The 113,166-nt window shown below is 63.8% G+C and carries 105 protein-coding genes, 2 tRNA genes and 1 pseudogene (1 of these 108 only partly in view); 54 read left to right on the top strand and 54 right to left on the bottom strand.

What is annotated here, in order from left to right:
- A protein-coding gene (locus ASC48_RS06340) for an ABC transporter permease (RefSeq protein ID WP_055454950.1) crosses the window boundary here: on the top strand, positions 1–767 show its 3' portion. The gene continues 244 nt to the left of window position 1, outside the view; only the last 767 of its 1,011 coding nucleotides appear in the window; its start codon lies beyond the left edge, outside the window; the stop codon is at positions 765–767.
- 186 nt (positions 768–953) lie between these two features.
- Here the strand turns inward: ASC48_RS06340 and ASC48_RS06335 are convergent, their stop codons facing one another.
- On the bottom strand, positions 954–1,772 hold the full coding sequence (locus tag ASC48_RS06335; protein WP_055454949.1) for a MerR family transcriptional regulator: 819 nt from the start codon (positions 1,770–1,772) through the stop codon (positions 954–956).
- A 145-nt stretch (positions 1,773–1,917) separates the two neighbouring features.
- Between ASC48_RS06335 and ASC48_RS06330 the strand changes: the two genes are divergently transcribed.
- A complete protein-coding gene (locus ASC48_RS06330; RefSeq protein WP_055455269.1) occupies positions 1,918–3,195 on the top strand; it encodes a 4-aminobutyrate--2-oxoglutarate transaminase in 1,278 nt (425 codons plus the stop codon).
- 2 nt (positions 3,196–3,197) lie between these two features.
- Positions 3,198–4,676 (top strand): NAD-dependent succinate-semialdehyde dehydrogenase, encoded by a 1,479-nt coding sequence (locus ASC48_RS06325; protein ID WP_055454948.1) that lies wholly within the window; start codon positions 3,198–3,200, stop codon positions 4,674–4,676.
- A gap of 147 nt (positions 4,677–4,823) precedes the next feature.
- On the opposite strand, the gene ASC48_RS06320 is transcribed toward ASC48_RS06325, so the two are convergent.
- The gene (locus ASC48_RS06320) at positions 4,824–5,042 is read right to left on the bottom strand and encodes a helix-turn-helix domain-containing protein (protein ID WP_055454947.1); all 219 of its coding nucleotides are present in this window, start codon (positions 5,040–5,042) and stop codon (positions 4,824–4,826) included.
- A gap of 10 nt (positions 5,043–5,052) precedes the next feature.
- Entirely contained in the window at positions 5,053–5,655 is a 603-nt protein-coding gene (locus tag ASC48_RS06315; protein WP_055454946.1) for a hypothetical protein, read from the bottom strand.
- Positions 5,656–5,872: 217 nt separating this feature from the next.
- Between ASC48_RS06315 and ASC48_RS06310 the strand changes: the two genes are divergently transcribed.
- From ASC48_RS06310 to ASC48_RS06290, 4 genes are all read left to right on the top strand, one after another.
- Positions 5,873–6,265 (top strand): hypothetical protein, encoded by a 393-nt coding sequence (locus ASC48_RS06310; protein ID WP_055454945.1) that lies wholly within the window; start codon positions 5,873–5,875, stop codon positions 6,263–6,265.
- A gap of 839 nt (positions 6,266–7,104) precedes the next feature.
- Positions 7,105–8,484: a magnesium transporter gene (gene mgtE, locus ASC48_RS06300; RefSeq protein WP_055455268.1), complete on the top strand. Its 1,380-nt coding sequence runs from the start codon at positions 7,105–7,107 to the stop codon at positions 8,482–8,484.
- A gap of 119 nt (positions 8,485–8,603) precedes the next feature.
- Complete coding sequence (locus ASC48_RS06295) at positions 8,604–8,858, top strand: hypothetical protein (protein WP_141658889.1); 255 nt, start codon at positions 8,604–8,606, stop codon at positions 8,856–8,858.
- Positions 8,855–9,556, top strand: coding sequence for an MgtC/SapB family protein (locus ASC48_RS06290; RefSeq protein ID WP_055454942.1), 702 nt, complete (start codon positions 8,855–8,857; stop codon positions 9,554–9,556). The genes ASC48_RS06295 and ASC48_RS06290 overlap by 4 nt, the downstream gene beginning before the upstream one ends.
- Positions 9,557–9,598: 42 nt before the next feature.
- On the opposite strand, the pseudogene ASC48_RS19920 reads toward ASC48_RS06290, so the two are convergent.
- The 3 genes and pseudogenes from ASC48_RS19920 to ASC48_RS06275 all read right to left on the bottom strand — a co-directional run.
- A pseudogene (locus tag ASC48_RS19920) lies at positions 9,599–9,954 on the bottom strand (shikimate dehydrogenase family protein); the annotation flags it as partial.
- 126 nt (positions 9,955–10,080) lie between these two features.
- Positions 10,081–10,157 (bottom strand) — tRNA-Arg (locus ASC48_RS06280).
- A gap of 480 nt (positions 10,158–10,637) precedes the next feature.
- Positions 10,638–12,155, bottom strand: coding sequence for a sensor histidine kinase (locus ASC48_RS06275; RefSeq protein WP_055455267.1), 1,518 nt, complete (start codon positions 12,153–12,155; stop codon positions 10,638–10,640).
- 389 nt (positions 12,156–12,544) lie between these two features.
- On the opposite strand from ASC48_RS06275, the gene rpmH reads away from it, so the two are divergent.
- The 7 genes from rpmH to ASC48_RS06245 all read left to right on the top strand — a co-directional run bounded on the left by rpmH (position 12,545) and on the right by ASC48_RS06245 (position 18,510).
- Positions 12,545–12,679, top strand: coding sequence for a 50S ribosomal protein L34 (gene rpmH / locus ASC48_RS19270; RefSeq protein ID WP_026355454.1), 135 nt, complete (start codon positions 12,545–12,547; stop codon positions 12,677–12,679).
- 65 nt (positions 12,680–12,744) lie between these two features.
- Positions 12,745–13,176, top strand: a complete 432-nt coding sequence (rnpA, locus tag ASC48_RS06270; protein ID WP_055454941.1) for a ribonuclease P protein component — start codon at positions 12,745–12,747, stop codon at positions 13,174–13,176.
- Between the two features lie 9 nt (positions 13,177–13,185).
- Positions 13,186–14,997 (top strand): membrane protein insertase YidC, encoded by a 1,812-nt coding sequence (gene yidC, locus ASC48_RS06265; RefSeq protein ID WP_055454940.1) that lies wholly within the window; start codon positions 13,186–13,188, stop codon positions 14,995–14,997.
- A gap of 114 nt (positions 14,998–15,111) precedes the next feature.
- Positions 15,112–15,753, top strand: a complete 642-nt coding sequence (gene yihA / locus ASC48_RS06260; protein WP_055454939.1) for a ribosome biogenesis GTP-binding protein YihA/YsxC — start codon at positions 15,112–15,114, stop codon at positions 15,751–15,753.
- Between the two features lie 158 nt (positions 15,754–15,911).
- Positions 15,912–16,799: an acetylglutamate kinase gene (gene argB / locus ASC48_RS06255; RefSeq protein WP_055454938.1), complete on the top strand. Its 888-nt coding sequence runs from the start codon at positions 15,912–15,914 to the stop codon at positions 16,797–16,799.
- Positions 16,796–17,542, top strand: a complete 747-nt coding sequence (locus tag ASC48_RS06250) for a pyrimidine 5'-nucleotidase (RefSeq protein WP_244270014.1) — start codon at positions 16,796–16,798, stop codon at positions 17,540–17,542. The genes argB and ASC48_RS06250 overlap by 4 nt, the downstream gene beginning before the upstream one ends.
- A 92-nt stretch (positions 17,543–17,634) precedes the next feature.
- Positions 17,635–18,510 (top strand): LysR substrate-binding domain-containing protein, encoded by an 876-nt coding sequence (locus ASC48_RS06245; protein ID WP_055454936.1) that lies wholly within the window; start codon positions 17,635–17,637, stop codon positions 18,508–18,510.
- A gap of 3 nt (positions 18,511–18,513) precedes the next feature.
- On the opposite strand, the gene ASC48_RS06240 is transcribed toward ASC48_RS06245, so the two are convergent.
- On the bottom strand, positions 18,514–19,419 hold the full coding sequence (locus ASC48_RS06240) for an EamA family transporter (RefSeq protein ID WP_055454935.1): 906 nt from the start codon (positions 19,417–19,419) through the stop codon (positions 18,514–18,516).
- 174 nt (positions 19,420–19,593) lie between these two features.
- On the opposite strand from ASC48_RS06240, the gene dapD reads away from it, so the two are divergent.
- Positions 19,594–20,445 (top strand): 2,3,4,5-tetrahydropyridine-2,6-dicarboxylate N-succinyltransferase, encoded by an 852-nt coding sequence (gene dapD, locus ASC48_RS06235; RefSeq protein ID WP_055454934.1) that lies wholly within the window; start codon positions 19,594–19,596, stop codon positions 20,443–20,445.
- 133 nt (positions 20,446–20,578) lie between these two features.
- On the opposite strand, the gene ASC48_RS06230 is transcribed toward dapD, so the two are convergent.
- From ASC48_RS06230 to ASC48_RS06220, 3 genes are all read right to left on the bottom strand, one after another.
- Positions 20,579–21,253: a class I SAM-dependent methyltransferase gene (locus ASC48_RS06230; protein WP_055454933.1), complete on the bottom strand. Its 675-nt coding sequence runs from the start codon at positions 21,251–21,253 to the stop codon at positions 20,579–20,581.
- Between the two features lie 405 nt (positions 21,254–21,658).
- A complete protein-coding gene (gene dapE / locus ASC48_RS06225; RefSeq protein ID WP_055454932.1) occupies positions 21,659–22,828 on the bottom strand; it encodes a succinyl-diaminopimelate desuccinylase in 1,170 nt (389 codons plus the stop codon).
- Between the two features lie 149 nt (positions 22,829–22,977).
- Positions 22,978–23,403: a DUF805 domain-containing protein gene (locus ASC48_RS06220; RefSeq protein ID WP_055454931.1), complete on the bottom strand. Its 426-nt coding sequence runs from the start codon at positions 23,401–23,403 to the stop codon at positions 22,978–22,980.
- A gap of 205 nt (positions 23,404–23,608) precedes the next feature.
- Here ASC48_RS06220 and ASC48_RS06215 point away from each other — a divergent pair, with 205 nt between their 5' ends.
- Entirely contained in the window at positions 23,609–24,433 is an 825-nt protein-coding gene (locus ASC48_RS06215) for a DUF2189 domain-containing protein (protein ID WP_055454930.1), read from the top strand.
- Between the two features lie 45 nt (positions 24,434–24,478).
- Here the strand turns inward: ASC48_RS06215 and truA are convergent, their stop codons facing one another.
- From truA to def, 4 genes are all read right to left on the bottom strand, one after another.
- Positions 24,479–25,303: a tRNA pseudouridine(38-40) synthase TruA gene (truA, locus tag ASC48_RS06210; RefSeq protein ID WP_055454929.1), complete on the bottom strand. Its 825-nt coding sequence runs from the start codon at positions 25,301–25,303 to the stop codon at positions 24,479–24,481.
- 4 nt (positions 25,304–25,307) lie between these two features.
- A complete protein-coding gene (locus ASC48_RS06205; RefSeq protein WP_055454928.1) occupies positions 25,308–25,841 on the bottom strand; it encodes a GNAT family N-acetyltransferase in 534 nt (177 codons plus the stop codon).
- A gap of 34 nt (positions 25,842–25,875) precedes the next feature.
- Complete coding sequence (fmt, locus tag ASC48_RS06200) at positions 25,876–26,814, bottom strand: methionyl-tRNA formyltransferase (protein WP_055454927.1); 939 nt, start codon at positions 26,812–26,814, stop codon at positions 25,876–25,878.
- Between the two features lie 77 nt (positions 26,815–26,891).
- Positions 26,892–27,410, bottom strand: a complete 519-nt coding sequence (def, locus tag ASC48_RS06195) for a peptide deformylase (protein ID WP_055454926.1) — start codon at positions 27,408–27,410, stop codon at positions 26,892–26,894.
- Positions 27,411–27,560: 150 nt separating this feature from the next.
- On the opposite strand from def, the gene ASC48_RS06190 reads away from it, so the two are divergent.
- Positions 27,561–28,745: a DNA recombination protein RmuC gene (locus ASC48_RS06190; protein WP_055454925.1), complete on the top strand. Its 1,185-nt coding sequence runs from the start codon at positions 27,561–27,563 to the stop codon at positions 28,743–28,745.
- 103 nt (positions 28,746–28,848) lie between these two features.
- Here the strand turns inward: ASC48_RS06190 and ASC48_RS06185 are convergent, their stop codons facing one another.
- The 3 genes from ASC48_RS06185 to ASC48_RS06175 all read right to left on the bottom strand — a co-directional run bounded on the left by ASC48_RS06185 (position 28,849) and on the right by ASC48_RS06175 (position 31,568).
- Positions 28,849–29,724 carry a C40 family peptidase gene (locus tag ASC48_RS06185; protein ID WP_055454924.1) on the bottom strand — a complete coding sequence of 292 codons (876 nt, stop codon included), beginning with the start codon at positions 29,722–29,724 and terminating at the stop codon, positions 28,849–28,851.
- 33 nt (positions 29,725–29,757) lie between these two features.
- Positions 29,758–30,108: a MarR family transcriptional regulator gene (locus ASC48_RS06180; protein ID WP_055454923.1), complete on the bottom strand. Its 351-nt coding sequence runs from the start codon at positions 30,106–30,108 to the stop codon at positions 29,758–29,760.
- A gap of 62 nt (positions 30,109–30,170) precedes the next feature.
- Complete coding sequence (locus tag ASC48_RS06175) at positions 30,171–31,568, bottom strand: leucyl aminopeptidase family protein (protein ID WP_055455266.1); 1,398 nt, start codon at positions 31,566–31,568, stop codon at positions 30,171–30,173.
- A 205-nt stretch (positions 31,569–31,773) separates the two neighbouring features.
- Here ASC48_RS06175 and ASC48_RS06170 point away from each other — a divergent pair, with 205 nt between their 5' ends.
- Positions 31,774–32,580, top strand: a complete 807-nt coding sequence (locus ASC48_RS06170) for a tetratricopeptide repeat protein (RefSeq protein WP_072242543.1) — start codon at positions 31,774–31,776, stop codon at positions 32,578–32,580.
- Between the two features lie 14 nt (positions 32,581–32,594).
- Here the strand turns inward: ASC48_RS06170 and ASC48_RS06165 are convergent, their stop codons facing one another.
- The 9 genes from ASC48_RS06165 to ASC48_RS06125 form a co-directional block, all read right to left on the bottom strand.
- On the bottom strand, positions 32,595–33,575 hold the full coding sequence (locus tag ASC48_RS06165; RefSeq protein ID WP_055454922.1) for a type II secretion system F family protein: 981 nt from the start codon (positions 33,573–33,575) through the stop codon (positions 32,595–32,597).
- A gap of 9 nt (positions 33,576–33,584) precedes the next feature.
- The gene (locus tag ASC48_RS06160) at positions 33,585–34,517 is read right to left on the bottom strand and encodes a type II secretion system F family protein (RefSeq protein ID WP_341860374.1); all 933 of its coding nucleotides are present in this window, start codon (positions 34,515–34,517) and stop codon (positions 33,585–33,587) included.
- An 89-nt stretch (positions 34,518–34,606) separates the two neighbouring features.
- Positions 34,607–36,097: a TadA family conjugal transfer-associated ATPase gene (locus ASC48_RS06155; RefSeq protein ID WP_055454920.1), complete on the bottom strand. Its 1,491-nt coding sequence runs from the start codon at positions 36,095–36,097 to the stop codon at positions 34,607–34,609.
- 32 nt (positions 36,098–36,129) lie between these two features.
- The gene (locus ASC48_RS06150; protein WP_055454919.1) at positions 36,130–37,422 is read right to left on the bottom strand and encodes a CpaE/TadZ family protein; all 1,293 of its coding nucleotides are present in this window, start codon (positions 37,420–37,422) and stop codon (positions 36,130–36,132) included.
- Between the two features lie 21 nt (positions 37,423–37,443).
- Positions 37,444–38,130, bottom strand: coding sequence for a CpaD family pilus assembly protein (locus tag ASC48_RS06145; protein WP_082440014.1), 687 nt, complete (start codon positions 38,128–38,130; stop codon positions 37,444–37,446).
- 22 nt (positions 38,131–38,152) lie between these two features.
- Positions 38,153–39,583, bottom strand: coding sequence for a type II and III secretion system protein family protein (locus tag ASC48_RS06140; RefSeq protein ID WP_208975572.1), 1,431 nt, complete (start codon positions 39,581–39,583; stop codon positions 38,153–38,155).
- A gap of 49 nt (positions 39,584–39,632) precedes the next feature.
- The gene (gene cpaB, locus ASC48_RS06135) at positions 39,633–40,415 is read right to left on the bottom strand and encodes a Flp pilus assembly protein CpaB (protein ID WP_055454917.1); all 783 of its coding nucleotides are present in this window, start codon (positions 40,413–40,415) and stop codon (positions 39,633–39,635) included.
- 246 nt (positions 40,416–40,661) lie between these two features.
- Positions 40,662–41,177, bottom strand: coding sequence for an A24 family peptidase (locus ASC48_RS06130; RefSeq protein ID WP_055454916.1), 516 nt, complete (start codon positions 41,175–41,177; stop codon positions 40,662–40,664).
- A gap of 129 nt (positions 41,178–41,306) precedes the next feature.
- Positions 41,307–41,486 (bottom strand): Flp family type IVb pilin, encoded by a 180-nt coding sequence (locus ASC48_RS06125; RefSeq protein WP_055454915.1) that lies wholly within the window; start codon positions 41,484–41,486, stop codon positions 41,307–41,309.
- Between the two features lie 333 nt (positions 41,487–41,819).
- Between ASC48_RS06125 and ASC48_RS06120 the strand changes: the two genes are divergently transcribed.
- From ASC48_RS06120 to ASC48_RS06100, 5 genes are all read left to right on the top strand, one after another.
- Positions 41,820–42,305, top strand: coding sequence for a pilus assembly protein N-terminal domain-containing protein (locus ASC48_RS06120; RefSeq protein ID WP_055454914.1), 486 nt, complete (start codon positions 41,820–41,822; stop codon positions 42,303–42,305).
- Positions 42,306–42,460: 155 nt separating this feature from the next.
- The gene (locus ASC48_RS06115; protein WP_208975571.1) at positions 42,461–42,973 is read left to right on the top strand and encodes a TadE/TadG family type IV pilus assembly protein; all 513 of its coding nucleotides are present in this window, start codon (positions 42,461–42,463) and stop codon (positions 42,971–42,973) included.
- Positions 42,967–43,572 (top strand): TadE/TadG family type IV pilus assembly protein, encoded by a 606-nt coding sequence (locus tag ASC48_RS06110; protein WP_055454913.1) that lies wholly within the window; start codon positions 42,967–42,969, stop codon positions 43,570–43,572. The genes ASC48_RS06115 and ASC48_RS06110 overlap by 7 nt, the downstream gene beginning before the upstream one ends.
- A 120-nt stretch (positions 43,573–43,692) precedes the next feature.
- Positions 43,693–45,105: a bifunctional enoyl-CoA hydratase/phosphate acetyltransferase gene (locus ASC48_RS06105; RefSeq protein ID WP_055455262.1), complete on the top strand. Its 1,413-nt coding sequence runs from the start codon at positions 43,693–43,695 to the stop codon at positions 45,103–45,105.
- A complete protein-coding gene (locus tag ASC48_RS06100; RefSeq protein ID WP_055454912.1) occupies positions 45,102–46,301 on the top strand; it encodes an acetate/propionate family kinase in 1,200 nt (399 codons plus the stop codon). Before ASC48_RS06105 ends, ASC48_RS06100 begins: the two co-directional genes overlap by 4 nt.
- Before the next feature lie 106 nt (positions 46,302–46,407).
- Here the strand turns inward: ASC48_RS06100 and ASC48_RS06095 are convergent, their stop codons facing one another.
- The 7 genes from ASC48_RS06095 to ASC48_RS06065 all read right to left on the bottom strand — a co-directional run bounded on the left by ASC48_RS06095 (position 46,408) and on the right by ASC48_RS06065 (position 54,639).
- Positions 46,408–47,373 carry a phosphate/phosphite/phosphonate ABC transporter substrate-binding protein gene (locus ASC48_RS06095; RefSeq protein ID WP_082440013.1) on the bottom strand — a complete coding sequence of 322 codons (966 nt, stop codon included), beginning with the start codon at positions 47,371–47,373 and terminating at the stop codon, positions 46,408–46,410.
- The gene (locus tag ASC48_RS06090) at positions 47,321–48,181 is read right to left on the bottom strand and encodes a DUF1186 domain-containing protein (protein ID WP_055454911.1); all 861 of its coding nucleotides are present in this window, start codon (positions 48,179–48,181) and stop codon (positions 47,321–47,323) included. The genes ASC48_RS06095 and ASC48_RS06090 overlap by 53 nt, the downstream gene beginning before the upstream one ends.
- A gap of 142 nt (positions 48,182–48,323) precedes the next feature.
- Positions 48,324–50,810, bottom strand: coding sequence for an ATP-dependent helicase HrpB (hrpB, locus tag ASC48_RS06085; RefSeq protein ID WP_055454910.1), 2,487 nt, complete (start codon positions 50,808–50,810; stop codon positions 48,324–48,326).
- A 281-nt stretch (positions 50,811–51,091) separates the two neighbouring features.
- Positions 51,092–52,120, bottom strand: a complete 1,029-nt coding sequence (gene glk, locus ASC48_RS06080) for a glucokinase (protein WP_055454909.1) — start codon at positions 52,118–52,120, stop codon at positions 51,092–51,094.
- Positions 52,117–52,560, bottom strand: coding sequence for a methylglyoxal synthase (locus ASC48_RS06075; RefSeq protein ID WP_141658887.1), 444 nt, complete (start codon positions 52,558–52,560; stop codon positions 52,117–52,119). The genes glk and ASC48_RS06075 overlap by 4 nt, the downstream gene beginning before the upstream one ends.
- Before the next feature lie 129 nt (positions 52,561–52,689).
- Positions 52,690–53,562 carry a DUF1194 domain-containing protein gene (locus ASC48_RS06070; RefSeq protein ID WP_055454908.1) on the bottom strand — a complete coding sequence of 291 codons (873 nt, stop codon included), beginning with the start codon at positions 53,560–53,562 and terminating at the stop codon, positions 52,690–52,692.
- A 240-nt stretch (positions 53,563–53,802) separates the two neighbouring features.
- Entirely contained in the window at positions 53,803–54,639 is an 837-nt protein-coding gene (locus tag ASC48_RS06065; RefSeq protein WP_208975570.1) for a DUF1194 domain-containing protein, read from the bottom strand.
- A 520-nt stretch (positions 54,640–55,159) separates the two neighbouring features.
- On the opposite strand from ASC48_RS06065, the gene ASC48_RS06060 reads away from it, so the two are divergent.
- The 11 genes from ASC48_RS06060 (at position 55,160) to ASC48_RS06010 (ending at position 67,116) form a co-directional block, all read left to right on the top strand.
- A complete protein-coding gene (locus ASC48_RS06060) occupies positions 55,160–56,170 on the top strand; it encodes a sugar-binding transcriptional regulator (RefSeq protein ID WP_050472213.1) in 1,011 nt (336 codons plus the stop codon).
- Between the two features lie 61 nt (positions 56,171–56,231).
- Positions 56,232–57,212, top strand: coding sequence for a BMP family lipoprotein (locus tag ASC48_RS06055; RefSeq protein ID WP_141658905.1), 981 nt, complete (start codon positions 56,232–56,234; stop codon positions 57,210–57,212).
- 134 nt (positions 57,213–57,346) lie between these two features.
- Positions 57,347–58,900, top strand: coding sequence for an ABC transporter ATP-binding protein (locus tag ASC48_RS06050; RefSeq protein ID WP_050472215.1), 1,554 nt, complete (start codon positions 57,347–57,349; stop codon positions 58,898–58,900).
- Entirely contained in the window at positions 58,897–60,012 is a 1,116-nt protein-coding gene (locus ASC48_RS06045) for an ABC transporter permease (RefSeq protein WP_055454907.1), read from the top strand. Before ASC48_RS06050 ends, ASC48_RS06045 begins: the two co-directional genes overlap by 4 nt.
- A 14-nt stretch (positions 60,013–60,026) precedes the next feature.
- Complete coding sequence (locus ASC48_RS06040) at positions 60,027–60,995, top strand: ABC transporter permease (protein ID WP_055454906.1); 969 nt, start codon at positions 60,027–60,029, stop codon at positions 60,993–60,995.
- Positions 60,992–61,381: a cytidine deaminase gene (gene cdd / locus ASC48_RS06035; RefSeq protein WP_055454905.1), complete on the top strand. Its 390-nt coding sequence runs from the start codon at positions 60,992–60,994 to the stop codon at positions 61,379–61,381. The genes ASC48_RS06040 and cdd overlap by 4 nt, the downstream gene beginning before the upstream one ends.
- Before the next feature lie 46 nt (positions 61,382–61,427).
- The gene (locus ASC48_RS06030; RefSeq protein WP_055454904.1) at positions 61,428–62,240 is read left to right on the top strand and encodes a purine-nucleoside phosphorylase; all 813 of its coding nucleotides are present in this window, start codon (positions 61,428–61,430) and stop codon (positions 62,238–62,240) included.
- The gene (gene deoC, locus ASC48_RS06025) at positions 62,233–63,018 is read left to right on the top strand and encodes a deoxyribose-phosphate aldolase (protein ID WP_055454903.1); all 786 of its coding nucleotides are present in this window, start codon (positions 62,233–62,235) and stop codon (positions 63,016–63,018) included. The genes ASC48_RS06030 and deoC overlap by 8 nt, the downstream gene beginning before the upstream one ends.
- A 1-nt stretch (position 63,019) precedes the next feature.
- On the top strand, positions 63,020–64,336 hold the full coding sequence (gene deoA / locus ASC48_RS06020) for a thymidine phosphorylase (protein WP_055454902.1): 1,317 nt from the start codon (positions 63,020–63,022) through the stop codon (positions 64,334–64,336).
- A gap of 421 nt (positions 64,337–64,757) precedes the next feature.
- On the top strand, positions 64,758–65,984 hold the full coding sequence (locus ASC48_RS06015; RefSeq protein ID WP_055454901.1) for a phosphopentomutase: 1,227 nt from the start codon (positions 64,758–64,760) through the stop codon (positions 65,982–65,984).
- A gap of 136 nt (positions 65,985–66,120) precedes the next feature.
- The gene (locus tag ASC48_RS06010; protein WP_055454900.1) at positions 66,121–67,116 is read left to right on the top strand and encodes an adenosine deaminase; all 996 of its coding nucleotides are present in this window, start codon (positions 66,121–66,123) and stop codon (positions 67,114–67,116) included.
- 139 nt (positions 67,117–67,255) lie between these two features.
- On the opposite strand, the gene ASC48_RS06005 is transcribed toward ASC48_RS06010, so the two are convergent.
- Positions 67,256–68,518 (bottom strand): MFS transporter, encoded by a 1,263-nt coding sequence (locus ASC48_RS06005; protein ID WP_055454899.1) that lies wholly within the window; start codon positions 68,516–68,518, stop codon positions 67,256–67,258.
- Between the two features lie 256 nt (positions 68,519–68,774).
- Here ASC48_RS06005 and ASC48_RS06000 point away from each other — a divergent pair, with 256 nt between their 5' ends.
- The 7 genes from ASC48_RS06000 (at position 68,775) to ASC48_RS05970 (ending at position 75,869) form a co-directional block, all read left to right on the top strand.
- Positions 68,775–69,998 (top strand): DUF1688 family protein, encoded by a 1,224-nt coding sequence (locus ASC48_RS06000; protein WP_055454898.1) that lies wholly within the window; start codon positions 68,775–68,777, stop codon positions 69,996–69,998.
- A gap of 81 nt (positions 69,999–70,079) precedes the next feature.
- The gene (upp, locus tag ASC48_RS05995; protein WP_055454897.1) at positions 70,080–70,709 is read left to right on the top strand and encodes a uracil phosphoribosyltransferase; all 630 of its coding nucleotides are present in this window, start codon (positions 70,080–70,082) and stop codon (positions 70,707–70,709) included.
- Between the two features lie 27 nt (positions 70,710–70,736).
- Complete coding sequence (locus ASC48_RS05990) at positions 70,737–71,660, top strand: ribokinase (RefSeq protein WP_055454896.1); 924 nt, start codon at positions 70,737–70,739, stop codon at positions 71,658–71,660.
- Positions 71,661–71,731: 71 nt separating this feature from the next.
- Positions 71,732–72,229 (top strand): retropepsin-like aspartic protease family protein, encoded by a 498-nt coding sequence (locus ASC48_RS05985; protein WP_072242559.1) that lies wholly within the window; start codon positions 71,732–71,734, stop codon positions 72,227–72,229.
- Positions 72,230–72,296: 67 nt separating this feature from the next.
- Positions 72,297–73,796: a phosphomannomutase/phosphoglucomutase gene (locus ASC48_RS05980; protein WP_055454894.1), complete on the top strand. Its 1,500-nt coding sequence runs from the start codon at positions 72,297–72,299 to the stop codon at positions 73,794–73,796.
- A gap of 26 nt (positions 73,797–73,822) precedes the next feature.
- Entirely contained in the window at positions 73,823–74,827 is a 1,005-nt protein-coding gene (locus ASC48_RS05975) for an aldose epimerase family protein (protein WP_055454893.1), read from the top strand.
- A gap of 10 nt (positions 74,828–74,837) precedes the next feature.
- The gene (locus ASC48_RS05970) at positions 74,838–75,869 is read left to right on the top strand and encodes a histone deacetylase family protein (RefSeq protein ID WP_055454892.1); all 1,032 of its coding nucleotides are present in this window, start codon (positions 74,838–74,840) and stop codon (positions 75,867–75,869) included.
- Between the two features lie 24 nt (positions 75,870–75,893).
- Here ASC48_RS05970 and putA read toward each other — a convergent pair whose 3' ends face one another.
- On the bottom strand, positions 75,894–79,025 hold the full coding sequence (putA, locus tag ASC48_RS05965) for a bifunctional proline dehydrogenase/L-glutamate gamma-semialdehyde dehydrogenase PutA (protein WP_055455257.1): 3,132 nt from the start codon (positions 79,023–79,025) through the stop codon (positions 75,894–75,896).
- A 123-nt stretch (positions 79,026–79,148) separates the two neighbouring features.
- Here putA and ASC48_RS05960 point away from each other — a divergent pair, with 123 nt between their 5' ends.
- Positions 79,149–79,619 (top strand): Lrp/AsnC ligand binding domain-containing protein, encoded by a 471-nt coding sequence (locus ASC48_RS05960; RefSeq protein WP_055454891.1) that lies wholly within the window; start codon positions 79,149–79,151, stop codon positions 79,617–79,619.
- A gap of 180 nt (positions 79,620–79,799) precedes the next feature.
- On the opposite strand, the gene ASC48_RS05955 is transcribed toward ASC48_RS05960, so the two are convergent.
- The 6 genes from ASC48_RS05955 to ASC48_RS05930 all read right to left on the bottom strand — a co-directional run bounded on the left by ASC48_RS05955 (position 79,800) and on the right by ASC48_RS05930 (position 85,580).
- Positions 79,800–80,000 carry a cold-shock protein gene (locus ASC48_RS05955; protein ID WP_055454890.1) on the bottom strand — a complete coding sequence of 67 codons (201 nt, stop codon included), beginning with the start codon at positions 79,998–80,000 and terminating at the stop codon, positions 79,800–79,802.
- 355 nt (positions 80,001–80,355) lie between these two features.
- The gene (locus ASC48_RS05950; RefSeq protein ID WP_055454889.1) at positions 80,356–82,041 is read right to left on the bottom strand and encodes a methyl-accepting chemotaxis protein; all 1,686 of its coding nucleotides are present in this window, start codon (positions 82,039–82,041) and stop codon (positions 80,356–80,358) included.
- 13 nt (positions 82,042–82,054) lie between these two features.
- The gene (locus tag ASC48_RS05945; protein ID WP_167345117.1) at positions 82,055–82,627 is read right to left on the bottom strand and encodes a hypothetical protein; all 573 of its coding nucleotides are present in this window, start codon (positions 82,625–82,627) and stop codon (positions 82,055–82,057) included.
- A 230-nt stretch (positions 82,628–82,857) separates the two neighbouring features.
- Positions 82,858–83,712: an SDR family oxidoreductase gene (locus ASC48_RS05940; protein ID WP_055454887.1), complete on the bottom strand. Its 855-nt coding sequence runs from the start codon at positions 83,710–83,712 to the stop codon at positions 82,858–82,860.
- Positions 83,713–83,730: 18 nt separating this feature from the next.
- On the bottom strand, positions 83,731–84,564 hold the full coding sequence (locus ASC48_RS05935; RefSeq protein ID WP_055454886.1) for a TrmH family RNA methyltransferase: 834 nt from the start codon (positions 84,562–84,564) through the stop codon (positions 83,731–83,733).
- Positions 84,561–85,580, bottom strand: coding sequence for a class I SAM-dependent rRNA methyltransferase (locus ASC48_RS05930; protein ID WP_082440011.1), 1,020 nt, complete (start codon positions 85,578–85,580; stop codon positions 84,561–84,563). The genes ASC48_RS05935 and ASC48_RS05930 overlap by 4 nt, the downstream gene beginning before the upstream one ends.
- Before the next feature lie 238 nt (positions 85,581–85,818).
- Between ASC48_RS05930 and ASC48_RS05925 the strand changes: the two genes are divergently transcribed.
- The 5 genes from ASC48_RS05925 to ASC48_RS05905 all read left to right on the top strand — a co-directional run bounded on the left by ASC48_RS05925 (position 85,819) and on the right by ASC48_RS05905 (position 91,863).
- The gene (locus tag ASC48_RS05925) at positions 85,819–86,787 is read left to right on the top strand and encodes a GAF domain-containing protein (RefSeq protein WP_055454885.1); all 969 of its coding nucleotides are present in this window, start codon (positions 85,819–85,821) and stop codon (positions 86,785–86,787) included.
- 372 nt (positions 86,788–87,159) lie between these two features.
- On the top strand, positions 87,160–87,861 hold the full coding sequence (locus ASC48_RS05920; protein ID WP_055454884.1) for an SRPBCC family protein: 702 nt from the start codon (positions 87,160–87,162) through the stop codon (positions 87,859–87,861).
- A 67-nt stretch (positions 87,862–87,928) separates the two neighbouring features.
- The gene (locus ASC48_RS05915) at positions 87,929–88,417 is read left to right on the top strand and encodes a (2Fe-2S)-binding protein (RefSeq protein ID WP_055454883.1); all 489 of its coding nucleotides are present in this window, start codon (positions 87,929–87,931) and stop codon (positions 88,415–88,417) included.
- A 198-nt stretch (positions 88,418–88,615) separates the two neighbouring features.
- Positions 88,616–90,979, top strand: coding sequence for a xanthine dehydrogenase family protein molybdopterin-binding subunit (locus ASC48_RS05910; RefSeq protein ID WP_055454882.1), 2,364 nt, complete (start codon positions 88,616–88,618; stop codon positions 90,977–90,979).
- A gap of 86 nt (positions 90,980–91,065) precedes the next feature.
- Positions 91,066–91,863, top strand: a complete 798-nt coding sequence (locus tag ASC48_RS05905; RefSeq protein ID WP_055454881.1) for an FAD binding domain-containing protein — start codon at positions 91,066–91,068, stop codon at positions 91,861–91,863.
- Positions 91,864–92,189: 326 nt separating this feature from the next.
- Here ASC48_RS05905 and ASC48_RS05900 read toward each other — a convergent pair whose 3' ends face one another.
- The 5 genes from ASC48_RS05900 to ASC48_RS05880 all read right to left on the bottom strand — a co-directional run bounded on the left by ASC48_RS05900 (position 92,190) and on the right by ASC48_RS05880 (position 96,954).
- The gene (locus ASC48_RS05900; RefSeq protein WP_055454880.1) at positions 92,190–93,284 is read right to left on the bottom strand and encodes a methyl-accepting chemotaxis protein; all 1,095 of its coding nucleotides are present in this window, start codon (positions 93,282–93,284) and stop codon (positions 92,190–92,192) included.
- Positions 93,285–93,295: 11 nt separating this feature from the next.
- Positions 93,296–93,520 carry a hypothetical protein gene (locus ASC48_RS05895; protein ID WP_055454879.1) on the bottom strand — a complete coding sequence of 75 codons (225 nt, stop codon included), beginning with the start codon at positions 93,518–93,520 and terminating at the stop codon, positions 93,296–93,298.
- Positions 93,517–93,762 (bottom strand): hypothetical protein, encoded by a 246-nt coding sequence (locus ASC48_RS05890; RefSeq protein ID WP_055454878.1) that lies wholly within the window; start codon positions 93,760–93,762, stop codon positions 93,517–93,519. The genes ASC48_RS05895 and ASC48_RS05890 overlap by 4 nt, the downstream gene beginning before the upstream one ends.
- 514 nt (positions 93,763–94,276) lie before the next feature.
- Positions 94,277–95,992 (bottom strand): methyl-accepting chemotaxis protein, encoded by a 1,716-nt coding sequence (locus ASC48_RS05885; RefSeq protein ID WP_055454877.1) that lies wholly within the window; start codon positions 95,990–95,992, stop codon positions 94,277–94,279.
- Between the two features lie 197 nt (positions 95,993–96,189).
- Complete coding sequence (locus ASC48_RS05880) at positions 96,190–96,954, bottom strand: SDR family NAD(P)-dependent oxidoreductase (protein ID WP_055454876.1); 765 nt, start codon at positions 96,952–96,954, stop codon at positions 96,190–96,192.
- A 141-nt stretch (positions 96,955–97,095) separates the two neighbouring features.
- Here ASC48_RS05880 and ASC48_RS05875 point away from each other — a divergent pair, with 141 nt between their 5' ends.
- From ASC48_RS05875 to pheT, 5 genes are all read left to right on the top strand, one after another.
- Positions 97,096–97,332 (top strand): (2Fe-2S)-binding protein, encoded by a 237-nt coding sequence (locus ASC48_RS05875; RefSeq protein ID WP_019963466.1) that lies wholly within the window; start codon positions 97,096–97,098, stop codon positions 97,330–97,332.
- Between the two features lie 32 nt (positions 97,333–97,364).
- A complete protein-coding gene (gene bfr / locus ASC48_RS05870; RefSeq protein ID WP_050474555.1) occupies positions 97,365–97,850 on the top strand; it encodes a bacterioferritin in 486 nt (161 codons plus the stop codon).
- A 188-nt stretch (positions 97,851–98,038) separates the two neighbouring features.
- The gene (locus ASC48_RS05865; protein WP_055454875.1) at positions 98,039–99,076 is read left to right on the top strand and encodes a M42 family metallopeptidase; all 1,038 of its coding nucleotides are present in this window, start codon (positions 98,039–98,041) and stop codon (positions 99,074–99,076) included.
- Positions 99,077–99,621: 545 nt separating this feature from the next.
- Entirely contained in the window at positions 99,622–100,704 is a 1,083-nt protein-coding gene (pheS, locus tag ASC48_RS05860) for a phenylalanine--tRNA ligase subunit alpha (RefSeq protein ID WP_055454874.1), read from the top strand.
- A gap of 72 nt (positions 100,705–100,776) precedes the next feature.
- On the top strand, positions 100,777–103,194 hold the full coding sequence (gene pheT, locus ASC48_RS05855) for a phenylalanine--tRNA ligase subunit beta (protein ID WP_055454873.1): 2,418 nt from the start codon (positions 100,777–100,779) through the stop codon (positions 103,192–103,194).
- Between the two features lie 124 nt (positions 103,195–103,318).
- On the opposite strand, the gene pabB is transcribed toward pheT, so the two are convergent.
- The 6 genes from pabB to ASC48_RS05825 all read right to left on the bottom strand — a co-directional run bounded on the left by pabB (position 103,319) and on the right by ASC48_RS05825 (position 109,750).
- Complete coding sequence (gene pabB, locus ASC48_RS05850) at positions 103,319–105,115, bottom strand: aminodeoxychorismate synthase component I (protein ID WP_055454872.1); 1,797 nt, start codon at positions 105,113–105,115, stop codon at positions 103,319–103,321.
- A gap of 138 nt (positions 105,116–105,253) precedes the next feature.
- A complete protein-coding gene (locus ASC48_RS05845; RefSeq protein WP_055454871.1) occupies positions 105,254–106,228 on the bottom strand; it encodes a zinc metalloprotease HtpX in 975 nt (324 codons plus the stop codon).
- A 70-nt stretch (positions 106,229–106,298) separates the two neighbouring features.
- Positions 106,299–107,822, bottom strand: coding sequence for a methyl-accepting chemotaxis protein (locus ASC48_RS05840; protein ID WP_055454870.1), 1,524 nt, complete (start codon positions 107,820–107,822; stop codon positions 106,299–106,301).
- 242 nt (positions 107,823–108,064) lie between these two features.
- On the bottom strand, positions 108,065–108,709 hold the full coding sequence (locus ASC48_RS05835; RefSeq protein WP_055454869.1) for a hypothetical protein: 645 nt from the start codon (positions 108,707–108,709) through the stop codon (positions 108,065–108,067).
- On the bottom strand, positions 108,709–109,395 hold the full coding sequence (gene msrA / locus ASC48_RS05830) for a peptide-methionine (S)-S-oxide reductase MsrA (RefSeq protein ID WP_055454868.1): 687 nt from the start codon (positions 109,393–109,395) through the stop codon (positions 108,709–108,711). The genes ASC48_RS05835 and msrA overlap by 1 nt, the downstream gene beginning before the upstream one ends.
- 64 nt (positions 109,396–109,459) lie before the next feature.
- Complete coding sequence (locus ASC48_RS05825) at positions 109,460–109,750, bottom strand: hypothetical protein (protein ID WP_208975568.1); 291 nt, start codon at positions 109,748–109,750, stop codon at positions 109,460–109,462.
- A gap of 387 nt (positions 109,751–110,137) precedes the next feature.
- Between ASC48_RS05825 and ASC48_RS05815 the strand changes: the two genes are divergently transcribed.
- Positions 110,138–110,227: transfer RNA gene (locus ASC48_RS05815), tRNA-Ser, on the top strand.
- A gap of 266 nt (positions 110,228–110,493) precedes the next feature.
- Here ASC48_RS05815 and ASC48_RS05810 read toward each other — a convergent pair.
- On the bottom strand, positions 110,494–111,210 hold the full coding sequence (locus ASC48_RS05810) for a M48 family metallopeptidase (protein ID WP_055454865.1): 717 nt from the start codon (positions 111,208–111,210) through the stop codon (positions 110,494–110,496).
- Positions 111,207–112,853: a type I restriction enzyme subunit R domain-containing protein gene (locus ASC48_RS05805; RefSeq protein WP_244270013.1), complete on the bottom strand. Its 1,647-nt coding sequence runs from the start codon at positions 112,851–112,853 to the stop codon at positions 111,207–111,209. Before ASC48_RS05805 ends, ASC48_RS05810 begins: the two co-directional genes overlap by 4 nt.
- A gap of 36 nt (positions 112,854–112,889) precedes the next feature.
- Between ASC48_RS05805 and ASC48_RS05800 the strand changes: the two genes are divergently transcribed.
- Positions 112,890–113,166, top strand: a 277-nt coding sequence (locus ASC48_RS05800; RefSeq protein ID WP_017998925.1) for an IS3 family transposase, incomplete at its 3' end; no start/stop codon positions are given.

The following is a 113,166-nucleotide window of genomic DNA, read 5'->3' as shown; positions in this document are numbered from 1 at the left end:
TCGCCATGACTTCGGTCGTCTCGGCCATGATGATGGTGCATCTAGGCGGCATCTTCCCCGATGCCGGATGGCTGGTGATCTTGCCCGGCCTTCTCGCCGGCCTTGCCGCCGCGCTGGCCATCGGCATGGTCAATGGCTTTGGCGTCGCAAAATTCGGCGTCTCGCCCTTCATCATGACGCTGGGCGTGCAATCGGCTGGCGCGGGCGCTGCACTGTTTCTGACCGGCGGTGTTCCGGTCGGCAACCTGCCCTATGAGTTCGGCAACCTCTTCGGCTTTGGCCGGGTGGCGGGCGTTCCCGTGCCGGTGCTGGTGGCGCTCGTTGCCATTGCAGTGATGTGGGTGCTGATGAACCGCACCCGCACGGGCGCACGAATCTATGCCATCGGCGGCAACATCAAGGCGGCGCAGCTGTCCGGCATCAACACGGTGCGCACGCTCTTCATCGCCTATCTCATCTGCGCCGCCCTTGCTTCCATTGCCGGCATCCTGCTGACAGCCCGGGTGGAAAGCGGCGAGACCAATCTGGGCGGCACGATTGCCATGGAATCCATCGCCGCCTGCGTCATCGCCGGGGTGTCGCTGCGCGGCGGCATCGGCCGGGTGGAGAATGTGGTGCTGGGCGCCTTTTTCATCGTGCTGGTGCAGAACGGCATGAACATCATGCAGATCGGCTCCTACATGCAGATGGTCCTGCTGGGCGGGCTGCTCATCCTTGCCGTGGTGGCTGACCAGTACCGCTACCGCATGCTGACCGGCGGGCGGTAACACCCGTTCGGGAAGGGAGGGGGCGGCACCACCCACCACCGCACTGGCCGCTCCCTCCCGGCCTCCCTGCTGATTGATCTGCCTCATACCAAAGCTTTCGATGCTGACGCATCACGCCTTGAAAAGGTTCAAGCGCCGCAACGGCTTAACCAGTTCTCGATGAGTCGAGTTCATCGTGAACTGGTATCAGAACGACGCCGGAGTGTTGACCCACAGGAGCACGGTTTCGCCGCCGCTGAGATTGCGCCAGGAATGCGGGCGGCGGCTTTCAAAGTAGAAGGAATCGCCCGCCTGCAAGGTGATGAAGCGGTCCTGCTCCAGAATGATCTCCAGCGCCCCGGACAGCACATGGACGAATTCCTCGCCCTCATGCGCATAGGCGCCTTCGCTCGACGCGCCGGGGGCAAGCACGAAGCGGTGGCACTCCATCTGGAACGGCCCTTCCGCCAGCACCTGCACCACCACACCGGAGGCGGTGGGCGGCCAGCTGGCCCAGGTGCCGCTGCGCACAAGTGACTCGCCCGTGCTGTTGCCTTCAGTGCCCGTAAGAGCTGCCAGCGTGGTGCCGAAATGCCCGGCCAGATCGCGCAGCCCCTTCAGCGACAGTCCCTGCGAGGTGCGCTCGAAGGTGGACAACACGGAAGACGACACGCCAATGGCCGCGCTGACCTGCCCGAGCGTCTGCCCGGCCTCACGCCGCAGATGGCGGAACTTCGGCCCCAGTTGCGGCGCAACGGCACGGCGGGCAGCCTTGCGCTGCCGGGATGGCTTGCCCGCCGTCTCCGCCAGCCCCTCGCGGATGGCTGCCGGATTGATCCCCTTTTCCTGCCGCAGCCAGCTGATCTTCTTCAGCTGCTCCACATCGGCCTCACTGTAGAGCCGCTGGCCCTTGTCCGTGCGCAGCGGCTCGATCAGGCCCTGGCTCTCCCACAGCCGCAGCGTGGAGGCGGACACACCGGCCATGCGTGCCGCTTCGGCGATCTTGAAACGCACCGGTTCAGTCATGGCCTTGCGCCTCTCCGCTGTTCGAATCCATGGCCACTAAAAAGTGGCACAGGCGGGATTGCAACTCTACAGAAAAAATGTAGAGTTTTATCCCGGTGACGCGGACCGGCAGTTTTCATGAGGTCCGCCCTGTCTGGAGATGAAGATGCAGAATTCTCAGATCGCGGCCCGGCGGGCTGCTGCCATTTCGCGCGGCGTCGGCGTGACGACGCAGGTCTATGCCCACAAGGCCGAGAATGCCGAGATCTGGGATGTGGAAGGCCGCCGCTACATCGACTTTGCCGCAGGCATCGCCGTGGTCAACACCGGCCACCGGCATCCGAAGGTGATAGAGGCCGTGAAGGCGCAGCTCGACAGCTTCACCCACACCTGCCACCAGGTCGTGCCTTACGAAAACTATGTGGCACTGGCCGAAAAGCTGAATGCCGCCGTGCCCGGCGATTTTGCCAAGAAGACCATCTTCGTCACCACCGGCGCCGAGGCGGTGGAAAATGCCGTCAAGATTGCCCGCGCCGCCACGAACCGGCCTGCCGTCATCGCCTTCACCGGCGGCTTTCATGGCCGCACCTTCATGGGCATGACGCTGACCGGCAAGGTGCAGCCCTACAAGGCCGGCTTCGGCGCCATGATGCCGGACGTGTTCCATGTGCCCTTCCCCGTCGAGCTGCATGGCGTATCCATCGAGGATTCGCTCTCCGTGCTCGACAAGCTGTTCAAGGCAGCCGTGGATCCGGCGCGCGTTGCCGCCTTCATCGTCGAGCCCGTGCAGGGCGAAGGCGGCTTTTATGAAGTGCCGCGCGCCTTCATGGAGAAGCTGCAGGACGTCGCCCGCAAGCACGGCATCCTGCTGATTGCCGACGAAGTGCAGACCGGCTTTGCCCGCACCGGCAAACTCTTCGCCATGGAGCATTACGGCGTCGTGCCGGACATCACCACCATGGCAAAGGGCCTTGGCGGCGGCTTCCCGATTGCCGCCGTCACCGGCCGCGCCGAGATCATGGATGCCCCTGCCCCCGGCGGCCTTGGCGGCACCTATGGCGGCAACCCGATTGGCGTTGCAGCTGGTCTTGCCGTGCTCGAAGTGATCGAGGAAGAGGGCCTGTGCGAGCGCGCCGTCAGCCTTGGCAACCGGCTGAAGCAGCGCCTCTCCAGCCTTGCCGCAAGCGTGCCGCAGATTGCCGACGTGCGCGGCCCTGGCTTCATGAATGCGGTGGAGTTCAACATTCCGGGAACCCCGGCGCCGGACCCGGAGTTCACCAATAGAGTGCGTGAGAAGGCGCTGGAGCGCGGCCTGATCCTGCTCACCTGCGGCGTCTACGGTAACGTTATCCGTTTCCTTGCGCCCATCACCATTCCCGACGATGTGTTCAGCGAGGCGCTGGACATTCTCGAAGCCGCGCTTCTCAGCGCGAAGGAAGGCTGAACATGACGATTTCCACCTCTCTCCTGTCCCGCCTGAAGGACGCTTCGCTCGTTACGGACAAGGCCTATATCAACGGCTCCTGGCGCATAGCCAGCGAAAGCGGCGCCACCTTCGAGGTCACCAATCCGGCCAATGGCGAGGTCATCGCCACCCTGCCGGACATGGGCCGCGAGGAAACCGCGCAGGCCATCGACGCCGCTCATGCCGCGCAGGTTGCCTGGGCCGCCCGCACGGGCAAGGACCGGGCAGCGGTGCTGCGCAAGCTCTTCGACCTGATGGTGGCCAATGCCGATGATCTGGCCACCATCCTGACCATGGAAATGGGCAAGCCGCTGGCCGAGGCGCGCGGCGAAATCCTCTATGGCGCCTCCTACATGGAGTGGTTCGCCGAAGAGGCCAAGCGCGTCTATGGCGACACCATCCCCGGCCACCAGCCGGACAAGCGCATCATCATCATCCGCCAGCCGGTGGGTGTGGTCGCCGCCATCACCCCTTGGAACTTCCCCAATGCCATGCTGGCGCGCAAGCTCGCCCCGGCGCTGGCAGCAGGCTGCGCCATGGTCTCCAAGCCCGCTGCCGAGACCCCGCTGTCCGCCCTGTCCCTGGCCGTACTCGCAGAACGCGCCGGTCTTCCGGCAGGCCTCTACAACGTGATCCTGGGCACCGATGCACCTGCCATAGGTCAGGAATTCACCAGCAACGCCAAGGTGCGCAAGCTCACCTTCACCGGCTCCACCGAGGTTGGCCGCATCCTGATGCGTCAGGGCGCAGACAACATCATGAAGCTGGGGCTGGAACTGGGCGGCAACGCGCCCTTCATCGTCTTCGAGGACGCGGATCTTGATGCTGCCGTCGAGGGCGCCATGGTCTCGAAATACCGCAACAACGGACAGACCTGCGTCTGCGCCAACCGCATCTATGTGCATGCGGATGTCTACGACGCCTTCGCAGAAAAGCTCGCAGCCAAGGTTTCAGCCATGAAGGTGGGCGATGGCTTCGAGGAAGGCGTTAATGCCGGTCCGCTGATCGATGACGCCGCCCTTGCCAAGGTCAACGATCACATCGCCGATGCCACCTCGAAGGGCGCCAAGGTCATGCTGGGCGGCAAGGCCCACCAGCGCGGCGGCCTGTTCTTCGAGCCGACCGTTCTGACAAACGTGACCCCGGCCATGAAGATCGCCCGCGAGGAAACCTTCGGCCCGGTCGCCCCGCTGTTCCGCTTCAACACCGAGGCGGACGTGATCGCCATGGCCAACAACACGGAATTCGGCCTCGCCTCCTATTTCTACTCGCGCGATGTGTCGAAGATCTTCCGCGTCGCCGAGGCGCTGGAATATGGCATGGTCGGCATCAACACCGGCCTCATCTCCACCGAAGTCGCCCCCTTCGGCGGCATCAAGCAGTCCGGCCAGGGCCGCGAAGGCTCCCGCTACGGCCTCGAGGACTATACCGAGATGAAATACCTCTGCCTCAGCATCTGAGGACAGGAACAGACGGAAGCACAAATCCCCCGGGGCGGGCACGCTCCGGGGGATTTTGTTTTTCCGGGCGGTTTAAGTCCGGACGCTCCCTGTTCAGCCCCCTCGGCGGGGGCACTGTCGATGAAGACGGGAGCCGCCGAAAGTGCTCTAGCTTGAGCTCTCGCCGCTCCGGTAGATCAGAATGTCGCCGGGCTGACATTCCAGCGCCTCGCAGATCCGCTCCAGAGTTTCGAAACGGACACCCTTGACCTTGCCGGACTTGAGCAGGGACACGTTCTGCTCGGTGATGCCGATCTTCTCGGCCAGTTCCTTTGACCGCATCTTGCGGCGGGCGAGCATGACGTCGAGTTCTATGATGATGGGCATACCGGAAGCCTCAGACGAACTGCTGGTTTTCTTCATGCGCGAGGGCTGCTTCGCGCATCACCCATCCGAGCAGAAGCACAAGCGCGCCCAGAACCAGGAACAGGATCTGCCCGGCCTCCAGCGAGAGTGAAATCTGTTTCCCGCCTTCCGGCAGGTCAAAGGTCATCAACACCGAACTGACTGGATCGAAAACGAAATCCATCGCCCCGAGGACGAGCAGCCACCTGCCGCTCTGCACGATAAATGACAAGGTGCGGCTTGAGAAAAAGGCCAGCTCGGCAAGACGGGCGAAGAGCTGGCGCAGCTTCCACAGCAGCATCAGCACAGCTTCAATGAGGATGACCAGCAACAGCGTGATGCCGATGCGCTGAGGCAGGCTGATCTCAAGAATGACGCGTGAAACGCCGCCGATATCGATCGTTTCCTCCGGGCCGTATCCCAGCAGCCCCGGCGCCGGCAGCACTACGCAGACCAGCAGGCCGAACAGGGCGGTGATAGACGCGAGACCGGTCAGAAGCCACTTCATGCCTCCGGAAAAAGACTGGATGCGATGCAGGCGGTGCGCCTGATCGTCACTGGTCCTGAACAGGGAATGAAAGATGCCGGATGCCATGGGAAACGTCCTGATAGGGGCTACTGGGTTCAGTAGTACCGCTCATGCCGGCACCCCGCAATGAGAGAACAATGCAATTGACAAAAAATATAATTCATTCATTTGAAAATTATTGAATAACAATAAAAAATTGATCTGATCCGTAGTCCCGGTCCGGGAATTCGACTGCCACCCGGCAGCCCGCCGGCCGGATGATGATCGCCTGGAGCAGAGCCCCATGCGTTTTTCCTTTGTTTCCCTGAACCGCTCTGCCGCCCGCACCGGAGTGCGCGGCCTTGCCGCGGCGATTGTCTGCTCGGCTGCATTGCCAGCCTTCGCCGCCGATATGCCCGGCAACCTGCCGGACTATAAGAACGTCAGCTCGCATGAGCGTAAAAAGCCGCTGTTTGCCGGCAGCTACATGGGCCTTGAGGCCGGTGTGTCCGGCAACACCGGCAGGAGCAAGGGCAGCGGCAAGAAGTCCTCGTCGCGGATGGACGCGGCCTTTGGCCTGTTCGGCGGCTACAACTGGCAGATGGGCAACAACAAGAAGCAGTCCTTCGGCTCCACCACCTTCAAGGAAAGCTCCACCAATCATCGTCTGATGTTTGGCGCCTCCTACGCCTTCTGATCCCCTCTGGAAGGTAAAAGACGCGCCAGACCGGGCCACCGCTCCCGTGGCGGCCCGTTGTTTTTGCTGCGATTTTCTGCAGACGCCAGCAGCCCGCTGCAGGTCTTCGGTGCGGTCAGCGCCATTTTTCCCTTGATCTCAACAAACCATCGGCCTATTTGACTTTCGTCCGCGCTGGTGCAGCTGCGGGCCAATCTGACAATCGAGAGAACCATGGACGGCTATTCTAGTCGTGGCGTCCTGAAGCGGGCGCCACTCCAGACAGAACAGATCGCTCCCGGCAAGGGCCGGGTGACCGGCGGCGTCCACGCCTGAGGGCGGCCCCGTTCACCTCTTCCCCCGCCGTGAGGGGTCGCAGGAGGTGAACAATGAACAAGCTCATCTTGTTTCCGCAGGCTGGCCGGCTTCTGCCGGAGCATGCGATCTTCCCAGCAGCAAAGGCACAGGCCAGCCATTTCCGGCCTGACGTGCGGCAAGGTGCACGGCCTGTCTCCGGCCGCCAGCTGATCTGCCGCTGGTCTGTCCCCCATTCAAACGGCAGGCTCTGCTGCCGCTGGACCACCGAGGACCCGGCCGCAGACGACGGCGCAAGCATGCAGTCTGCACGATTGCCGCTTGCACTGCGCCAGCCTAGCCTTACCGGCTGCCTGCGGGCAGCCTGAACCCAGACCGGAGCACTCCCATGGACGACCGACCTAGACGTTGGGCCGCGCGGCATTCGTGCCCCGTGGCCATGCCCCTCAAGCCCATTCCAACTGCCCGCCGGCGTCTGATCCTGCCACCTTGTTGATGGCGGGTCCTCCGCCGGTGGCCGCCTGACCATCGACGGAGTAATGACCATGACCACCCTCATCACGGCCGCAGCCTTCCGCAGCTTCCTTGACCGCAAGGACACCGGTTCCATCAAGGCCGCGCTGGCCGACCGGCATCCGGCAGACATCGCCTCAGTAACCGCAAGCCTCGCCCCGGAGGAGATCACGCAGATCCTGCTGCTTTTGCCCGAACGGCGCGGGGCGGAGGTTTTCGGCTATTACGAGCCCGCCATCCAGGTGGCGGTTGCCGGTCAGCTGAGCCGGTCCGATCTGGCCCGGCTTGTCACGGCGATGTCGCATGACGAGCGCGCCGATCTTTTCAACCGGCTGACACCCGATCAGCAGCAGGCACTGCTGCCCGGGATCGCCCATGCCGAGCGCGAGGATATCCGCAAGCTGGCCTCCTATCCCGAGGGCACGGCCGGCTCGATCATGACCTCCGACTATGCAACTCTGACGCCGGATCTCACCGTCCGTGAAGCCATCGACCGGCTGCGGCAGGAGGCCCCCGACCGGGAGACAATCTACGAGGCCTATGTGGTCGATGACCAGCGCCGGCTGACCGGTGTCGTGTCCCTGCGCGATCTGCTCCTCGCCCGCGACGAGGTGCAGGTGTCCAGCATCATGCGCAAGGGGGTGATCTTCGCCCATGTGCAGGACAAGCGCGACAGCGTGGTGCAGAAGATTGCCGACTACGACCTGCTGGCGCTGCCCATTGTCAATGGCGGCAATGCGCTGGCCGGCATTGTCACCGTTGATGACGCCTTGGATGCCGCCGAGGCCCAGCGCGGGCGCCGGGTGCTGCAGTTCGGCGGCAACGTCGCTCCCGGCGGCGGTCCTGACCTCGATCTCAGGGCCTCCAGCTTTCTGGAGATGTTCAAGGTCCGCTCATTCTGGCTGATCATGCTGACTGTCTTTGGCGTGATCACCAGCACCTTCGTCGCCGCTCAGGAGGAAATCCTGAGCCAGACCATTGTTCTGGCAGCCTTCATCGCTCCAATCGTCGACATGGGCGGCAATACGGGCAGCCAGTCCGCAACGCTGGTCATCCGTGCCATGGCGCTTGGCGACCTCAAGCTGCGCTGGCGGGACATCTGGTTCGTGATCAAGCGCGAAATCCCCGTGGCGCTGACGCTCGGCGTTATCATTGCCCTGCTTGAGGCCGTGCTGGCCTATTTCAGCAAGGGCGTGGGAGGCGATGTGCTGCTGGTGGTTGGCCTGTCCATGGCCGCCTGCACCGTGCTGGGCGGGCTGATCGGCGCGCTCCTGCCGTTTGCCGCCCGCCGCATCGGCACGGATCCGGCCACGCTGAGCTCGCCGATGATCACCTCGATCATGGATCTGCTCGGCGTCTTCATCTACTTCGGCCTCGCCTATGCCTTCCTCGGGCATCTGCTGGCCGGCTGACGGGCCCGCAAGACAGCGGCTGCGGACAGCGCTCGCGTTCCGGACACCTGGGTCCTTGGGACTGGCCGGAGCGCGGGCGCAGCCCGGCTGCAGGTTCATGAACCGAAGGAGGCCCGGAGATGATCAGAGGGAACAAGTGCCCGTGGCTGAGAGCTTTATGTGAAGCAACCCGTTATCTCATGATCCGCCGCCTGATTCAGCTCGCGGGCGCAGCACTGACTGTCACAATGCATCTTTATCGTGCCGGACTGGTTTCGCCCGCCGGGGTCAGGACAGGTTTCAGTCTTGCCGGCAAGGCCCAGCGCGCCGCCATCCTCCTGCTGCGCGGGACGGCGGCGCAACCGGAACAAGAACAAGGGATACAAATTACATGACGATGGCGATCGAAGCCGCAGCTCTCCACCTGACCGCGGCCATGCTGCTGGGAGCTGCCATCGGTTTTGAACGGCAATGGCGCCAGCGGCTTGCCGGGCTGCGGACCAATACCCTTGTTGCGCTTGGGGCGGCGAGTTTCGTCGTCTTCTCGACGGTTGTTCCCGGCGATGCCAGCCCCACACGGGTTGCCGCCCAGGTCGTCTCCGGAATCGGCTTCCTCGGCGCGGGCATCATCTTCAGAGAGGGCCTTAACGTGCGCGGGCTGAACACGGCCGCCACCTTGTGGTGCTCGGCCTCCGTCGGGGTTCTCGCCGGAGCCGGTGCCCTCGCCTATGCCGCCATCGTCACCGGGCTGGTCATGACCGTCAACCTGCTCCTGCGGCCGCTGGTCTTCCGCATCAACCGGCAGCCCCTGTCTTCCACGGAGCTCGACGTCGGCTACAGGATCAGCATTGTCTGCCGCGGAGATCAGGAGGCTCATGTCCGGGCCCTGCTGCTGCAGGGGCTTGCGGCCAGCGCCATGCATCTGCGCCAGCTGGACAGCAGCAACATCGAAGACAGTGACCGGGTCGAGATCAAAGCAACCGTCCACGCCGACAGCCGGACGGACAAGGCCGTCGAACAGATCGCCGGCCGTCTCAGCCTCGAGCCCTCAGTCACCGCAGCAAGATGGCGGGTGGACGCTTTAAGCGACTGATGACCCCGCCCGGCACCTGCGAATGAGCGCCCGATGCGGCGCTCAATAGGCGATCCTGGCGACGGCGCGCAGTTCGTCCGGCGTTGCAGAACGGAAGCCGAAGAACTCAAGATAGGCCGGGATCTGCTCGAAAAGCATGTCGGTGCCAACCTGAAACTGGCAGCCGCGCTCGCGCGCTGCGGCGAGGAACGGAGTGATCCCGGTTTTGCCACCTCGCCGGCAAAGGCCGACGGGTCGATGCGAGACAGATCCACCGGCAGCGGATCTCCCTCTTTCATGCCGAGCGGCGTCGCATTGACCACCAGATCGTATCCGGCCGGATCGTTCGAGCCGGTGTTGACTGAAAGGCCGGGATAGGCCAGCCGCAGACGCGACGCCAGCCCCTGCATCGACGGCTCAAAAGTCCGCCCCGCTGAGTGCGGTAATCCTTGCGTTTTCCGGTACAGCGGCGGCATGCCGCCCGCGAAACAGGTGCAATCCCTGCTGTACCTGCGGCTATACTTAGGCATTTCAAGGAAGAAGGATGGCGCGCCCGAAAGGATTCGAACCTCTGACCCCCAGATTCGTAGTCTGGTGCTCTATCCAGCTGAGCTACGGGCGCGCAGTGCCTGTGTGATACAGTATCCGGTTGCTGGCCTTCGGGGCGAACCATTGAAGGAACCGGACAGCTGTTCGTTCACCGCGTTGCCGCGGCGGCTGCGAACGAGGCGGTATCTACCGGCCTCCCGGACGGAATGCAAGGGGCCTTTTCGAGTTTTTTTATCCAGCGCCGGAAAACCGCAGTCTCTTGCGGAAAAATAACGGGCAAGCCGCTGTGCATGGCGGTGGATAACATATCCGGCAAAGGGCCTTCGCCCTCCCGCCCAGGCAGAAGCCGCAGATCTGATTTGGCCTGAGGTCCGGAGCAGCCCCTGCCCCGCCGCAAAGGCTCTGCCGGATAGTAAGGACGGCGAAAACTCCGTTCCACCGCACCCCGCGTCTCATACCAAGGCTTTTGATGCCGACGCATCACGCCCTGAAAAGACTCAGGCGCCGCAAGGGCTTGAGAAGCTTCCGGCCTGCCGGGCTCACCGGCAGGGGGTCACGCCTCCGGCGCGGCACGCTGCGGCAGCTGGATGCAGAAGGTGGCCCCGGGCCCTGCGTCTTCCAGCACGAGGCGGCCACCATGGGCGCGCACGATCTCAAGGGCGATGGCAAGGCCAAGGCCGGTGCCGCCGTTCTTTGCTCCGCTCTGGAAGGCCCGGAACAGGCCCGCACGCACGGCAGGGGGAATGCCTGGCCCGGTATCCCTGACGCGGATGAGGCATTCGCCCTCGATCAGCGCCGCTTCAATGGTCAGGCGGCAGACATGGGCGGCATCTGCACCCGCTTCCATCGCCTGCACGGCATTGCGGCACAGGTTCACCAGCACCCGGAACAGCTGCTCCGGATCTGCCTCCAGCTCGAAGCCTTCGGCCACGCGGCTCTCGAATTCGATGCCCGGATGCTCGGCAAGCGCCAGCAGCTCGGCCACGTCGCTCACCACCCGCTCGAGGCGGATCAGGCGGCGGCGCGGCGGCTCTTCCCGTGCCTTGCCATAGGCCATCACGGCCTGGGTGTAGCCGACCGCACGGTCGAGCGTCGCCAGGATCTTCGGCACCAGCCGCTTCACGGTCGGATCGGGCACATGCTCGATACGCTCCATGAACAGCTGCGCCGAGGCCAGAAGGTTGCGCAGGTCATGGTTGATCTTGGACACGGCAAGACCCAAGTCCGCCAGCCTCTGCTTCTGGTGCAGGGCGCGGGAAAGGCCCCGCTGCATGTCAGCCAGCCGCTTTTCCGCATCGCCGATCTCGTCGTCACGTCCGCCCGGCACAATGATGCGCGCCGTATCCTCGGGATCTTCGGCAAAGCGGGCCATGGACGCCGACAGGCGCTGCAGCGGGCGCACGAACATCCAGCGCAGCGCCAGATAGACGAGGCTGGCCGTGATCACCGAGATGATCAGCGTCAGCCCGAGAATGCGGCCCGAGAAGGCCAGCATGTCCTTGCGCAGCATGGCGACCGGAAGCACGATATCCACCTTCTGCACGTCATCCCCGGCGCTGGAGCCCATCGGCAGCGGCTGGCTGACGCGCATCAGGCCGGAGCCATCGGAAAACAGCACCCCGACGCTGTCGCGGATGGCACTCCAGGGCGTCTCCTCCTCCATGTCGATGACATAGCGGATCTCTTCCGGCAGGCCGCTCATGGCGATCAGGCTGCGGCGGCCCTTGTGGGTGAGAGAGATGGCGACGGCCCCCGTCACCCGCATCAGCTCTTCCTGAAGGCGCGGGGCGATGGTGTTGGTTTCGGACAGGACGGCAGCGGCCACACCGGCGGTGGTGAGCTTGTCCTTCAGCCACGTGCTGCGGAAGTTGGCGACCGACGGCACATAGACGAAGACTTCCGACAGCATGACGAAAAGCACTGTCAGAAGCAGCAGTTTACCGGACAGGCCGGCCGAGCGGCGCCGGACTGCCCCTCCTGCGGGAGCAGGAGCAGGCGGAACGGCATGCTGCCCTTCACCGGGGGGCGGAACGGCCCCTCCGGACGTCAAGGGCGGCTGTTCGTGCTTCATCACTCTGCTCCAGCGCCCCTCATCCGCCCCAAGCACCTGCTTCTGCATTATAACCCGGCACAGGCGCCATGTCAGCCACCCCGCCGGCAAGCCGTTGCGCAGTGGCGATTCCCCAGGACGGCGGACAGGTGCAGGGTAGCATGGCACCGGCGGAACCTGAGCCAGCTGTGCAAATCCAGCCTTCTGCGGCCTGCAGGCAGGGCAAAGCCATGCATTGGCGCGGGAAAAGGCGGTTCTGCGTTGACTCACCGCCGGAGCCCTCGTATAAGCGCGCTCGACTCGGACCGGCATCCGGCCTGTCTCACGGAGCAGGCTTGCCTTGTGGCGGCAGGATGCATCCAGCCTCAAGTTTCGAATAAAAGGGCCGCGCGACGGCGCGGAATAGAAAAATGAAGCGTACGTATCAACCCAGCCGCCTCGTCCGCAAGCGCCGTCATGGCTTCCGCGCACGTATGGCGACAAAGAATGGCCGTCTGGTCCTGTCCCGCCGCCGGGCCAAGGGCCGCAAGAGCCTGAGTGCCTGATAGCGCCCCGCAGCGGCGCTTCGGACCACCCTTTCGAGGCTCTGGATTTCAGAACGCCGCAGCACATGAAAACTCTTAAAAAGCGCTCCGAGTTTCTGGCCGTCGCCAAAGGTGGACGGACAGACCGGCGCGCTTTTGCATTACAGGGCCTGAAACGCGAAGATGATGGCCCGGCCCGCGTCGGCTACACGGTGACCAAAAAGACCGGCAACGCGGTTGAGCGGAACAGGATCAAGAGGCGGCTGCGCGCGGCTGTTGCGCAACTTCAGGACGAAGACGTGCCATCCGGTGCGGATTTTGTGATCATAGGACGCCGCGCCGCGCTGAATCAGCCCTTTGCAGATCTGGTAAGAGAGCTTAACTCAGGGCTCAAGCCTGCTCTGGAGCGCAAGGGCAACGGATCACGGCAGGGCCGCCGTGACAACCGCAAGCCAAAGGCAGGCGGGCAGGCACAAGGCAAGGAACCCGCACAGGGGTCAGGACAGAGACAGGGGTAACCGCAGCTCATGGCTGACAACCGCAACACATTCATCGCCATCGCGCTGTCGCTGGTGGTCCTTCTCGGGTGGCAGTATTTTGTCGCCCGGCCGCAGCTGGAGCAGGCTCAGCAGGCCGCGCAGCAGCAGGCCGAGGCACAGCAGGCCGGCACTCCGGCACCCGGCGCAACGCCCGGTGCCGCATCCGGCACGGCTGGCGTCCCCGGTTCCGCAGGTGAAGCCACCGGCCCGCTCAGCCGTGAGCAGGCGATTGCAGCAGCACCGCGCGTCTCCATCGAGACACCGCGCCTGAGCGGCTCCATCAGCCTGACCGGTGCCCGGGTCGATGACCTGCGCCTGAAGGACTACCGCGAGACGGTCGACAAGGGCAGCCCGCTCATCACCCTGTTCTCGCCCAAGGGCACGCAGGGTGCCTTCTATGCCGACAATGGCTGGGTGGCGGAACCGGGCGCACAGGTGAAACTGCCGGGTGCAGATACGGTGTGGACCGTTGCGGGCGAAAGCAATCTGACCCCCGGCACGCCGGTCACCCTGACCTGGGATAATGGCGAAGGCGCCGTGTTCAGCCGCACCTTCTCCATTGACGAGAACTACATGTTCAAGGTCACCCAGTCGGTGACCAACAACACGGGCGGCGATCTGACGCTCTATCCCTACAGCCTCATTGTCCGCAACGGCACGCCGCACACCGAAGGCTTCTACATTCTCCATGAAGGCCTGATCGGTGTAACCGGTGACGAAGGCCTGCACGAGATCAAGTACAAGACCATCGCCGAAGAGGGTAAGATCATGCCGGCCAAGGCAAACCGCGGCTGGGTCGGTTTCACCGACAAGTATTGGGCTGCGACGGTTGCGCCGGAGCCGGGCACCAGCTTCCAGCCGAGCTTCAGCTACAACAAGGCCACCGACAATTTCCAGGCTGATTACCTGGGCGACGCGGTTTCCATTGCGCCCGGCAGCACGCAGGAAGCCAGCACCTATCTGTTTGCAGGTGCCAAGGAAACCAAGCTTCTGGCCGCCTATGAGGAGAGCATCGGCATCGACCGCTTCGATCTGCTGATCGACTGGGGCTGGTTCTACTTCCTGACCAAGCCGATGTTCTATGTCATCGACTGGCTGTTCCATCTGGTCGGCAACTTCGGCATCGCCATCCTGCTGGTGACCGTTCTGGTCAAGGTCATCTTCTTCCCGCTGGCCAACAAGTCCTATGTCTCCATGAGCAAGATGAAGCTCGTGCAGCCGCAGATGATGGACATCCGCGAGAAATACAAGGACGACAAGGCCAAGCAGCAGCAGGCGCTGATGGAGCTGTACAAGACCGAGAAGATCAATCCGCTGGCGGGCTGCCTTCCGGTTCTGATCCAGATCCCGGTGTTCTTCGCACTCTACAAGGTGCTGTTCGTCACCATCGAAATGCGCCATGCGCCATTCTTTGGCTGGATTCAGGACCTTTCCGCGCCGGATCCGACGACGATCTTCAACCTGTTCGGCCTGATCGACTGGACCCCGCCACATCTGCTGATGCTGGGCATCTGGCCGATCATTATGGGCATCACCATGTTCCTGCAAATGAAGATGAACCCGGCGCCGACCGATCCGGCACAGCAGATCGTCTTCACCTGGATGCCGGTGCTCTTCACCTTCATGCTGGCCTCCTTCCCGGCAGGTCTGGTCATCTACTGGGCCTGGAACAACAGCCTGTCGATCACCCAGCAGTACATCATCATGCGCCGCCAGGGCGTGAAGGTGGAACTGTGGGGGAACCTCAGGGACACGTTCAAGCGCAAGAAGGGCGCGCCCGAGGCGGAAAAGAAGAGCTGATCCAGCCTTCCCCAGCACCAAAGACCAAAGGGCCTGCCACACGGCAGGCCCTTCTGTTTGCCACATGCTCAACCTGCGCTCGACGGCGCGGCCGCAGCCAGCTAAAAGCACATCATGACCGACTTGCCCGAATTTACCGACGAACAGCTTGAAGCCGGCCGGCTTATGTTCAACCGCCCCTGGACCTTCCAGACCAGCGTTGCCGACATGCGCCAGCTTCCGGCCTCGCGCGGCACGGAAATCGCCTTTGCCGGGCGCTCGAATGTGGGCAAGTCCAGCCTCATCAACGCCCTGACCGGCCGCAAGGGCCTTGCCCGCACGTCCAACACGCCCGGCCGCACGCAGATGCTGAACTTCTTCGGCGCCGATGGCGCGGGCGTCACTGTGGTGGACATGCCCGGCTATGGCTATGCCCAGGCGCCAAAGGACATGGTGGATGCCTGGACGAAGCTGGTGTTCTCCTACCTGCGCGGACGGCCGAACCTGCGCCGCGTCTTCCTCCTGATCGACAGCCGCCATGGCATCAAGGACAACGACCTTGAGACCATGCAGCTGCTCGACAAGGCAGCCGTCGTCTATCAGGTGGTTCTCACCAAGGCGGACAAGATCAAGCCCGGCCAGCTGGCCACGCTGATGACGGCAACAGCCGGGATCCTGCGCAAGCGCCCGGCGGCCCACCCGGTGCTCATCCCCACCTCCTCCGAAAAGGGGCTGGGGATAGACCTTCTGCGTGCGGAAATCTGCGCGCTGCCCTGAGGCGTGCGCCGGCCCAAGCACCGAATGAAGCTTGCGTGCCCGGTCACGCGATCCGTTGAGATACCCGGCCAAACCGGTTATAGACGCTGCAAGCCCCTGCTTCCGATCAAGGGCTTCCGCGCCTTTTCCCGCCACAGCAGCAGCGAGTGTTCCCGCACATGAGCACCCCGGACTTCAGCAACAACGCCCATATCATCGCCCAGGCCCTGCCCTACATGCAGCGCTATGACAAGCGGCGTATCGTGGTGAAGTACGGCGGCCATGCCATGGGCGATGCGGATCTGGGCAAGGCCTTTGCCCGTGACATCACCCTGCTGCGCCAGTCCGGCGTGCATCCGGTGGTCGTCCATGGCGGCGGCCCGCAGATCGGCAACATGCTGAAGCGCCTCAACATCGTCAGCGAGTTCCGCGGCGGCCTGCGCGTCACCGACAAGGCAACCGTCGAGATCGTCGAGATGGTGCTGGCCGGTTCGATCAACAAGGAAATCGTCCAGCTGATCAATGCCGAGGGCGGCCGTGCGGTCGGCCTGTGCGGCAAGGACGGCAATCTGGTGAAGGCCACCAAGCTGACCCGGACCGAAATGGACCCGGATTCCAACATCGAGAAGATCCTCGATCTCGGTTTCGTCGGCGAGCCTGCACATGTCAATCCGGTGATGCTGGAAATGATGCTGAAGGAAGATCTGATCCCCGTGGTGGCCCCCGTGGCCCCCGGCGAAGATGGCGAGACCTACAACATCAACGCCGACACGTTCGCCGGTGCCATCGCCGGTGCGCTGCATGCCTCGCGCCTGCTGTTCCTGACCGACGTGCCCGGCGTGCTCGACAAGGAAGGCAAGCTGATCAAGAACCTCACCGTTGCCCATGCGCGTGAGCTGATCGCCGATGGCACCATTTCCGGCGGCATGATTCCGAAGGTGGAAACCTGCATCGAGGCGCTGGACCGCGGCGTCGAGGGCGTGGTCATCCTTGATGGCAAGGTGAAGCACGCCGTCCTGCTGGAACTCTTCACCGACCGCGGCGCCGGGACCCTGATCAGCAAGTGACAGACACCATCCCCACACCGGGCGAGGGCCAGGGCGCCCATCGTCATGATCTTCGGGCCTTCACCGGTGTGGAGGCCTGGGTCTTTGATCTGGACAACACGCTCTATCCGGCGGAAACTGATCTGTTCTCGCAGATCGACGTCCGCATCTCCGACTACATCGCGAAGCTGCTCGGCATCGGCAAGGATGCCGCGCGGGCGAAGCAGAAGGAGTTCTACCGCGACTACGGCACCACACTGCGCGGGCTGATGATGCAGCACAAGATCGATCCGGATGACTTCCTCGCCTATGTGCATGACATCGACTATTCGCCCGTAAAGCCCGACCCTGCGCTTGGCGCGGCGATCAGCCGTTTGCCGGGCCGCAAGTTCATCTTCACCAACGGCGACCGCCCCCATGCGGAGCGCACCGCCGCCGCGCTCGGCATCAGCGATCATTTCGAGGACATCTTCGACATCGTCGCCGCAGGCCTTCTGCCGAAGCCGAATCTCGAGACCTATCAGACCTTCATTGCCAAGACCGGTGTTGCGCCCGCAAGGGCTGCCATGTTCGAGGATCTGCCGCGCAACCTTGTGGTGCCGCACAAGCTGGGCATGCGCACGGCGCTGATCGTGCCGAAGGAAACCCGCGAAGTCTTCCGCGAGGAATGGGAGATGGAAGGTCAGGATGCCCCGCATATCGACTTCGTGACCGGCAATCTTGCCGGCTTCCTCGAAGGGGTTCTGGGAGCGATTGAAGCGTGAGGCACTGGACTGCGGGAGCTTCGCCGGTTTATTGATGTAAACTCAATAATCCCGCAAGCCGCCCCGGCCTGCCGAACCCATCGTGTGAACCCATGGTCTCCCTGCGCGCCCTGCATGCCTTTGCACTTCTCGCCCGCAATGGCCGCGCCGCGCAGGCTGCAGACGATCTCGGCATTTCGCCTTCTGCGCTGTCGCATCTGCTGCGCAAGCTGGAGAGCGAGCTGGGCGCCACACTGGTGCTGCGCGACGGGCGCGGCCTGTCTCTCACCGAAGAGGGAAAGCGCTTGGCCGCCGGGCTGGGCGATGCTTTTGACCGCATTGAATCAGCCGTTGACGGGTTCCGCCGCCGGGGCCGGACGGAACTGCGCATCAGCACCGTCTCCACCTTCGCCACCCGCTGGCTGATCCCGCGCCTGCCGCAGTTTCAGACCGCGCAGCCCGATGTGGAGCTGCTGCTTTCAGCCTCTACACGTGTTGTTGATCTCGACAGGGAGAATTACGACTGCGCCATCCGGCTTGGGCGGGGTGACTGGCCAGGCATCGATGCAACGCTGCTGTGGCGCGAGCATCTGGCCGTCGCCATGGCCCCGCGCCTGATGCGCGAAGACGCTGGCCCGGACGCCGCCCTGCCCGGCCTCAAGCTGCTGCACAGCGCCTCCCGGCGCGATGACTGGTCCCGCTGGCTGGCCCATGCCGGACTGAAGCTGCCCGACGCCGGCTCCGGCATGGTGCTTGAAAGCCGGGACCTTGCCATTCAGGCTGCCATCGCAGGCATGGGCGCCATCGTCATCGACCGGCGCTTCGTCATGCTGGAGCTGGCGGCCGGGCATCTCGTCATGCCCGACTGGCCGGTGCTGCAGCTGGACAGCGGCTACTGGTTCGTCCGCTCCCCCAACCGCCCCCTCTCCCGCCCCATCTCCGGCTTCCGCGACTGGCTGATCGGCACCTCCGCGGCGGATGCCGGGTAGTGATCAGGTGCCGGACAGCAGCACCAGAATAGCGGCGACGATCAGCACGCAGCCGGTAATCTCTCGGCCATTGATGCGCTCCTTGAAAAAGAACCAGGAGGCGATGAGGGTGAAAACCAGCTCCACCTGCGCCAGTGCCCGCACATAGGCAACCTGCTGAAGCGTCATGGCGGTGAACCAGCCCGCAGATCCTGCGACGCCCGCAAGCCCCACCCACACCGCCTGCCGCCAGTGGCGGATGGAGGCGGCCAGCTGATCCGGCTCGCGCCAGGCCATGTAGAGCCCCATGGCCACAGTCTGCATCAGGGTGACCACTGCAAGGCTGTAGGCAGCTTGCATGAGATAGCCGGGCCTCTCCAGCGACAGGGAGGCCATGCGGTAGAGCGCCGCCGAGCCCCCGAAGAAGGCGGCGGAAGCCAGACCGATCAGCGCCGGACGCCCGGCGAGCGAAGCCACGACCGCCCGGGCCGTCAGCGGCACCCGCGCCATGGAAATGAGGATCACGCCCGCAACGCCGATGCCGATGGCAGCTGCCGTCAGCCCGGTTACGTGCTCGCCCAGAATGACGGCGCCGAAGATCGCCGCCTGCACCGGTTCGGTCTTGGAATAGGCCGTGCCGACCGCGAAGTTGCGGAAGGAAAAGAGGTGGACGAGCAGGAGCGTCGCGATGATCTGGGCGAGGCCGCCGAGAGCCGCCGCCAGAAGGAAGCGGCCGTTCATGTCCGGAAAAGGCATGCCGAAGGCCAGATGCAGCACCAGCACATAGGCAAGGGCAAAGGGAAAGCCATAGGCGAATCGCACCAGCGTCGCCCCGCTGGTGCCAAGGCGGCCCTTCAGGTGCTTCTGCAGCGCCGAACGCAGGTTCTGGCAGAAGGCGGCAAAGAGAGTGATGGGAATCCAGAGTTCCATGAGAGGCGGCCTGCGGGCTTGAGAAGATGCGGGAGAAACCGTCCTCAATGTCGCCTGTTTGCGGCCTTTGCGCAGTTGAGCGCTTCTCAAGCCGCATGAACCATTGACTCAAGCCCCGCACCCGCCTTTTATCCGGCGAACCCTAACCGACCCCTTGCGGAGCCGATCATTTCCATGTCGACCGATCTCGTGAAACTTGCCGCCACCATTGACGCCGCCTTTGAAGACCGCGCCAATATCGACACGCACACGACGGGTGACGTGCGTCAGGCCGTTGACACTGCCCTGAACCTGCTGGACCGCGGGCAGCTGCGCGTCGCCGAGAAGCAGGACGGCGGTGACTGGATCGTGAACCAGTGGGCCAAGAAGGCCGTGCTGCTCTCCTTCCGCCTCAACCCGATGGACGTCATCAAGGGCGGCCCCGGTGATGCGACCTGGTGGGACAAGGTGCCGTCCAAGTTTGACGGCTGGCGCGGTGTGGACTTCGAGGAAGCCGGCTTCCGCGCCGTTCCGGGCGCCATCGTCCGCCGCTCGGCCTTCATCGGCAAGGGCGTGGTGCTGATGCCGTCCTTCGTCAACCTCGGCGCCCATGTGGGTGAAGGCACCATGGTGGATACCTGGGCCACCGTCGGCTCCTGCGCCCAGATCGGCAAGCATGTTCACCTGTCCGGCGGCGTCGGTATCGGCGGCGTGCTGGAGCCGCTGCAGGCAGGCCCCGTGATCATCGAGGACAACTGCTTCATCGGCGCCCGCTCGGAAGTCGTGGAAGGCGTGATCGTGCGCGAAGGTGCAGTCCTGTCCATGGGCGTCTTCATCGGCGCTTCCACCAAGATCATCGACCGCGCCACCGGCGAAGTCTTCATCGGTGAGGTTCCGGCCTATTCCGTCGTGGTGCCCGGCGCCATGCCCGGCAAGCCGCTGCCGGACGGCACCCCCGGCCCGAGCCTCTATTGCGCCGTGATCGTCAAGCGCGTCGACGCCCAGACCCGCGCCAAGACCGCCATCAACGAGCTGCTGCGCGACTGATACCAAATCCGTGCGGTATCTGAGCCATTTCAAGGCGTGATGCGTCAGCAGCGAAGCCCTTGACCGCAAACGCAAAGCAAAAGCCCCCCGCTGGAGGATGCTCTGGCGGGGGCTTTTTTGTTTCCGAAGAGGCTCAGCGCAGCGGCATATGCCGCACGGCGGTGAAGGACTTGGTGAGGCCGAAGAACTTTTCCTTCTCCATCACCGCATCGGGGAAGAGATAGCGCATCTGGCGCAGGTCCAGCATGCGGGCATCCTCCAGCGAGGCCATGGCCTCGTCGAGATTCGCGGCCTTCGGATAGAATCCCGTGGTCCGGGCCAGATGAATGCGGTAACGCAGCGGGTCCGGCAGCCAGTGCAGGAACAGGCTGCGGGCATGGGGTTCAACCGGGAAGGAGAAGCTGGGCGTCTGGATGGCATAGCTGCGCGCCACACGGCCCGCCTCCCGCGCAAAGGCCTTCTTGTTGCTCCAGGAGCCCACATGCTCGATGACCGAGTTGGAGAAGGCGAGGTCATAGGCCCCGTCCGCCACCCCGGCCAGGTCACAGGCATTGCCCTGCGTCATGCGCACGTTGGGCATGTCGGAGGTTTTGGGATCGCTGTCGGGAAACAGGTTGACGCAATCGACCGAGAGATTGGCGAAGTCGAGCTCGCTCTTCCACACATCCCAGAAGCCGCGCGTGCCCCCCAGATCGATGATCCGGCAATGGCCTTTCGCGGCGATATAATCATCAATGATGCGGGCAAGCGACTGCACACGCTTCTTGCGGAACGAGTTCTGCGTGGAAACCGGCGATACATCGAGCAACGGACAACTCCCGGATCTGGGCACAGCAAAGGCTCTGCAGTCCCGGCCGGTGCCGGGACCCAATGACCGGGACTATGACAGGCTACTGATAATTGCCGATTAACGCGAGGGAAGAATGCCTGGCGTGATGGCAGGGCCTCCCCGCCCCTCCCCCTGGCGGGCTACAGGATTCACACATCGTACAGCAAGACGCCGAAAACGTGATCTCGATGCCGGAAAGACAAACAGTTCCAGAGCCTTGCTTCTTTGGCTGATGCCTCTCGTTCCCCTCCCCTCGAGGGGAGGGGAGCAGATAGGCCGTGCCGGAATGACCAGAACGCAGGCTTTTCTCAAACCGTAACCGGGGAGCCTCACTGGAGTCCGTTGTAAACACTGCCCCTCAAGAGAGCCGGGAAACGAGAGGCCTCAGCCAGCAAAGTAACTGTCGAGGAAGCGGCGGTAGACGGCGGCGAGCTGGTCAAGGTCGGCGACAGGGGTGCATTCGTCCACCTTGTGCATGGTCTGGCCGACAAGGCCGAATTCCACCACCGGGCAGTAGCTCTTGATGAAACGGGCATCGGAAGTGCCGCCGTTGGTGGACAGATCCGGGCGGCGGCCCGTCACCGCTTCCACCGCATCGGCCAGCGCCGTGATCAGCGCATCATCGCGGGTGAGGAAGGATTCGCCCGCATCGCGGCGGAAGTCGAGGCTGTAGCGCAGGCCCGGGCGGGCAGCAGCTGCCAGTGTGTCCTGCAGCTTGGCCTTCAGTGCGTCCAGCGTCCACTCGTCGTTGAAGCGGATGTTGAAGCGCCCTTCGGCGCGGGCCGGGATGACGTTGAAGGCCGGGTTGCCCACATGCAGGTTGACGATCTCAAGGTTCGACGGCTCGAACCGCTCGTTGCCTTCATCCAGCACCAGCGCATCCAGCGCGCTCATCAGCGCCAGCAGGCCGGGGATGGGGTTGTCGGCGAGCTGCGGATAGGCGGCGTGGCCTTGCGTGCCTTCCACCGTGACGATGCCGGAGAGATAACCCCGGCGGCCGATCTTGATGGCATCCCCCAATGCAGCCGGATTGGTCGGCTCGCCGACGATGCAGGCATCAAACACGTGCCCCTGCTCCTTCGCCCAGGCAAGAAGCTTCGATGTGCCGTTCACCGCCGGGCCCTCCTCGTCACCGGTGATGAGGAAGGAAATGGTGCCGCCGAATGCCTTGCCGCGCTCTGCGATGAAGGCCAGCGCAGCGGCTGCGAAGGAGGCGATACCGCCCTTCATGTCCACCGCGCCGCGCCCGTAGAGCACACCGTCGCGGATCTCGCCGCCGAAGGGATCATGCGCCCAGTCACTTTCCGCACCTGCCGGCACCACATCCGTGTGTCCGGCAAAGACGAAATGGGGCGCGCCGCTGCCGATGGTGGCAAAGAGGTTTTCCACGTCCGGCGTATCCGTGTCGGAGAAGGTGACGCGGGAGACGGTGAAGCCTGCATCTCCCAGCAGCCGCTCCAGAAATGCCAGCGCACCGCCTTCGGCGGGCGTGACGGAGGGGCAGCGGATGAGATCGCGGGCGATGGCGGCGGCGGGAGACAAAGCTTGGGTCATGACTGGAGTCCTGGAGTTTGTCAGGGAAAAGTGGGTACCGGTTTTCCCGAAAAGACAAACGAAAACAAAGAAATCTAGTGTCTGTCCGGTTAAGTCTCAACCGGGCAGACACTAGCCCCGCTTGGGGGCATGGGTCAATGCGTGCCGCTTCAGCGGCGGCGGTAATAGCTGTCGGGCTGCGGGCCGTAGCGGTTCGGCCCTTGCGCACTGGGCAGGAAGCCAAGCGTCAGCACCGCGAAGAAATTGATCACCGGCACAAAGGCCACCAGCGCAAAGAAGCCGGGCAGCCCCACATCCTGCAGCCGCTTGATCAGCAGCGCCATCTCGAACCAGGTGACCACGACGAACAGCACCGGAAACAGCGGATTGGAGCCCATGAAGTCGCCGAAGGTGAGCGAGGCGAGGTCCACATCGCCCGGCAGCGACTTCATCCACATGTTGGCGGCGATGGCAATGATCACCCAGTTGAAGGCAAGCCCGTACCAATAGACCTTGCGCGACAGGCGGCCAATCGGGCTGAGCAGCAGCCAGCGGATGCCGGGGCTCAGCTGGGCGGGGGGAAGTCCGGAAACCATTGTTGCTCCAGCGGATGAGGACAGGTCCTGACGTGGCAGGTACTGCGGCCTGCAGCGGGGATCAAGCAAAAGCAGCACCGCAACGCATATGTAGGTGCGGATTAAAAAAAATCGGCCCTTCCCAGCGGAAAATACGATTGGCGGCTTGCGGTTTTCACGTCACTGTTGCCGCGAAGGTCTGCAACGCAGGGAGGAGAAACCGGCGATGGAAGAGACCAGTATCGAGAAAACAGACGGCGCGCATCCGCAAGCGGCTCCGGCGCACAGACCTGATCCCAAGGTGCGCAAGATCAGCACCGCCGGCATCATCACCGCCCTTGGCAAGGGCCTGCGCGATTTCCGGCGGGCACCGCAGTTCGGCCTGTTCTTCGGCGGCTTCTATGCCCTCGGCGGCATCCTCGTGCTGCTGACGGCCTCAGCCCTGCACATGAGCTATCTCAGCTATCCGCTGGCGGCAGGCTTTGCCCTCGTAGGCCCGTTCATTGCCTGCGGCCTTTATGAGGTGAGCCGGCGGCTGGAGCAGAACGAGCCGCTCACCTGGGGCGGCGTGCTCGGCGTCATCTGGGCCCAGCGCAGCCGGGAAATCGGCTGGATGGCCTTTGCCGTTCTGTTCGTGCTGATCATGTGGATGTATCAGGTGCGCCTGCTGCTGGCGCTGTTCCTCGGCTTCCAGTCCTTCGCCAGTTTTCCCGAGTTCATCGACACGGTGATCTCGACGCCGGAAGGGCTGATGTTCCTGCTCACCGGGCACATTGTCGGGGCCATCCTGTCGCTGCTGCTGTTTTCGCTGACGGTGATCTCCTTCCCGCTGCTGCTCGACCGGGACCGGGATTTCATCACCGCCATGATCACCAGCGTGCGCACCGTCGCCACCTCCCCGCTGCCGATGATCGGCTGGGGCATCGCGGTGACGCTCACCCTGACCGTCTCGATGGTGCCCTCCTTCATGGGCCTCATCTTCACCCTTCCCATCCTCGGCCACACGACCTGGCACATCTACAGGATCGCGGTAGAGCCGGAGGCGGGGTGAGGGATCAGGCTTTCTCCCGGAGCGGCGGCGTGTTCAAGCCCTCCGTCACACTTCCCCATCATCCCCGTCATCCTCCACCGCCGCAGAGCGGGCGTGCCATTCGGCGTGGGAGGCGATGTCGGTGGCGGCGGGGCGGTAGTCGACGCGGGTGAGATAGAGCCCGTCCGGCGGGGCGACGGGGCCGCAGGCCCTGCGGTCGCGGGCCGCAAGTGCCTCGCGCACCGTATCTGCCGTCCAGCGCCCTTCCCCCACCAGCCGCAGGGTGCCGACCATGGAACGCACCTGATTGTGAAGGAAGGAGCGGGAGGAGCATTCCGCAATCACGAAGTCCCCTTCCCGGCGGACGCTGAAGGTCTCCAGCGTCTTTTCCGGGCTCTTTGCCTGGCAGCGGGTGTGGCGGAAGGTGGTGAAGTCGTGGTGGCCGATGAAGACCTGGCTGGCCTCGTGCATGGCCTCCACATCCAGTGGCTGCTTCACATGCCAGGCCAGCCCCTTTTCGAAGGTCAGCGGCGGCAGGCGGTTGAGGATGCGGTAGCGGTAGGTGCGGCGGATGGCGGAAAAGCGGGCGTCGAAGCCCTCATGCATCTTCTCGCAGGCGAGAATGGCGACCGGGTCCGGCTGGCAGTGGAAGTTCATCGCCCCCATCACGGTTTCGGCCGGCCAGTCTTTCTCCAGATCCACATGCGCCACCTGCCCGGTGGCATGCACGCCCGTATCGGTGCGCCCCGCGCCGCCGATGGCCACCTCCTCACCGCTGAAGGCCTTGACGGCACGCTCCAGAACAGCCTGCACGGAAGGGCCATTGGCCTGCCGCTGCCAGCCGCAGAAGGGGCGGCCGTCATATTCGATGGTCAGCTTGTAGCGGGGCATCAGCCTACTCGAATTCCTGGAAGGGCGTGGCGAAACTCACTTCCACCGGCAAATGCTCGCGCCCGGCATCTGTCAGCGCCAGCGCCATGAAGGCTGCGCCTGCATAGGGTGCCTGGACTTTCTTTGCCAGTTCAGCATCAAATCCGAAGCGCGGGTAATAGGCGGGCGGGCCCAGCACCAGCACCAGATCCTCGCCCTGTGAGCGCAGTTCATCCAGCCCGGCATTGATCAGCGCCGAGCCGATCCCAAGCTTCTGAAGCTCCGGCAACACAGAGACGGGCGCAAGGCAGGAGATCTGCAGCCGGTGGCCGGCGCCTGCCCCGGTCACCCGGCTGAAGGCGACATGTCCGAGAAGCCGCCCATCTTCCCCTTGTGCCACCAGTTCCACCAGCAGCGCTCCGCAGTGGCGCAGATTATACACCAGCCGGGCCTCGGACGGCTGGTTGAAAGCGGCGGTGATGACACCAGCCACCTCCTTCTCATCACTTGCAGTGACAGGACGGACTATGAAGGCGGGGCTGTTCTGCGCTGCAGTCATCACCGGATGCTCCCTCAATCTCAACAAACGCCGCTCAACCGACCCGCTCGCCGGCAGCAAGCTTCGCACCGCGCTGGAATTCTTCGCCGCCCATCGGCTTCTTGCCCGCACGCTGCACGTTGACGAGGCGCACCGCGCCCTCGCCGCAGGCGATTACCGGCGCACCGTCCACGGACAGAACCTCGCCCGGTGCGCCCTGCCCTTCGGCCAGCGCCGAGCGCAGCACCTTCACCCGCTCGGCCGTGCCGGCAATCACCGGCTCGCACCAGGCGCCGGGGAAGGGTGAGAGGCCGCGAATGTGATTGTGGACCTCGCGGGCGGGCCGCGTCCAGTCGATCCGCGTTTCAGCCTTGCTGAGCTTCTTCGCGTAGGTCACACCCTCTTCCGCCTGCGGCACCTGCGCCAGCGCATTGCGCGACAGGGCGGCGAGCGCCCGCACGATCAGGTCCCCGCCCAGCGCCGACAGACGGTCATGCAAATCGCCCGCGGTCATGTCCGGGGTAATCGCCACCGTCTCGGACATGCAAACAGGGCCGGTATCCAGCCCCTCTTCCATGCGCATCACCTGCACGGCGGTTTCCGTGTCACCAGCCATGATCGCCCGGTTGATCGGAGCAGCCCCGCGCCAGCGCGGAAGGATCGAAGCGTGGAGATTTAGGCAGCCCTCGCGCGGGGCCTCCAGAATGGCCTTCGGCAGCAGCAGGCCATAGGCAACGACCACGGCCACATCCGCATCATGCCCGGCAAAGACGCCCTGCTCCTCCGCGCCCTTGAGACTGAGCGGGGTGAAGACCGGAATGCCCAGCGCTTCTGCCGCCTCATGCACGGGCGACTTCTTCAGCTCCATGCCACGGCCCGCGGGGCGCGGCGGCTGACTGTAGCAGGCCACCACGTCATGCCCCTGCCCCACGATTTCCATGAGGGCCGGCACGGAGAAGTCGGGCGTACCCATGAAGACGATGCGAAGTGTCATGCGCTGCTTCCGAAAATCTGGGCGGGGCCGCGATGGGCCGGAAAATGCGAACGGCCCGCCATGGGCCGTCTGCCGTGTCAGGACTTGCCCGTGGTGCGGGCCTGTTTCCGGAACTTCTTCACCACCCGGTCGCGCTTCAGCTTCGACAGATAGTCGATGAAGAGCTTGCCGTTGAGATGATCCAGCTCGTGCTGGATGCAGGTGGCCAGAAGCCCGTCGGCCAACAGCTCCTGCTGCGCACCTTCCCGGTTCTGGAAGGTCACGCGCACGGAAGCCGGGCGCTCCACGTCATCGTAATATTCGGGGATCGACAGGCAGCCTTCCTGATAGACCGACAGCTCCGGTGAGGACCAGACGATTTCCGGATTGATGAAAACCATGGGCGCCTTCGGCTGGCCTTCCTTGGCCACGTCCAGCACAAAGATGCGTTGCAGCACCCCGATCTGGCTGGCGGCAAGGCCGATGCCCGGCGCATCATACATGGTGTCCAGCATGTCGTCGGCCAACTGGCGGATGTCATCGCCAACGGCGGCAACAGGCGCGCAGATCTGCCGCAGCATGGGATCGGGAAGGGTGATGATGGTGCGTTTCGTCATGTGATCCAGATAGGCAAAGGCGGTTAGCCGGTCAACGCGTTTCCTGAAGGTTGCCGCTGTTGACAGACATGTTTCAGTCTTCTGTGCCCTCCTCACGCCCCCTGAAACGCCAAGGCTGTTCCAGCGTCCGAATCGTTCTATGTTTGTTTCATGCAAGACACGGTTTTCATTATCGGCACCCGATCCGTCAGCCTGCTGGAAGCCAGCGTTCTCGTTGCGCTTCTTTTGCTGGCTTTTATCACCCTTCTGGTGGTCAGCGCCCTGCGCCAGATCAAGGCACGGGCCACAAGCGAGGCCATTGCGGCGGACAGGATCGAGGAACTGGAGGAGCATCTGGCGCGGATGCTGCGCTCGCAGGGAGAAATCACCGGGCGCATGCAGACCATGGCCGAGGTGTTCTCCAGCCGGCAGGGCGACATGATGCGCGCCGTCAACGAGCGGCTGGATGGCATGGGCCACAAGCTGGGCCTCTCCATGGCCGACACCACCCGGCAGACCCATGACGGCCTGCGCCAGCTGCACGAGCGGCTGGCGGTGATCGACCGGGCGCAGAAGACCATCACGGATCTCTCCGGTCAGGTGGGCCAGTTGCAGGCGATCCTTGCCAACAAGCAGACGCGCGGCGCCTTCGGGCAGGGGCGGATGGAAGCCATCATTCAGGACCAGTTGCCGCCGTCCGGCTACAGCTTTCAGGCCACGCTCAGCAGCGGCTCACGGCCCGACTGTCTGGTGCACATGCCCAACGGCGCGCCCCCGCTGGCCATCGACGCCAAGTTCCCGCTGGAGGCCTACAATCTCCTGCGCAAGGCCCAGTCGGAGGAGGAGCTGAAACAGGCGCAGGCACAGTTCCGGCGTGATTTCACCAAGCACATTCAGGACATCCGCGAGCGTTACCTCATTCCCGGAGAAACGCAGGATACCGCCTTCCTCTTCGTGCCATCGGAAAGCGTCTTTGCGGAGCTCAACGAGAATTTCGAGGATCTGGTTCAGAAGGCTCACCGGGCCCGCGTGGTCATCGTCTCACCGTCGCTGCTGATGCTGTCCATTCAGGTCATTCAGGCGGTGCTGCGCGATGCCCGCATGCGCGAGCAGGCCCATCTCATTCAGGCCGAAGTCGCGCATCTCACCGCCGACATCGCCCGCCTCAACGACCGCACCGGCAAACTGCAGGCGCATTTTGCGCAGGCCAGCAAGGACATCGACCAGATCCTCATCTCCACCGACAAGATCTCGAAGCGGGGCCGCAGGATCGAGGAGCTGGATCTTGGTGAAGAGCGTGGCGAGGCCATGTCTTCTTCAGGGGAGCGTGTGCGGCTGATGGCGGGGGAGGAATAAGGGCTGCCGCCTGAGTGAGGCGGAAGGTAATGCACCCCTGACAGGTTCCGGCACCGGGGCCGGGACGGCGCGAAACGCGGGACGGTTCCCGCGTCGATTCCCCTCAAAGCCGCCGGATCGAGGTCAGTGCGCCGTATTCCTTAGCGCCGATGCGGGCAAGGGCGGCGTCGAGGGGTTCCTGCGAAACGGTCATGGTGTAACCGTTGGCATGGGTGAGGACGGTGGGGCTGCTGAGCACACCAACGTGACCGCGCCAGAACAGAAGATCTCCCCGCCGCAGATCCCGCGGCAGCGGGCCGCCTTCCGTGAAATCCAGACGCTCACCGGCTTCGGCTTCCTGCATGTCGCTATCACGTGGCAGGGCGTAGCCGGCAAAAGACGCGCAAAGCTGGATCAGCGCCGAACAGTCGAGCCCCAGCGAGGATTTGCCACCCCACAGATAGGGCGTGCCCAGAAGGCTTTCGGCAATCGCCACCCAATCCGGCTCAATCGCGCCCACCGGCACCAGATGACCGGCCACCACAGCCGAACCATCGGACAGAAGCGCATAGGCAAGACCGCGCGTTTCCGCCTGCCCCAGGACACGCACCTTCGCACCGAGAGACAGATGCCCCAGGGCCGGAAGCCGCAGGTCGGCGCCCGGATAGCGGAAGGTGCGCAGCGCCCGCACCACATGGGTGGCCTCCTCCACCGGCGCCAGAGCATCGGAAGGAAGCCAGCCGACATAACCGTCGCCATCCAGCTGGCCCCAGGCCCAGCCCTCGGATGTGGTTTCATAGACCATGACCGTTTCGCCATGGAGCGCCTGTGTGTCCAGCCCGCAATCGGGGCGCGGCTCCTTGCGCAGCGCCACCACATCCGCCGCAATGCGCATGCGTTCGCCATCGGCAAGGCGGCGCGGGCTCACCCGGCCCTCATAGGTGCGGGCGGCAAGATCCGGGCGCACGGGGTGGCGGCGGCGGTCGAGCGTGTCAGACATGGGCATTCCTCAAAGGCAATCGAACCAGGAAGATCAGCGCGGCAGTTCCTTGGCCTTTTCGGACACCAGATCGCCCAGCCGGTCAAGATAAAGCGCGCCCTCAACGGTGCGGGTGATGATGACGTTACGCTTGTCGGCCTCGTCACGCTTGCGCGAAAGAAGCCGCATGCTGCCGAGCGTGTCCAGCGCACGGGTGATGGCGGGCTTGGTCACGTTCAGCTTTGCTGCCAGCCCGCGCACGGTGTGCGGAGGCGGCTCCAGATAGACCGTGAGCAGGATCGTCATCTGGCGGGCGGAGAGATCCTGCTCTCCGTCACGCACCAGTTCCAGATTGACTTCGTGCCACAGCCTAAGCGCCTGCGAGGCGCGGATCTCCACTGCCATATGCGGCGCTTCCCCGAATCCCGTTCAGATCCGGAGAAAAGCACGAAATCGTTTCGGATGCGTTATTTACCCGCGCCGTAGCGTGCTTCCAGCAGGGAGAACAGCGCCCGGATCGCCTGTGCCTCGCCGCCAAAGGGCTTGCCGGGCCGCTCGACCGGTGTCCAGGCGAAGATGTCGAAATGCGCCCAGGCCTTGGCCTTGGCAACGAAGCGGGACAGGAACAGCGCCGCCGTCACCGACCCGGCAAAGCCGCCGCCGGACTGGTTGACGTTATTCATGTCGGCAGTCTTGCTGTCGAGATACTTCATGTAGGGCTGCCACAGCGGCAGGCGCCACAGCGGATCGTTGACCTTTTCCGCGTGGGCCGCGACTTCTCCCGCAAGAGCTTCGTCAGCGGTGTAGAAGGGCGGCAGATCCGGGCCGAGGGCCACACGCGCCGCACCGGTCAGCGTTGCCATGTCGATCAGCAGATCCGGCGCTTCCTCATCGGCCAGCGTCAGCGCATCAGCCAGCACCAGGCGGCCTTCTGCATCCGTGTTGCCGATCTCGATGGTCAGGCCCTTGCGGCTAGGCAGGATGTCGCCGGGGCGGAAGGAATTGCCCGAGATGGCATTTTCCACCGCCGGAATGAGCACGCGCAGGCGCACCGGCAGGCGCGCGTCCATGATCAGCGAAGCAAGGCCGAGCACATTGGCCGCACCGCCCATGTCCTTCTTCATCAGCAGCATGGAACTGGACGGCTTGATGTCGAGGCCGCCGGTGTCGAACACCACGCCCTTGCCCACCAGCGTGATCTTCGGATGACTTTCCTCGCCCCAGCTGCAATCGATGAGGCGCGGCGCCCGCGGGCTGGCGCGGCCCACCGCATGGATCATCGGAAAGCCTTCCTCCAGCAGTGCATCCCCGCTGATGACGCGCGACGCACCGTCATGAGCGCTGAACAGGGCGCGGGCAGCGCCTTCCAGCTCATCCGGCCCCATGTCATTTGCAGGCGTATTGACCAGATCGCGCACCAGCGACACAGCCCGCACGATCCGGGCCACACGGCTCAGCACCGCCTCATCGGCAACGCGGAAACGCGGCAAAGGCTTGGGCGCTTCAGAGCGGTACCGGTCGAACCGGTAAGCCGTCAGGCCGATCGCGACAAGCGCCTTCTCCGCTTCCGGGAAACCTTCGGCCAGCACGTAATCCCCTTCCGGCAGGGCATTTGCCAGTGCGCCCGGCGCAAAGGAATCGGTCAGGCCAGTGTCACCGAAGCCGAAGAGGACCGCAGCCTGGGTGCCATCCGTGGCCGGAACCAGCAGGATGGATCCGGCAGATGCCTTGTAACCCTGCAGTCTGGCCCATGCCTCCGCCGTCCCGCCAATCCGGGCCAGAACATCGGGCAAGGTGGCCGGAGTTACGGCCTCGACAGGCACGGGCGTCAGGCTCGCATCGCTTGGCAGAAGAGCATGAGGCATGTTCATTTCCTTCCAATGACCCTCAGGATTGTTACCAGTGGTAATGCCCCGGGGCGGCGAATGCAATCACGTGCAAATGCCTCCAGACATTAAGCTTTCGCAATCTGCAGCAGGTTAACCATACATTAGGGTTAACAAGCTATTTCTGTCATCTGGTCAAATCGGCGGGCCTCGCCGCAAGAGCAGGTTGCACAGGGAGCTGGTCATGGAACAGGCTGGGAAACTCTGGACAGGGTATCGCGCCGCAAAGGCTGGCCGCATTGCCATGGCCGCGCTCGCCGTGGTCCTGACCGCGGGCTGCAACTCCACCCGGCAGCAGACCAGCACCAACTCCTCTGCCACTGCCGCTTATGTGCAGCCCGGTTCGGCCGAAGCCATGCGCGAGGTTTCCGCATGGTCCAGCGCCTATCAGCGCAGCCCGGATGACCGGCAGGTGATCATCGGTTTTGCCAACGCCCTGCGCCGCAACGGGCAGACCGAGCAGGCGATGGCGGTGCTGCGCACAGCCATCATCAAGCACGGCTCTGACCGGGACATCGCATCGGCCTATGGCAAGATCCTCGCCATGAACGGCAACCTGCAGGAAGCGCTGAATGTGCTGCAGAATGCCCAGACCCCGGCCACGCCTGACTGGCGCCTGCTTTCGGCGGAAGGCGCGGTGCATGACCAGATGGGCAATCCGCAGCGGGCACGGGCACTCTACAATCAGGCGCTGAAGATCGTGCCGGAAGAGCCGGCTGTACTCAACAATCTGGGTCTTTCCTTCCTTCTGACCGGTCAGGCACCGGACGCGGAATATTATCTGCGCCGTGCTGCTGCGAGCCCGCGTGCCGACAGCCGCATCCGTCAGAACCTTGCGCTGGCGCTGGGTTTGCAGGGTAAATTCGCCGAGGCCCAGCAGGTGGCGCTCAATGAGCTGGACCCGCAGCAGGCTGAGGCCAACATCGCCTATCTGCGAGCCGTCCTCGCCGCCCGGAATCCGCAGCAGGGCAAGCCCCAGAGACAGGGCTGAGCGGCACTGCAATCTCAGCGGAAGGTTGCCATCACCTGCATGACCGCAGGCCCCATGATCACGGCAAACAGGACCGGCAGAAAGAAGATGATCATCGGCACGGTCAGCTGCGGCGGCAGTGAGGCTGCCCGTTTCTCGGCCTCCTGCATGCGCTGTTCGCGCACGTCATCGGACATGACCCGCAAGGCCTGACCAACCGGCGTGCCGTAGCGCTCGGCCTGAATGAGCGCCATGGTGACGTTCTTCACAGCCGGAATACCTGTGCGCGCTGCCAGATTGAGATAGGCCTGCCGCCGCTCCTGCAGGAACGACAGTTCGGCATTGGTGAGGGTGAGTTCCTCGGCGAGCGGCACCGACTGGACACCAATCTCCTCAGCCACCCGGCGGAAAGCCGCCTCGATGGACATGCCGGATTCCACGCAGATGAGCATCAGATCCAGCGCATCCGGCCAGGCACGGCGGATCGACTGCTGCCGTTTGGAGATGACATTCTGGACATAGAGATTGGGGAGAAAAGCGCCGACCCCGCCAGCAAAGAGCGCAATGCACAGTTTGGTCAAGGGCGGAAGAGAGGGCGGCATGACCGCAAAGCCGTAAAATAGCACCAGCACGAAGAGCACCAGCGGCACCACAAGCCTGGACAGCACAAAGGTATAGAGCGGCGCAGGCCCCCGGAAACCGGCCATGCGCAGCTTGTTGTTCGTCTGCTCGTCGGCAAAGGCCGTCTTGAGGTTGAGCCTGTCCACCAGATTGCGGACCCGGTCCTTCGGCTGATTGCGCAAGGAAACCCTGGCCTCGGCCTTCTCGGTGGCAAGGCGGGCTCTTTCACGGGCGCGCATCTTCTCACGCTCGAGCGCAACCGACTTCATCCGGCTCTTCAGGCCATCGCGCTCCAGCACCGGCAGGACCAGGGCAAACACCGTACCTGCGACCGCAACCATCGTCAGCGCAGCGACGAGGAACTGGGAATCGAGGAAGAAGCCGAAAAGCGTCATGCCCCCCCCCTAGAAATCGAAATTGATCATTTTGCGCATGACGAGCACTCCGATGAGCATCCAGACAGCGCTGCCCGCAAGAATGTAATGCCCCCCTGTCGTGGTGAAGAGAAGAATGATGTATTTTGGAGCAACCGTATAAAGGATCAGTGTAACGATAATCGGCAAAGAACCGATAATGGCCGCGGATGATTTAGCCTCCGCGCTAAGAGCCTTGATCTTGCCTTTCAGCGCCTTGCGGCTGCGCAGAACCCTGGCGAGATTGCTGAGTGCCTCAGACAGACCGCCACCGGCCTGCTGCTGAATGGCAACGACGATCGCAAAGAAGTTGGCTTCCGGCAAAGGAATACGGTCCGGCAAACGGGCAACGGCATCCGTCAAGGATATGCCCATGACCTGGGCCTCGACGATCTTGCGGAACTCGGTCGCCACCGGTTCCCGCGATTCCGCGGCCACAATGCGGATGCAGTCTGTCAACGGAAGCCCGGCCCGGACGCCGCGCACAATAATGTCCACGGCGTTGGGCAACTCGTCGATGAAGTTGTTCAGGCGCCGTTTGCGCCGCATGTTGAGATAGAAGCGCGGCACGCCCAGAGCGCCGGCAAAGCCGAGAGCCAGGGCGATCAGCAGCGATCCACCTGAGATGATCAGCCCCAGGAACAGCAAAACTGCGGCGCATGCGGCGCTGAAATACAGGAAATGCTTGCGCTCCCAGTCGAGCCCCGCCTGTTCCATCCGCGCGGCAAGCGTCAGGCTGCTGGCTTTCTTCTGCCGCGCCTTCTGCTTGTCCTCGAATTCCTTGAGCTGGTCCTGCACCGATTTGCGGCGCCGGTCCGCGTCGCGCTGCGGACGGCGGTCGGCAGCAATCACGTCCCGCGCCGCGATGGTCTCAAGGCGCTCCTTGCTCTTGCGCGATCCGTTGAGCAGCGGCTCCAGCAGCACATAGAGGATACCTCCGATGCTGAAGGCAACAAGCAGCGCTGCCGCCAGATTGGCCGTCTCCGGGCTCAGGGTGATGCCAAAGATCTCCATCAGCCCATCTCCGGCGCTTCGGAGGCATCAAGTGCCGCAGCCAGCCGCTGTTCCTCACCGTAATAACGGGCACGGTCCCAGAACCGCGGACGGCCAATGCCAGTGGACCGGTGGCGGCCGATAATGCGGCCCTGCGCATCTTCGCCCAGGATGTCGTACAGGAAGATGTCCTGCGTGATGATCACATCGCCTTCCATGCCCATCACCTCGGTGACGTGGGTGATACGGCGGGAACCGTCACGCAGGCGTGCGGCCTGCACGACCACGTCGACGGAGGACACGATCATCTCTCGCAGGGTTTTGGAGGGCAGCGAGAAGCCGCCCATGGTGATCATCGACTCAAGACGCGACAGGGCTTCACGCGGCGAGTTGGCGTGCAGCGTGCCCATCGAGCCGTCATGACCGGTGTTCATGGCCTGCAGCAGATCGAAAGCCTCCGGTCCGCGCACTTCGCCGACAATGATGCGTTCCGGGCGCATGCGCAGGCAGTTCCGGACGAGATCACGCATGGTGATTTCGCCTTCACCTTCGAGGTTCGGCGGCCGGGTTTCCAGCCGGACCACATGGGGCTGCTGCAGCTGCAGTTCGGCAGAGTCTTCGCATGTGATGATGCGTTCGGACGTGTCGATATAGGCGGTGAGACAGTTCAGCAGCGTCGTCTTGCCAGAGCCCGTGCCCCCCGAGACCAGCACGTTGCAGCGCGAGCGGCCGATGATCTGCAGCACCACAGCGCCTTCCGCCGAGATCGATCCATAGCGGACAAGCTGGTCGAGCGTCAGCTTGTCGCGCTTGAACTTACGGATGGTCAGCGCCGGCCCGTCAATGGCAAGCGGCGGGGCAATGACGTTGACGCGCGAGCCATCCGGCAGGCGGGCGTCGCAGATCGGACTCGATTCATCGACACGGCGGCCCACCTGGCTGACGATGCGCTGGCAGATGTTCATCAGCTGCGCATTGTCGCGGAAGGTAATGCCCGTTTTCTGCATCTTGCCGCCGGTTTCGATGTAGACCGTATGGGCGCCATTGACCATGATGTCGGCAATGTCGTCACGTGCCAGCAACGGCTCCAGCGGCCCGTAGCCCAGAACGTCGTTACAAATGTCCTCCAGCAGGTCTTCCTGCTCGGAAATGGACATGACCACGTTCTTCAGCGCGATGATGTCATTCACCACATCGCGGATTTCATCGCGCGCATCTTCCGGCCCGAGGCGGCTCAGCTGCGACAGATCGATCGCCTCAACGAGTGCGCTGAAAATGGCTGCCTTCGTGGCGTAATATTCAGGTGAGCGCTTTCGCAGGCGGTCTTCTGCCGGCGGCTCTGCTGGCGGAGGAGACGCCGGCGCAGCAGGTCTTGCAGCCGCAGCTGGAACATCCCGCAGATCATTGATCAGCTGAGCAGCCTGATCCGGTGCACGCGAAACCGGTGCCGCCGGACGGATCTGACCGCCCTGCTCCGTTCCGCTTGTGGGTGTACCGCGCCTGCCAAACATCTGCAGCTCTTGCTCCTGCGGCTCTCAGGCCATTACTTGCCCTTCCTGAGCAGATCCATAAGGGCCGCCACCGGCGAGCGCCGGCCCCGTTTGATTTCACCCCGGCCCGACACGGTATGGGCGATCTGCGAAATCAGGTCATTCACCGCGTGGCGGGAATCCAGTTCACCAATCATCTGGCCGTTGTTGGCCGCGGTTCCGAACAGATGCGGATCAAAGGGAATGGCTGCCAGAACCGGGAGATTGAGCGCCTTGGCAAATTCTTCCGGCTTGATTTCAGGCCGCTTCGGCATGCCGACCCTGTTGAGCACAAGATGGGGCGGATGGTCGTTGGGGCGCATCTGCCGCAGCGTATCGACCAGGTTCTTGGCATTGCGCAGGTTTGCGAGGTCCGGTTCGGCCACCATCACAACATCGTCGGAAATCTGCAGCAGATGACGGACCCAGTTGTTCCAGGCATGAGGCAGATCCAGCACAATGGCAGGCGTGCCCTGCCGCATCACATCCACCAGCGGATCAAACGAGGTCTCTGAGTAATCGTAGCCGCGCTCCAGCGATGCGGGTGCAGCCAGCAGACTGAGGTGATCCGTGCAGCGCGACAGGATGCGGTCAAGAAAGGTCTCATCCAGCCGCTCTGGCGCGGAGACGGCTTCATAGACCCCCTGGAGCGGGTCCTGATTGTAGTCAAGACCGGCCGTCCCGAACGGCAGGTCAAGGTCAGCCAGCACAACTTCGCTGCCGAAGGCACGGGCCAGGCTCCAGGCCACATTGTGAGACAGGGTCGAGGACCCGCATCCTCCCTTGACCCCGAAAAAGGCCATCGTCCGGCCCAGCGGCTCGGACTGGGGATCGCTGTAGAGCGAGCCGACGGCACCGATGACCTGCAGGATCGAGACAGGGGCCACGAGATACTCGCTGACACCACGCTGGATCAGGTCACGGTAGAGTGCCACATCATTGATGCGCCCGATGACGATCACCTTGGTGCCGGTATCACAATACTCGGCCAGCCGGTCCAGATCCGCGACAAGGCTCTGCTGGCTCGCACCGCATTCGATGATGATCAGATTTGGCGTCGGAGCCTGTGAAAAATGCTCGATTGCCGCCTGGATGCCACCCATGTGCACCTTCAGGTGTGCCTTGGTCATGCGGCGGTCTTCACCGGCAGCCTCGATGGTGCGCGCCGTCTCCGCGTCCATGCAGAAGGCCTGTACGGAAATGCGCGGCACCGGGCGGATATCCGGCACAGGCTTGTGGGATGCCTCGCTGGCATAGCCGTCTTCCGGTTCCTGCATGACCCAATTCTGGCCGCTTGCATTGCTCATGCCGCCCTCCTCGCCATGCCCTCAGTTGTTGCCTACGCCGGAGACATTGGCACCGGTACCTTCCTTGTATTCCGCCGCCGTCTGCTCGCCCTTGCGGTACTTTTCGAGCACAACTCCGCGCCTGTTCTGATCCGAAGCCCCAATCGCGCGCGGACCCATGAGGTCCGCCGGATTGGCGGCCATGGCGGCAAGATTGGACTGCGTTGCGCAGCCGAAATCGTAGTAATCGCTGTTGGGACCGATGGTGCTGGCGATATTGTCCGGCCAGGTACCACAGGGACCGGTGGACGCCTTCACCCGGGCGTAGGACAAGCGGACCGGGGTCGAGATCCGCGCATCTGCGACGCCATAGCTGCGGACCTGCACGTTCCGCTGCGCCACACCGCCCTGGACAAGCGCCGCCCGGATTTGCGGCACCACCGTGCTTGCAGCAATCTCATTGGCCGAGCCGGACGGCACCAGCACTTCGACCGTTGACGCGCCCGACGCGCGCGCTTCGGCACCATACTGGGCGATCCGGGCGGAGTAATCGCGGCCAAGATTGCGGGTTGAGGCCGCCAGCGGAATGTCGAGAACCTCCGCTTGCTCGGTGATCATGATCGGATGCCTGACCCGGTAGTCGTTGGATGCCATGACAGCGGGCGTGGGCTGGGTCTGGCAGCCGGCCAGAACCGCTGCGGCACAAGTGAGAAAGGCAGCTTTCCCCATCAAGGTGCGCTTGGCTTGTTCCCTATTCATAGATGAACCCCACCTGACCCTGATAGCTGCCCGGCACCGGAGCACCGGCCGTGTTGAACACCCGGTTCAGCTGATTGAAGAAAATGGTCTCGCCATCCGACGGCGGTGCAAAGTTGCTGTCCGGCCGGACAAGCGCGCTCTGCGCAACCGGCTTGACGACATAGGGCGTGACGAAAACCACCAGCTCCGTCTGCTGGCGGAGGAAGTCACGGCTCTTGAACAGCGCCCCCAGCACGGGGATCTGCATGAGACCGGGCACACCGCTCAGGGTCTGGCGGTAGCTCTCCTTCAGCAGGCCCGCCATCACCAGTGTGCCGCCGGAGGGAAGCTCAACCGTCGATTCCGCCCGGCGCACCTTGATCGCCGGTATCGTGATGCCGTTGGTTGTCACAGCCCCTTCATCCGAAAGCTCGCTGACTTCGGTCTTGATGCGCAGGCTGACATTGCCTTCGTTCAGAACAACGGGCGTGAAGTCGAGGCCAACACCGAACTGCTTGAATTCAACACCGAGCTTGTCGTTGTCATAGCTCACCGGGATGGGAAACTCGCCGCCGGCAATGAAGCTGGCGTTTTCACCGGAAATGGCGGTCAGCGTCGGTTCGGCCAGAGTGCGGATGACACCGTCACGCTGCAAGGCCCTGATCTGCGCGGAAAAACTGTTGCCTCCGGAGGAGAAAGAACCCAGCAGGCTGCCCTGCGACGTAATCCCGGTATTGACGGGGAAGCTGGCCGCATTGGCGATCCCCAGTCCGAAGCTGCCGCTCGACAGCGTTCCGGACATGGTGACGCCAAGCTGCTTGATGACCGAGCGGTCCACTTCCGCCACGGTTACCTTGAGCTGGATCTGATCCTTGCCGCCGACGGAGATCATGTTCAGAACCGGCTGACTGGAGGAGCTTCCCCCCTCCCCATTGCCCTGTCCAAGAAAACGGCTGGCCAGATCGGCAGCCTTCTGGGCATCCGCCGTGCTCGGCGCCGTTCCGGAAAGCACCACGCTGCCATTGAGCGAATCTGCGCGAATATCGGTGTTCGGCATCAGCTTGCGGATGATGGCATTCAGGTCCGAAGTATCCGGTTCAACCCGCACGCTGAAGCTTGCAATCTCGCGGCCAGTGGTACCGAAAAGCACCACGCTTGCCTGACCTGCCCTGTTGCCCACCACATAGATCCGGTTGCGGCTGCGCACCGTCGCATTGGCGATCTCGGGCTCCGACACCAGCACATCAGCCACATCTTCGGCGACATCAACCACCACGGAGCGGCCAAGGCCGACACGCAGGATACGCTCGCCTGCCCTTTCGCCGGCAGCAATGCTGACAGATTTCGGGAACCCTTGGGCAACGGCGGGCGCCGGAGTGCCAAGGAAGGCACCAAAAGCCAGTTGTCCCGCCATCAGCATGATGGCCAGCCATCTGCCTGTCATGGCCTTTTCCTTCCCGTTTTCTGTCCCGCCATCAACACGCATCGCCGCCTCACTGTCCTGCGCCGTTGCTGGAGACGCCGTAGCGGACAAAATTGACGCTGCCCCTGTCCCGGCGCGATGCGCTGTCTGCGGCATCGTCAGCAGAATCCTCGGCACTGCGCAGTGTCAGCGAGATTTTGCCAAGCTGCTGAGCCTGGGCCACCACCTCGGCCTGTTCGGGGGAAAGTTCCAGCGTGGCCGTGCGGTCCGGCTGCAGAGATTTGCCTTCCCGCTCTCCGGCAATGACTGCGTCAATGGCAAGCACCCTCACATTCTGCAGTATCGTCTCGGCAACGGCGCTCGTGACGCTGCCCTGCACAGTTCTGGTGAGGATCACGTCAACCTTGTTGCCCGGCAGAATGAAGCCACCGGCCATCGTCTCGGTTTCGACCGAAACGGCAATAGCGCGCATGCCCTTGGGCAGCACGGATGCCATGTAGCCATTCGCTGCGGTGATCAGGCGCTGCTCGCGCAGCGGTTCGCCGTTGTAGAGTGGCGCCTTGGCAACCTGCCCCGCCATGGAGCGCTCGGCATCAGGCTGCTGGTCGCGGGTGACCGCGCCGGCCGGCACCACATCTCTCGGCCATTCGACCCATTTCAGATCATGGGACTGCAACAGTTCGCCCGGCTTCACGTCACGCGTGACGATTAGGACGGGCACCGTTGGCTGTGCGGCGGCCTCTGCCTGAACCGGTGCGGGCTGTTCGGGAGCACGCGACGACATCACCATGCGCGCCGCGAGAAGTCCCGCGCCGATCGCGATGCCGAGCACCAGAAGCCTTGCATGTTTCATCGCAACTCATCCACCAACACAGGCCAGCCCTTTGCAGGCTCGCTGTTAATGTGGCAGGCAATTCGTCAAAACATAGTTAACCAAGGGTGAGGAATGTTGGTTAACCCGTTTTAACGCCTTACGAACTTCCTCAACGTGGCGCAGAAGAAGTCTATTCAGGCAAACAAGGGCTATAGCCAGCGTGTTATACCAAGGCCCTGAATGCGGGACGCAACATGCCTTGAATTTGCCCGGACGCCGCGCGGGTTAGAGCCAGCTGCCGAGCAAAATGAACCAATGACTGGAGGGGTAAACGTGCAGCGCGGCCGCTGCGAGGGCTATTCCGTAGGGAATACCGGACTTCTGGTCAAGCAGCCGGGCTGACCAGTCATGACGTCCCAGCATTTCAGGGACGAAGGGCATCTGGCGCAGCTGCAAGAGGCCCAGAGTGAGGACCATGCCATAAATTGCGGTGAGAAGCACGAACTCGGTCAAGGACTGGCCAAGTCCGAACCACAGAGCGGCGGCGGCTGCGAATTTGGCATCACCGCCACCCATCCAGCCCATGGCGAACATCGCAAAACAGACGGACAGCACGAGCGCACCTGCGGCAAGGTGCAGGCCAAACACAGAAACAGGCATGCCCGTCGCGGCCGCCAGTATGCAGAAGGCACCGGCGAGCAGGAGAGACACCCTGTTGGGGATCGTCATGGTCAACAGATCAGACGAGGCAGCAAAGGCGGCCAGAACCGGAAAGACGACGAGAAGGGCTGCTTCAATCATCCTGTTCCTCCGGGTTCAAGGATTAACAGCAAGGCACTGACATATTCGAGTGCCAGATGGGCCTGACACTCCAGCTGACGCATGCCCCGCCCCGTCCAGAAACCAGGGCATGCGCAAAACTGATGTGGATCAGCTGCCCTTGGCAGTCGTCAGAGCGGTGTTGATCTTGGTGAACACCGCGGTCAGCGAGCCGCCCATCGTCGACAGGATCGTCACGATCACGACAGACACGAGACCTGCGATCAGGCCATACTCGATGGCGGTTGCGCCGGATTCATCCTTGGCGAAACGTGCGAAAAGCTTCTTCATCTGGTTTGCTCCATAGTCACATGATTGACAACTCCGCCCGCCAGCCTTGTTCCCGGCCGATCGAACTTGAGCTGACGCTACGACCGCCACGTTTCCATCTAGTTAAAATTATCCGCGTTTATCAGAAACCATCCTGACGTTACTTTCTTGGTTAATGAGAGGATGCCTATATAGGTAAACTTTTCCTATAACTTTCCAAATAACCAAAAGTATCGATACCTGATCAGAGAACTTTAAAGATTAGAAACTGCAGCTTCGCATTAGGATTTCATTCACCAAAAAACGTCATGATTGGCGAGATTCATGAGCTTCACGGCCCTGACGGAGTGAGACATGCCGCGCATTCCCCATTCGCTCATACCGCTGGCTGGACTGGCCGTTCTGCTGCCGGTGGCGCTGGCTGCCGCTGAGGGCGTCTCCGTTCCTGTGGATCAGTCGAAGGTCTTCCGGATCGAGCAGCCGGCAAGCACCGTCATCGTAGGCAATCCTGTCTTTGCGGCTGTCACAATGCATGACCGCTATACGGTTGTTGTCACCGGCAAGTCAGCCGGCACCACCAACCTGATCATACTGGACGCCAATTCCGAGCCGATCATCGATGAGCCGCTCACCGTAACCGCCGGATCGCAAAACACGGTCACAGTGATGCGCAAAGACACGCGCTACAGCTACAGCTGTGCGCCGGACTGTGACGCGATACCGTTGCCCGGTGATGGCAAGGATGTGTTCACGACAACTGCCGAGCAAATCAACCAGCGCGACCAGATGGCACTGCAGGCAGCGGGCAAGGCGAGCGCAGGTCAGCCTGTTCAGCGCTAGAGCAATTTCAGCAAAACCGGGAACCGGTTTTGCGTCGGGACTTGCTTGAAACCAAATGGATAGAACACGTCCGGCAGCGTCGCTTTCATCGAAAGGCTCTAGGCAGGGGAATGCAGAAGGTGCAGCAGGAAAGCCAGCGCAAACAGAGACGAGGCTTGTTCCGCGCGTTCCGGCGCGACCGTTCAGGCGCTACGGCGATTGAGTTTGCCATCGTTGCCCTGCCGTTCCTTGCCATCATCTTTGCCATCATCGAGTTTGGCCTTGCCTTCTTCGTCAACCGGATTCTGGATAACTCGGTGGCTGATGCAACCCGGCTGATCAAGACCGGTCAGGCACAGCAGCAAGGGCTTAACGAGGCACAGTTCAGGGCTGCGGTCTGCACACAGCTGACAACAGCCCTTTGCAATGAAAGCCGGCTTGAAATTGACGTACGGGTCTTCAACAGTTTCTCGCAGATCTCCCTGCCGGATCTTGTCGATGCAGACGGTAACTCGACCGGCCGGTCGAGCTATGCCACCGGCAAAGGCGGACAGATTGTCGTCGCGCGGGTGATTTACCGGTGGCCGATGTTCACCTCGCTGCTGCGGACGAATGCCGGAGACACCGGCAACATGGAACGCCTGCTGATCTCCACCGCCGTCTTCCGGAACGAGCCCTTCCCATGGTGAGCCTCCGCATCCTGCTTGCCCCGCTGCGCAAGGCCCTGGCCGCGTACGGATTTCCAACCCGCCGCCTGATCCGCGACAGGGGAGGTGTGGCCGCTGTCGAGTTTGCTCTCATCCTGCCGCTTCTTCTGATTGTGATGATCGGCACGGCAGAAACCACGTCCGCGCTCAACTACAAGCGCAAGATCTCACAAGTCGCCTTTTCGATGGCCGATCTTGTGTCGCAATCGTCCAGCCTCTCCTCCGGCGACATATCCGACATCATGGTGGCGGCCAGAGCCATCATGGAGCCCTTCCCATCCGATGGCCTCACTGTGGTCATTGCCAGCGTAAGCTTTGATTCCAATAGCAAGGCAAGTGTGGACTGGAGCGTGAACCAGACCGGCGGCACCCCCTGGAGCAAGGGCTCCGTTCCTCCGGTCACCTTCCCTGCGGGAACAGCAAGACCGGGCACCAGCGTCATCATTGGCCGCGCCAGCAACACCTACGTCCCCCTGTTCGCCAGCATGGTGCAGAGCATTTTCCCGCGTGCTGCGGAGATCTTCATGGAAGACACCTACTTCCTGCTGCCCCGGCTGAGCGACAAGGTGACATTTAATTAGAGTGCCGGAATTTTCGTCAGGCGCCTTTGAGCTGTGTCATGGGCAGCTGTCATCATCGCTGCGAAAAGCCATGCAATGCTGTCAGATACGGCAGGCACAGGCAAGACCGAGGCAGAGCGCATGGCGAGCAACCGCACTTACGACCAGATCACGATTGGCGAAACAGCAACCGTTTCAAGAACCTGCACTGCCAACGACCTCTATATCTTCGCTCACGCCTCCGGCAACACCAACCCGCTGCACCTGCCGAAAGCAGAAGGCAGCCAGCGCACCGGCGAGCCGCCCTTCGCGCCCTCCATGTGGATCGGCGCGCTTGTTTCCGCCGTTCTTGGCAACATCCTCCCCGGCCCCGGCACCATCTACCGCAGCCAGACATTTTCCTTCCATGGCCGCGTCCTTCTCGGCGACACGCTGAACGTCAGCGTGCAGGTTCTTGCCAAGGAGGCGGACCGGATCGTGCGGCTTGCAACACGCGTGACGCGCGCCGATGGTTCGCCGGTGGCTGACGGCATCGCCATCGTCACCGCGCCCGATGAACAGATCACCTTTGACACGGCGGACCTGCCTTCGCTGCTGCTGGAGCGGCACCGGCATTTCGACCGGTTCATCAGCTGTGCCCGGCGTCTGCCGCCGCTGGTGACGGCCGTGATTGCCCCGGAAGACGCCAACTCGCTGGGCGGCGCCCTGCTGGCTGCCAACGAAGGCCTGATCCGCCCCATCCTGATCGGCGACCGGGCGAAGATCGAAAAGACGGCCCAGTCGCTGAAGGCCCCGCTGGAGGCTTTCGAGATTGAGCACGTTCCCGATGAGGCTGATGCCGCCGCACGCGGCGTTGCCATGGTGCATGAGGGCCGTGCCTCAGCGGTCATGAAGGGGCATCTGCACACCGATCTTCTGCTCAAGCATGTGGTGAAGCGCGATGGTGGACTGCGCACGCGGCGGCGCATCAGCCATGTCTTCGTCATGGATGTGCCTGGCCACCCCACGCCGGTGCTCATCTCGGATGCCGCGATCAACATCGCGCCAGATCTGGAAACCAAGGTGGACATCATCCAGAACGCCATCAACGTCGGCCACGCCATTGGCCTCGCAGAGCCGAAGGTGGGCGTTCTTTCGGCCATCGAGACGGTGAACCCGTCCATTGCCTCCAGCCTTGATGCGGCGGTCCTGTCCAAGATGGCCGAGCGCGGCCAGATCACCGGCGGGCTCGTGGACGGGCCGCTGGCCATGGACAATGCCATCGATCTGCAGGCCGCCCGCACCAAGGGTATCAATTCGCTCGTGGCAGGCCGGGCGGAAGTGCTGATCGTGCCGAACCTTGAGGCCGGCAACATGCTGGCCAAGGAACTGACCTTCCTCGCCCATGCTGAGACCGCAGGTCTCGTTGCCGGGGCCAAGGTGCCGGTGATCCTGACCAGCCGCGCCGATGATGACCGCGCACGTCTTGCTTCCTGTGCGCTCGCCCTGCTCTATCAGCATTGGCTGACCACAGGCGCATCCATCGTCACCGGTGACATGGACCCGGCCGAATGAGCAGCGCACAGATGGATCAGGCGGTGCTGGTGCTGAATGCCGGCTCCTCATCGCTGAAATTCAACCTCTATCAGGGCACGGCAGAGCTTCTGAAAGGCCAGGTCGAAGGCATTGGCAGCACGGCCATGCGGCTGAAGGCGCAGCGGTCCTGCGATGGCACGCGGCTTGACGGGGCATTGGAAGCCCCTGCCGGAGCGGCATCGGCGGCCGGGCACGAAGCGGCCCTTGCTGCGGTTCTGGCCCTGATCCGCGAGGCCTTCGAGGGCCTCAGAATTTCAGCGGCCGGGCACCGGGTGGTGCATGGCGGCATCGGCTTCGAGGCCCCTGCCGTCATTGATGACAGCGTGATGGCGGAACTGGAACGCCTTGTTCCCCTCGCCCCGCTGCACCAGCCGCATAATCTGGCCGGCATCCGCGCCGCGCAGAAGGCGTTCCCGGATGCGCTGCAGGTCGCCTGCTTCGACACGGCCTTCCACCGCAATCACCCCTGGGTCAATGATGCCTTCGCCCTGCCGCTCCCGCTTTATGACGAGGGCGTGCGGCGCTATGGTTTCCACGGCCTGTCCTATGAATACATCACTCAGCATCTGGCGGAGACGGACCCGGAAGCTGCGAAGGGCCGGCTGATCGTCGCCCATCTCGGCAATGGCGCTTCCATGTGCGCCATACAGGATGGCCGCAGCATCGGCTCCACCATGGGCCTCACCGCGCTCGACGGCCTGCCCATGGGCACCCGCTGCGGCCAGCTGGACCCGGGCGTGCTGCTCTATCTGATGCAGGAAAAGGGCATGACGGCAGAGGCAATATCGGACCTGCTCTACAAGCAGTCCGGCCTCAAGGGCCTGTCCGGCCTCAGCCAGGACATGCGCGAACTGGAAGCTGCCGGAACGGAAGCGGCCCGCAAGGCCATCGACTATTTCACCTTCCGCGTCCGCCGCGAGATTGGCGCCATGGCCGCCATTCTCGATGGCGTGGACACCATCGTCTTCACCGGCGGCATCGGCGAGCATGCGGTCAACGTCCGCCAGGCGGTCTGTGCCCCGCTCGGCTGGCTGGGTGCCAACCTTGACGCAGATGCCAACCGCAGCAGCGCCCGCATCATCTCCACCCCCGCCTCCCCCGTCACCCTCATGGTGGTCCCCACCAACGAGGAGGAAATGATCCGGCGGCATACTGTGAAGGCACTTTGGGCATAAGCGGCAGCCGGCATTACGGCGGCAGCAGATCCCTTGCTCCGCCGTCTTCTGGCAAGGGGGCGGAGGCGGCGGCCTGCTGGTCCGCGATGTCCTTCAGCATCGCCTGCTATTGCGGCTCCAGCGGCAGCATCACGGCGGAGAAGTCTTCCGGCAGCACCGGCACGAAACCGCCGCCGAAATCCGGCTCGATGGCGAAATAGGCGCCCGGCGCTTCGTCCTGAAGGCTGGACAGCATCTGCCGCAGCCGGTCCTTCAGCTCCGGGGATACATCCGAGCGCACCACATGCACGGCAAAGGGAATGCGCGGCGACTGCCAGACGACCGTCAGCCGGCCCACATCCAGCCGCATCCTGTCATAGGCCTGCATCAGGGTTCCGGCGCTGTAGCCGGTGTCTGCCTCGCCCAGCAATGTGGACCAGCCCAGCGCAGCGTCGGCCAGGCCATCATAGAGCGCGGCAAGCCCCTCCTCAGGGCCGGAAACGGGAACAAGCGCGGAGAAAAACTGGCGCGGATCGCGTCCTGAAGCGGCAAGACCGGCCAGCGGGACACGGAATGCTGCCGTGGAGCGGGCCGGGCCAATGGCCAGCCGCTTCCCCGCCAGCGCCTCCAGTGAGGGCACTTCGCCGGCTTTGGTCATCAGAATGGCGTGAAATCCGTCTGCCCCGTCCCCGTCACGGGGCGCGGCCAGCGGCTCGACACAAGCGCAGGCCTTGCGTGCAGCCGCATAGGCCGTGGCGGACAGACGGCCGTACTGCACATGACCGGCGATGAGGGCGTCCGTCAGTTCGCCCAAGGTGTCCATGAGAAACAGGTCGGCCGGAAGGCCCAGCCGGTATTCCAGCTCGTCGCGGAAGGGTTCGGCCTCGGACCGGGCATCATCGCGCCCGGCCGTGACCACACCAATGCGAAAGCGGCCGCCCATGTCCTGCGCCAATGCCTGCCCTGCGGCCAGCGGGGCAAGCACCGCAAGGCAGCAGACGGCAAGGCAGTAGACGGCAAGGACCAGCAGCCAGCCGCCGTCAGTTCGGCAGATAGGGCTCTTCGTCCTCGGCAGCTTCCAGGAAGGGCACATCCATCCACTCGTCTTCATCGCCATCCCAGGACCATTCGCCCAGAAGCTCGACCGTGTCCTCGAACGGGAAATAGCGGTTCGACACCATCCAGAGCTCGCGGGATTCCTCGTTTTCTTCCGACAGGCTGGCCGCTTCCAGATGAAGGGCGAAGTCTTCCGGGTCCACCGGACGGAAACCGCCCTCGTCCATCATGATCGAGCCGTCGGTGAACAGCTTTGCGATCGGCTCTTCCAGTTCCTCGAAGCCGAGGTCACCGGCAGCTCCGATGTAGCTGCCCCAAAGATAGCTGTCCGGCGCCGGGCGCACGGTCTTCGGGAAGGCCTTCAGCACGGAGAGGGCATGATCGCGCGGCACTTCGCCGGAGAGCACGCCATAGGCCCAGGCCACCATCATGGCATCGCGCGCGTAATCGTCGGCGTTGCGGTCGGAGAACCCTTCCTCGAAGACGCTGTAGCCGCCCGGATTGAGGGCGATCAGGATCGGCCCCATGGTTTCGATCAGGCAGTCGCCGAACAGAGCTTCAAGATCCTGATCGGTGCTGCGCAGCAGGCGCATCAAGGGCTGGAAGGCTGCGGTGACCTTGAGATCGGCCAGGATGTGCAGCGCGAGGAAGCAGGCATCGCCCTTTTCGTCGAGCTGGCTGAGCTCACCCGTGCCGCCCGCGGCGCGGTCTTCCAGGATGGCCATCAGCGCCGGAACGGAGGCGGACGGAGTGGACAGACATTCACGGACGTCAGCCTCCGGGAAGCCCTCTCCTGCAGTGAAACGGGCGATGATGTCCTTGGGGTCAAAGGCGGCGGCGGTCATGGCAGATACTTTCTTGAAACTGAAGTTGACGCAGATCTACCACGAAGGCCGCCGATAAGCGACCGCCAAGCTCTTTTTCCAAGGCTTGGAGATGCTGGCACATCACGCCTTGAACTTGCTTAGGCGCCGCACAGGCTTGAACTTACGTTCCACGTGGTTTGGCGCGTATTGTCGCCTCTGCGGAGGCAGGGTCATCCGGCCAGGGGTGGCGCGGATAGCGGCCCTTCATCTCCGTCTTCACATCCGCCCAGGAGCCTGCCCAGAAGCCCGGCAGGTCCCGCGTGATCTGGATGGGCCGGTGGGCGGGCGACAGAAGCTCCAGCGTCAGCGGAATGCGGCCATCGGCGACGGAAGGATGCCGGGCGAGGCCGAATAGCTCCTGCACGCGGATGGAAATGGAGGGGCCGCTCTCTGCGCCATAATCGATGGGCACATGCGAGCCGGTGGGCGCGGTGAAATGCGATGGCGCCAGCCGGTCAATCTCCGCAGCGCCGCCATAGCCTAGAAGACCTGAGAGCGCATTGCCGAGGCAGGCGGCATCCACGTCCGAAACACGGGTGAACCCGGCCATATAGGGCAGCAGCCAGTCTTCCAGCGTTTCCTGAAGGGCGGCGTCGGAAAGGTCCGGCAAGTGATCTGCCCCTGCGGCCCGCACGAAACCGGCGCGGGCGCGCAGGCGCAGCTGATCATTGGTCCAGGGCAGCCGCGCCACACCGCGCCGGGCAATTTCCCCCAGCAGCGCCTTAGCCATCAGCGATGCATCCGGATTGGAGATCTGCCGGGAGGCCAGTTCCAGCGCCCCCAGCCGGACCACACGGCGCGCCCGCACCAGACCGGAAGGCTCCAGCCGCACGTCATCGGTTTCTGCGATATCGGCGGCAAACATCGTCTCGATGGCCTCAAGCCCGAGGGGCGCTGCCAGCATGATCCGGCCCGACTGGGCCTTGCCCTGAATGTCGGCGACAGCCAGAAAGGGTTCACCCGCCAGCGCATGTTCTTCCGGCAGTTCTGCTCCGCGCCCGTTGGCAAGGCGGAAGCGGCCGCGCTGGCCCCGGCCCTGCGCCACCCGTTCGGGGAAGGCCAGCGCCAGCACTTCACCGGCCAGTTCCGGCGTGCCGCCATCGCTGTCCTGCCCGGTCTTCGCGCTGCCTTCAGCTGCCATCTTCTGCCAGCGGGCAGCAAGGGCACGGGCATCGCGGCTGCGTGGATCATTGTCCCGGCGCAGGCGTCTCACCCTCTCGCGCAGGTCCACATCCATGCCGCCAAGGCCGGGCTCGGACAGGATCACCGCCACCTCGCCTGCCAGCCGTCCAAGACCCAGCGCCTCAGCCTCCACGATCATATGCGCAAGGCGCGGCTCGATGGGCAGGCGCGCAAGGCGCTGGCCATGCGGCGTCAGGCGGCCTTCGCCGTCCAGCGCATGAAGCTGCGTCAGCAGGCTGCGCGCTTCTGCCCAGGCGCCGGAGGGCGGGGCATCGGGGAAGGACAGGGTGGCCGGGTCTGCCGTGCCCCAGGCTGCCAGATCCAGCACCAGTGAGGAGAGGTCCGCTTCCAGAATCTGCGGCCGTTCGGCCGGCATCAGCGCCTGTGTCTGCGCTTCGTCCCAGAGCCGGTAGCACACGCCCGGCTCTGTCCGGCCTGCACGGCCGCGCCGCTGGTCTGCCGTTGCCCGTGACACGCGCACGGTTTCCAGACGCGTCAGCCCCGTCTGCGGCTCATAGCGCGGCACACGGGAGAGGCCGCTGTCGATGACCGTGCGCACACCTTCGATGGTAAGCGATGTCTGGGCGATGGAGGTGGCCAGCACCACCTTGCGCTCGCCCTCCTTCGCCGGGCGGATGGCGGCATCCTGGGCCTTGCCGTCCAGCGCGCCATAAAGCGGGGCGATGCGCACATTGGCAGGCACCTGACCCTCCAGCGCCTCGGCCACCCGGCGGATTTCGCCCTGACCGGGCAGGAACACCAGCAGCGAGCCATGCTCCTCGGCAAGCGCCTTGCGCACCGCCCGCACCACCTGCGGCTCGATCCGCTCTTCCGCCTTGCGGCCGAGATAACGTGTTTCCACGGGGAAGCTGCGGCCCTTGCTTTCGATGACCGGTGCACCGCAGAGCAGCCTTGCGACACTGGCGGCATCCAGCGTCGCCGACATGGGCACCAGTCTCAGGTCATCGCGCAGGGCGCCCTGTACATCAAGCGCCAGCGCAAGACCGAGATCCCCTTCCAGCGAGCGTTCATGGAACTCGTCAAACAGCACGCAGGCGACGCCGGTCAGTTCCGGGTCATCCAGAATCATGCGGGTAAAGACGCCCTCGGTAACCACCTCGATGCGGGTGCGGGCGCTGACACGGCTTTCCATACGCACCCGGTAGCCGACAGTGCCGCCCACCTCCTCGCCAAGGCTTTCTGCCATGCGCCGGGCGGCGGCACGGGCGGCAAGGCGGCGTGGCTCAAGCAGCAGAATACGGCCATCGCCGCGCCAGGGCGCGCCCAGCAGCGCCAGCGGCACACGGGTGGTCTTGCCCGCACCAGGCTCTGCCACCAGCACTGCATTGCTGCCCGCTGCAAGCGCCGCCAGCAGCTCCGGCAGCGCCGCATCAATGGGCAGGGGCGGTGACCGCCAGTCAGGCATCAGATGCTCTCTCCTCTTGCCGCAGAGCCCCTCTCCCCCCTTGAGAGGGAGATGTCTGCGCCAGCAGACAGAGGGGGGTAGCAGCGCTTCAGCACAGCACCACCTCTCATATGAGCGGACAGTCAGTTACCCCCCTCTGCTCCCTGCCGGGGGCATCTCCCCCTCAAGGGGAACTGGTGCCTGACTGGCGCTCAGATGTGAACACGGCCCCACTTGGGGGAGAGGCTGAAGCGCCGTGCCGTGGCAATCAAACTGCGGACTGTCCCAAACCGTCCAAACCATCAGCCTTGCGCGGACCAGTGGCGGCCCTTGGTGCCGACGGCGAAGCGGTCCGGGGTGCGGGCGTAGGCGGCAAGTCCGTCCACCGCCGGGTTGGGGTGATGGATCAGGAACACCGGGATCGAGGCCATCAGCTTGGCATGGGGAGCCTTGGCTTCGAAAGCGGCACGGAAGCCGCCCTTGCGCAGAAAGGGCGCGATATGGGACGACACGCCGCCCGCGATATAGACACCGCCGCGCGCCAGCACCGAAAGCGCAAAATCCCCCGCCACCCGGCCAAGGCAGCGGGCGAAAATCTCCAGTGTTTCCACTGCCACCGGATCTCCGGCATTGGCCGCCTGCGTGATGTCCGCCGCAGACGTGAAATGCGGCTCCGCCTTGCGGGCGCGGGCGACAGCGCCGGCAAGGCGCGGCAGACCGGTGCCGCTCAGCACTTCCTCGGCACCGATGCGCCCGCCGTTACGCGGGATATGCGGCCAGATCTCGTAGTCTTCCGGCGTCACGGGACCCAGTTCCACATGCCCACCTTCACCGGGCACCGGCACCCAGGTATCTGCCGCATAGATCATCGCCGCCGCACCCAGCCCCGTGCCGGGGCCGACAACGAACTTGGAGGCGCCCGCCAGTGGCTCGCCGCCGCCGATCTGCTCGATATCTTCCCCGGACAGACCGGGCAGCGCCAGCGCCTGGGCCTCGAAGTCGTTCAGAATCACCACGTCCCTGAGGCCAAGGCCGGCGATCATCTGCAGCGGCTCCACCACCCAACTGGCGTTGGTCAGGGGGATACGGTCACCGGTGACGGGGCCGGCCACGGCAATGACGGCCGAGCGCGGTGCCGGCACATCCTGCCCCGCAAGGCAGGCGCGGATGGCGGCGTTGATATCCGGATGGGCCGCCGTCGGCTGGGACGGCAGTTTGATGCCCGGCGTTTCTTTATCCAGCACAAGGGCAAATCGGGCATTGGTGCCGCCCACGTCCCCGACCAGAACGGGGAAATCGAACGGGCGCTGGCGGGTCTCAGTCAGGCTCATGTGCGCGGGCCGGCCACTTCAGGAGTATCGGAGGAGCTGCGCAGGCCGGTCAAGCGGGCCGAGCGCAACAGGATTTCGGCGGTCGAAAGGTTGAGCGCCATGGGGATGTCGTAGACCAGCGCAAGGCGCAGCAAGGCCTTCACATCCACATCATGCGGCATGGGCGACAACGGGTCAGCAAAGAAGATGAGCCCATGCAGATGGCCTTCAGCGATCATGGCGCCGATCTGCTGGTCACCACCCAGCGGCCCGCTTTTCAGCGGCGTCAGGTCGAGGCCGGGACAGGCCGCCTTGATGCGCCCGCCCGTGGTGCCCGTGCCGACCAGCCGGAAGGCGGCGAGCTTTTCCTCGTTGCGCTGCGCGAAGGCAACCATAGCGTCTTTCTTGGCGTCATGGGCCACAAGGGCTAGCACCGGACGTTCCGCCTCCATCCGCATCATCTCCTGCAAGCTCTCACCGGCGCAGAAGCGCCATCAAAATCATGGCAACAGCTTTAACGCCTTGCGCGGGAAACGCAAAGCGCGAGCTGAGCCGCGATCACAGGAAGATGCTGCAAGGAGCGAAGCTGCCTATGGCTCCTCGTAGATGAACCGCCGCTGCTGCCAGCGCCGCTCGCCTTCGAGGCAGAAGGGATCGATGCCATCGGCCACCCGGATCAGCCGGGACTCATCAGGTGCTTCGGGCCGGGGCAGAACCGGCATGGCGATTTCCAGCACCAGCTTGCGGCGCACGGCTTCGGCAAACCGCTCCGCGCCGCGCACCGGCACGATGAATGAACCGGGGCCGCCGATGACACAGGTTTCGTAGTAGCGGTCGAGGTCTGCCATGTCGAACCAGCCCGGCCGCACATCCTTCAGCTGCAGCGGCAGGCCGTTGATGACGATGCCCTGCCCCACCACCTGATCGCGGGCGGCGGGCGCATAGGTGCCCTGATTGTTCGGCCCGTCCCCGGAAATGTCGATGACCTTGCGCGCGGCACTGTAGGGCAGCGTTTCAAATTGCTGCGCTGAAAACAGCAGCGCATCGCCAATGGCGGTGCGGTAGGCGCGGCTGATGGGGGCTTCGCCCAGCGCATCGGCAAATTGCTGCGCGCTGGCTTCGTCCGAGATCACATGCCAGTCAATCAGGACTGAGCGGGACAGGGTGCCTGCCCATTCCACATAGATGACAGCAATGCTGCCGGTCAGGCCGCCCCGGATCGCCTTCAGCACATCCGGCGACGTGATCGCCTGCATATAGCCCTGCCGCTGCAGGCGCTGTTCATCCATGTCCATGGAATAAGAAATGTCGACCGCCAGCACGAGGGCCACATCCACTTCCTGGACCAGCCTCTGCTGGGCATCTGCGCTGCCCGTCACGGCCGCCAGGGCCAGCAGCACCAGTACCGTGCGCAACCACCCGGCGCATGAGCGCAACCGGCGCAGAATGTTGAAGGACGTCATGCCGGACCTCCCATTGCTCCGGCAGCGCCAATACGCCGCCGGACACAGGAAAGTCTGTCAGCCTTGCCGGCAAAAACCCAATCGCATCTTCGTGAGCGGCGGCAAGCCACCGCCTCACGGGGCGCATCTTCGTGAGCGGCGGCAAGCCACCGCCTCACGGGGCGCATCTTCGTGAGCGGCGGCAAGCCACCGCCTCACGGGGCGCAACTTCGTGAGCGGCGGCGGCTGGCCGCCACTCCTCTAGTCAAACAGATTGCAGCTGACTGACTTGCGGCCTGCGGCCGGGATGATCAGAGGCTGATCCTCCATCAGTCCGGCAATCTCAAGCACCAGCTTCATCCGGACAGCCTCGGCAAAGGCTTCCTTTGAACGCACCGGGATGGCAAAGGCCCCCGGTCCGCCAATGACGCAATCCTCGTAGTAGTGATCGAGATGCAGCATCGCCTGCCAGGCGGAGGTTTCCGATTTCATCATCAGCGGCAGACCGTTGATGGTGATACCGGCCGAGACGACCTTGTCGCGCATCTGGGTGACAGTGCCGCCCTGATTGTTCGGCCCGTCTCCGGAAATGTCGATCACCTTTCTCAGACCCTGATACCCGTTGGAGGCGATCAGCTCAGCCGACTTTTCCAATGCCGAGAAGATCGACGTTCTCTGCATCTGCCGCAGGGGAGCTTCGGCAATGCGGGCGGCAAAGGCCGCAGCAGTGGCTTCGTCCTGGATGATGGACCATTCCGCCACGGTGAAATGCTCACCCACGCCGCTCCACTCGAAGTAGGTGATGGCAATGCGCCCCGTCGGTCCGTCGCGGATGGCGGCCAGCACCTCCCGCGAGGTCAGGGCCGAGACATATCCGGCCCGCTGCACCTCCTGCTCGTCCCGGTCCATCGACTGGGAAATGTCGACGGCCAGCACCAGCTCGACGTCCACTTCGGCCTCTGCCGAATAGGCCGTGGAGAAATTGCCCGGGAGCGAAAGCTCGGCGAGAGCCGTTATTGAAGTAAATGCCAAGATGGCAAGACTGCCAATGGCGGCACTGCAGACGTCACGTCCGGTTTTGCACAGTGTGAGACGCATGGTGTTCTCCATGTCTTGGCCGAAGCCGGTTTCCCACACCTCCCTCTCTACTTTTGTTGTTGCGGCTAAACAGACGGTTAATCCGAAAATCCCGGCAATCTGCCGATATTTTCAGAGCCTTGAACACGCGCCGGATAGAATTGTTCCAAGCAAGCACTATGCCACAGGCAAGGCGGCGAAGATTGTGCCGGCAAAATAAAAGACGCACAGAATGCACCTGCGTGAGCCGCCCGGCAAAATTTGCCTAGCAACCGGCAGATATTGCCGGACCCGCCCGCCAACAGGGCAATTCCTGCCTAATGCCCGTGCAAACTGCTGCGCACGGCAGCATCCACGGCCCTGTCACGGCAGCAGGCGGAAAATCGCAAGTTTCAGCCGGAAAACACGCCAAATCCGCTTGACGCCGGACGAGCAGGCAGGCATCTTTTCTGAAAGAATTCACAGCGGCTGAAGAAAATTTCAGTCAGCCAGAGGCACAAGATCCGGGCGAAAGACCTGGGCGCAGCAGGCGGGGCAATCCGTGCAGGACGAGGACTGGACCACCTATCTCTCGATCCGCGCCGCGTGGCTCTCCTTCGTGGGGGGCAGCACGCAGGGCGAGATTGCCGCGCGTCTTGGCGTGTCGCCGGCCAAGGTGCACCGTCTTATTGCCCACGCCCAGAAGGAAGGCCTTGTCCGCTTCCAGATCGAGGGCCGCCCGATCGAGTGCCTCGAGCTGGAAGACGAACTGACCCGGCATTTTGCCCTGACCAGCTGCATCATTGCGCCGGACCTTGGCGGCGGTGATCAGACGACGGCCATCCGCGCCGTAGCCTCCGTCGCGGGCCCCTTCCTGTCCAACCTGCTTTCGGGGCCGGAAATCCGTCAGCTCGGCGTCGGCATGGGCCGGACGCTGAAGGCTTCGGTTGCGGCCATGCCGCGCCTGTCCCGGCCGGACCTTGCCATCATCTCCATCTCCGGCTCGCTGATGCGCAAGCTTTCGGCCAACCCCTTCGATATCGTGCAGCCGCTGATCGAGCGCACGGGCGGGGAAGGCTACTATCTGCCGGTGCCCTATTTTGCCGAAAGCCTGGAGGAGCGCGACATGTTCCTCGGCCAGCGCAGCGTGCAGGATCTTCTGGCGCGTGCGCGGCGCTCGGATGCCTTTGTCGTTGGCATCGGCTCCATCGATGACGACGGTCATCTGGTGCAGCGCGGCATCATCCAGAAGGAAGATCAGGACGGCCTGATGCGCAGCAGTGCGGTCAGCGACCTGATGGGGCGGTTTGTCACAATCGAGGGCGCGCAGGTGCCCGTAAGTCTTGGCGAGTGCGCCGTGGGGCTTCACTACGAGGAAGTCCGCGGCTCTCGTGTCATTGCACTGGTGGGCGGGGAGAGCAAGGCTGACGCCACGCTCGCAGCGCTGCGCACCGGTGTCATCACCGACCTGATCGCGGATGAGACCCTGGCAAGGGCTCTGAAGCAGCGGCTCGGATCGAGCGGCCCTGTGACGGCAGCCTTGCTGCCCCGCAGTGTCCAAGAGGGGAAGTAAACCGGGACCAGCCATGGTGGCCGGGTCCAGTGCCGGAGGATATGACGTGAAGAAGTTCCTGATGACGGGCGCCGCCATTGCAGGCGTCATGATGGCCAGCACCGCCTTTGCAGCGGATTTCCAGCCGGCAGTCGTCTATGATCTTGGCGGCAAGTTCGACAAGTCGTTCAACGAGTCCGCCTACACGGGCGCCGAGAAGTTCAAAAAGGACACAGGCGTCGAATACCGCGACTTCGAGATCCAGAACGACAGCCAGCGCGAGCAGGCCCTGCGCAACTTCGCCCGGCGCGGCATGAGCCCGATCGTCGCCATCGGCTTCTCCCATGCCAATGCCGTCGAGAAGGTCGCCAAGGAATTCCCGGACATCCAGTTTGCCATCGTCGACATGGTCGTGGACCTGCCGAATGTCCGCTCCATCGTCTTCAAGGAGCATGAAGGCTCCTACCTCGTCGGCCTGCTGGCAGCCAAGGCTTCGCAGACCGGCAAGGTCGGCTTCGTCGGCGGCATGGACATCGACCTGATCCACAAGTTCGCCTGCGGCTACAAGCAGGGCGTAATGGCCACCAACCCGCAGGCCGAAGTCTTCCAGAACATGACCGGGACCACCGGTGCTGCCTGGAATGACCCGGTGAAGGGCGGCGAGCTGGCCAAGTCTCAGTTCGACCGTGGTGCGGACGTTGTCTATCACGCAGCCGGCGCCACCGGCATTGGCGTGCTGCAGGCGGCCGCTGACGCGGGCAAGCTCGGCATCGGCGTCGACAGCAACCAGAACGGCCTGCACCCGGGCAAGGTTCTGACCTCCATGCTGAAGCGCGTGGACGTCGCCGTGGACAAGACCTTCACCGACGCCAAGAACGGCCAGTGGACCAGCGGCATCGAGGTTCTGGGCCTTGCCGAAGGCGGCGTGGACTACGCTCTGGACGAATACAACGCGTCCCTCATCACCGACGACATGAAGGCTGCTGCTGAACAGGCCAAGGCCGACATCATCTCGGGCAAGATCACTGTCCATGACTACATGTCGGACAAGACCTGCCCGTAACACCCTGAGGGACTGCGGCCCTTGCCCTGCGCCGGAAGGCCGGGGCAAGGGCTCTTTCCTTGTGACGCCGTGCCATGCGCCCGGCCCCTTTACCGACTGACGCCGGCCCTGTGGCCAGACGCGCGGGAGCATCCATGACCGCCGCCATCGAGCTTCGCAAGATCAACAAGTCCTTCGGGCCTGTGCATGCCAACAAGAATATTGATCTTGTGGTGGGCAAGGGATCGATCCACGGCATCATCGGCGAGAACGGGGCCGGAAAATCGACCCTGATGTCGATCCTCTACGGCTTCTACAATGCCGACAGCGGCGAGATCCTGGTGGATGGCAAGACCGTGACCATCCGCGATTCCCGCCATGCCATCGGCCTTGGTATCGGCATGGTGCATCAGCACTTCATGCTGGTGGATCCCTTCACCGTGCTGGAAAACGTCATGCTGGGCGCCGAGGGCGGCAGCCTGCTGGCAGGCGGCGCGGGCAAGGTGCGGGCGGAACTGGCCCGGCTGGAAAACGAATATGACCTGAAGATCGATCCGGATGCGGTTGTCGGTGACCTGCCGGTCGGCCTGCAGCAGCGCGTCGAGATCCTGAAGGCGCTCTGCCGCGGCGCGGAAGTGCTGATCCTGGACGAGCCCACCGGGGTGCTGACCCCGGCCGAGGCCGACCATCTCTTTGAAATTCTGAAAGTTCTGAAGGCCCAGGGCAAGACCGTTCTGCTCATCACCCACAAGCTGCGCGAGATCATGGCCATCACCGACACGGTGTCCGTCATGCGCCGCGGCGAAATGGTGGCAACCCGCAAGACGGCAGAAACCTCCATGGAGGAACTGGCCGAGCTGATGGTGGGCCGCAGCGTGCTGCTGAAGGTCAACAAGCAGGCAGCCAGGCCCGGCGAACGGGTGCTGGCCGTCGAGAACCTCACCGTCACCGACAGCCGGGGCGTCGATGTGGTGAAGGACGTGTCCTTCGAAATCCGCGCCGGGGAGATTGTCGGCATTGCCGGTGTCTCGGGCAACGGCCAGTCGGAGCTGCTGGAGACGCTGGCGGGTATCCGCCGTGCCCGCAAGGGCCGCATGTGGCTGAATGGCGAGACCATCGATCTTGCGGCCAACCCGAAAAATCCGGCGGAAATCCGTGCCATGAGCATGGGCCATGTGCCCGAGGACCGGCACCGGATGGGGCTTGTCACGTCCTTTGCCGAATATGAGAACGCCATTCTGGGCTATCACAACGATCCGGCCTATTCGAAGGGCCCGCTGCTGGACATGCGGGCCATCCGCAAGGCGGCCGAGGCGGAAATCGCCAAATACGACATCCGCCCGCCCAACCCGCTGCTCAAGACCGCCAATTTCTCCGGCGGCAACCAGCAGAAGGTGGTTCTGGCCCGCGAGATCGAGCGGGACCCGAATGTGCTGCTGGTCGGCCAGCCGACGCGCGGCGTCGATATCGGCGCCATCGAATTCATTCACAAGCGGCTGATCGAGCTGCGTGATGCGGGCAAGGGCCTTCTGCTCGTCTCCGTGGAGCTGGACGAGATCCGCTCCCTCTCCGACCGCATCCTGGTCATGTTCGACGGCCGCCTTGTCGGCGAGCGCGGACCGGATGCCACCGAAAACGAATGCGGCCTGCTGATGGCCGGTGTCACGGATGACGTGCCCGCCCGCGCCGCGCATGGAGGCAGAGCATGAGTGCCGGTTCCCTGCCGCGCTGGATCGACTTCGGGCTGATCCCGCTTCTCAACCTCACTGCAGCCTTCCTCGTCTCCGGCCTTGTGGTGCTGCTGATCGGCGAGAACCCGCTGGATGCGGTTCAAGTGCTGATCTGGGGCTCCATCGGCTATGGTGAGGGGATCGGCTTCACGCTGTTCTATGCCACGAACTTCATTTTTACCGGACTTGCCGTGGCCGTGGCCTTCCATGCGGGGCTCTTCAACATCGGCGGTGAGGGTCAGGCCTATCTCGGCGGCCTTGGCGCGGCGCTGGCCTGTCTGGCGCTGGACCGTTATATGCCCTGGTGGATCACCGTTCCGGTTGCAGTCGCGGGTGCTGCCATGTTCGGCGCGGCCTGGGCCGCCATTCCCGCATGGCTTCAGGCCAAGCGCGGCAGCCACATCGTCATCACCACCATCATGTTCAACTTCATCGGCACGGCGCTGATGGGGTATCTGCTTGTGAATGTCATCAACAAGGCCGGTTCGATGCAGCCGGAAACCCGCACCTTCGAGGAAGGCGGCCAGCTGCCGCTGCTGGACACCTTCTTCGGCACGGACCTCTTCGGCTCGTCGCAGGTGAACCTTGCCCTGTTTCTGGCAATTGCCGCCTGCATGCTCGTCTGGCTTCTGATTTGGCGCACGCGGCTTGGCTATGAAATCCGCACTTTCGGCGCCAATCCCACCGCTGCCGTCTATGCGGGCATATCGCCGGTACGCATCACCATCATCACCATGCTGATTTCCGGCGGGCTGGCCGGTCTGATGGCCATCAACGAAATCGTTGGCTCCCAGCACCGGCTGCTGATCGAATTCGTCTCCGGTTACGGCTTCGTCGGCATTGCCGTGGCGCTGATGGGCCGGGCGCATCCGGTGGGTATCATGCTGTCGGCGATCCTGTTCGGCATGCTCTACCAGGGCGGAGCAGAACTCGCCTTCGAAATGCCGGCCATCACCCGTGACATGATCGTGGTCATCCAGGGCCTCGTCATCCTGTTCGCCGGAGCGCTGGAATATATGTTCCGCCCGGCGCTGGTGCGTCTGTTCAGCTTCTCCGCCAAACCGGCCGCTGCAGCCGGCAAGACGGCCTGACGGGAGAACGAGCCATGTTCGAGACCCTGATCCTCATCCTCGATTCCACCGTCCGCCTGTCAGCGCCGCTGCTGCTGGCCTGCCTTGCCGGACTTTATTCGGAACGCTCGGGTATCGTCGACATCGGCCTTGAGGGCAAGATGCTGGGCGCCGCCTTTGGCGCAGCCTCCGTTGCCTTCATCACCGGCAATGCCTGGGCCGGGCTTGGCGCGGGCATTGTTGTCGCGGTTGGCCTCGCGCTGCTGCACGGCTTTGCCTCGATCACCAACCGGGGCAACCAGATCGTCTCCGGCGTTGCCATCAACTTCCTGGCGGCCGGGTTGACGGCCCTTCTGGGGCAGGCCTGGTTCAATCAGGGCGGGCGCACGCCGTCCCTGTCTGGCGGCGGGCGTTTTCTGGAAATCGAGCTGCCCTTTGCCACTGCCGTCAAGGACGTGCCCATCATCGGCTATATCTATTTCGAGCTGATTTCGGGCCACAACATCCTCGTCTACATTGCCTTCCTTGCCGTTCCGGCCACATGGTGGGTGCTCTACCGCACCCGCTTCGGCCTGCGCCTGCGCGCCGTTGGCGAAAACCCGGCGGCGGTGGACACGGCGGGCATCTCCGTCACTTTCCTGCGCTACCGGGCAGTGGTTATGTGCGGGCTGCTCTGCGGCCTGGCAGGCAGCTATCTGGCGATTGCCCAATCCTCCGGCTTCATCAAGGACATGACCGCCGGGCGCGGCTACATCGCGCTGGCGGCCCTGATCTTTGCCAAGTGGAAGCCGGTGAATGCCCTCTACGCCTGCCTCCTCTTCGGCTTCCTCGATGCCATGGCCATCCGGCTTCAGGGCCAGCAGGTCCCGGGCATCGGTGAGGTGCCGGTGCAGGTGTTCCAGGCCCTTCCCTATATTCTCACGGTCATCCTGCTGGCGGGCTTCATCGGCAAGGCCATTCCGCCCAAGGCTAGCGGCATCCCCTATCTGAAGGAGCGCACATGAGCGCGGTGGACAAGCTCTTCGAGGCGGCAAAGGCCGCCCGCGAAAACGCCTATGCCCGGTACTCGAACTTCAAGGTCGGCGCGGCGATCCTTGCCGCCGACGGCAAGATCTATCCAGGCTGCAACGTGGAAAATGCCGCCTATCCGCAGGGCGTCTGTGCCGAAGCCGGTGCGATTTCCGCCATGGTTCTGGCCGGTCAGCAGCAGATCGAGGAAGTGGCCGTCATCGCCGATGCCGCCCTTTGCACGCCCTGCGGCGGCTGCCGGCAGAAGCTGAAGGAATTCGCAGCCGGTTCCGTCAGGGTTCACATCGCCAATCTCGACGGCATCCGCCGCACCTTCACCATCGACGAATTGCTGCCCGCCGGTTTCCAGCTTCTCGACTGAAGCGGACCCTCAAGGCTGAAACAGAACAACACAAGGGACGAACGCCATGAGCAGCTATGGCAATGACTGCGCGGAAATCGTCCGCGCCGCCCGCCCGGGCAGCTACCGCATCGGCATGATCCTGGGCTCCGGGCTCGGCGAACTGGCGGGCGAGATGGAGAATGCGGTGCGCATTCCCTACAGCAAGCTTCCGGGCTTTCCGGTCTCCACCGTTTCCTCCCACGGCAGCGAGCTGGTGGCAGGCGAGCTGGAAGGCGTGCCGGTGGTGATCCTCTCGGGCCGCGCCCACTATTATGAGAGCGGTAATCCCTCCATCATGCGCACTCCGGTCGAAACTCTGAAGGCGCTCGGCTGCGAGATCCTGCTGGCGACCAACGCCGCCGGGTCCCTGCGTGAGGAGGTGCAGCCGGGCAGCCCGATGCTGATCACCGACCACATCAACTGGTCCGGCCTCAACCCGCTGATCGGCGAGGAAGACGAAAAGCGCTTCCTCGACATGACCGCCGCCTATGACAAGGACCTGCAGGCCGCCATGCACCGCGCCGCCAAGGCCGATGGCCATGCGCTGGCGGAAGGCGTCTACATGTGGTTCTCCGGCCCGTCCTTCGAGACCCCGGCAGAAATCCGCATGGCGCGCCTTCTGGGTGCTGATGCCGTCGGCATGTCCACCGTGCCGGAGGTGATCCTCGCCCGCTTCCTCGGCATGCGCGTCGCCGCCATGTCGATCATCACCAATCTGGGCGCAGGCATGCAGGCCCATGGCCTGTCCCACGACGAGACAAAGTCCGTCGCCAAACTCGGCCTTGCGCGCATGAAGAAGCTCGTACGCGGCTTCGTGAAGGAGGTTTCCCATGGCTGATGCAGCCAGCAAGGCGGAACTCGCCGCCCGGGCTCTCGCCCTTGTCGATCTGACGAACCTGAATGACGGCTGCACCGCCGCCGACATTGATGCGCTCTGCGCCCGCGCCGTGACCGGGCATGGCCATGTGGCCGCCGTCTGCGTCTATCCCGCCTTCGTCGCGCAGGCGAAGGCAAAGCTGGCCGGTACGCCGGTGAAGGTCGCAACCGTCGTCAACTTCCCCGCAGGCGGCACGGACACCCGTGCCGTGGTGGAAGAGACGGCGAAAGCAATTGCCGATGGCGCGGACGAGATCGACCTCGTGATGCCCTACCGCGCCTTCGTGGAAGGCCGCCGCGGCTTTGCCGAAGAGATGATCATCCGCGTCAGGGCCGCCATTCCGGCCCCGGTGCAGCTGAAGGTCATTCTGGAAACCGGCGAGATCGGCGATCCGCTGCTGATCCATCAGGCCTCGCTTGTGGCGATTGCAGCAGGTGCCGATTTCATCAAGACCTCCACCGGCAAGGTGAAGGTGAACGCGACGCTGGAAGCTGCCGAAATCATGCTGACGGTGATCGACGAGGTGCGCGCCGAACAGCCGGGCCGTCAGGTGGGCTTCAAGCCCGCAGGCGGCATCCGCACGCTGGACGAGGCTGCAGCCTATCTGGCGCTGGCCGACCGGATTCTGGGCCCCAACTGGGTCTCCTCGGCCACATTCCGCTTCGGCGCCAGCGGGCTGCTGGATGCACTGATTGACGTGATCAAGGGCGGCGCAGGCAGCGCGCGCGAAGGATACTGACATGCTGGCACAGGAACTCATCCGCAAAAAGCGTGACGGCGGCCAGCTGACGCCAGAGGAAATCGGCTTCTTCGTCAAGGGCCTTGCCGATGGCAGCGTCAGCGAGGGGCAGGTTTCGGCGCTGGCCATGGCGATCTTCTTCCGCCGCCTGACCATCGACGAGCGCGTTTCCCTGACGCTGGCCATGCGTGACAGCGGCACCGTGCTGGACTGGTCCGATGTGGACGCGCCGGTTCTGGACAAGCACTCGACCGGCGGCGTTGGCGACAACGTCTCGCTGATGCTGGCCCCTGCCCTTGCAGCCTGCGGCGCGGCCGTGCCGATGATCTCCGGGCGCGGCCTTGGCCACACCGGCGGCACGCTCGACAAGTTCGACAGCATCCCCGGCTACAAGACCCAGCCGGACAACACCCTGTTCCGCAAGGTGGTGAAGGAAGTGGGCTGCGCCGTCATCGGCCAGACCAGCGACCTTGCCCCGGCCGACAAGCGCTTCTACGCCATCCGCGATGTGACGGGCACGGTGGAGAGCATCGATCTCATCACCGCCTCAATCCTGTCCAAGAAGCTGGCGGCGGGTCTGCAAGGCCTCGTGCTCGACGTGAAATGGGGCACAGGCGCCTTCATGCAGAGCTTCGAAGAGGCCAGGGCGCTTGCCGAAAGCCTCGTGCGCGTCGCCAATGGCGCAGGCCTCAAGACCACCGCCCTGCTGACGGACATGAACGAATCCCTTGCTTCTGCCGCCGGCAATGCAGTGGAAATGCAGAATGCGGTCGATTTCCTGAAGGGCACCTCCATCGACAGCCGCCTGTGGGACGTGACCGTCGCACAGGGCGGCGAGCTGCTGGCGACCGGCGGCATTGCTGAAAGCGCCCAGGAAGGCTGTGATCTGATGCGCGCCGCCTTTGAAAGCGGCCGTGCGGCAGAGAAATTCGCCGAGATGGTCACCGCCCTCGGCGGCCCGGCGGACTTCATGGAAAAGAGCGAGCTTTATCTCGCCAAGGCGCCCGTCATTGCTCCGGTCTATGCCAAGGAGCCGGGCGTTGTCACCGGCGTTGACGCCCGTGCCATCGGCGTTGCCGTAGTGGAACTGGGCGGCGGACGCCGTATCGCGGCCGATGTGATTGACCCGTCCGTCGGCTTCACGGAACTGGCCGGTATCGGTCACCGGGTGGGTGCGGATGCGCCGCTTGCCATCGTCCATGCCGCCACCGAAGACGCCGCCCGCCGCGCAACCGAAGCCCTCAATGCCGCCTATCGCATCGGCGATGCCGCCAGCGTCGAGGACCACCCGATCGTGGCTGCCCGTATCGCGCCTTGAGCGCGATACAAAGCAAGAATGCAATCGCGCCGTGAGGTGCGCTGTCTATACGGACTGCCAGTGAGGCTCCAACTCCTCTCCCCCCTTGAGGGGGAGATGCCGCCGGCAGGGGGCAGAGGGGGGGTAACTGACTGTCCGATTGTGAGAGAGATGGTGCTCTGCCGAAGCGCTGTAACCCCCTCTGTCTGCTCGCGCAGACATCTCCCCCTCAAGGGGGGAGAGGGGCACTGCGGCAAAAGGAGAGTCCATTCCTTCTCCTGGCTGCGTCCGATGCGGACACAGCCCGCCTCATGGAGAGGGGGTTTGGGGGCTGGGCAGGTCTGATCAGGCCACCTCCTTCCGGCCAAACGGCAAGCAGCCGCAAGAGCTGCCGTGAAATGAGATCAGAGGCGTCACGCCTCGGGACAAAAGGAAACAGAGCATGCCTCGCGCCATTCTCGTTGTGCTCGACAGTTTTGGCATCGGCGGTGCGCAGGATGCCGCCCGCTTCGGCGATGAGGGCTCCGACACGCTGGGCCATATCGCGCAGCGCTGTGCGGCCGGAGAAGGTGACAAGCCGGGCCTGCGGAGCGGGCCGCTGCATCTGCCCAACATGAACCGCCTCGGCCTTGGCGCTGCCGCCACACTGTCCACCGGCAAGACCCTGCCCGGCCTTGCGCCGGACCCTGCCCCCACGGGTCTGTGGGGCTATGCGGCGGAAGTGTCCAACGGCAAAGACACCCCGTCCGGCCACTGGGAAATCGCGGGCGTGCCCGTCGCGTTCGACTGGGGCTATTTCCCGGCCACCATCCCCACCTTCCCCGCGGAGATGATCGCCGCCATTGTCGCGGAAACAGGCATTCCCGGCATCATCGGCGACAAGCATGCTTCCGGCACGGAGGTCATTGCGGAACTGGGCGAGGAGCACCTGCGCACTGGCAAGCCGATCTTCTACACATCAGCAGATTCCGTGGTGCAGATCGCCGCCCATGAAGAGGCCTTCGGCCTCGAAAGGCTCTATGCCCTGTGCGAGGTGACCCGTAAGCATGCGGACCCTTACAACATCGGCCGCGTCATCGCCCGGCCCTTCACCGGCACAAGCGCCGCGGATTTCGTGCGCACAGCCAACCGGCGCGACTACTCGGTTCTGCCGCCCGAACCCACCCTTCTGGACCGGCTGACCGCCGAAGGGCGTACAGTCATCGGTGTGGGCAAGATCTCCGACATCTTCGCCCATCAGGGCGTCACCAAGGTGCTGAAGGGCGCAGGCAACGGCCAGCTTCTCGACAAGACGCTGGAAGCCATGGACATGGCGGAGGATGGCGATCTCGTCTTCACCAACCTGATCGACTTCGATTCCCTTTATGGCCACCGCCGCGATGTGCCGGGCTATGCGGCAGCGCTGGAAGAGTTCGACCGGCGCCTGCCGGAGCTGATGGCAAAGCTCAAGGACGGCGACCTGCTGCTGCTGACTGCCGACCATGGCTGCGACCCTACATGGCGCGGCACGGACCATACGCGCGAGCATGTGCCGGTTCTGGGCTTTGCTCCTGGCATCGGCGGCCGCAGCATCGGCGGACGCGGCACCTATGCGGATATCGGCGAGACCATCGCGGAGCATCTGGGCATTGCCTCCGGGCGCCATGGCCGCAGCTTCCTGAGCGCCTGACTTTCCACCGGGAAGCGGCGTCCATGCGCCGCTTCTTCTTGACGCAGCGTGCGGCGGCGGGAACAACTTTGTCAGTGATTGAGCCGGGTCATGAAAAGGATCCGGCAGGCAGCTTTCAGGGAAGGACGGGCGGCCCATGGCAGTGCAGGAGCAGGTGCTCAAGGCGGAATTGCACTGCCATATCGAAGGGGCAGCCCCGCCCGCACTCGTTCAGAAGATCGCAAAACGCGAGGAGATCGACGTTTCCTCGATCATCGACGCCAAGGGTCAGTACCGCTGGAGCGACTTCACCACCTTCCTGTCCGCCTATGACCTCGCCAGTTCCGTCTTCCGCCGCCCCGGCGACTATGCGCAGCTGAGCGAAACCTATTTCCGCATGCTGGCCGCCGAAGGGGCCATCTACGGCGAAATCTTCATTTCCCCCGACCATGCCACTTCGGCGGGCCTCTCCTACCGGTCCTATGTGGAAGGACTGGCGGCAGGCCTTGAGCGGGCCAAGGCGGAGACCGGCATCGAAGGCCGGATGATCGCCGTTGGCGTCCGCCACTTCGGTGCGGCCTCGGTGGAGCGGGTGGCGAAGGAGGTCGTCTCCAATCCGCATCCGCTGGTCACCGGCTTCGGCCTTGCAGGCGACGAGCGCGAGGGCCATCCGGCCAATTTCGCCCGTGCCTTCCGCATGGCCGGGGAAGCCGGGCTGGGCCTGACCGCCCATGCGGGCGAATTCGGCGGACCGGAGAGCATCAGCGCGGCGCTCGATTTCCTGCGCGTGCGGCGCATCGGCCATGGGGTGCGGGCCATCGAAAGCCCTGCATTGGTGGACCGGCTGGCAGCGGAACGGATCGTACTGGAGGTCTGCCCCGGCTCGAATGCGGCGCTGGGGCTTTACCCGGTGCTGCGCTTCCACCCGGTCAACCTGCTGCGCCGGGCGGGCGTGCGCATCACCCTCAATTCGGATGATCCTCCTTTCTTCCGCACCACGCTGGGGCGGGAATACAGCTTGACGGCCAAGACCTTCGGCTGGACCCAGGAAGACCTGCGCGTCTTCACCCGCACCGCCATCGAAGCCGCCTTCTGCGACAAGGCGACCAAGGAACGGCTGCTGGCCAGGGTGGACAACCAGAAGCTTGGCTGAGTGCTTGCGGGAATGGGGTATGTCATGCCGGAAATCAAACCGCTGGCAAACCCTGCCAGACGCCCCCCGGACGCAGCGAAGCGGAGGTCCGGGATGACGGCGGCGAGGGTATCGGCTGTATCGAGAGACTGCCGCCCCCTCAGGCCGCAGCTTCCTTTTTCTGCTGCTCCTCGTCCGAGCGCGGGTCCATGGCGGCGGTTTCCGGGGTGGAGAGACGCCCGGTGGTGAGCACCGGCACGAAGTCCGACTTCTCGGCGACACTGAGGCTTGCCCGCTGGGTCATCCGCCAGAGGGTGAAGAGCACCATCAGCAGATGCGCGCCCGCCGTCACATGGAACAGGGCCGACGGCGAGGTGGCCGACATGAGCGCGGCCGCCGCGATGGGGCCGATCATGGTGCCCACGCCATAGAGCATCAGCAGCCCGCCGCTGGTCTTGAGGAATTCCCCCGGCGCCGCATGGTCATTGGCATGGGCGACAATGACCGGATACATGGAATAGATCATGCCGCCGAAGAGCGAGACAAAGATGATCACCGTGGTGCTGCCGGGCGCGGAGAGCAGCGACAGGACAATTTCCACCACCATGGCGACCAGCCCCATGCCGATCAGCACGGCGCGTCGGTCGATCCGGTCTGACACCATGCCCACCGGCACCTGAATGAGGGCTCCGATCAGCAGCGACAGGGACATCATGATGGCGACATCACCCACCTCAAGGCCGATGCGCCGCCCATAGACCGCGCCCAGCGTGCCGAAGGCGCCGTTGGAAATGCCGGTGAGGACAACGGCGACCACGGCAACCGGCGAGTTTTTCCAGAGCTTGCGCGGGTCCAGCCTTGCCTGCGTCAGCGGCGCAGGGGTTGCGGCGGTGGAAAGGGCTGTGGGCAGCAGCGACAGGGAATAGATGATGGAACCCACAACGAAGAAGACAAAGCCGGTGGGATCACCAAGCGTCAGAAGCATCTGGCCGATCGTGGTCGAGCCCAGGTTGATCATGGTGTAAATGCCGAAGACCCGCCCGCGCGTCTTGTTGTTGGCGCGCTCGTTGAGCCAGCTTTCCACGATCATGGCGCCGCCTGCGAAGCAGAAGCCCGTGAGCGCGCGCAGCGGAATCCAGACTTCCGGCATCATGAACAACAGGTTCAGCAGCATGGAGATGGCGGCAATGGAAGCCATCACGCCAAAGGTGCGGATATGCCCGACGCGCTTCACGATCATCGGCACCAGCAGGCAGCCGGCGATATAGCCCGCCGCCCAGCCAGCACCCAGCATGCCGAGAGACGTGTCGGAGAAGCCTTCGGCAAGGCCGCGCACAGGCAGCAGCAGGCCGTGCAGCCCGCCGGCCATCAGCAAGAGGCCGGAACCGAGAAGAAGAGCGGCGATGGAAAACACGGTCGACATGAAGAAATCCGGACAGCAGCAGTGATCGTTTTTGCGGCCTCAGCCGCGCGTTTGGCGTGAGGAGCGTGGCTCATGCTGCCCGAGACAGAGGTCAGACGACAAGACAAGCTTGTCCCAGATCGTGCATGAGGCTGGTTTATCAACCGTTCATGATTTCACGGCAGCAACATGACAGCCCCCTCCCCTGTAATCTGGCATGACCTGAAGGCCCAACGTCTGTAAGACCAGAGCGTTCCATCGAAAGGACGCAAAGCCGATGACAACGCCCGCCGCCCCCGAAACACCCTCCGAGGCCATCAGCCTGCTTACTGCGCAAGCCTTGCGCGAAGGTGCCGCCCGCCTGCTGGATCTCGCCAGACAGACTGCGCTTGCCGGCATCCGTCTGGATGAGGGCAAGCTGGAGCCACTGGCTCAGCAGGTGGCTTCGATCCTGCGCGCTGCGGCGCCGGAAGCCGGGCTGGCCCCGCACACCCTGTGGCGGCTGGCGGAGGCAGGCGGAGAAGACCGCTGGGGCATGATTGCCGGTGCGCGTGCCTTTCCCGATGTGCGGATGATGGGCCGCGCCGCCTTTGATGCGGCCATCACCGCGGTGCTGATGACGCCGCCTGCGGATCCGGGCTGGCGGTTCGATGACCCTTTCACCGGAGAGAGGCTTGCAGGTGCTGAAGGCATGACGGCAGCCACCCTCTCCGCTTTCGCCAGCGGGCTTTTCTCCGCCGTGCCCGCCGATCCCATCCGCGCCGATGCCCATGCGCTGATCCGGGTGGAAACGCAAGAGCTGGCCCGCGCCCTGCAGGTGGATGGGGACCATGCGGCCGCTCTCGCCGCCCGCCTGCACCGGCTGGGGGAACTTGCAGGCATGCGGCCCGATCTCTTTGCCCGCGATGACGAACCAAGGCCCGGCGGGCTGTTCGACGTGCTGTTCGATGAAGGGCAGGAAGATGGCAGCCTGAGCCTTGCGCGGATCTTCGCGCTTGTGCTGGAAGGGCTGGTGCCGCTGTGGGAGGGCTCCGAAAGCCTCAACGGCGTGCCGCTGGGCGATACGGTCCGCGTGCCGGCGCTCGAGGGCCACATGGCTGGCGAGCCTCTTCTGCCGCTGCATGAGCGGGCAAGGTTTCTGGCGCTCTCTCTCGTCGAGCCGCTTGCCTGGGCCGGCATTGCCCCGCTGGACCTTGATGCCCCCGGTGGGCCTACGGACACCGCGCATGTGCAACTCATGCTGGCAAGCGGCGTTATTTCCTTCGCCCTGCAGGACGGCGATGCCCGGGTGCAGGCGGCCATGCTGCGCGGCCTTGCCGGAGCGCTGACCCTTGAGCTGGCAAACAAGGTCCGGAACATTCTGGAAACGGCGGACGGAGACCTGCCGCTGACCTGCATCGAGGAAGCGGGCACCTTGCCGCTTGCTGCCATGCTTTTGCGGGAAAACCCGGCAGCTGTTGAGGACTTCGGCAAAATTGCCGCCGCCGGGACTGTTTTTTGAGCGCTCTTCGGTGCATAGGAAAAGACAGAGACATCAGAAGACACACCGGCGGAAAGCCGCAAGAACAGGAGACAGGCAGACATGTCCGGAGCCATCGTAGTTGATCATCCGCTGGTCCAGCACAAGCTCACGATCATGCGCAACAAGGCCACCTCCACTCAGGGCTTCCGCCGCCTGCTGCGCGAAATCTCGACCCTGCTATGCTATGAGGTGACCCGCGACCTGCCGCTGACGCAGATCACCATCGAAACCCCGATCTGCGAGATGCAGGCCCCCACGCTGGCGGGCAAGAAGCTCGTCTTTGCCTCGATCCTGCGCGCCGGCAACGGCCTGCTGGAAGGCATGCTGGATCTGGTGCCCTCCGCCCGCGTTGCCCATGTCGGCCTCTACCGCGACCCGGAAACCCTGACGCCGGTGGAATACTACTTCAAGGCCCCGGAAGATCTGAGCGAGCGCCTCGTGATCGTCGTCGACCCGATGCTGGCCACCGCCAATTCGGCCATTGCCGCTGTCGAGAAACTGAAGGCCCGCGGCGCCAACAACATCCGCTTCCTCTGCCTGCTGGCAGCCCCGGAAGGCGTTGCCAAGTTCATCGCCGCCCATCCGGACGTGCCGGTCTATACCGCCTCCATCGATGCCAAGCTGAACGACCACGGCTACATCGTCCCCGGCCTTGGCGATGCGGGCGACCGCATGTACGGCACGAAGTAAGACAGACACCGGCAGGAGCAGCCCCGCATGATCACCGTCTTCGGGTCCATCAATCTTGATCTCGTGGCGGTGGTCGAGCGCCTGCCACTGCCGGGTGAAACGGCAGCCGGACCGGACCATCAGAACTTTCCCGGCGGTAAGGGCGCCAACCAGGCGCTGGCCGCCCGCCGCGCCGGAGCGGACGTCGCCATGACCGCTGCGGTGGGAACGGATGTCTTCGCCGCCCCTGCCCTTGCCAATCTGCAAGCCGCCGGAGTCGATCTGTCCGGCGTGCGCCGCCTCGATGGGGCGACCGGCATTGCCATGATCGGCGTCGAGGCCAGCGGCGAGAACCTCATCATCGTCGCCAGCGGCGTCAACGCCCGCGTGTCCGCCAGCTGGCTGAAGGGCAAGCTGCCTCAAGGCTCCCTCCTGCTGATGCAGATGGAAACGCCTGCCGCTGAAATCCGCGCAGCCATCGCCGCCGCACGCGAGGCAGGCGCAACGGTGATCCTCAACACCGCTCCCGCCGGAGATCCGGCCGTCAGCGAGCTGGCCAGCCTCAGCGATATCGTCATCGCCAATGAGAGCGAGGCGATGGAAATCGCCACAAAGCTCGGCTTGCCGGGCGAACCGGAGGCCTTCGTGCGCACCGTTGCGGAAGGCCGCCTTGGCACGGCACGGCTCGCGGTGGTGACGCTGGGCGCCAAGGGCGTCATCGCCCATGACGGCACCGCGCTTTACAGCGTGCCCACGCCGAAGGTGCGTGTGGTGGATACAACCGGCGCAGGCGATGCCTTCTGCGGCGCCTTTGCCGCGGCGCTTGACCGGGGCGATGAACTGGGGGCGGCGCTCGCCTTCGGCGTTGCCGCCGGAAGCCTTGCCTGCACCGCCAATGGCGCGCAGGGCAGCGCACCCGATGCCGCCGCGATCCGCCAGCTCGCCGCAACGCTTGAGGTCAGCCGCAGCTGATCCCGTTCACCGGATGCTAAGCCGGATGTGACAAGGATCACCCGTCAATCCTCCGTGTGTCCGGCAAGGTCATGCTGCGTTATCTCGTCATCCTCGTTCTGCTTGCAGCGCTGGTGCCTTTCGTGCCGGGGCTGGTGGAACGCTGGACGCAAGCGCAAGCCCCCTCACCCGCAGCAGGGCAAGCCGCTCAGGCCACAGGCGGCAGCCTGAAACTGAAGGCAGAGCCCAACGGCCACTTCATCGCGGGAACCCGCATCAACGGCCGGACGTTGAAGATGATGGTGGACACAGGCGCTACGCTCGTCGCCTTGCCCCAGTCTGACGCCCGCCGCGCCGGGATAAGGCCGGAGGACAAGGACTTCACCGCCCGGATCAACACCGCCAACGGCATCATCGCCGCTGCGCCGGTGAAGATCGAAACCCTGGAGCTGGGCCCTCTTTATCTTCGGGATGTGGATGCAGTGGTCATTCCCGATGCCTCATTGTCGACACCACTGCTTGGCATGTCAGCACTGCGCCGGTTCAAACGATTTGACATTTCTGGTGACACGATGCTTCTGGTTCAATAATGTCCAGCTGCTCGGACATCCCTCATTTCGTTAGTCTTTTCCGGCACAAGCTTTTGCGAGGTTCATCATGTTTCCCAAACCCGAAGCATTTCTGAAGTCGAATACCTACGCCTACGAATCCAAGCCGATGGTCAAGCCCACCGGCTTCCGCGAATACGACGCGCGCTGGCTGTTCGAGAAGGAAATCAACCTGATGGGCATGCAGGCCCTCGGCATGGGGATCGGCACCCTGATGCATGAGCGCGGCATCCGTCCGGATATCGTCGCCGGCCATGACTTCCGCGGCTATTCCGCTTCCATCAAGATGGCGGTCATCAACGGCCTGATGGCTGTGGGCATCAACGTGCATGACATCGGCCTTGCCCTGTCGCCGATGGCCTATTTCGCCCAGTTCGCGCTGGACGTGCCGGCCGTTGCCATGATCACCGCCTCGCACAATGACAATGGCTGGACCGGCGTGAAGATGGGCGTCAACCGCCCGCTGACATTCGGTCCGGAAGAGATGGGCCGCCTGAAGGACATCGTGCTGAACTCCGCCTTTGTCACAAAGGGCTCCGGGTCCTACCGCTATGTCGACAATTTCGCGGAGGTTTACATCAAGGACCTGACGGACCGCGCCAAGCTGAAGCGCCCGATCAAGGTCGTGGCGGCCTGCGGCAACGGCACGGCTGGTGCCTTCGCCCCGCGTGTTCTGGAAATGCTGGGCGCGGAAGTCATTCCGCTGGACGCTGACCTCGACCACACCTTCCCGAACTACAATCCGAACCCCGAAGACATGAAGATGCTTCATGCCCTGCGCGACAAGGTTCTGGAGACCGGTGCAGACGTTGGCCTCGGCTTTGACGGCGATGGTGACCGCTGCGGCGTGGTGGACAATGAAGGTGAAGAGATCTTCGCCGACAAGGTGGGCGTGATGCTCGCCCGCGACATTTCCTCGCTCTACCCGAATTCGAAGTTCGTGGTGGATGTGAAGTCCACCGGCCTGTTCCACACCGACCCGGTGCTGAAGGCCAATGGTGCGGTGACCGACTACTTCAAGACCGGCCATTCCTACATCAAGCGCCGCGTGACGGAACTGGGTGCGATCGTTGGCTTTGAGAAATCCGGCCACTACTTCTTCAACGCGCCGATCGGCCGCGGCTATGACGACGGCCTCGTCTCGGCCATCGCGATCCTCGACATGCTGGACCGCAACCCGGACAAGTCCATGGCCGACCTGCGCCGCGCCCTGCCGAAGACCTGGGGCTCGCCCACCATGGCGCCGCATTGCGCAGACGAGATCAAATACGGCATCGTCGACAAGGTGGTTGCCCGCTTCCAGGCCATGCAGGCCGCCGGTGAGAAGGTGGCCGGACAGGCCATCACCGATCTCATCACCGTCAACGGCGTGCGCGTCGTGACGGAAGACGGCACCTGGGGCCTCGTCCGCGCCTCTTCCAACAAGCCCGAGCTTGTGGTGGTGGTGGAAAGCCCGGCTTCCGAAGCCCGCCTGCACGAGATGTTCAAGGCCGTGGATGCCGTGCTGCGCGAGAACCCGGAAGTGGGTGCCTACAACCAGACCCTCTGATCCTGACCCGAGCGGACGGCAACAACATGATCCGGCCCTTTGGCACCCTTCCCGGCGGTGAAACCGTCAATGAAGTCACGCTGAGGGCCGGTTCCCTCGAAGCCGCCGTTCTGACCTATGGCGCAACCCTCCGGGACCTGCGCCTTCATGGCCGCCCGCTGGTCCTCGGGCTCAACACGCTTGAGGACTATCAGGCCCACGGCGCCTATTTCGGCGGCACCTGCGGGCGCTATGCCAACCGCATTGCCGCCGGCCGCTTCACGCTGGATGGGGTGTCCCATCAGGTCACCTGCAACGAGAAGGGCCGCAATCATCTGCATGGCGGCCAGTGCGGCTATGACAAGAAGCTCTGGAAGATTGCGGAACGCTCCGCCTCCAGCCTGCTTCTGACGCTGACCTCACCCGATGGCGAGGAAGGTTATCCGGGCAATGTGGAGCTGCGCTGCCGCTACACGCTGCTGGAAACCGGCACGCTGCGCCTTGAGATGAGCGCAGAGACGGACCAGCCGACGCTGGTCAACCTCGCCCATCACAGCTATTTCAATCTCGACAGTTCCGGCGATATCAGCGGCCACCGGCTGCAAATCCTTGCCGACCGTTATCTGCCGGTCGATGCAGACTGCATCCCCACCGGCGAAATCCTGCCCGTCGCGGGCACCGCCTTTGACTTCCGCACCAAGCGGCCGATCCGCCGGACCGGCGCGGACCACGCACGGGTGCTCTACGACCACAATTTCTGCGTGGCGGACACACCCTCGGAAGCCTTGCGCCTTGCGGCCGTGCTGGAAGGCGGGACCTCGGGCGTTTCCATGGAGCTCTGGACCACCGAACCGGGCGTCCAGTTCTATGATGCCTCAGGCCTTGGCCTGCCCTACGAGGGGCTGGAGGGGCGGCGCTATGGCCCGCATGCCGGGCTTTGCCTGGAACCTCAGCGCTGGCCGGACAGTCCCAACAATCCAAGCTTCGCAGGGGCTGTTCTGCGGCCCGGAACAACCTATAGTCAGGTGACCGAGTTCCGCTTCCAGCCGTGAGCCGCACCGCATGAAGACCGTTTTTTCGCCCGTCCAGCTGACCCATGACCCGAAGATGGAAATCTCGGACGGGATGCTGAAACCCGCCGTGGAAATTCCCAGCCGGGCGGAGATGGTGCGCAGCGAGATCCTTGCCCGCAAGATCGGCCCCCTGTGGACGCCGCAGGACTTTGGCCGCGCCCCGCTGGAGCGGGTGCACACAGGCGAATATCTCGACTTCCTCGAAAGTTTCTGGAGCCGCTGGACCGCTGCCGGGCGGCAGGGCGAGGCCTTTCCCTTCGTCTGGCCCGTGCGCCAGCTGCGCGCAGCCCCCACGCCCAGCCACATCGACGGGCTGCTGGGCCGCTTCTCCTTTGATGCGGGCACGCCGCTGGGCGAGCACACATGGGCAGCGGCCACGGCCAGCGCCAATTCGGCACTGACCGCCGCCCGCTTCCTGCGCGAGGGGGACCGCTCCGCCTTCGCCCTCTGCCGCCCGCCGGGGCACCACGCGGCAGCCGATTACTTCGGCGGCTATTGTTTCCTCAACAATGCCGCCATCGCCGCCCAGTGGCTGCGCGATCAGGGCGCCGCGCGCGTCGCCATCCTTGACGTGGACTATCACCACGGCAATGGCACCCAGGCGATCTTCTACGAGCGCGCCGACGTGATGTTCCTGTCCATCCACGCCGACCCCAGGGAAGAATACCCCTATTTCCTCGGCCATGCGGACGAGACGGGCGAAAAGGCCGGCAAGGGCTTCACCCACAACTGGCCGCTGCCGCCCGGCACCGGCTGGGCAGGCTATTCAAAGGCGCTGGAAGAAGCCTGCCGCTGGCTGACGGTCTATTCCCCGGACGTGCTGATCGTCTCGCTGGGTCTTGACACCTACGAAAACGACCCGATCTCGCAATTCCGCTTCGTGCCGGAAGACTTCCTGCGCCTCGGCGCCAGGCTCGCCCGCCTCGGCAAGCCCACCCTTTTCGTCATGGAAGGCGGCTACGCCGTCGACGCCCTCGGCTCCAACTGCGTCAACGTGCTGGAAGGGTTTCTCGGGGGGTAATCCCTGAGAAACCTGCATCTCCCCCTACTCCCCCGAATGGGCCAGCAGGCTGGCGTTGCCGCCGGAGGCGGCGGTGTTGAGGGAGATGACCTGTTCGAGGGCGAAGCGCTGCAGATAGGCCGGGCCGCCGGCCTTGGGGCCGGTGCCGGAGAGGCCCGCGCCGCCGAAGGGCTGGGTGCCGACGACAGCGCCGATGATGTTGCGGTTGACGTAGACATTGCCCACCGGCAGCCGGTCCACCACCTGCTTCACCGTGGCATCGATGCGGGAATGGACGCCGAGCGTCAGGCCGTAGCCGGAGGCGGCGATCTTTTCCAGCATGGCGCCAAAGTCCTTTGCCTTGTAGCGCACCACATGCAGCACCGGGCCGAAGACTTCGCGCGTCAGGTCCTCGGGCCGTTCCAGTTCGATGATCTGCGGGGCCACATAGGTGCCGCCCGCGAGGGTCACGTCCGGCTCCTTGCCGGAGAATTTCAGCCGCCCGGCCGATTCCATCACCCGCACATGGGTGAGGATGTTGTCCCGCGCTTCACGGTCGATCACCGGGCCGATATCGGTTTCAGCAAGGCGCGGGTCGCCAAGAGTAAGCTCGCGCACCGAACCTTCGATCATCTCCAGAAGGTGATCCGCCACATCCTCCTGCAGGAACAAGAGCCGCAGGGCCGAGCAGCGCTGCCCGGCGGAGCGGAAGGCGGAGGTCACCACATCATCGCAGACCTGTTCCGGCAGGGCGGTGGCATCCACCAGCATGGCATTGATGCCGCCGGTTTCCGCAATCAGCGGCACGATGGGCCCGCGCCGGGCGGCAAGGGCGCTGTTGATGGCCCAAGCGGTTTCGGTCGAACCGGTGAAGGCAACGCCCGCCACCTGCGGATGGGAGGTCAGCGCTGCGCCCACTGCGCCGTCGCCCGGCACATAGAGCAGCGCGGTTTCCGGCACACCGGCGGCATGGAACAGGCGCACCGCCTCATGGGCAATCAGCGGCGTCTGTTCGGCGGGCTTGGCCACCACCGCATTGCCCGCGACAAGCGCGGCGGCCACCTGCCCGAGGAAGATGGCGAGCGGGAAATTCCAGGGCGAAATGCAGACGAAGACGCCGCGCCCGCGCAGGCGGTAGCGGTTTTCCTCGCCCGTCGGGCCGGGCATCAGGCGGCCTTCGCCGAAGAGCCCGCGCGCCTCAGCGGCATAATAGCGGCAGAAGTCCACCGCCTCGCGGATTTCGGCGATACCATCCGTCAGCGTCTTGCCGGCTTCCACGGCCAGAAGCGCCATCAACCGGTCGCGGTTTTCTTCCATCAGATCCGCCATCCGGTCCAGCGCGGCAGCGCGGTCTTCCACCGGCGTGCGGGACCAGATCTCAAAACCCCTGGCCGCAACCTCCATGGCCGCTGCCGCCAGCCTGGCATCAGCCTCGGCAACTTCACCGGCCACAAGGCTGCCATCGATGGGCGAAAGCAAGGCGCGCGGGCGGGCAGCAACATCATGGCCCGGCACAAGCGGGCGGGCGGTAACGGCCGGGAAGCTCTGGCGGGCCATGCCGGAAAGCAGCGCATCGCGCTCGGCTTCGACGCCCAGTTCCAGCCCGGCGGAATTGCGGCGGGTGGGGGCATAGAGATCGGCGGGCAGCGCGATGGAGCGGTTGCGGGCGCGCTCACCGCCTTCCAGCAGCTCCACAGGACGCTTCAAAAGGTCTGCTGCGGGAATGCTGGCATCACCCACGATGGAGACGAAGGAGGAATTGGCACCATTTTCCAGCAGGCGGCGCACCAGATAGGCCAAGAGGTCCTTGTGACCACCGACGGGCGCATAGATGCGGCAGGGATAACCATCGCGCTCCACCACGGCCTTGTAGAGGCTTTCGCCCATGCCATGCAGGCGCTGGAACTCGAAGCCTTCCGGCTTGCCTGCCATTTCCTGGATCTGGGCAACGGTGAGCGCATTGTGGGTGGCGAACTGCGGATAGATGACATCGCGCGCGGCCAGCAGGCGGCGAGCGCAGGCGAGATAGGACAGGTCCGTCGCGGCCTTGCGGCTGAAGACGGGATAGTCTGCGAGCCCCCGCTCCTGCGCCCGCTTGATCTCCGTATCCCAATAGGCGCCTTTGACGAGCCGCACCATCAGGCGCCGGTTGTGAAGGCGCGCCAGATCAATAAGCCAGCTAACAACCTCCTGCCCGCGCTTCTGATAGGCCTGCACCGCAAGGCCGAAACCGTTCCAGCCGTCCAGCACCGGATCGGCCACGATCCGGGCGATGAGGTCCAGAGACAGTTCCAGCCGGTCGGCCTCCTCTGCGTCGATGGTGAAGTTGAGGTCATGGGCGCGCGCCATACGGGCAAGGTCCAGCACGCGGGGCAGCAGCTCGGCCATCACCCGCTTTTCCTTCACCGCCTCATAACGCGGATGCAGCGCCGAAAGCTTGACGGAAATGCCCGGCCGGTCCGGCAAGGGGCGGGACCCGGCGGCCTTGCCGATGGCTTCAATGGCGGCGGCATAGGACCGGAAGTAGCGTTCCGCATCGGCCTGCGTGCGCGCACCCTCGCCCAGCATGTCATAGGAGAAGCGGTAGCCCTTCGGCTCCAGAACCTTGGCACGCTTCAGCGCATCCTCGATGGTTTCGCCCAGCACGAACTGGTGGCCGAGAAGACGCATGGCCTGCCGCGTTGCCGTGCGCACGGCCGGCATGCCGATGCGGCGCACGAGGCTGGTGAGGATGCTGTCCGGCGTGTCGCCCGGATGCAGCAGCCGCGAGGTGACGCCCAGCGCCCAGGAGGAGGCGGACACGAGCCAGGTGTCGGACTTGCGCCCCTCCCCCTCGCCGAACTTGGCGGCGGCCAGCTTGTCCTCGATCAGCCTGTCGGCGGTGGCCGCATCCGGCACGCGCAGCAGCGCCTCGGCCAGCACCATCATGGCAAGGCCCTCGCGGGTGGTGAGGCCGAATTCCCGCATGAAGTCTTCGACGCCGCCAAGACCCGAACGGGCGCCGCGCATCTCTTCGATATAGGCCGTAGCCTTCGCGTCGATCCGCGCCTCTGCATCAGCGGCAAGGCGGGTTTCCGCCAGCATGCGGCGCACCAGCGCGCCATCATCGGGGGCGAATTCCGCGCGGAAAGGCGAAGCGGTGAGAGCAGGGGCAAGCGGGGCAGACGCAGACTTCACGATCGGATCTCCGGCAGGCGCAGGGCGCAACAGGGCTTTCCGCCAGATTACCTGCAATCCCGCTTTGGTTTTCGCCAAATACAGGCTATCAAACCTGATATTTTCTGGAAATGAGGCCTCTTGATGGAGAATATTCCGAACCTTGACCGGATCGACCGAAAAATCCTGGGCGCGTTGCAGGAGGATGGGCGGATCACCAACACGGATCTGGCCGAGAAGATCGGTCTGTCCGCTACCGCCACGTCCGAGCGGATGAAACGGCTGATCCGCGAGGGCTACATCCTGCGCTTCACCGCAGAGCTGAACCCGCAGAAGCTCAATCTCGGGCTGCTGGTGTTCGTGGAAGTGAAGCTGGACAAGACGACGGCGGACGTCTTCGACGCCTTTGCGTCAGCGGTGGCCCGCTCGGCCGAAGTACTGGAATGCCACATGGTCGCAGGCGGCTTTGATTATCTCATCAAAAGCCGCGTGCGCGACATGACCCATTACCGGCAGTTTCTGGCAGAGGTGATCCTGAACCTGCCGGGCGTGCGCGAAACGCACACCTACGCGGTGATGGAGGATGTCAAGGACACCCACGTTCTGCCGATTTGAGAGGAGGAGATTTGGCGGCGGCCAGTGAGACCGCCGGGGGAGCCTTGCGCGTTTCTGATGGCAATCCTGCAGGCATTTCCGGGCGAACGTTGCATCAGTCCGTCTTCCAGAAACGTCATCCATCCACAGGCAGAAACGCGAGGGCAAGGAACAAGCTGCAAGCCGCAGGAATGCGGCGGCTTACAGCACTTTCACATGTTCGGCCATGCTGCGGCCGGCGCGGAAGGCCATGTCGAAGGCAACAAGCTGGCCTTCATGCAGGCTGCCTATGCCGGAACGGCGCAGGCTCGCCAGATCAACGAGGACGTCGTCCCCTTCCTGAGGTTCGATCACACCAATTCCCCGGTGCATGTCGAACCACTTTACATTTCCGTGGTCCATTTTTCTTCTTTCTTTACGTTACATCATAGGTCACCGGCCAGCTCTATAGCTGGCTTCTTCGACGGCTCTATGACAGTTGTCATTGGAGGATCGCCACCTTTTGTCAGCAATGACTGGTGGCTGCCTTGTGTCAGCTTCACACTTGCGTGGTTAACAGAAGCCTAACGGCCTCTTCTCCGCATCCTTCCAGCAGACTGCGGCATTGCTGCACGGTCCCTTACGTAGGGGGTATCGTACTGCATTTCAAGTGCGCTGTGGCTTTCTGCGAAAATACAATAAGCAAAGGCCGGGTCAGGTGACCCGGCCTTGTGCTAATCGACGCCGGTGTATCCAGTCTTGAGACGGTCCAGCGCCCTCAGGCAACGCGCACCTGATTGAGGAAGTCCGTCATCGCCTGCCGCATTCGGGCAGAGCGGTCATGCAATTCCTCGATGGCCCGGCGCATGTCCTCGCTGATAACCCCGGTCTGCTGCGCCGAATTGCTCACAGTGCCGATGGAGTGCGTCACGCCATGGGTGCTGCTGGCCGCCTGAGACACGTTGCGGGCGATCTCATTGGTCGCCGCATTCTGCTGCTCGGTCGCCGCTGCCATGGCTGTGGTGCGTTCGGAAATCAGCTTTACCATTTCAGCCACGGCGGCCGTCGCTTCAATGGACTCGGATGCTGCCACGCGCATTTCGGAAATCTGGCTGTCGATTTCTTCCGTCGCCTTGGCGGTCTGCTCCGCCAGCGCCTTCACTTCGCTGGCGACGACGGCAAATCCTCGGCCTGCCTCACCCGCACGGGCTGCCTCGATGGTGGCGTTCAGGGCCAGCAGGTTGGTCTGGTTGGCGATATCATTGATGAGGCGTGTCACGTCACCGATGCGCACCACCACATCCTGCAGCTTGCCGACCGCCTGATTGGACCGGTCCACCTCGGTCTCCGCCCTGGCGGCCACCTTCGAGGCGGAGTGCACCTGCTCGTTGATCTCGGCGATAGAAGCCGAGAGCTCTTCCGTGGCGCTGGCGACCGTGTTGACATTGTTCGTCGTGTGCTGGGACGCCTCGGCGACGGAAGAAGCCTGGCGGGTTGTCTCGCTGGCGATGGTCGCCAGAGAGGAGGCCGTGCCCTTGAGGTTCGTCAGCCCACCGATCATCTCGTCGGAGATGGTGAGGATGGCCGCCTCGAATGAACTGGCGACTTCGTCCATGCCACGCTTGCGCGCCGCTTCGGCCTCGGTACGCTGACGCTCGCCAGCCGCTTCAAGCTCGCGGGTCCGCAGCATGTTCTCGCGGAAAACTTCCATGGCACTGGCCATGTCGCCAATCTCGTCGCGCCGGCCGCCCAGGTTCGCCTGTGCGTTCAGATCACCACTGGCAAGACGCCCGAGCACGCCGGACAGGGTCTTCAACGGCTGCGAAACCAGCCGGAAGTTCAGAAACCCGAAAAGCATGGCAAAGAGCAGCATCAGGCCCGCGCTGCCCAGTGCAATTGTGCGGGCAGCGGACAGGGCTTCCTTCTCGACTTCCGCCAGCTGCTCGATCTTCGTGTCGATTGCATCTTCCAGCGCGTGAATCGCCGCAGTAGCCTTGGCCTGCAATGCATTGCCTTCACCGGACAATTCCATCGCACGAGCGAGATCCACCGTTTCGGGCGTGCGCATGTTCTGGACCTGCGCATCGACAAACTGCACCTGCCAGGCATTCAGCGTCGTTGCAATTTCAGATACCAGACCGGCATCGGATGGAGAAACATCCGCCACACTGCTGCCAAGCGTGGCGAGCAGCCCCTTGACCTCCTCTCCCATCGCCTGGGCACGGGCAAGTGCCTCACGGTCTCCCGTCAGCAGGAAGACTTTCAGCTCAAGGTTCTCCTGAATCAAGGAAATTTCAAGATCGTCGATCTGCGTGGCAACCAGATAGTGCTGTGACATGGCAGTCACCGCGTCGGCGGCAGCGACGGTCTTGTAATAGGTGGTCAGACCCGCCGCGACGCTGATCAGCGACAACCCGGCGAAGGCGGAAATGCCCTTCTGGGCAACAGAGAGATTCTTGAGCATCTTTGGCCTCCCGTCAGCTTCCGGCGCCTGAACGGCGCTCGAGCTCGGTCAGGTTGATTTCGATGGTGGCAGCGCCAATGGGCTTTCCGCTTTCGGGATCGGCAATCGTGATGTTCAACTGAGAGAGCCAGACCTTCAGGTCTTCATCCCATTCGGCCTTGTCGATGAAGACGGCATCGGCGCCGAGGGGAAATGTCTTCTGAAACTTGGCCTCATCACCCTGCCAGTAGTCGCTGGTGATGCTGCTCTGGCCGACATTCAGCCCATTGGCATCCATCACGAAAATCTCGGCATAGAGGCCCAGGCTTCCGGCCTGCATGCGCAGCAGATAGGTGGACAGCGGCGCCGACAGTGTGGCCGCGATCAGAGGCTTGTCGCCCGCCTTGCGCTCATCCACCCACTGTTTGTCCAGCGCATCGATCTCTGCTTGCGAGATCATGCCGCGCTTCTGGTTCTGGGCCTTGATCGATAGCGGCACAATGGGATTGTCCAGTTCCGCGCGTATGCTCTCGATCACGGCCGGGGTGATCAGGGACGCAGGATCGGGAGCGGATGGCTGGGCCAGAGCAGCGGAGTGCAACCCCATTGCAAGCAAACCAAGAATCGAAGCGGCGCAGACATTCTTCATGATGAGCCTCGTGCTTTTTACATGCACAAGGCTGAAATAAGCCAGTTAAGAATGAATGAAACTGCGCAATTAAAGGTCACATCGGCCAAATTAAGAGCATATCCGGTCAAGAATATTCAATCTGAAGTCAATCCACCGGAAAATCCTTGCAATCTTTGCGGGTTGTATATTGATAGATATAACAGCGTTTAATTCTCCATTAATTGGTCTAGCGATTCCCGGTAGTTTGCGTATGAAAATTCAAATCCCAATTCTCTTTTGATCCGCGCATTTGAGACACGTTTGTTCTCCCCGTAAAAGGAGCGTGCCATCGGCGAAAGTTCCGCTGTCTCAAAATCTTGTTCCGGAGGCGGTTGCACCCCCAGAATCCGGGCGGCATAGGTTACGACATCCTGCGGCGGTGCAGGCTCATCATCGGTTACATTGTAGATCCGGGTTTTCGGCTCTGCGAGGGACGCTTCCAACGCGCCGGCAATATCCTCGACCCGAACGCGGTTGAACACCTGACCCGGCTTGACCAGGCGCCGCGCCGTGCCATTGCGCAGGTTGACGAGCGCATTGCGGCCCGGTCCATAGATGCCGGACAGACGGAAGATCTGCACCGGCAGATCCTCCTTCGCGGCAAACTCCAGCCAGGCGGTTTCAGCCTCCACCCGCTGCACCGAGCGGCGCGACACCGGGCGGCAGGGCGTGTCCTCGTCCACCCAGGCGCCATCATGGTCGCCATAGACGCCGACGGTGGAGAGATAGCCAATCCACTGCGGGCGCCCTGCGGCAACATCCGCGCCGTGATGCGTCAGCACCGGATCGCCTGCCTCATCGGGCGCAATCGACTGCAGCACGTGGGTCGCGCCGGCCAGTGCTTCACGAATGCCCTTGCCCGGCTGCGTGCCGTCAAAGAGGAAAGGTTCGACGCCCAGCGCCTTCAGTTGCTCCGCCTTGGCCTGCGAGCGCGTGGTGCCGCCGATCCAGCTGCAGCGGTGCCGGATGCGCTCCACGAAAGCCTTCGAGGAATAGCCAACTCCGAAGATGAACAGGCGCATGGCGTCTCTCCCTGGGGTTCAGAGGCTCAGTTTCTTGCGGCGGATCTCGTATAGTGTGATGCCGGTGGCCACCGCCAGATTGAGGCTATCCGCCTGCCCGGCCTGCGGAATGCGCACCAGTGTCTTGCAGGCTGCAGCCAGATCACCGGACAGGCCCTGCTGCTCGTTGCCCATCACGAGCAGCGCCGGCTCCCGGTAGTCCACCGTGCGGTAATCGACGGAACCGGCAAGGTGAGTGCCCGCCACCGTGCCCGGCCACTTCGCCATCACCGCCTTGAAGGCGTCCGCTGAGGTCTTGACCAGCGGCACGTGGAACAGCGAGCCCATGGTGGCGCGCACGGCTTCCACCGCGAAGGGATCGGTGCAGTCGCCGATGAGAATGACGCCGGAAGCCCCCACTGCGTCGGCCGTGCGGATGATCGTGCCCAGATTGCCCGGATCGCGCACCCGGTCGAGGGCGATCCAGACGGTGGACTGGGCCGGGTCGATGCGCTCCAGCGGCGTCAGCTGCTGCTCGTAGACGCCAACCACCATCTGCGGGTTTTCCTTGCGGGTGATCGCCTCCAGAATGGATGTGTTCACCTCAAGGATCAGCGCGCCGCGCGACTTGGCCGTGGCGGCTGCCTTCTGGGCAATCGGATTGTCCCGCGCCTCCGGCCCCAGCGCCAGATAGCGCACGGTCCAGCCGGCCTCGAGCGCATCCGTCGCCAGCTTCAGCCCTTCCGCCACGAAGAGGCCGGACTGCGTGCGGTGCTTGCGCAGCGCGACGAGGCCCTTGATCTCCTTGATGACCGGGTTGGAATGGCTGGTGATCTGCTTCACCGCCCCAATGCGGGGTCTTTGCTCGCTCATACGCCGCTCCAGCGGGAAAAGAGGGATGTGGACAGGCAGCGCTCGCCCTTCTCCTCACGGATGACAAGCTCACCGGATTCCAGCAGGCCGCCCTGCTTCGACAGGGTTTCGGCCATCAGTTCATGCACCGACAGGAAAGAAGCCCGGATGGCATAGGCTGTCAGGATCATGAAGAGCGCGTTGGGAGACAGCAGCTGGCGCAGCATGTCCAGCATTTCCGGCAGGTTGACGAAAAGGTCCCACACCTCGCCCTTGGGGCCGCGGCCATATTTCGGCGGATCGAGGATGATGCCGTCATAGATGCTGCCGCGCCGCACTTCGCGGGCGACGAACTTGCTGGCATCTTCCAGGATCCAGCGGATGGGCAGATCGCCGAGGCCGGACAGATCCTGATTTTCGCGGGCGTAGGCGATCGCCTTCTTGGAGGCGTCCACATGGGTGACATGGGCGCCAGCGGCAGCGGGCAGCAGCGAGGCAAGGCCGGTGTAGCCGAAAAGGTTCAGCACCTTGACCTGACGGCCTGGCTCGGCGGCACGGGCCTGCCGCACCTTGTTCATCACCCAGTCCCAATGCGGCGCCTGCTCGGGGAAGACCCCCACATGGCGGAAGGACATGAAGCGGCCGAAATAGCGCGCCGGGCCATAGGCCATTTCCCAGGTCTCGGGCACACTGCCGGCGAATTTCCAGCGGCCGGGGCCCTCCTCGTCCACATCACCGGTGAAGACCGCATCGGCCCGGTCCCAGACCGACTGCTTCAGCCGCGGCCGGCCCATGGCCTGCGGTTCGGGCCGGACAACTGTGAAGCGGCCATAGCGCTCCAGCTTCTGCCCGCGCCCCATATCCAGCAGGGCATAGTCCTTCCACCCGGCGGTTTCCAGGATCACCGGCCAGCGGGCCGCAGGCGGCAGGCCCGGACGGGTGGCAGCAGAAGCGGCCGCTCCGCGCTCGGGCAGGGAGGCATGGCCGGTTTCAACGGCGGCGGCGGGCGTTTGCGGGGTTTGAGGGGCCTGGGCCACGGGCAAAACTTTCCGGAAGTCTCGATAACACGGTATTGTCTCAGCCATTAGGGCGGAGCGGGCCTGCGGTCAATCGGCTCGCCGGCTTTATGGTCCATGCGAAAACCGCCGCAAGGGCATCAGATCTCTCGACTTACAATTGAAATTTCTACAGAAATTACTTTGACAAGCTGGTGCGAATTTGATCGGCTGTGCCCGTACAGGGTGAGTGATGCATCATGTATGGGGGGGGAATTAGATGCTGCCAGGTTCTCATGATGCGACGCGCAAGCACGCAGACCGGGTGCGGGAGACCGTCGAGAACAACGGCTGCGCAGCTCATTCTCTGGTGGCGGCCTCCTGGCGCCGTTCGATGCTGTATCATGGCCTTGATCCCAATCTGGACCGGCCTGCGGCGCGGGTGGAAGAACACGCCCTTGCGCAAGCGCGCGACCGGATGGGGTCCCTGCTCGAAGTCGCTGGTCCTGCCCTCGACAGGCTGAATGCAACGCTTGCCCCAAGCGGCTGCAGCATCCTGCTGAGTGACAAGGATGGCCTTGTCCTGGAAACCCGTGAGGCGCCGGGAGATCAAAGCGAATTTGCCCGCTGGGGCCTGACGGCGGGCGGCATGTGGAGCGAGGCGCAGCAGGGCACCAACGGCATCGGCACCTGCGCCATCGAAAAACGCCCGGTGATCGTGCATCAGGATCAGCATTTCCGGGTCATCAACACGGAACTAAGCTGCATTGCCGCCCCGATCTTCGATCACACGGGGCAACTGGCGGCGGTGCTGGACATTTCGAGCTGCCGCCGGGATTTCTCCCTCGCATTCGCCCAGGTGCTGGCCATGGTGGTGAACGAAAGTGCGCGTGCGATGGAAAGCGACCTTTTTCGCGCCGCTTTTCCGGGGTGCCGCATCGTCGTTGCCAAGGGGCATGGACAGGGCGGCGTGTCTCTTCTGGCGCTGGCCCCGGATGATGTAATCGCCGGCGCGACGCGCCATGCCCGCAAGATGCTGGGCCTGACCGACGCCATCATTGCCTCTGGCCCCGGCGCAGCCATCCATCTCGGCACGGCAGCGGAGGAAGATCCACGCGCGGCAGAAAAAGCAGCCCTGCGGCGCGCCCTTGCCAGGGCAAAAGGCAATGTCTCGGCCGCCGCCCGGGACCTCGGCATCAGCCGGGCCACCATGTACCGCAAGATGAGCCAGTTCGGCCTCGACGGCTGATCCCCCTGCCTGTCTCAAATCTGCGACAGATCAGGCCAGCTTTATTGCCGCACAGGTCTTTTCCCTTACGCAGGAGCAGCGCACACTCCAAATCCTTGCCGGGCAGGACGCAGCCTGGCAGCCCTGGGAGGGGCGCAAGGGGGAAGCAGGCGGACAAGACGCGCGACGGTGACATCTGCCAGGCTCTGGCTTCGATCTTTCTTCTTTTTCCCATGGGCTTGCCAGCTGCCTTCCAGTCCGGCACGCTTGGGAGGACGCAAGACAAGAGCCATATGGGACGGGCCGGCTGCGGACGGCAAGCGGACGGTGAGCCGCCACAGGCACCAGAGCCGCAGCGAACCTGCCCCCGAGGAGAGAGAGGCACGAAACGCAATGGACATGACAGGGGAGTACCGCATTCCGGCACCGCGAACCGATGTCTGGAATGCCCTGAACGATCCGGACGTGCTGAAAGCATGCATTCCCGGCTGCGAGAGCCTGGAGATGACCTCGCCGGCGGAAATGACGGCCACCGTCACCGCCAAGATCGGCCCCGTGAAGGCAAAATTCCAGGGCGCGGTCACGCTTGAAAATCTCAACCCGCCGGAAAGCTACACCATCGCCGGAGAAGGCAAGGGTGGCGTTGCGGGTTTTGCAAAGGGTTCCGCCGATGTGCACCTTGCCGAAGACGGCGGGGACACCATTCTCACCTACACCGTAAGGGCACAGGTGGGCGGCAAGCTGGCCCAGCTGGGCAGCCGCCTGATCGACAGCACCGCCCGCAAGATGGCCGACGAGTTCTTCGGCAATTTCTCGCAGATGGTTGCCGGAGACGCGGCTGCCACGGCAACGGCCGAAGACGGCGCGCCGGACGCAGGCACACTGGAAGAAGCCCGCTCGATTGCGATGGAACAGGCGGGCGACGCCGTTGTCCATGCGGTTGAGGACGTGGAGAAAACGATCGGACACGCCGTGCATGAGGCTGAGGAGACAGTCGAAGCTGCGGCGGTGAAGGGAAGTTTTGGCGGGCCGGTGGTCTGGGGTCTCGCCGCACTGGCGGCGATCATCGTCATCCTCGCCATCATGAGCAGGTAAGGAGCAGAACATCTTTTAGCCCGCTGGTGACGCGACCAGAGAACGGGACCAATTGAGGGAGGTATGAATGGCAAAAGTATCAATGACTGTGAACGGCAAGAAGGTCTCGGCAACTGTCGAGGACCGGACCCTGCTCGTTCACTACCTGCGCGAGGCGCAGGGCCTGACAGGCACCCATGTGGGCTGCGACACGTCCCAATGCGGGGCCTGCGTGGTGCATGTTAACGGCAAGGCCGTGAAGTCCTGCACCATGCTGGCCGCACAGGCGGAAGGGGCCACGGTGCTCACCATCGAAGGCCTCGCCAATGGCAACGAGCTGCATCCCGTGCAGGCGGCCTTCCGCGAGCATCATGGCCTGCAGTGCGGTTTCTGCACCCCCGGCATGATCATGGCCGCCGTGGACATGATCGAGCGGCATGGCGCAAATCTGGATGAGGCCACCATCCGCCACGAGCTGGAAGGCAACATCTGCCGCTGCACCGGCTATCACAACATCGTCAAGGCCATCAAGGCGGCCGCCGACCAGATGGCCGGCCTGCGGGCGGCCGCAGAGTAGATCCAGGCCCGTGCGGCGATTGAGCCCCTCAAGGCGCCGCAGAGCATCCCCATCCGTGCGGACGCGAAACCTGCACGGCACACGACAAGCCGGAGGGCTGGACAAGATGCCGTGAGGAGGCGGCGTCCGGTCCTGCGGAACAAGGAAACGGCCTGCGGGCAAAGGCCTTGCAGGAAACCTGTCTGAGGGAGTTATGCCATGGGAGTTCAAGGCATTGGCGCACGTGCGCTACGCAAGGAAGACAAGCGCTTCATCACCGGCAAGGGCCGGTACACCGATGACCTGACCGCGCCGCGCATGACCTATGCGGCCTTCGTGCGGTCGCCCCATGCCCACGCCCGCATCACCGGCATCGACGCCAGCGCCGCGCTGGAGATGGAAGGTGTCGAGGCGGTACTGACCGGCGAGCAGCTGGTGGGGGATGGCGTCGGCAACCTGATCTGCGGCTGGATGATCCACTCGCGCGACGGCAGCCCGATGAAGATGGGCGCCTGGCGGGCGCTGGAGCCGGAAACCGTGCGCTATGCCGGTCAGGCGGTGGCCGTTGTCATTGCCGAAACACTGGGCCAGGCCCGCGATGCGGCCGACGCGGTTCTCGTGTCCTATGAGGAGCTGCCGGTGGTGACCGATCCGGTCGCCGCCCTTGAACCGGGTGCGCCGCAGCTGCACCCGGAAGCGCCGGGCAACCTGATCTATGACTGGGTGATCGGCGATGAAGCGGCCACCAATGCCGCCTTCGAGAAGGCTGCTCATGTGACGCGGATGGACATCACCAACAACCGGCTGGTGCCCAACCCGATGGAGCCGCGCGCCGCGCTCGCCGACTACGACACAGCCGAAGAGCATTTCACCCTGTACACCACCTCGCAAAACCCGCATGTGGCGCGTCTGGTGCTCTCCGCCTTCTACAACATCGCACCCGAGCACAAGCTGCGCGTGATCGCACCGGATGTGGGCGGCGGCTTCGGCTCGAAGATCTACATCTACCCGGAAGAGATGGTTTGCCTGTGGGCTTCCAAGCGCACGGGCCGTCCGGTGAAATGGGTCTGCGACCGCACGGAAGCCTTCCTCACTGACGCCCATGGCCGCGACCACCGCTCTCATGCGGAGATGGCGCTTGATGCCAATCACAAGGTCATCGGCCTCAGGGTCAGCACGGTGGCGAACCTCGGCGCCTATATGTCGCTGTTCTCCTCCTCCGTGCCGACTTATCTCTACGCGACGCTGCTCTCCGGCCAGTATGATATCCCGGCCATCCACTGCAACGTGAAGGCCGTCTATACCAACACCACGCCGGTCGATGCCTATCGTGGTGCAGGACGGCCTGAAGCCACCTATCTGATCGAGCGCATGATGGAGACGGCAGCGCGGGAGGTCGGGCTCGACCCGGCCGAATTCCGCCGCCGCAACTTCATCCGCAGCTTCCCGCATCAGACGCCCGTCATCATGTGCTACGACGCGGGCGACTATGACGCGACGCTGGATGCCGCGCTCAAGGCCATCGACTATGCCGGTTTCCCGGCCCGCAAGGCGGAAGCGGCCCGCAAGGGCAAGCTGCGCGGCATCGGCCTGTCCTGCTACATCGAGGCCTGCGGCATCGCCCCGTCAGCGGCCGTCGGCTCGCTGGGCGCAGGCGTCGGCCTGTGGGAATCTGCGGAAGTGCGGGTCAACCCGGTCGGCACAATCGAGGTGCTTACCGGCTCGCACAGCCATGGTCAGGGTCACGAAACGACCTTTGCCCAGCTCGTCGCTGAGCGCTTTGGCGTTGATACGGACACCGTGTCCATCGTCCATGGCGACACGGACAAGGTGCAATTCGGCATGGGCACCTATGGCTCGCGCTCCGGCGCGGTCGGCATGTCTGCCATCGTCAAGGCGCTGGACAAGGTGGAGGCCAAGGCCAAGAAGATCGCTGCCCATCTGATGGAAGCGGCGGAAGGCGACGTGGTGTTTGAAGGCGGCGAGTTGAAGGTGGCGGGCACGGACAAGTCCCTGCCCTTCTTCCAGGTGGCACTCGCCGCCTATACCGCCCACAATCTGCCGGCCGGCATGGAGCCGGGGCTGAAGGAAGGGGCGTTCTACGATCCCACCAACTTCACCTTCCCGGCCGGCACCTATGTCTGCGAGGTGGAAATCGACCCGGAAACCGGCAAGACCGCCATCATCAACTTTGTGGCAGCGGATGACTTCGGCAAGATCATCAATCCGATGATCGTGGAAGGCCAGGTGCATGGCGGGTTGACGCAGGGCATCGGCCAGGCGCTGCTGGAAAATGCCGCCTATGACGAGGGCGGCCAGCTTCTGACCGGCTCCTTCATGGATTACGCCATGCCGCGCGCCGATGACGTGCCGTCCTACACCTTGCTGACGACCGAGACCATCTGCCCGGGCAACCCGCTCGGCATGAAGGGCTGTGGCGAGGCCGGTGCCATCGGCTCGCCCCCGGCCGTCATCAACGCCATCACGGATGCCCTCGGCATCCGCGACCTTGCCATGCCCGCCACGCCCCAGCGGGTGTGGGAGGCGATCCGCAACGCCCGCCAGCCTCTGGCGGCTGAGTAACCTGACACAAGCGGGACCGGGCGCGCCAGATGGCTGCGCCCGGCCCTGCCCTCTGCTGACGCTTTCCTTTGAGGAGACCGAACAAGATGTATGAGACAAGCTATCACCGGGCCGCGTCGGTCGCCGAAGCGGCCAGCCTGATCGCCAAGGCGGATGACGGCAAGCTGCTGGCCGGCGGCCAGACCCTGATCCCCACCATGAAGCAGCGCCTTGCCGCGCCGAGTGACCTCATTGACATCGGCCAGATTGCGGAGCTGCAAGGCATCACCGAAAGCGGCGGCACGCTGCGTATCGGTGCAGGCACCAAACATGCGGATGTGGCCGGTTCCGATCTCGTCCGCCGCCTGATCCCAGGCCTTGCCAGCCTTGCCGGCGGCATCGGCGATCCGCATGTGCGCCACATGGGCACGATTGGCGGCTCCGTTGCCAACAACGACCCGGCAGCGGACTATCCTTCCGCCGTGCTGGCGCTGGATGCCACCGTCCACACGGACAAGCGCGACATCGCCGCCGCAGACTTCTTTGTGGGCATGTTCGAAACGGCGCTGGAGGACGGCGAGATCATCACCGCCATCAGCTTCAAGGTTCCGGAAAAATCGGCCTACGCCAAATACCCCAATCCGGCCTCCCGCTATGCCATGGCCGGCGTGTTCGTCGCCCGCCACAAGGATGGCTCGGTGCGCGTCGCCGTCACCGGCGCTGGTCAGAGCGGTGTGTTCCGGGCAGAGGCGATGGAAGCTGCCCTTGCGGCCAAGTGGTCGGCAGATGCGGTGGCAGGCATTGCCCTTGAGGCGGACGGCATGCTCTCCGACATCCACGGCTCTGCCGAGTACCGGGCAAACCTCGTCACCGTCATGGCCAAACGCGCTGTTGCTGCGGCCTGAGGCAAGGTCGAAGCGGGGCACTGCCCCGCTTCACATTCCTGCGGAAGAGAAACGGACAGCAAGGCACACGAGGCGTCACCCCGGGCCGAACGCAGTGAGGACCTGGCAACTGTTTCATTGATGCTGGAAAAGATGAGCAGTTTCAGAGTTTTACTTCTCTGACTGAGGCCTTTCATTTCCCCTCCCCCTTGAGGGGAGGGGGTGAAACGCCGTGCGGGGTAAACAACGGCTGCCACCTTGTCGCGCTGCCCTGAAATTCTTTCAGCACGATGTGTGCATGCAATAAGCGGCCTCGGAGAGCGAGGAGGCGGCTTCCTCCCCCTGTCTCACGCCGCCGCCACTTCGGCGAGGAAGCGGCCGACTTCTTCCTTGAGCATGCGCGTCTTGCTGTTCAGCTCCTCTGAAGCGTCGAGCAGCACATCGGCGGAGATGCTGGTTTCGGAAACGGCGTTGGACAGTTCCTGAATGTTGCCTGCGACAGCCGAAGAGCTGTCCGCCACCTGCCGCACGCTGCGGGAGATGTGCGAGGTGGCCGAGTTCTGCTGGGTCATGGCCGATGCGATGGCACCCGTGTAACTGTCCACCTCAGCCATGGTTTCGCTGATGCCGGTGATGGCAGCCACCGAGTCGCTGGTGGCATGCTGGATGGCATTGACCTGTGCGGCGATTTCTTCGGTTGCCTTTGAGGTCTGGTTGGCGAGTTCCTTCACCTCGGAAGCCACAACGGCAAAGCCCTTGCCGGCCTCCCCGGCCCGCGCCGCTTCGATGGTGGCGTTGAGGGCGAGCAGGTTGGTCTGGGCGGCAATGGCCTGAATGAGGGTGATCACCTCGCCGATCTTGGCCGCCGCTGCCGCAAGACCGTCCACCTTGGCGCTGGTTTCCTGCGTGGCATGCGTTGCGCGATTGACCACCTGGGTGGTGCGGGAGACCTGATTGCCGATTTCCTGCACGGACATGGACAATTCTTCGGCCGCCGCAGCCGCGCTGTCCATACCGGCCAGCGCCACTTCCGAGGCAACGGCCGTCTGGCTGGCGCGTTCCGAGCTTTCGCGGGCGATGACGGCAAGGCGCTGCGCCGTCCTGTCCAGATTGCCGGCCGTGCTGCCGACAGATGCGATCAGGTTCTGTGCGGTCGTGCGGAAGCCGGAAATCAGCGCATCCACCTTCTGCTGGCGCGCCATGCTGACAGCCTGGCCGGCGGCCTGCTCCTGCTCGACTCGCAGCCGCTCCACCGCATTGGGGTCCGTATCGCCCATATCCGCAACGAAGCTGGTGGTGTCCGTCTTCACGCTGGAGATCGAGCCGGAGATTTCGAGCGCCTGCTGCCCGATCCGGGTCAGGGCGGCCAGTTTCTGCTGCAGGCCGTTGGCATCATCCAGTGCCCGGTCCAGCGCGCCATAGATGGCAAAGCGGGCTTCCATGATCTGGGTCGTCAGGACGCGGTCCGGTCCGCCACTTCCCTCTTTTGGCCCATGCGGTTGACGAGGCTGGTTTCATCCAGCATCACAGGCAGAACTGCGTGCAGGGCGGTGGCTTGCTCAAGCAGCCCCGTCTGCACGACCTTGAACCGGGAGCCTTCACGCTTTTCAGCCTGGCTCTTGATCGTATCGAGCGTTTCGCCGATCTGGGCACGCAGTTCCGGAGTGACTTCGCTCAACTTGAATTCAGCCCCATGCCGAACATCGGCTGCAGGAAGGCCTCGCGTGCGGCCGAGAGCGCCTTTAGCCCGGTGATCGTGGCCAGTGCCTCATCAGTGATCTCGCTGCGCTGCGAAAGCCCCGTCAGCGTGAAAATGCCGAGACCGCCGACAAGCGCAGTCAGAACCAGAATCGCACCAAACCCGCCCCAGACCTTGTACAGGAACGAGAGGTTGGTGAAGGAAAGGGATAGTCTGCCCATGATGTCCGTTTGCTCCGAAGAATTTTATCTTCCGGTGCACTGGATCAATTCATTGAATGAACCGGATCTTAATCCGGCGGCCGAATATCATGAATTTTACATGAAATTCATGCCTTTATATGCGCATATTGATTTAAACACAATGAGAATAGTCGCCTTAATAATCACATAAATTTTGACAATAATATTTTCTATTTCAGATTTATGATCAAAACGTACAAATATGAAGAAAAATGAGAAAATAAAACCTACTCAACACCCCGAATGGTGTCCGCGTACAGCCCTGAACGCGCCGCATTTACTTTTATTGATAAAATACTAATATTTTATTTCTGACGGGCTGCCGGCCGATATTGCACCGCAAAAAGAAACCGTATCTCTCCTGTCCGGTGCAGCATCCACAGCTTTGCAAAATAGACTGCGCCCGACGCGACCCTCAAAACGAAAGGCCCGCAATTATATCGCGGGCCTCATCTGGTGGAAATTTATCTCCGGGAGCGATTGAAAGCCGGAATCAGGCCGCCGCCACCTCCGTCAGGAAGCCTTCGATTTCCCTGCGGAGCAGATCGGTATGGCTCGCCAGATCGGCAGAAGCGCCGAGCACATGATCGGCGGATTCAGCCGTGTGATCGACCGTGCGGGCCAGTTCGTTCATGTTGCCCGCAACCGACTGCGTGCCGGCGGAAGCCCTCTGCACATTGCGCGAGATTTCCGAGGTCGCGGCGCCCTGCTGCTCGACGGCAGAGGCAATGGCGGAGGTGTAGCTGTTGACCTCTTCCATGGTGCGGGTAATGGCGCCAATGGCATCAACCGCCTCTTCGGTGGCCGACTGAATGGCGGCAATCTGCGCGGCGATCTCTTCCGTTGCCTTGGAGGTCTGGTTGGCCAGCCCCTTCACTTCAGCCGCCACGACCGCAAAACCCTTGCCGGCTTCGCCGGCGCGGGCGGCCTCGATCGTGGCATTCAGTGCCAGCAGGTTCGTCTGCTCGGCAATGGCCTGAATGAGTGTCACCACTTCACCGATTTTCGCCGCAGATGCCGCAAGGCTTTCAACCTTCTGGTTGGTCACCCGGGTGCCTTCGGTCGCCTTGCCGACCACGCCTGTGGTCTGGCCAACCTGACGGCGGATCTCGCCGATGGAGGCGGACAGCTCCTCGGCGGCGCTGGCCACCGTCTGGACATTGCCACTGGTTTCGTGAGTGGCAATTTCCGTATCGCTGGCTCGCGCTGCACCGGCGCGGGCAAGGTCAGCCAGCTTGCTGGCCGTTCCCGTCAGCTCCTGCGCCGTTTCCCCTGCTGCATTCAACATGGACTGGATCTGCTGGCGGAATCTGCCAATCAGATCCTCCATCCGCTGCTGGCGTTGCTGACGCTCCTGCCCAGCGCTTGCTTCAGCTTCGGCAAGGCGGCGCCGCTCAAGCGAGCTCTGGCGCAGGGTTGCGACGGCCTTTGCCATCGTGCCGATCTGGTCGGTCCGCTCTGTAAAGGGCACATCCGCCTCAAGGTCGTCCGCTGCGATCTCGTGCGTCACTTCCGCCAGTTTCGTGACCGGGGCCAGCAGATGCCGCGATGCGAACACGGCCACACCGACAGCCACCAAAAGAACCGGCAGCACGGCCATGGCCAGACGGGACATCATCGTGTCGACACCGGCCATGATCTTCGTGCGCTCAACGCCCGCATAAAGGACGCCCACCGGCGCGCCGCCGGAACCGATGACCGGCGCATAGATGGTGAAATAGGGTTTGCCGAGGATAACCGCTTCACCGCGGTAGATCTGCCCCTTCATCACCACCGGATAGACCGCGCCGTTCTGGCCCAGCGGGGTGCCAACCGCCCGGTTGCCATCCGCCTTGATGATGTTTGTCGTCTTGCGGATGAAGTCCCGCTGCTGCGCATCCCAGACGAAGACTGTCGCCGTCTCACCCGTCATCCGGCCAATCGTGTCGATCATCGCGTGGTCTGCGAATTCAGGAATGGCATCGGCCTGGATGCGGCTGACGTTGCCATCCGCGGCCCATGTCACTTTCACGCCGGGCACATCCCGCTCCAGAATGGTAGCGGCAATGCGCAGACTGGTGTTCTGCTGGGCCACAGCGTCATCCGCCGCACCACTGACCATCACCGAATAAACGATCGTTCCGACGACAACGAGCGAGGCGGCGACCATGAGGCAGCTGGTGATGGCAAGGGCTGCCGAGATACGCAAACGGGAGAAGGGGTTCTTCATCGGAAAGGCCTATAAGGAGTAATACTAAGGCCACTATCCTTTAGTCTATTTAACGTTGCGTAAAAATCGATAACGTTTGTTTCAAAATCGCACACACGCAGAACTGAACCCACAAATGAGGGATAATCCGGGGACTTGCGTATTATTACGCAAATATCCTGGTATTTTCACCATGACGAATACGATGAAGGCCAGCCCTAGACATGCTGCCCGCCATTGATGTGGATCTCTGCACCCGTGACATAGGAGGAAGGACTGCTGCAAAGAAAGTGAATTGTATCAGCAACTTCAGCCGGCTGGCCAAGGCGGCGCAGAGGCAGGCCGTCCACCAGTTTTTCCGTTCCCGGAGACAGGATCGAGGTATCGATCTCCCCCGGCGCAATGGCGTTGACCCGGATGCCATGCGGCCCGAAATCCGCCGCCATTTCGCGTGTCAGCGAGGCCAGTGCTGCCTTTGAAGTGGCATATGCGGTGCCGGCAAAGGGATGCACCCTGACGCCTGCAATCGATGTGACATTGACGATGGAGCCCTGCGCGGCCTTCAATTCCGGAAAAAGCCCCCGCGCCAGAGTGATGGGCGCGAAGAAGTTCACCTGGAACACCTGGTGCCACACGTCAAGCGGCGTGGAGAAGGAATCCAGCCGCTGACCACCCTTGTCCTTGGGGCTGATGCCGGCATTGTTGACCAGTGCGTCGAGACGCGACCCATCGGCCTTCAGCCGGCTGCGGATTTCCTCGATGGCACCGGCAAGGCTCAGAGGATCGGCAAGATCCACCTCGATGTGATCCTCCGGCCCGGACGGCCAGGGGCATCTGTCCGAAAAGGGATGGCGCGAGCAGGTGATCACCCTCCAGCCATCGGCAGAAAAGCGCTTCACCGTGGCATGGCCAATGCCCCGGCTAGCCCCCGTGAGCACGAGAACGCGGCGGGCCGCGGAGGCAGATGTGACAGCTTCACTCATGATTGGCCTTTGACGGAAAGATGCACTAGATAAAGTTGACTTGGCATGGAAACTTTAGTTTATCCCGCCGGTCGCGTGATAGCCAGATGGTCCATGAGTGGCCCATGGCAAGCTGTGCCGTAACCCAGACAAGTCCGGTTCATGATCATCTGTTCCTGCAATGTGTTGTCCGACAAGCAGCTGCGTCAGGCGGCGGAGGAGATGCGCGCAGATCCGGACGCCCGGCTGCCCACGCCCGGCGCCGTGTTCCGCAAGCTCGGCTGCCGGCCGCGCTGCGGCGGATGTTTCCCGAATGTCATTGATATCATTCACCAGAATGCCGATAAGGCTGTAACAAAAGCGGCAACGCCACTGGAAGGCGAACCAGAAGACCGCTAAAACTGACAAGCACCACTGAGAGAGAGGCTGCCATGAAGGGCGATACCAAGGTCATCGAATATCTGAACAAGGCCCTGCGCCACGAGCTGACGGCCGTCAACCAGTACTGGCTGCATGGCCGCCTGCTGGAAGACTGGGGCTTCACCAAGCTCGCCAAGAAGGAGCGCGAGGAATCCATCGAGGAGATGCAGCACGCCGACAAGCTGATCGAGCGCATCCTCTTCCTCGAAGGCCACCCGAACCTGCAGACGCTGGACCCGCTGCGCATCGGCCAGTCCCTGAAGGAATGCGTCGAATGCGATCTGGCCGGTGAATATTCCGCCCGCGCCCTCTACAAGGAAGCCCGCGAAGTCTGCCACGAGGCCGGTGACTATGTGACCATGGCCCTGTTCGAGCAGCTGATGGGCGACGAAGAGAGCCACATCGACTTCCTCGAAACCCAGCTGGAACTGATCGAGCGCATCGGCATCGAACGTTACGGCCTGCTGCAGGCAGAGCCGGCGAACGCTGCCGAATAAGGCAGGCGGAACTCCACTGAATGTTTCAACCCCGGTTCCGGCCTGCGCCGGTGCCGGGGTTTTGCTTTGAACCGGGCAGCGAAAAGACGCGCCGGCCGGCAGGCCTGCCGTCCAAAGGCAGGGACTTCCGTCTCTCTCCGGCATGACCTAATCTGAAGGCGTCAAATCACCTTCGGGAACCTCTTTCCATGAATATCGACCTGCTCCGCCGCCTTTGCGAAACTCCGGGCGTGCCCGGCCATGAGCACCGGGTCCGTGCCCTCATCGAAGCCGAGATCAAGGATCTCTTCGACGAGGTGCGCACCGATGCCATGGGCTCGCTGCTGTGCCGGCGTGATCCGCGCAAGAAGTCCAAGTCGCCGCTCAAGGTGATGCTGCTCTGCCACATGGACGAGATCGGCTTCCTCGTCTCGCATGTGACGGACAAGGGCTTCGTCCATGTGCACCCGGTCGGCGGCTTTGATCCGCGCAACCTCTTCTCCCGCCGCGTGCTGGTGTCGACCGACAAGGGCGACTTCAAGGGCGTGATGAATCCCGGCGGCAAGCCGGTGCACATCTCCTCGCCGGAAGAGCGCAAGAAGGTGCCGGAGCCGGATGAATTCGTCATCGACATGGGGCTTGGCGAGAAGACGAAGGACATCGTGCGCATCGGCGACATGGTGACCATGGACGAGCCCTTCCTCGAAATGGGCGACAGTATCGTCTCCAAGGCGCTGGATAACCGCATCGCCTGCTGGCTCGGCATCGAGGCGATCCGCGCACTTGGCAGGGCCAAGCATGAATGCGAGATCCACGTCGCCTTCACGGCGCAGGAAGAAGTGGGCCTGCGCGGCGCCCGCACCGCCGCCTATGCCATCAAGCCGGACATCGGCCTTGGCATCGACGTGACGCTGGCCTGCGACACACCGGGTGTGCCGGAACAGGACCGCACCACGGTCATGGGCGGCGGCTTCGGCCTGCATGTGAAGGACGGTTCCTTCATTGCCGACCGCGCGCTGGTCAGCGAGATCGAGGAGCTGGCCATCAAGGAGAAGATCCCCTACCAGCGCACCATGCTGCGCTCGGGCGGTCAGGATGGCGCAGCCGCCCAGCAGGCCGCCGCAGGGGCACGTGCCGTCGGCATCGTCGTCGGCACCCGCTACATCCACACGGTCACCGAAATGATCGCCCGCAAGGACCTGGAAGCCGCCCGCGACATCATCGCAGCTTACCTCAAGAGCATCTGATACCAAGGCTTTCGATGCTGACGCATCACGCCTTGAGATTGCTCAAGCGCCGCACAGGCTTAACCAACTCTCCATGAGTCAAGCTCATCGAGAGCGGATTTGATCCAGAGCGAGCCGCAGTGTTGAAGCGCTGCGGCTGGTTCTTTGGCCAACAGGCTTGCCATCGGGTGGCGGGCACGTATACTCGCGCTGCTTCCAAACCGGACTGCGGGATCAACGGCCGTGACACTGGCACCTTGCATCGCAAACATGACTGGCACCGCGCATGAGCTTTGCGCGCGCCGTTTTGCCGTGCGCCGTCTCCGCAACACCGCCGCGCAGGGCTCTGCCTGCGGACGATTTAGCCGCTCGGCCTGAGCCGGGCGCACGCAGCTTTTTCGCACCTGCCCAGCTTCCGGCCGCCATCAGGCCTGCCGCCCGCCACATCCCTGTGGCATGGCTGTGGCATCGCCTGCCTTTTCTGCTAAAAGACCCGCAATCCTTGCATTCGCCTCAAGCCCGTGGCCCGCTCCGGCGGCCACAGCCAACCAACGACCGAAGAGCTCATGTCCGATATCGACAGCCTGTACTCCGAGATTTCCGCAGCCATTGCTGCGGCGGCAACCGAGGCCGCCCTTGAGGAGGTGCGCATTGCCGCCCTCGGCAAAAAGGGCAGCATCTCCGAATTGATGAAGACGCTGGGCTCCATGAGCCCGGAAGAGCGCCAGAGCAAGGGCCCGGCACTGAACAGCCTGAAGACCCGCGTCACCGGCGAAATCACCGCCCGCAAGGAGGTGCTGAAGGAAGCTGCCCTTGAGGCGCGCCTGGCCAGCGAGCGGGTGGACGTGACCCTGCCGCTGCGGGCCGCCCCTGCCGAAACGGGCCGCGTGCATCCGATCGCGCAGGTGATCGACGAACTGACCGCCATCTTCGCCGACATGGGCTTTGCCGTTGCCGAAGGCCCGGACATCGAGACGGACGAACTGAATTTCACCGCGCTGAATTTCCCGCTCGGCCACCCGGCCCGCGACATGCATGACACGTTCTTCTTCAACCCGAAGGAAAACGGCGAACGCCTGCTGCTGCGCACCCACACCTCGCCGGTGCAGATCCGCACCATGCGCTCGCAGACCCCGCCGATCCGCGTCATCATCCCTGGCCGCACCTACCGTTGCGACAGTGACCAGACCCACACGCCGATGTTCCATCAGGTGGAAGGCCTCGTCATCGACAAGAGCAGCCACATGGGCCACCTGAAGTGGATCCTCGAAGAATTCTGCAAGGCCTTCTTCGAGGTGAACGACATCAAGATGCGCTTCCGCCCGTCGTTCTTCCCCTTCACCGAACCGTCCATGGAAGTGGACATCCAGTGCGACCGCTCCGGCGCTGAGGTGAAGTTCGGCGAGGGCAACGACTGGCTGGAAATCCTCGGCTGCGGCATGGTGCATCCCAATGTCATCCGCAACTGCGGGCTGGATCCGGACGAGTATCAGGGCTTTGCCTGGGGCATGGGCATCGACCGCATCGCCATGCTGAAATACGGCATGCCGGACCTGCGCGCTTTCTTCGATGCCGATGTGCGCTGGCTGAAGCACTACGGCTTCCGCCCCCTCGACCTGCCGACCCTGTTCGGCGGCCTGTCGAGCTGAGACCTGATTTTCTGACTGCGCCGGGCGCCCCTTCGGGCGGCAGCCAGGCGGCAACAAGATGAGATTGCACCGATGAAATTCACCCTGTCCTGGCTCAAGGAGCATCTGGAGACCGAGGCAACGCTGGACGAGATCGTCGAGCGCCTGACCATGATCGGCCTCGAAGTCGAGGAAGTCACCGACCCGGCGGCCAAGCTCGCGCCTTTCCGCATCGCAAAGGTCGTCTCCGCCGAACAGCACCCGAACGCGGACCGTCTGCGCGTGCTCAAAGTGGACAATGGCTCCGGCACCCTGATGCAGGTGGTCTGCGGCGCGCCCAATGCCCGTGCCGGCCTTGTCGGCGTGCTGGGCCTGCCGGGCGACTATGTGCCCGGCCTCGATGTCACCCTCTCCGTCGGCAAGATCCGCGACGTGGAAAGCTTCGGCATGATGTGTTCCGAGCGCGAGCTGGAGCTGTCGGAAGAGCACAACGGCATCATCGACCTGCCGGAAGATGCGCCGGTGGGCATGTCCTATGCCGATTATCTCGGCCTCAATGATCCGGTGATCGAGATCGGCCTGACGCCGAACCGTCCGGACTGTACAGGCGTCTATGGCATTGCCCGCGATCTGGCAGCGGCCGGCCTTGGCAAGCTGAAGGAGCGCAAGATCACCCCCGTGCGCGGCAGCTTCCCCTGCCCCACGAACGTGACGCTCGACTTCGGCGATACGGAAGCCCTGTGCAAGGCCTTCGGCCTGCGGCTGGTGCGCGGCGTGAAGAACGGCCCCTCGCCGAAGTGGATGCAGGACCGGCTGAAGGCCATCGGCCTGCGCCCGATCAACGCGCTGGTGGACATCACCAACTACATGACCTTCGATCAGGCCCGCCCGCTGCATGTGTTCGACGCGGCCAAGGTTGCGGGCAATCTGGTGGTGCGCCGGGCGAAGGAGGGCGAGGAAATTCTCGGCCTCAACGGCAAGACCTATCAGCTCGACGGCAGCATGTGCGTCATCGCCGATGACAAGGGGGTCGAATCCCTTGGCGGCATTCTGGGCGGCGAGCACTCCGGCTGTGACGAGACCACCGTCGATGTGCTGATCGAATCCGCCCTGTGGGACGAGAACGGCATTGCCCGCACGGGCCGCAAGCTCGGCGTCAACACCGATGCGCGCTACCGCTTCGAACGCGGCGTTGATCCGGACTTCATGATTCCTGGCCTTGAGATGGCGACGCAGCTGGTGCTCGACCTGTGCGGCGGCGAGGCGTCCGAACTCGTCACCGCCGGCACCGTGCCGGAGAACGTGCGCATCATCGAATTCCCCTATGCGGAAGTGAAGCGCCTGACCGGGCTGGAGATTTCCAAGGTGGAAATCAACATGATCCTGAAGGCGCTGGGCTTCTGGGTCACCGGTCAGGGCGATGTAGTGCGTGTTGCCCCGCCGAGCTGGCGTCCGGACATTGAAGGCAAGGCGGACCTTGCTGAGGAAGTGGTGCGCATCGCCGGCCTCGACCGTGTGGCCCCGGTGCCGCTGCCGCGCTCTGGCTCTGTCGGCGCCAAGGTGCTGACCACCAGCCAGGTCCGCCGCTCCCGCGCCCGCCGCACGCTGGCCGCGCGCGGCATGGACGAAGCGGTCACCTGGTCCTTCATATCCAAGGATCAGGCGGAAGCCTTCGGCGGCGGCAATCCGGCGCTGGAACTGGCCAACCCGATTTCGGCTGACCTTTCCAACATGCGCCCCAGCCTGCTGCCGGGCCTCATCGCCGCAGCCCAGCGCAATGCCGACCGCGGCTTTGCCGATGTGGCGCTGTTCGAGGTCGGCCAGATCTTCGTCGATGACACGCCGGAAGGCCAGCGCATGGTGGCTGCCGGCATCCGCCGCGGCACGGCCAAGATGACTGGCGGCGGCCGCCACTGGACGGGCGCAGCCAGCAGCGTTGACGTGTTCGATGCCAAGGCCGACGCGGAAGCCGTGCTCGCCGCCATCGGTGCCCCGGTGGACAAGCTGCAGGTCTTCACCGATGCCCCGGGCTGGTTCCATCCGGGCCGCTCCGGTGCGCTGAAGCTGGGTCCGAAGGTGGCGCTGGCCGTGTTCGGCGAAATCCATCCGCGCACCCTTGGCCTGATGGATGCGGAAGGCCCGATGGCCGGCTTCGAGATCCATTTCGACGCCGTGCCGGAATCCAAGGCCAAGTCCACCCGCTCCAAGGGCGCGCTGGATGTGGCCGATCTGATGCCGGTGCGCCGCGACTTCGCCTTCTTGGTGAATGCGGATGTGAGCGCCGACAAGCTGCTGAAGGCGGCAAAGGGTGCTGACAGGGTGCTGATCAGCGACGTGACGCTGTTCGACATCTATGAAGGCGCAGGCGTTGGCGAAGGCAAGAAGTCGCTCGCCATCGACGTGACCCTGCAGCCCAAGGTCAAGACGCTGACGGAAGAGGAGATCGAGGCCGTGGCGAAGAAGATTGTCGCTGCCGTCGAAAAGGCCACCGGCGGCACGCTGCGCGGCTGACCAGAATAGCTGATGAACCTGCAAGGCCCCACCGGAGACCGCTCCGGCGGGGCCTTTTGTTTTTGACAAACGGCCTCAAGTCCTCACAAAACAGCCTTGTGCATAAGCTCATAGGCAGGAAATCTCAGGCTTTTTCCTCAGGAAGCACCAGCTGCACCCGCACGAGGCCGCGCAGGGAGTTGCCTGCATAGACAGGAGCGCCAGAGAAGAGATCGGCGCGCGTCAGATCGGCTTCTGCCGCCAAGCGCTTGTCCAGCAGCGCGGCCCGCAGCGTGCCGGGCAGCACGCCATGCTTCAGTGCGGGCGTCAGCAAACGGCCATTGCGGGCAATGAAGAGGTTGGTGAAGCTGCCTTCCGTCAGGAAGCCATCCTCGTTCTCGAACAGAATCTCCTTGAACCCTGCCGCTATCGCTGCCTTGAGGCTGCCGTCATAAAGCGCGCGGCGGGTGGTCTTGTGGAAGAGGAACCGGTCCTCAGCCGAAGTGCGCGTGGACGCGAGGGTGACGGGCCAGACTTCGCCCGCTGCCGTGGGCACGAAATCCGCATGGGTGAGCGTTACGGTTCCATCTGCCGCCAGCAGCAGCCGCACCCGCTGCGGCCCCGTAAAGCCCTTGGCCAGCTCCTCAAGCTGCGCCTCGATACCGCCCGGATCGCAAGCAAAACCGAAGTAGCTGGCGCTGTCTGTGAGCCGCGCCAGATGCCGGGCGAGCAGCAGATAGCCTTCCTCCGGCGTCCAGCCCAGCGTCTCGATCAGCTCGAAACTCTCGTCCGGCGCGGTCAGAAAGCGCAGCTTCAGCAGGCATTCGTCATATTCGGGCGAAGCGCCGGAATCGAACACCACGCCCGAGCCGATCCCTGCCTCGCCGGTGCCGTCCTCTTTCAGCACCAGCGTGCGGATGGCAACGTTGAAGCTGAAATCACCGGAGGGCGCGATGGCGCCGATGGAGCCGGTGTAAACGCCGCGCGGCCCGGTCTCCTGCGCCCGGATGATCTGCATGGCGCTGAGCTTCGGCGCGCCCGTGATCGAGCCGCAAGGAAACAGGCCTTCGATGATGGCGGGAAGCTCCATGTCCGGCAGCAGCCGGCCGGAGACGCCGGTGACCATCTGGTGCAGGCTGCGGTAGCGCTCCACCGCAAAGACATCATGCACGGCAACCGAACCGGCCTCCGTCACCCGCGACAGATCGTTGCGCATGAGATCAGCGATCATGACATTTTCCGCCCGCTGCTTCGGGTCGCTGGCGAGCCTTGCCGCAATCGCGGCATCTTCCGAAGTATCACGCCCACGCGGGGCGGTGCCCTTCATCGGCCGGGTGCGCAGCGCCTTGCCCTTGCGCTCCAGAAACAGCTCCGGCGACAGGGAGAGGATGGCCCGGTCTTCCAGCTTGATGAAAGCTGCATAAGGCACCGGCTGGCGGCGCAGCAGCCGGGCAAACTGCGCTTCTACCGGCCCATGATGGGCAAAGCGGGCGCGCATGGTGAGATTTGCCTGATAGATATCCCCCACCGCCAGATGGTGCTGCACGGCGGCAAAAGCCTCAGCATAACGCGTCCGGTCCATGTCGTAGGTGAAGCCGGAGACAGACGCCTCTGCCCCGACGGAAGCCTTTGCCAGCAGCGCAAAGACATCTGCCAGCGCCAGGTCCTGCGGCGCATCAAACAGGCCGAACCAGGCCAGCAGTTCACCCGTATCCTGATGGCCTGCCATCAGCTTCGGCTCGAAGGCAAAGCCGAATTCATAGGCGAAGAACCCGGCCAGATGCGCGCCGTCTTTCCGGGCTGCTTCAAGCTGTGCCAGAAACGCCGGAACCTCCTGTACTGCGCGGCAGGCGAGCACACGGCGCGGTGCGGAGAATAACGTCGCCCTGCCCGTCTTCAACGCATCGACCAGCAGCACCGTGCCGGCGGGCAAGGGCGTCAAGAAGTATCCGGGATCTGTCGCGTAAGTGCCGGTCAAGGGAGCATCCGTCTGGTATGGAGGCGGATACATGCCGCGCCCATCCCGCAAGGGCAAGCCCCAAAGCGGCATTCCATCCCGCTTCTGCGTCAGCCGGCAGGCTCAGTACCACACCCCAAGCCCGCGGGCGCGGAAGCGCGGCTTGCCGATATCGGGCACGAAGGACCTTCCGGCCACCGGTGCGCCGTGATCGAAGACCAGCGGATCGCCATGGAACTTCAGTTCGCGCAGGCGCTGTACCCGCTCCTCGGTCTTCGGGTGGCTGCGCAGGATCGACGGTTCGGGGATGCGCGCGCCCGGCAGGGCCATCGCCTCCCACATGCGGCCCTGCACCCGTTCCAGCTTCATCAGGGCAAAGGCAAGGCCGTCCGGGTCGCCGGTCAGTTCGGCAGCGCCCAGATCGGCATCAAACTCCCTTGTGCGCGACAGCGCCAGCTGCAGCAGCGTGCCCACGGTGGGCGCGGCCATCAGCAGAACGATCAGCACCCACGGCACACCGGCACCGCCCGCGATCATCGACGGGATGTGAAAGAAGAACAGGAACAGGCCGACGAAAGACATGGAGGAGGTGAGCCGCGCCACGATATCGGCCAGCGCCATCACCCGCACATCGCCGTTGCGGATGTGGCTGACTTCATGCGCCATGACGCCCGCAAACTCGCGCAAGGTGAGCCCGCGGATCAGCCCGTCCGTCACACAGATGGCCGCCTCCTCCGCCCGGCCCACGGCAAAGGCATTCATCATCCGGCTCGGCACGTAATAGAGCTTCGGCACCGCCGGCAGGCCCGCCCGGCGGGCGAGTACCGTCAGCACCTGATGACCCTCGGGAAACACATGTTCCGGCAGATGCCGCGCCTTGTAGAGCCGCAGCACCAGCGCGGGCGACACATTCATCGCCCCGTAGAGCATGAAGCCGCCGCCGCCCAGCGCCCACAACACGCCCGTCTGCCCGCCCAGCACATAAGCGCAGACCACAAGAAGCATCAGGCTGCCTGTGGCAAGCAATGCCGTATGCAACCGGTTTTCAAACCCGCGCCGCTGCCGCAGCGCCGCGTCAAGGACTGTGTTCTGGCTCATGAAGAATAGGTAGGCGCATCGGCTGCCGAAGTCATCCCCTGACGCCAGTCACCCGCGCGGAGGCCTTGCCTCATGCGGCGAAGGCGCCGTGGGCTCTGCCGTCCTCGGTTTCCAGCGCATCGCGCAGCTTTGCCGCCTGCGCTTCCAGCTCGGCCAGTCCCTGCTGCAGCGACGAGGCCGAGGCGCCGAGGCTGGCCGTCAGCGCAAAGAGGGCCCCGGTCTCTCCGGCAAGGCGGCTGTTGCCATCCAGCACATCGCGGGCGGTTGCCTCGAGGCGGGTGGCCGTTTCTTCCTGTGCGGCGATGGCACGGGCAATCTCTGCCGTGTTTTCATCCAGCGTGCCCATGACGGACGTGATCCCGCCGATGGCCTCGACCGCGCCCTTCGTCTCCGCAGCGATGGCGTTGATCTGGGCGGTGATGTCGCTTGTGGCCTTGGCCGTCTGCGTGGCGAGATCCTTCACCTCAGAGGCAACAACGGCAAAGCCGCGCCCGGCAGCCCCCGCACGGGCTGCCTCGATGGTGGCATTGAGCGCCAGAAGATTGGTCTGCCCGGCGATGGCCTGAATCATGCCCACCACTTCGCCGATGCGCCCCACAGAACCGGCAAGGCTGGTGATGCGCTGGCTGGAGACTTCCGTTCCCCGTGCCACCTCGGAAATGGCGCCCGATGCCCCCGCCACCTTGCGGGCCATGTCGCTGACAGAAGCGGCCAGTTCGCCCGAGGCAGTGGCGATCATCTCGATCCGGCCTGACGTGGCGCTATTGGTACCGCCCAGCCCGGCGCTGCCTTGCGCACCCTCTCCGATGCGTGCGGCCAGCGTTGCCGCCTGACGGCGCAAATCCGAGATCTGGCCCGAGATCAGCGCAAGGCCGGTTTCCAGTTCAGCCCGTTTCAGAGCAGAGGCCGCCGCCAAACGCGGCTCTGGAAGCAGCACAGGGGCAGCAGAGCCAAGGGAGACAGGTAAAGGCAGGGCAGGCACGGAGGGTTCCGGCCGGCGCGCCATCGCCAGTTCCGCCTCCAGCGCACTGATATGCCGCTGAGCATCAGCCAGTTCGGCATTGTCCGCCTGCTCAAGATGCTGAAGATGCGCGAGGAAGCGGCAGAGCGCGCCCGTAAACAGGCCTACCACAGCCACATAGGCCAGCACCTGCGGCCAGCCGCTGCCTTCCGGCGGGACGGCCCAGGGGTAAAAGCCCGCGGCCAGAACATGCAGCGCAGCGCTTGCAGCGCCATAGGCCGCGGTCATGCGCCAGTCCAGCCCGGCCGCCAGCACCGCCAGCAGCAGCACGCCGTAAAGCTGCGCCAGGTTCTGCCAGGCGGTGAAGGCCGGGTCATCCGTGAGGGAGGCCATCAAGAGAAGCGACAGGCAGGCCATGACGACGGACGCGGCCATGCGGGCCGCCGTGCCCTGCTCCGCCCGCAGCCAGAGAGCCGTGGCGCAGGCCCCCAGAATGAGCGCCGCGCCCGAGACCATGGAGGCAGAGGTCTGCGGATTGAACCAGCCAGCCGCCGTCACGGCCAGAACATTGGCCCAGAGGAAGAACATCAGCAGCCTGAAGCCTGCAGCACGCAGGCTGTCGTAGCGGATCATGCCGTTCTCGCCTTCAGCGCACCCTCCGGGCTGCGCTCGCAGCAGCCGTCATCCGGCAGCGGTTTTCACAAGGTTAGGGCGGGGAAAGGCTGACGGCACCGCCAGCCGGACGAAACACACGCCCCAGCCAAGGTAACGCTAGGCTGAACATGCTTAACGATGTGTGAATACAAGGCAAACTGCAAGCGGGCGAAGGCAGGATTTACCGGCTGGCTGCAGCGTCCGTCCTTTGTCTCATCCCCTCAAGGACCCTGCACAGCCCCGGCCGTGGCCACGGCCTCTGCCTCGGGCAGAAGCCCGGCCCAGGCCAGCACATGCTGGAGGAGCGCGATCTGCGCCTGCCGGCGCTGCCAGCGGGCTTCCGCCTCACCTTCCTGCTGCAACGGGGCGTCCTGCCTTTTCGTCTCGTCAGCTGCCTTGCGCCGCAGCTTGCGCAGATAGGCCTTGCAGCGGGCCTCATCCGCCTGAAACGGCGCCAAAGACACCGCATCCCCCTCGCAGCGGCGCAGCAGCGCGTCTGCCGCTGCCGAAAGCTCCGCCAGAACCGCAGGGCCGGGTGCCGTTTCGGCGGCCAGAAGGCGTGCCAGATGCTTCATGGCGCGGGAGGCGGCCTGCAGCCGGGCTGCCCGGGCCGGATAGGCTGGCCCCATGGCCTTGCGGAAGACCTTGAGGCACCAGCGCGCTTCCCTGAGTTCCCGGCGCGCGGCAGCGACGGCCGCCCGGTCCGGCTGCCCCTTCAGCGCCGCACGCGCCGTGATCACCCCGCCAAGAATCATCGCCCGCAGAATGACGCCCGGCGGCGCGCCCCGGGGCGCTGCCAGCCCGTTCTGCGGGCTGCCGGTCAAAAGGTAAGTTCCACCTGCAACGTCCCGGGTGCGGTCCAGCATCAGGCCCCGCTCTCCTCTGCGCTGTCCGGCAAGGCAGGTGCAGGGGAACAGACGACGCCCGTGCCGCGCAACCCGCAGTAGCCATTTGGATTCTTTGCCAGATATTGCTGGTGATAGTCCTCGGCAAAATAGAACGGAACGCCGGTGGCCAGTTCCGTGGTGATGGCGCGTGTGTGCCCGGCCGCCCGCAGATCGCGCGCATAGGCCGCGCGCGAGGCCTCCGCCTCAGCCAGCGTGGCCTCATCCGGCAGATAGATCACCGAACGGTATTGCGTGCCCACATCATTGCCCTGACGCATGCCCTCGGTGGGGTCATGCCGCTCCCAGAAGAGCTTCAGCAGCGCGGCCAGCGGCAGAACCCTGGGATCATGCACCACGAGCACCACCTCCGCATGGGCCGTGCGGCCGGTGCAGACCTCGTTATAAGTCGGGTTCGGCGTGTGGCCCCCGGCATAACCGGCCGCTGTGACATGAACGCCTTCAAGGCTCCAGAAGGCCCGTTCCGCCCCCCAGAAACAGCCCATGCCGAAGCAAACGGCCTGCATCCCCTCCGGCCAGGGCGGTGTCAGCGGACGGCCCAGCACCGCATGCGGCTGCGTCAGGCGGACAGGCTCTGCCCGGCCCGGCAAGGCCTCGGCCGCCGTTGGCAGAACGAATTTCCGGCTCAGCATGGTCATGAAGGACATGTCTTGCACTCCCTGTGAGACAGATGGCGGCGGCCCAGCCGAAACAGGACAGCCTTTCAAGGCATCAGATGATCTCGCGGCGCGTGCGGGCGGAGCCTGCCGCCAGCAGCAGATAGGCTGCAGGCATCGCCACCGCCCAGACGGGCAGGGACAAGACGGCGCCGATCACCCAGTCCCACGCCCAGGATCCCACATGGGTCACGACAGCCTTGCCGGCAAGGGCGAGGCTTTCGGCGGAAAACTCGGCCCAGACTTCTGCCAGCGGCGTGAAGGAGAAACCGGACGCCGCCACGGAGCGGCTTCCATCTACCACCGCTGCGACCACGGCAACACCGAGCAGAAAGAATCCAGCCAATCGCAACACCAGGCGCAAGAGGACAAACATGCGTCCAGAGCCTCCCATTTCCAGGGCCTGGCACTGCGGCCACCGGTCCGGTGTGGCCTCGCCTGATGCCCGCAGCCCAGCCTCACTGCTTTTTTCAGATTTTGCTGCAAAAGACCATCCCGCAAAGCAGATGAAGCTGCCACGGCAAAGTTTTCCCCGGCCCTGAGGGCTCTGCACCCCGCCTGAACACCTTCAAAAGACCGCAGCTTTCCGCCATTTTCTGCGGCATCCCACGCCCCTTTGCGGCCCCGAGGAAGCAACGCTCTGAAAAGCTGGAAAAAATTTGCCGCTGGTCCTTGCACTCCGCGTCCATCTGGGTATATTCCGCCCACTCCAAGCGGCAAGCCCGCTGCGGACGGACAGGTGGCCGAGTGGTTGAAGGCGCACGCCTGGAACGCGTGTATACGGGAAACCGTATCGAGGGTTCGAATCCCTCTCTGTCCGCCACTTGCCCCAGCGAAAGCGTTCTCCCGATCCGGCTCCGGCCGGATTTTTCCGTTGTTTTCGAGGGTTATGCGGGCGGGGCTGAGCACCGGCGTCGGCGCCAGGCGGCCCGGAAGTGGTTTCTCTCGGTCGGTATTCTCCAAACCTCATGACTGCGCCATTTTGGTGAATTTCTCATAAGCCTCTGTAGACATTTGAGAAATTCAAGCCTTTGAAATTGCTTGTATTGGAGTCGCGTTTGCTTCTGCCGCGACCGGGTTCGGAAGTTCTCAGGCCATGGCCCGTTCCAGTCTCTGCTTCCGGCGCTCCCAGTCGGGCATCACCTTGTCGAGGAGATCGAAGAAGGCTGCCCCGTGATGGGGTTCGGCCACGTGGCAGAGTTCGTGGGTGATCACGTAGTCGATGGCATCGACCGGCGCCTGCACGAGGCGGCGGTTCAGTAGCAGACGTCCGGCCGGTGACATGGACCCCCATCGCTGCCGGGTCTGACGTACGATGAGACCCTTCGGCCTGAATGCCTCGGGGTCCGGGAACAGACCGAGACAGAGTTCGATCCGTTCCGGAAACTTGATGTGAGCCCGATCGCGGTACCATGCCTCGACCAGTTCGCGTGTCACCTCTGGCCTCGTCGGCCGGTGAGTCTGCACGACGATGAAGCCGCGGATCAGCTTCACGCTTTCCTGGACATGCGGGACGACCTTCAGCCGGTACTGGCGCCCCAGGTAAAGATGCGTTTCTCCGGCGACGAACCGGCGCTCCGGCGTCCGCGGTAGGAACTGGGAAAAATACCTCTGCTGCCGCGTCACCCAAGCGGCGCGCTTCCGCAACTTGGCTTCGATCGCGTCGAGCGTTGCATCCTCCGGGGCCGCGATCACCACCGACGCATCCGGCTCGACGGCGATCTCCAGTGTCTTCCTCGGGCGGCGGACGATTTCGTATTGGATCTCCCGCTCTCCGTACTGCAGGCAATGCAATTCCCGCGTCATGCTGCGAACCGGGCCCGGGCGAGGTCCATGATCTTCAGTTCGAGATCGTCGAGCACCTCCACAGGGAGGTCGATGCCCTTCTCGTCGCGAAGAACGTCAAAGAAGTAGTCATCGATGGCATTGCGCAGATTGTTCTGAGCCACCTCGTTCGACCAGATGTCCACGATCAGGTGGGACTTGATGATGTCGATGATCTGTTGAGCGATCGCTGCGGCATCGTCGCCGGCTACCAGCTCATCGCCTTCGGTCTTCAGCTGACCGTCCAGGATCCCGAAGAACGCCTGCGCATCCTCATCGCCCCGGATGCTTTCCGGAACATCGCGGCCGCGATCCTTGCGTGCAACTTTGCTCGCGAGGTCCACGACGCTGTTCAGGTATTCGCGCTCGGACAGCCGCTTCTCGCGGTAGGCGCGGATGGTCTCTTCGAGCAGCTCGGAGAACTGTTTGTAGAACGTCGGGTCCTCATCCATCTTCTCGGTGATCGCCCGCCGGGTCGCGCTGGCGATGCGATCGGCCCTCGAGGCCTCGGAGACCCCCGTCTCTTCGACGACGGCCTTCAGCGCGTCGGGATCGTTGATGTTTACCACCTCGATGATGGTCTCCGCCGGCATTGCCACGACGTGGTCATCAAGGAGCTTCTGGATCTTCGGCTCGAACTCGCGGACATCGACCGTCTCCTGGTAGCGGAGCTGGACCGAGCGCTTGAGTTCGGAGAACTGCTTCCAGTCGCGTTTCAGGGCATCGATCTTGGCTTCGTCGAAGACATCGAACAGCTTGTCGGATGAGAGCGAGATGTGCAGGCACCGGCTGAATGCCTTGAGGCGCGCATAGAACTCGTGGCGCAGCGCCTCGTCAGCGAGGTGCTGCTCAAACTGCTCCATGTCCTTCTTGTTCCGCACCGGCTTGAAGAGGTCCCAGAGCTGGTCGTGCAGCTGGGGCAGCTTGCGGATCTCCTCGCGGACATCGTGCACCGTTCCGGCGAGATCCGCGGCCTCGTAACCTTCGAAGGCGCTATAGGTCGTCAGGGCGCTGTCCAACTCGCCCAGCAGCCCCTCGTAATCGACGATGAAACCGAACTGCTTCTCCGTGCCGCCGTCCTCGTAGAGACGGTTCACGCGCGCAATCGCCTGGAGGAGATTGTGTTCCTTCAGGGACTTGCAGACGTAGAGCACCGTGTTCCGGGGGGCGTCGAAGCCGGTGAGAAGCTTGGAGACGACGATCAGGATCTCAGGATCGCCGGAGCCCTTGAATGCATCGATGATCTGGCGGTTGTACTCCTCCTCGGTCTTGTACTTTGCCATCATCTGCGACCAGAAGCGGCGCACGAGGTCCTTGGATTCCTGGTCGACCTCCTCGTTGCCTTCGTTCTCGTCCGGAGGCGAGATGACGATCGCGCTCGAGACGTGGCCGATTTCGTCGAGAACCTCCTTGAAGCGGACTGCTGCGGCCTTCGAGGGGGCAACGAGCTGCGCCTTGAAGCCGGTCCCCTGCCAGTGCTGGCGATAATGCTCGGAGATGTCGAAGGCCTTGGCTCGGATGGCTTGGTCGGTCCTCGACAGCGCGTCCATCCGGGAGAACTTGCGCTTGAGGTCGGCCTTCTGGCTGTCGGTGAGCCCTGATCCACCCCCATTGAACGGGTCCACCTTGAAGTATGGTTTTGACCCTGAAGGAGGACCACAATGGCAAACAAGCGACACAAGCCCGACGAGATCGTCACGAAGCTTCGGCAGGTTGAGGTTTTGCGCGGCCAAGGCATGGCGATGGCGGATGCCGTTCGCCAGATCGGCGTTTCCGAGCTGACGTTCTACCGGTGGCGTAAGCAATATGGCGGCATGAGCCGTGACCAGCTTCGGCAGTTGAAGGATCTCCAGAAGGAGAACGAACGGCTTCGCAAGGCGGTGGCGGATCTGACGCTGGACAAGCTGATCCTGACGGAGGCTGCGCGGGGAAACTTCT

Origin of the sequence: Pannonibacter indicus (genome assembly GCF_001418225.1) — a bacterium.
Taxonomy (GTDB): Bacteria; Pseudomonadota; Alphaproteobacteria; order Rhizobiales; family Stappiaceae; genus Pannonibacter; species Pannonibacter indicus.
This window is presented reverse-complemented; position numbering and strand designations above follow the sequence as displayed.

Excerpts from the sequence above, each read along its gene's own strand:
- ASC48_RS06180 (WP_055454923.1), bottom strand. The coding sequence starts at position 30,108 with ATGGCAGTGGAGATCCGCGCCTCGCAGGCGCTTAGGCTGTGGCACGAA.
- ASC48_RS05920 (WP_055454884.1), top strand. The coding sequence starts at position 87,160 with ATGGACATGACAGGGGAGTACCGCATTCCGGCACCGCGAACCGATGTC.
- ASC48_RS06100 (WP_055454912.1), top strand. The coding sequence starts at position 45,102 with ATGAGCAGCGCACAGATGGATCAGGCGGTGCTGGTGCTGAATGCCGGC.
- bfr (WP_050474555.1), top strand. The coding sequence starts at position 97,365 with ATGAAGGGCGATACCAAGGTCATCGAATATCTGAACAAGGCCCTGCGC.
- ASC48_RS06245 (WP_055454936.1), top strand. The coding sequence starts at position 17,635 with ATGGTCTCCCTGCGCGCCCTGCATGCCTTTGCACTTCTCGCCCGCAAT.
- ASC48_RS06055 (WP_141658905.1), top strand. The coding sequence starts at position 56,232 with ATGACGGGCGCCGCCATTGCAGGCGTCATGATGGCCAGCACCGCCTTT.
- ASC48_RS05940 (WP_055454887.1), bottom strand. The coding sequence starts at position 83,712 with ATGCGCCTGTTCATCTTCGGAGTTGGCTATTCCTCGAAGGCTTTCGTG.
- pheT (WP_055454873.1), top strand. The coding sequence starts at position 100,777 with ATGAAATTCACCCTGTCCTGGCTCAAGGAGCATCTGGAGACCGAGGCA.
- ASC48_RS06325 (WP_055454948.1), top strand. The coding sequence starts at position 3,198 with ATGACGATTTCCACCTCTCTCCTGTCCCGCCTGAAGGACGCTTCGCTC.
- ASC48_RS06050 (WP_050472215.1), top strand. The coding sequence starts at position 57,347 with ATGACCGCCGCCATCGAGCTTCGCAAGATCAACAAGTCCTTCGGGCCT.
- ASC48_RS05900 (WP_055454880.1), bottom strand. The coding sequence starts at position 93,284 with ATGGAAGCCCGCTTTGCCATCTATGGCGCGCTGGACCGGGCACTGGAT.
- ASC48_RS05905 (WP_055454881.1), top strand. The coding sequence starts at position 91,066 with ATGTATGAGACAAGCTATCACCGGGCCGCGTCGGTCGCCGAAGCGGCC.
- yidC (WP_055454940.1), top strand. The coding sequence starts at position 13,186 with ATGGCTGACAACCGCAACACATTCATCGCCATCGCGCTGTCGCTGGTG.
- ASC48_RS06070 (WP_055454908.1), bottom strand. The coding sequence starts at position 53,562 with ATGACGTCCTTCAACATTCTGCGCCGGTTGCGCTCATGCGCCGGGTGG.
- cdd (WP_055454905.1), top strand. The coding sequence starts at position 60,992 with ATGAGCGCGGTGGACAAGCTCTTCGAGGCGGCAAAGGCCGCCCGCGAA.
- ASC48_RS05990 (WP_055454896.1), top strand. The coding sequence starts at position 70,737 with ATGATCACCGTCTTCGGGTCCATCAATCTTGATCTCGTGGCGGTGGTC.
- ASC48_RS06315 (WP_055454946.1), bottom strand. The coding sequence starts at position 5,655 with ATGGCATCCGGCATCTTTCATTCCCTGTTCAGGACCAGTGACGATCAG.
- def (WP_055454926.1), bottom strand. The coding sequence starts at position 27,410 with ATGACGAAACGCACCATCATCACCCTTCCCGATCCCATGCTGCGGCAG.
- ASC48_RS06190 (WP_055454925.1), top strand. The coding sequence starts at position 27,561 with ATGCAAGACACGGTTTTCATTATCGGCACCCGATCCGTCAGCCTGCTG.
- ASC48_RS06140 (WP_208975572.1), bottom strand. The coding sequence starts at position 39,583 with ATGACAGGCAGATGGCTGGCCATCATGCTGATGGCGGGACAACTGGCT.
- ASC48_RS06330 (WP_055455269.1), top strand. The coding sequence starts at position 1,918 with ATGCAGAATTCTCAGATCGCGGCCCGGCGGGCTGCTGCCATTTCGCGC.
- ASC48_RS06040 (WP_055454906.1), top strand. The coding sequence starts at position 60,027 with ATGTTCGAGACCCTGATCCTCATCCTCGATTCCACCGTCCGCCTGTCA.
- ASC48_RS06240 (WP_055454935.1), bottom strand. The coding sequence starts at position 19,419 with ATGGAACTCTGGATTCCCATCACTCTCTTTGCCGCCTTCTGCCAGAAC.
- ASC48_RS06170 (WP_072242543.1), top strand. The coding sequence starts at position 31,774 with ATGGAACAGGCTGGGAAACTCTGGACAGGGTATCGCGCCGCAAAGGCT.
- ASC48_RS06290 (WP_055454942.1), top strand. The coding sequence starts at position 8,855 with ATGACGATGGCGATCGAAGCCGCAGCTCTCCACCTGACCGCGGCCATG.
- ASC48_RS05885 (WP_055454877.1), bottom strand. The coding sequence starts at position 95,992 with ATGAAGAACCCCTTCTCCCGTTTGCGTATCTCGGCAGCCCTTGCCATC.
- ASC48_RS05950 (WP_055454889.1), bottom strand. The coding sequence starts at position 82,041 with ATGCTCAAGAATCTCTCTGTTGCCCAGAAGGGCATTTCCGCCTTCGCC.
- ASC48_RS06335 (WP_055454949.1), bottom strand. The coding sequence starts at position 1,772 with ATGACTGAACCGGTGCGTTTCAAGATCGCCGAAGCGGCACGCATGGCC.
- ASC48_RS06005 (WP_055454899.1), bottom strand. The coding sequence starts at position 68,518 with ATGTCGACCGTGTTTTCCATCGCCGCTCTTCTTCTCGGTTCCGGCCTC.
- ASC48_RS06045 (WP_055454907.1), top strand. The coding sequence starts at position 58,897 with ATGAGTGCCGGTTCCCTGCCGCGCTGGATCGACTTCGGGCTGATCCCG.
- ASC48_RS06130 (WP_055454916.1), bottom strand. The coding sequence starts at position 41,177 with ATGATTGAAGCAGCCCTTCTCGTCGTCTTTCCGGTTCTGGCCGCCTTT.
- cpaB (WP_055454917.1), bottom strand. The coding sequence starts at position 40,415 with ATGAAACATGCAAGGCTTCTGGTGCTCGGCATCGCGATCGGCGCGGGA.
- truA (WP_055454929.1), bottom strand. The coding sequence starts at position 25,303 with ATGCCCCGCTACAAGCTGACCATCGAATATGACGGCCGCCCCTTCTGC.
- ASC48_RS06000 (WP_055454898.1), top strand. The coding sequence starts at position 68,775 with ATGACAACGCCCGCCGCCCCCGAAACACCCTCCGAGGCCATCAGCCTG.
- ASC48_RS06175 (WP_055455266.1), bottom strand. The coding sequence starts at position 31,568 with ATGCCTCATGCTCTTCTGCCAAGCGATGCGAGCCTGACGCCCGTGCCT.
- ASC48_RS06205 (WP_055454928.1), bottom strand. The coding sequence starts at position 25,841 with ATGACTGCAGCGCAGAACAGCCCCGCCTTCATAGTCCGTCCTGTCACT.
- ASC48_RS05880 (WP_055454876.1), bottom strand. The coding sequence starts at position 96,954 with ATGAGTGAAGCTGTCACATCTGCCTCCGCGGCCCGCCGCGTTCTCGTG.
- argB (WP_055454938.1), top strand. The coding sequence starts at position 15,912 with ATGAGCACCCCGGACTTCAGCAACAACGCCCATATCATCGCCCAGGCC.
- ASC48_RS06155 (WP_055454920.1), bottom strand. The coding sequence starts at position 36,097 with ATGTTTGGCAGGCGCGGTACACCCACAAGCGGAACGGAGCAGGGCGGT.
- ASC48_RS06275 (WP_055455267.1), bottom strand. The coding sequence starts at position 12,155 with ATGAAGCACGAACAGCCGCCCTTGACGTCCGGAGGGGCCGTTCCGCCC.
- hrpB (WP_055454910.1), bottom strand. The coding sequence starts at position 50,810 with ATGCCTGACTGGCGGTCACCGCCCCTGCCCATTGATGCGGCGCTGCCG.
- dapE (WP_055454932.1), bottom strand. The coding sequence starts at position 22,828 with ATGACCCAAGCTTTGTCTCCCGCCGCCGCCATCGCCCGCGATCTCATC.
- ASC48_RS05960 (WP_055454891.1), top strand. The coding sequence starts at position 79,149 with ATGGAGAATATTCCGAACCTTGACCGGATCGACCGAAAAATCCTGGGC.
- ASC48_RS06215 (WP_055454930.1), top strand. The coding sequence starts at position 23,609 with ATGGAAGAGACCAGTATCGAGAAAACAGACGGCGCGCATCCGCAAGCG.
- ASC48_RS06165 (WP_055454922.1), bottom strand. The coding sequence starts at position 33,575 with ATGACGCTTTTCGGCTTCTTCCTCGATTCCCAGTTCCTCGTCGCTGCG.
- mgtE (WP_055455268.1), top strand. The coding sequence starts at position 7,105 with ATGACCACCCTCATCACGGCCGCAGCCTTCCGCAGCTTCCTTGACCGC.
- ASC48_RS06120 (WP_055454914.1), top strand. The coding sequence starts at position 41,820 with ATGCCGCGCATTCCCCATTCGCTCATACCGCTGGCTGGACTGGCCGTT.
- ASC48_RS06125 (WP_055454915.1), bottom strand. The coding sequence starts at position 41,486 with ATGAAGAAGCTTTTCGCACGTTTCGCCAAGGATGAATCCGGCGCAACC.
- ASC48_RS06065 (WP_208975570.1), bottom strand. The coding sequence starts at position 54,639 with ATGCGTCTCACACTGTGCAAAACCGGACGTGACGTCTGCAGTGCCGCC.
- ASC48_RS05845 (WP_055454871.1), bottom strand. The coding sequence starts at position 106,228 with ATGAGCCAGAACACAGTCCTTGACGCGGCGCTGCGGCAGCGGCGCGGG.
- pheS (WP_055454874.1), top strand. The coding sequence starts at position 99,622 with ATGTCCGATATCGACAGCCTGTACTCCGAGATTTCCGCAGCCATTGCT.
- dapD (WP_055454934.1), top strand. The coding sequence starts at position 19,594 with ATGTCGACCGATCTCGTGAAACTTGCCGCCACCATTGACGCCGCCTTT.
- ASC48_RS05955 (WP_055454890.1), bottom strand. The coding sequence starts at position 80,000 with ATGGACCACGGAAATGTAAAGTGGTTCGACATGCACCGGGGAATTGGT.
- rnpA (WP_055454941.1), top strand. The coding sequence starts at position 12,745 with ATGAAAACTCTTAAAAAGCGCTCCGAGTTTCTGGCCGTCGCCAAAGGT.
- ASC48_RS06185 (WP_055454924.1), bottom strand. The coding sequence starts at position 29,724 with ATGTCTGACACGCTCGACCGCCGCCGCCACCCCGTGCGCCCGGATCTT.
- ASC48_RS06010 (WP_055454900.1), top strand. The coding sequence starts at position 66,121 with ATGGCAGTGCAGGAGCAGGTGCTCAAGGCGGAATTGCACTGCCATATC.
- msrA (WP_055454868.1), bottom strand. The coding sequence starts at position 109,395 with ATGTCCTTCATGACCATGCTGAGCCGGAAATTCGTTCTGCCAACGGCG.
- ASC48_RS05925 (WP_055454885.1), top strand. The coding sequence starts at position 85,819 with ATGCTGCCAGGTTCTCATGATGCGACGCGCAAGCACGCAGACCGGGTG.
- ASC48_RS05910 (WP_055454882.1), top strand. The coding sequence starts at position 88,616 with ATGGGAGTTCAAGGCATTGGCGCACGTGCGCTACGCAAGGAAGACAAG.
- ASC48_RS06320 (WP_055454947.1), bottom strand. The coding sequence starts at position 5,042 with ATGCCCATCATCATAGAACTCGACGTCATGCTCGCCCGCCGCAAGATG.
- ASC48_RS06310 (WP_055454945.1), top strand. The coding sequence starts at position 5,873 with ATGCGTTTTTCCTTTGTTTCCCTGAACCGCTCTGCCGCCCGCACCGGA.
- deoC (WP_055454903.1), top strand. The coding sequence starts at position 62,233 with ATGGCTGATGCAGCCAGCAAGGCGGAACTCGCCGCCCGGGCTCTCGCC.
- ASC48_RS05975 (WP_055454893.1), top strand. The coding sequence starts at position 73,823 with ATGATCCGGCCCTTTGGCACCCTTCCCGGCGGTGAAACCGTCAATGAA.
- ASC48_RS06105 (WP_055455262.1), top strand. The coding sequence starts at position 43,693 with ATGGCGAGCAACCGCACTTACGACCAGATCACGATTGGCGAAACAGCA.
- ASC48_RS05935 (WP_055454886.1), bottom strand. The coding sequence starts at position 84,564 with ATGAGCGAGCAAAGACCCCGCATTGGGGCGGTGAAGCAGATCACCAGC.
- ASC48_RS05915 (WP_055454883.1), top strand. The coding sequence starts at position 87,929 with ATGGCAAAAGTATCAATGACTGTGAACGGCAAGAAGGTCTCGGCAACT.
- ASC48_RS06150 (WP_055454919.1), bottom strand. The coding sequence starts at position 37,422 with ATGAGCAATGCAAGCGGCCAGAATTGGGTCATGCAGGAACCGGAAGAC.
- ASC48_RS05945 (WP_167345117.1), bottom strand. The coding sequence starts at position 82,627 with ATGGGGTTGCACTCCGCTGCTCTGGCCCAGCCATCCGCTCCCGATCCT.
- ASC48_RS06015 (WP_055454901.1), top strand. The coding sequence starts at position 64,758 with ATGCCTCGCGCCATTCTCGTTGTGCTCGACAGTTTTGGCATCGGCGGT.
- ASC48_RS06075 (WP_141658887.1), bottom strand. The coding sequence starts at position 52,560 with ATGATGCGGATGGAGGCGGAACGTCCGGTGCTAGCCCTTGTGGCCCAT.
- ASC48_RS06095 (WP_082440013.1), bottom strand. The coding sequence starts at position 47,373 with ATGTGCCCTTCCTGGAAGCTGCCGAGGACGAAGAGCCCTATCTGCCGA.
- ASC48_RS06295 (WP_141658889.1), top strand. The coding sequence starts at position 8,604 with ATGATCAGAGGGAACAAGTGCCCGTGGCTGAGAGCTTTATGTGAAGCA.
- ASC48_RS05810 (WP_055454865.1), bottom strand. The coding sequence starts at position 111,210 with ATGACGCGGGAATTGCATTGCCTGCAGTACGGAGAGCGGGAGATCCAA.
- glk (WP_055454909.1), bottom strand. The coding sequence starts at position 52,120 with ATGAGCCTGACTGAGACCCGCCAGCGCCCGTTCGATTTCCCCGTTCTG.
- ASC48_RS05840 (WP_055454870.1), bottom strand. The coding sequence starts at position 107,822 with ATGATCCGCTACGACAGCCTGCGTGCTGCAGGCTTCAGGCTGCTGATG.
- ASC48_RS06110 (WP_055454913.1), top strand. The coding sequence starts at position 42,967 with ATGGTGAGCCTCCGCATCCTGCTTGCCCCGCTGCGCAAGGCCCTGGCC.
- upp (WP_055454897.1), top strand. The coding sequence starts at position 70,080 with ATGTCCGGAGCCATCGTAGTTGATCATCCGCTGGTCCAGCACAAGCTC.
- ASC48_RS05970 (WP_055454892.1), top strand. The coding sequence starts at position 74,838 with ATGAAGACCGTTTTTTCGCCCGTCCAGCTGACCCATGACCCGAAGATG.
- ASC48_RS06145 (WP_082440014.1), bottom strand. The coding sequence starts at position 38,130 with ATGGGGAAAGCTGCCTTTCTCACTTGTGCCGCAGCGGTTCTGGCCGGC.
- ASC48_RS05890 (WP_055454878.1), bottom strand. The coding sequence starts at position 93,762 with ATGGGCAGACTATCCCTTTCCTTCACCAACCTCTCGTTCCTGTACAAG.
- fmt (WP_055454927.1), bottom strand. The coding sequence starts at position 26,814 with ATGACACTTCGCATCGTCTTCATGGGTACGCCCGACTTCTCCGTGCCG.
- yihA (WP_055454939.1), top strand. The coding sequence starts at position 15,112 with ATGACCGACTTGCCCGAATTTACCGACGAACAGCTTGAAGCCGGCCGG.
- ASC48_RS06090 (WP_055454911.1), bottom strand. The coding sequence starts at position 48,181 with ATGACCGCCGCCGCCTTTGACCCCAAGGACATCATCGCCCGTTTCACT.
- ASC48_RS06030 (WP_055454904.1), top strand. The coding sequence starts at position 61,428 with ATGAGCAGCTATGGCAATGACTGCGCGGAAATCGTCCGCGCCGCCCGC.
- deoA (WP_055454902.1), top strand. The coding sequence starts at position 63,020 with ATGCTGGCACAGGAACTCATCCGCAAAAAGCGTGACGGCGGCCAGCTG.
- rpmH (WP_026355454.1), top strand. The coding sequence starts at position 12,545 with ATGAAGCGTACGTATCAACCCAGCCGCCTCGTCCGCAAGCGCCGTCAT.
- ASC48_RS05875 (WP_019963466.1), top strand. The coding sequence starts at position 97,096 with ATGATCATCTGTTCCTGCAATGTGTTGTCCGACAAGCAGCTGCGTCAG.
- ASC48_RS05865 (WP_055454875.1), top strand. The coding sequence starts at position 98,039 with ATGAATATCGACCTGCTCCGCCGCCTTTGCGAAACTCCGGGCGTGCCC.
- ASC48_RS05980 (WP_055454894.1), top strand. The coding sequence starts at position 72,297 with ATGTTTCCCAAACCCGAAGCATTTCTGAAGTCGAATACCTACGCCTAC.
- ASC48_RS06220 (WP_055454931.1), bottom strand. The coding sequence starts at position 23,403 with ATGGTTTCCGGACTTCCCCCCGCCCAGCTGAGCCCCGGCATCCGCTGG.
- ASC48_RS05985 (WP_072242559.1), top strand. The coding sequence starts at position 71,732 with ATGCTGCGTTATCTCGTCATCCTCGTTCTGCTTGCAGCGCTGGTGCCT.
- ASC48_RS05835 (WP_055454869.1), bottom strand. The coding sequence starts at position 108,709 with ATGCTGGACCGCACCCGGGACGTTGCAGGTGGAACTTACCTTTTGACC.